114 protein-coding genes, 1 pseudogene and 1 riboswitch (2 of these 116 cut by a window edge) are annotated in these 112,820 nt (G+C 57.3%); of the genes and pseudogenes, 55 read left to right on the forward strand and 60 right to left on the reverse strand.

From position 1 onward, the window contains the following. From preA to fabA, 8 genes are all read right to left on the reverse strand, one after another. Positions 1 to 102, reverse strand: the 5' portion of a protein-coding gene (gene preA / locus IEX10_RS07455; RefSeq protein WP_188672810.1) for an NAD-dependent dihydropyrimidine dehydrogenase subunit PreA. 1,203 nt of this gene lie to the left of the window's left edge; only the first 102 of its 1,305 coding nucleotides appear in the window; the start codon lies at positions 100 to 102; its stop codon lies beyond the left edge, outside the window. 2 nt (positions 103 to 104) lie between these two features. Then, positions 105 to 1,445, reverse strand: a complete 1,341-nt coding sequence (locus tag IEX10_RS07460; RefSeq protein WP_188672813.1) for an NAD(P)-dependent oxidoreductase — start codon at positions 1,443 to 1,445, stop codon at positions 105 to 107. 167 nt (positions 1,446 to 1,612) lie between these two features. Then, a complete protein-coding gene (locus IEX10_RS07465) occupies positions 1,613 to 2,827 on the reverse strand; it encodes an endonuclease/exonuclease/phosphatase family protein (protein ID WP_188672816.1) in 1,215 nt (404 codons plus the stop codon). Next, positions 2,827 to 3,807 (reverse strand): threonine ammonia-lyase, encoded by a 981-nt coding sequence (locus tag IEX10_RS07470; protein ID WP_188672819.1) that lies wholly within the window; start codon positions 3,805 to 3,807, stop codon positions 2,827 to 2,829. Before IEX10_RS07470 ends, IEX10_RS07465 begins: the two co-directional genes overlap by 1 nt. 66 nt (positions 3,808 to 3,873) lie before the next feature. Further along, positions 3,874 to 4,563 (reverse strand): haloacid dehalogenase type II, encoded by a 690-nt coding sequence (locus IEX10_RS07475; protein WP_188672822.1) that lies wholly within the window; start codon positions 4,561 to 4,563, stop codon positions 3,874 to 3,876. A gap of 139 nt (positions 4,564 to 4,702) precedes the next feature. Continuing rightward, complete coding sequence (locus tag IEX10_RS07480; RefSeq protein WP_188672825.1) at positions 4,703 to 5,491, reverse strand: enoyl-ACP reductase FabI; 789 nt, start codon at positions 5,489 to 5,491, stop codon at positions 4,703 to 4,705. Positions 5,492 to 5,510: 19 nt separating this feature from the next. Further along, entirely contained in the window at positions 5,511 to 6,740 is a 1,230-nt protein-coding gene (fabB, locus tag IEX10_RS07485) for a beta-ketoacyl-ACP synthase I (RefSeq protein ID WP_188672828.1), read from the reverse strand. Between the two features lie 39 nt (positions 6,741 to 6,779). Beyond that, positions 6,780 to 7,286 (reverse strand): bifunctional 3-hydroxydecanoyl-ACP dehydratase/trans-2-decenoyl-ACP isomerase, encoded by a 507-nt coding sequence (gene fabA / locus IEX10_RS07490; RefSeq protein ID WP_188672831.1) that lies wholly within the window; start codon positions 7,284 to 7,286, stop codon positions 6,780 to 6,782. A 201-nt stretch (positions 7,287 to 7,487) separates the two neighbouring features. Between fabA and irr the strand changes: the two genes are divergently transcribed. After that, complete coding sequence (gene irr / locus IEX10_RS07495) at positions 7,488 to 7,922, forward strand: Fur family transcriptional regulator Irr (RefSeq protein WP_188672833.1); 435 nt, start codon at positions 7,488 to 7,490, stop codon at positions 7,920 to 7,922. Positions 7,923 to 7,944: 22 nt separating this feature from the next. Here irr and IEX10_RS07500 read toward each other — a convergent pair whose 3' ends face one another. Beyond that, a complete protein-coding gene (locus tag IEX10_RS07500; protein WP_188672835.1) occupies positions 7,945 to 8,805 on the reverse strand; it encodes a glycosyltransferase family protein in 861 nt (286 codons plus the stop codon). Positions 8,806 to 9,030: 225 nt separating this feature from the next. On the opposite strand from IEX10_RS07500, the gene IEX10_RS07505 reads away from it, so the two are divergent. From IEX10_RS07505 to cmk, 12 genes are all read left to right on the forward strand, one after another. Further along, complete coding sequence (locus tag IEX10_RS07505) at positions 9,031 to 9,438, forward strand: Ros/MucR family transcriptional regulator (RefSeq protein ID WP_308420689.1); 408 nt, start codon at positions 9,031 to 9,033, stop codon at positions 9,436 to 9,438. 98 nt (positions 9,439 to 9,536) lie between these two features. Then, positions 9,537 to 10,856 (forward strand): tRNA (N6-isopentenyl adenosine(37)-C2)-methylthiotransferase MiaB, encoded by a 1,320-nt coding sequence (miaB, locus tag IEX10_RS07510; RefSeq protein WP_188672837.1) that lies wholly within the window; start codon positions 9,537 to 9,539, stop codon positions 10,854 to 10,856. A 203-nt stretch (positions 10,857 to 11,059) separates the two neighbouring features. Further along, positions 11,060 to 11,623, forward strand: coding sequence for an OmpA family protein (locus tag IEX10_RS07515; protein WP_373287442.1), 564 nt, complete (start codon positions 11,060 to 11,062; stop codon positions 11,621 to 11,623). 14 nt (positions 11,624 to 11,637) lie between these two features. Continuing rightward, the gene (locus IEX10_RS07520; RefSeq protein ID WP_188672839.1) at positions 11,638 to 11,928 is read left to right on the forward strand and encodes a hypothetical protein; all 291 of its coding nucleotides are present in this window, start codon (positions 11,638 to 11,640) and stop codon (positions 11,926 to 11,928) included. A 267-nt stretch (positions 11,929 to 12,195) separates the two neighbouring features. Further along, entirely contained in the window at positions 12,196 to 13,185 is a 990-nt protein-coding gene (locus tag IEX10_RS07525; protein ID WP_188674603.1) for a PhoH family protein, read from the forward strand. Positions 13,186 to 13,188: 3 nt separating this feature from the next. Continuing rightward, on the forward strand, positions 13,189 to 13,695 hold the full coding sequence (gene ybeY / locus IEX10_RS07530; RefSeq protein ID WP_188672851.1) for an rRNA maturation RNase YbeY: 507 nt from the start codon (positions 13,189 to 13,191) through the stop codon (positions 13,693 to 13,695). Positions 13,696 to 13,735: 40 nt separating this feature from the next. Further along, on the forward strand, positions 13,736 to 14,602 hold the full coding sequence (locus tag IEX10_RS07535; RefSeq protein WP_188672853.1) for a hemolysin family protein: 867 nt from the start codon (positions 13,736 to 13,738) through the stop codon (positions 14,600 to 14,602). Next, on the forward strand, positions 14,595 to 16,100 hold the full coding sequence (gene lnt, locus IEX10_RS07540) for an apolipoprotein N-acyltransferase (RefSeq protein ID WP_229678466.1): 1,506 nt from the start codon (positions 14,595 to 14,597) through the stop codon (positions 16,098 to 16,100). Before IEX10_RS07535 ends, lnt begins: the two co-directional genes overlap by 8 nt. A gap of 33 nt (positions 16,101 to 16,133) precedes the next feature. Further along, positions 16,134 to 16,183, forward strand: a riboswitch (SAM-SAH riboswitch). 4 nt (positions 16,184 to 16,187) lie between these two features. Next, complete coding sequence (gene metK / locus IEX10_RS07545) at positions 16,188 to 17,354, forward strand: methionine adenosyltransferase (RefSeq protein ID WP_188672856.1); 1,167 nt, start codon at positions 16,188 to 16,190, stop codon at positions 17,352 to 17,354. Between the two features lie 86 nt (positions 17,355 to 17,440). Then, entirely contained in the window at positions 17,441 to 18,154 is a 714-nt protein-coding gene (gene trmB, locus IEX10_RS07550; protein WP_188672858.1) for a tRNA (guanosine(46)-N7)-methyltransferase TrmB, read from the forward strand. A gap of 111 nt (positions 18,155 to 18,265) precedes the next feature. Then, positions 18,266 to 19,606, forward strand: coding sequence for a 3-phosphoshikimate 1-carboxyvinyltransferase (gene aroA, locus IEX10_RS07555; protein WP_188672861.1), 1,341 nt, complete (start codon positions 18,266 to 18,268; stop codon positions 19,604 to 19,606). 70 nt (positions 19,607 to 19,676) lie between these two features. Then, positions 19,677 to 20,303, forward strand: a complete 627-nt coding sequence (cmk, locus tag IEX10_RS07560) for a (d)CMP kinase (protein ID WP_188672864.1) — start codon at positions 19,677 to 19,679, stop codon at positions 20,301 to 20,303. Positions 20,304 to 20,324: 21 nt separating this feature from the next. On the opposite strand, the gene IEX10_RS07565 is transcribed toward cmk, so the two are convergent. Both IEX10_RS07565 and IEX10_RS07570 read right to left on the reverse strand, forming a co-directional pair. Continuing rightward, entirely contained in the window at positions 20,325 to 20,849 is a 525-nt protein-coding gene (locus tag IEX10_RS07565; RefSeq protein WP_188672867.1) for a hypothetical protein, read from the reverse strand. Then, a complete protein-coding gene (locus IEX10_RS07570; protein WP_188672870.1) occupies positions 20,846 to 21,940 on the reverse strand; it encodes an OmpA family protein in 1,095 nt (364 codons plus the stop codon). The genes IEX10_RS07565 and IEX10_RS07570 overlap by 4 nt, the downstream gene beginning before the upstream one ends. 378 nt (positions 21,941 to 22,318) lie before the next feature. On the opposite strand from IEX10_RS07570, the pseudogene rpsA reads away from it, so the two are divergent. The 7 genes and pseudogenes from rpsA to IEX10_RS07605 form a co-directional block, all read left to right on the forward strand. Beyond that, positions 22,319 to 24,025: pseudogene (gene rpsA / locus IEX10_RS07575) on the forward strand (30S ribosomal protein S1); the annotation flags it as partial. A gap of 27 nt (positions 24,026 to 24,052) precedes the next feature. Continuing rightward, the gene (gene sppA / locus IEX10_RS07580; protein WP_188672877.1) at positions 24,053 to 24,970 is read left to right on the forward strand and encodes a signal peptide peptidase SppA; all 918 of its coding nucleotides are present in this window, start codon (positions 24,053 to 24,055) and stop codon (positions 24,968 to 24,970) included. A 65-nt stretch (positions 24,971 to 25,035) separates the two neighbouring features. After that, complete coding sequence (gene ihfB, locus IEX10_RS07585; RefSeq protein ID WP_188672880.1) at positions 25,036 to 25,317, forward strand: integration host factor subunit beta; 282 nt, start codon at positions 25,036 to 25,038, stop codon at positions 25,315 to 25,317. Positions 25,318 to 25,427: 110 nt separating this feature from the next. Then, positions 25,428 to 25,772, forward strand: coding sequence for a LapA family protein (locus tag IEX10_RS07590; RefSeq protein ID WP_188672883.1), 345 nt, complete (start codon positions 25,428 to 25,430; stop codon positions 25,770 to 25,772). Positions 25,773 to 25,777: 5 nt separating this feature from the next. Then, complete coding sequence (locus IEX10_RS07595; protein ID WP_188672886.1) at positions 25,778 to 26,410, forward strand: phosphoribosylanthranilate isomerase; 633 nt, start codon at positions 25,778 to 25,780, stop codon at positions 26,408 to 26,410. 73 nt (positions 26,411 to 26,483) lie between these two features. After that, positions 26,484 to 27,719 carry a tryptophan synthase subunit beta gene (trpB, locus tag IEX10_RS07600; protein ID WP_188674609.1) on the forward strand — a complete coding sequence of 412 codons (1,236 nt, stop codon included), beginning with the start codon at positions 26,484 to 26,486 and terminating at the stop codon, positions 27,717 to 27,719. Between the two features lie 114 nt (positions 27,720 to 27,833). Further along, entirely contained in the window at positions 27,834 to 28,439 is a 606-nt protein-coding gene (locus IEX10_RS07605) for a DUF937 domain-containing protein (protein ID WP_229678467.1), read from the forward strand. A 7-nt stretch (positions 28,440 to 28,446) separates the two neighbouring features. Here IEX10_RS07605 and IEX10_RS07610 read toward each other — a convergent pair whose 3' ends face one another. The 3 genes from IEX10_RS07610 to IEX10_RS07620 form a co-directional block, all read right to left on the reverse strand. After that, positions 28,447 to 28,842, reverse strand: coding sequence for a VOC family protein (locus IEX10_RS07610; protein ID WP_188672888.1), 396 nt, complete (start codon positions 28,840 to 28,842; stop codon positions 28,447 to 28,449). A 139-nt stretch (positions 28,843 to 28,981) separates the two neighbouring features. Continuing rightward, positions 28,982 to 30,265, reverse strand: coding sequence for a calcium-binding protein (locus IEX10_RS07615; RefSeq protein ID WP_188672891.1), 1,284 nt, complete (start codon positions 30,263 to 30,265; stop codon positions 28,982 to 28,984). Positions 30,266 to 30,477: 212 nt separating this feature from the next. After that, positions 30,478 to 32,979, reverse strand: a complete 2,502-nt coding sequence (locus tag IEX10_RS07620; RefSeq protein ID WP_188672894.1) for a GcvT family protein — start codon at positions 32,977 to 32,979, stop codon at positions 30,478 to 30,480. A 108-nt stretch (positions 32,980 to 33,087) separates the two neighbouring features. Between IEX10_RS07620 and IEX10_RS07625 the strand changes: the two genes are divergently transcribed. Continuing rightward, positions 33,088 to 34,149 carry a DUF2332 domain-containing protein gene (locus IEX10_RS07625; protein ID WP_188672897.1) on the forward strand — a complete coding sequence of 354 codons (1,062 nt, stop codon included), beginning with the start codon at positions 33,088 to 33,090 and terminating at the stop codon, positions 34,147 to 34,149. 3 nt (positions 34,150 to 34,152) lie between these two features. On the opposite strand, the gene IEX10_RS07630 is transcribed toward IEX10_RS07625, so the two are convergent. Beyond that, on the reverse strand, positions 34,153 to 34,539 hold the full coding sequence (locus IEX10_RS07630) for a hypothetical protein (protein WP_188672899.1): 387 nt from the start codon (positions 34,537 to 34,539) through the stop codon (positions 34,153 to 34,155). Between the two features lie 229 nt (positions 34,540 to 34,768). Between IEX10_RS07630 and IEX10_RS07635 the strand changes: the two genes are divergently transcribed. Beyond that, the gene (locus tag IEX10_RS07635; protein ID WP_188672902.1) at positions 34,769 to 36,802 is read left to right on the forward strand and encodes a M3 family metallopeptidase; all 2,034 of its coding nucleotides are present in this window, start codon (positions 34,769 to 34,771) and stop codon (positions 36,800 to 36,802) included. Positions 36,803 to 36,843: 41 nt separating this feature from the next. Next, on the forward strand, positions 36,844 to 37,815 hold the full coding sequence (locus IEX10_RS07640) for an NADPH:quinone reductase (protein ID WP_188672905.1): 972 nt from the start codon (positions 36,844 to 36,846) through the stop codon (positions 37,813 to 37,815). A 4-nt stretch (positions 37,816 to 37,819) separates the two neighbouring features. Here the strand turns inward: IEX10_RS07640 and IEX10_RS07645 are convergent, their stop codons facing one another. Then, positions 37,820 to 38,338, reverse strand: a complete 519-nt coding sequence (locus tag IEX10_RS07645; RefSeq protein WP_373287443.1) for an SH3 domain-containing protein — start codon at positions 38,336 to 38,338, stop codon at positions 37,820 to 37,822. A 112-nt stretch (positions 38,339 to 38,450) separates the two neighbouring features. On the opposite strand from IEX10_RS07645, the gene IEX10_RS07650 reads away from it, so the two are divergent. Beyond that, on the forward strand, positions 38,451 to 39,437 hold the full coding sequence (locus IEX10_RS07650) for a 2-hydroxyacid dehydrogenase (RefSeq protein WP_188672911.1): 987 nt from the start codon (positions 38,451 to 38,453) through the stop codon (positions 39,435 to 39,437). A 39-nt stretch (positions 39,438 to 39,476) separates the two neighbouring features. After that, the gene (locus IEX10_RS07655; protein WP_188672914.1) at positions 39,477 to 39,881 is read left to right on the forward strand and encodes a (R)-mandelonitrile lyase; all 405 of its coding nucleotides are present in this window, start codon (positions 39,477 to 39,479) and stop codon (positions 39,879 to 39,881) included. Positions 39,882 to 39,900: 19 nt separating this feature from the next. Here the strand turns inward: IEX10_RS07655 and IEX10_RS07660 are convergent, their stop codons facing one another. The 5 genes from IEX10_RS07660 to IEX10_RS07680 form a co-directional block, all read right to left on the reverse strand. After that, positions 39,901 to 40,446 carry an MOSC domain-containing protein gene (locus IEX10_RS07660; RefSeq protein WP_188672917.1) on the reverse strand — a complete coding sequence of 182 codons (546 nt, stop codon included), beginning with the start codon at positions 40,444 to 40,446 and terminating at the stop codon, positions 39,901 to 39,903. A 1-nt stretch (position 40,447) separates the two neighbouring features. Then, complete coding sequence (locus IEX10_RS07665; RefSeq protein ID WP_188672920.1) at positions 40,448 to 41,485, reverse strand: HesA/MoeB/ThiF family protein; 1,038 nt, start codon at positions 41,483 to 41,485, stop codon at positions 40,448 to 40,450. After that, entirely contained in the window at positions 41,485 to 41,946 is a 462-nt protein-coding gene (dut, locus tag IEX10_RS07670; RefSeq protein WP_188672922.1) for a dUTP diphosphatase, read from the reverse strand. Before dut ends, IEX10_RS07665 begins: the two co-directional genes overlap by 1 nt. Further along, the gene (gene coaBC, locus IEX10_RS07675; protein WP_188672925.1) at positions 41,939 to 43,138 is read right to left on the reverse strand and encodes a bifunctional phosphopantothenoylcysteine decarboxylase/phosphopantothenate--cysteine ligase CoaBC; all 1,200 of its coding nucleotides are present in this window, start codon (positions 43,136 to 43,138) and stop codon (positions 41,939 to 41,941) included. The genes dut and coaBC overlap by 8 nt, the downstream gene beginning before the upstream one ends. Positions 43,139 to 43,269: 131 nt before the next feature. Next, positions 43,270 to 44,157, reverse strand: coding sequence for an RNA polymerase factor sigma-32 (locus IEX10_RS07680; RefSeq protein ID WP_188672928.1), 888 nt, complete (start codon positions 44,155 to 44,157; stop codon positions 43,270 to 43,272). Between IEX10_RS07680 and cobU the strand changes: the two genes are divergently transcribed. The 4 genes from cobU to IEX10_RS07700 all read left to right on the forward strand — a co-directional run bounded on the left by cobU (position 44,131) and on the right by IEX10_RS07700 (position 47,931). Next, positions 44,131 to 44,796 carry a bifunctional adenosylcobinamide kinase/adenosylcobinamide-phosphate guanylyltransferase gene (cobU, locus tag IEX10_RS07685; protein WP_229678468.1) on the forward strand — a complete coding sequence of 222 codons (666 nt, stop codon included), beginning with the start codon at positions 44,131 to 44,133 and terminating at the stop codon, positions 44,794 to 44,796. The two genes, IEX10_RS07680 and cobU, sit on opposite strands and share 27 nt — an antisense overlap. Then, on the forward strand, positions 44,793 to 45,371 hold the full coding sequence (locus tag IEX10_RS07690) for a histidine phosphatase family protein (RefSeq protein ID WP_188672931.1): 579 nt from the start codon (positions 44,793 to 44,795) through the stop codon (positions 45,369 to 45,371). Before cobU ends, IEX10_RS07690 begins: the two co-directional genes overlap by 4 nt. Before the next feature lie 128 nt (positions 45,372 to 45,499). After that, entirely contained in the window at positions 45,500 to 46,369 is an 870-nt protein-coding gene (locus IEX10_RS07695) for a glutathione S-transferase (RefSeq protein WP_188672934.1), read from the forward strand. A 50-nt stretch (positions 46,370 to 46,419) separates the two neighbouring features. Then, the gene (locus tag IEX10_RS07700; protein ID WP_188672937.1) at positions 46,420 to 47,931 is read left to right on the forward strand and encodes a YifB family Mg chelatase-like AAA ATPase; all 1,512 of its coding nucleotides are present in this window, start codon (positions 46,420 to 46,422) and stop codon (positions 47,929 to 47,931) included. Here the strand turns inward: IEX10_RS07700 and IEX10_RS07705 are convergent. From IEX10_RS07705 to rsmI, 4 genes are all read right to left on the reverse strand, one after another. Beyond that, entirely contained in the window at positions 47,900 to 48,814 is a 915-nt protein-coding gene (locus IEX10_RS07705; RefSeq protein ID WP_188672940.1) for an alpha/beta hydrolase, read from the reverse strand. The two genes, IEX10_RS07700 and IEX10_RS07705, sit on opposite strands and share 32 nt — an antisense overlap. Further along, entirely contained in the window at positions 48,811 to 49,749 is a 939-nt protein-coding gene (gene gshB / locus IEX10_RS07710; RefSeq protein WP_188674618.1) for a glutathione synthase, read from the reverse strand. Before gshB ends, IEX10_RS07705 begins: the two co-directional genes overlap by 4 nt. Positions 49,750 to 49,906: 157 nt before the next feature. Beyond that, positions 49,907 to 50,275 (reverse strand): YraN family protein, encoded by a 369-nt coding sequence (locus IEX10_RS07715; protein ID WP_188672943.1) that lies wholly within the window; start codon positions 50,273 to 50,275, stop codon positions 49,907 to 49,909. Positions 50,276 to 50,327: 52 nt separating this feature from the next. Then, positions 50,328 to 51,185, reverse strand: a complete 858-nt coding sequence (rsmI, locus tag IEX10_RS07720) for a 16S rRNA (cytidine(1402)-2'-O)-methyltransferase (RefSeq protein WP_188672946.1) — start codon at positions 51,183 to 51,185, stop codon at positions 50,328 to 50,330. A 112-nt stretch (positions 51,186 to 51,297) separates the two neighbouring features. Here rsmI and IEX10_RS07725 point away from each other — a divergent pair, with 112 nt between their 5' ends. Genes IEX10_RS07725 through murJ form a run of 3 tightly spaced genes read left to right on the forward strand, consistent with a single transcriptional unit; the run spans position 51,298 to position 56,820 of the window. After that, positions 51,298 to 52,470, forward strand: coding sequence for an ABC transporter substrate-binding protein (locus tag IEX10_RS07725; RefSeq protein ID WP_229678469.1), 1,173 nt, complete (start codon positions 51,298 to 51,300; stop codon positions 52,468 to 52,470). Further along, positions 52,454 to 55,267 (forward strand): [protein-PII] uridylyltransferase, encoded by a 2,814-nt coding sequence (locus IEX10_RS07730; RefSeq protein ID WP_373287444.1) that lies wholly within the window; start codon positions 52,454 to 52,456, stop codon positions 55,265 to 55,267. Before IEX10_RS07725 ends, IEX10_RS07730 begins: the two co-directional genes overlap by 17 nt. Further along, on the forward strand, positions 55,264 to 56,820 hold the full coding sequence (murJ, locus tag IEX10_RS07735; protein WP_188672952.1) for a murein biosynthesis integral membrane protein MurJ: 1,557 nt from the start codon (positions 55,264 to 55,266) through the stop codon (positions 56,818 to 56,820). The genes IEX10_RS07730 and murJ overlap by 4 nt, the downstream gene beginning before the upstream one ends. Before the next feature lie 29 nt (positions 56,821 to 56,849). Here the strand turns inward: murJ and IEX10_RS07740 are convergent, their stop codons facing one another. Then, positions 56,850 to 57,560: a rhomboid family intramembrane serine protease gene (locus IEX10_RS07740; protein WP_188672955.1), complete on the reverse strand. Its 711-nt coding sequence runs from the start codon at positions 57,558 to 57,560 to the stop codon at positions 56,850 to 56,852. A 76-nt stretch (positions 57,561 to 57,636) separates the two neighbouring features. Between IEX10_RS07740 and trpS the strand changes: the two genes are divergently transcribed. From trpS to IEX10_RS07755, 3 genes are all read left to right on the forward strand, one after another. Then, positions 57,637 to 58,659 carry a tryptophan--tRNA ligase gene (gene trpS, locus IEX10_RS07745; protein WP_188672957.1) on the forward strand — a complete coding sequence of 341 codons (1,023 nt, stop codon included), beginning with the start codon at positions 57,637 to 57,639 and terminating at the stop codon, positions 58,657 to 58,659. A 71-nt stretch (positions 58,660 to 58,730) separates the two neighbouring features. Continuing rightward, entirely contained in the window at positions 58,731 to 60,014 is a 1,284-nt protein-coding gene (locus IEX10_RS07750) for a DUF2157 domain-containing protein (protein ID WP_188672960.1), read from the forward strand. After that, on the forward strand, positions 60,011 to 60,565 hold the full coding sequence (locus IEX10_RS07755) for a GDYXXLXY domain-containing protein (protein WP_188672963.1): 555 nt from the start codon (positions 60,011 to 60,013) through the stop codon (positions 60,563 to 60,565). Before IEX10_RS07750 ends, IEX10_RS07755 begins: the two co-directional genes overlap by 4 nt. Positions 60,566 to 60,593: 28 nt before the next feature. Here IEX10_RS07755 and IEX10_RS07760 read toward each other — a convergent pair whose 3' ends face one another. Next, on the reverse strand, positions 60,594 to 60,947 hold the full coding sequence (locus IEX10_RS07760; RefSeq protein WP_188672966.1) for a hypothetical protein: 354 nt from the start codon (positions 60,945 to 60,947) through the stop codon (positions 60,594 to 60,596). A gap of 210 nt (positions 60,948 to 61,157) precedes the next feature. Here IEX10_RS07760 and IEX10_RS07765 point away from each other — a divergent pair, with 210 nt between their 5' ends. Continuing rightward, positions 61,158 to 63,017, forward strand: coding sequence for a DEAD/DEAH box helicase (locus IEX10_RS07765; RefSeq protein ID WP_188672968.1), 1,860 nt, complete (start codon positions 61,158 to 61,160; stop codon positions 63,015 to 63,017). Positions 63,018 to 63,101: 84 nt separating this feature from the next. Here IEX10_RS07765 and cobM read toward each other — a convergent pair whose 3' ends face one another. The 8 genes from cobM to IEX10_RS07805 all read right to left on the reverse strand — a co-directional run bounded on the left by cobM (position 63,102) and on the right by IEX10_RS07805 (position 70,842). After that, the gene (cobM, locus tag IEX10_RS07770) at positions 63,102 to 63,893 is read right to left on the reverse strand and encodes a precorrin-4 C(11)-methyltransferase (protein WP_188672971.1); all 792 of its coding nucleotides are present in this window, start codon (positions 63,891 to 63,893) and stop codon (positions 63,102 to 63,104) included. Between the two features lie 22 nt (positions 63,894 to 63,915). Then, positions 63,916 to 65,718, reverse strand: coding sequence for a precorrin-3B C(17)-methyltransferase (gene cobJ / locus IEX10_RS07775; RefSeq protein ID WP_188672972.1), 1,803 nt, complete (start codon positions 65,716 to 65,718; stop codon positions 63,916 to 63,918). 44 nt (positions 65,719 to 65,762) lie between these two features. Next, positions 65,763 to 66,464 (reverse strand): precorrin-2 C(20)-methyltransferase, encoded by a 702-nt coding sequence (gene cobI, locus IEX10_RS07780; protein WP_188674624.1) that lies wholly within the window; start codon positions 66,462 to 66,464, stop codon positions 65,763 to 65,765. Continuing rightward, positions 66,461 to 67,672: a precorrin-6y C5,15-methyltransferase (decarboxylating) subunit CbiE gene (gene cbiE / locus IEX10_RS07785; protein ID WP_188672975.1), complete on the reverse strand. Its 1,212-nt coding sequence runs from the start codon at positions 67,670 to 67,672 to the stop codon at positions 66,461 to 66,463. Before cbiE ends, cobI begins: the two co-directional genes overlap by 4 nt. Next, a complete protein-coding gene (locus tag IEX10_RS07790; RefSeq protein ID WP_188672977.1) occupies positions 67,669 to 68,334 on the reverse strand; it encodes a precorrin-8X methylmutase in 666 nt (221 codons plus the stop codon). The genes cbiE and IEX10_RS07790 overlap by 4 nt, the downstream gene beginning before the upstream one ends. Next, entirely contained in the window at positions 68,331 to 69,560 is a 1,230-nt protein-coding gene (locus tag IEX10_RS07795) for a sirohydrochlorin chelatase (RefSeq protein WP_188672980.1), read from the reverse strand. Before IEX10_RS07795 ends, IEX10_RS07790 begins: the two co-directional genes overlap by 4 nt. Positions 69,561 to 69,565: 5 nt before the next feature. Continuing rightward, entirely contained in the window at positions 69,566 to 69,787 is a 222-nt protein-coding gene (locus IEX10_RS07800) for a DUF6732 family protein (RefSeq protein ID WP_188672983.1), read from the reverse strand. Positions 69,788 to 70,071: 284 nt separating this feature from the next. Then, the gene (locus IEX10_RS07805) at positions 70,072 to 70,842 is read right to left on the reverse strand and encodes an MBL fold metallo-hydrolase (protein ID WP_188672986.1); all 771 of its coding nucleotides are present in this window, start codon (positions 70,840 to 70,842) and stop codon (positions 70,072 to 70,074) included. 168 nt (positions 70,843 to 71,010) lie between these two features. Between IEX10_RS07805 and IEX10_RS07810 the strand changes: the two genes are divergently transcribed. Together IEX10_RS07810 and IEX10_RS07815 are read left to right on the forward strand one after the other, a co-directional pair. Further along, positions 71,011 to 71,988 (forward strand): glutathione S-transferase family protein, encoded by a 978-nt coding sequence (locus IEX10_RS07810; protein ID WP_188672989.1) that lies wholly within the window; start codon positions 71,011 to 71,013, stop codon positions 71,986 to 71,988. A gap of 50 nt (positions 71,989 to 72,038) precedes the next feature. Next, positions 72,039 to 72,875: a trypsin-like serine peptidase gene (locus IEX10_RS07815; RefSeq protein WP_188672992.1), complete on the forward strand. Its 837-nt coding sequence runs from the start codon at positions 72,039 to 72,041 to the stop codon at positions 72,873 to 72,875. Between the two features lie 28 nt (positions 72,876 to 72,903). Here IEX10_RS07815 and IEX10_RS07820 read toward each other — a convergent pair whose 3' ends face one another. Next, positions 72,904 to 73,272, reverse strand: coding sequence for a response regulator (locus tag IEX10_RS07820; protein WP_188672995.1), 369 nt, complete (start codon positions 73,270 to 73,272; stop codon positions 72,904 to 72,906). A gap of 138 nt (positions 73,273 to 73,410) precedes the next feature. On the opposite strand from IEX10_RS07820, the gene IEX10_RS07825 reads away from it, so the two are divergent. The 4 genes from IEX10_RS07825 (at position 73,411) to gap (ending at position 76,811) form a co-directional block, all read left to right on the forward strand. Continuing rightward, entirely contained in the window at positions 73,411 to 73,785 is a 375-nt protein-coding gene (locus IEX10_RS07825; protein WP_188672998.1) for a DUF1636 family protein, read from the forward strand. Then, entirely contained in the window at positions 73,782 to 74,741 is a 960-nt protein-coding gene (locus IEX10_RS07830; RefSeq protein WP_188673001.1) for a threonine-phosphate decarboxylase, read from the forward strand. Before IEX10_RS07825 ends, IEX10_RS07830 begins: the two co-directional genes overlap by 4 nt. Before the next feature lie 3 nt (positions 74,742 to 74,744). Next, complete coding sequence (cbiB, locus tag IEX10_RS07835) at positions 74,745 to 75,692, forward strand: adenosylcobinamide-phosphate synthase CbiB (RefSeq protein ID WP_188673003.1); 948 nt, start codon at positions 74,745 to 74,747, stop codon at positions 75,690 to 75,692. A gap of 120 nt (positions 75,693 to 75,812) precedes the next feature. Further along, complete coding sequence (gene gap, locus IEX10_RS07840) at positions 75,813 to 76,811, forward strand: type I glyceraldehyde-3-phosphate dehydrogenase (protein WP_188673006.1); 999 nt, start codon at positions 75,813 to 75,815, stop codon at positions 76,809 to 76,811. Between the two features lie 124 nt (positions 76,812 to 76,935). Here gap and IEX10_RS07845 read toward each other — a convergent pair whose 3' ends face one another. The 3 genes from IEX10_RS07845 to IEX10_RS07855 are packed head-to-tail and all read right to left on the reverse strand — an operon-like array spanning position 76,936 to position 79,285. Further along, a complete protein-coding gene (locus IEX10_RS07845; protein WP_188674627.1) occupies positions 76,936 to 77,709 on the reverse strand; it encodes a lysophospholipid acyltransferase family protein in 774 nt (257 codons plus the stop codon). Next, entirely contained in the window at positions 77,706 to 78,608 is a 903-nt protein-coding gene (locus IEX10_RS07850; protein WP_188674630.1) for a cell division protein FtsX, read from the reverse strand. Before IEX10_RS07850 ends, IEX10_RS07845 begins: the two co-directional genes overlap by 4 nt. Next, the gene (locus tag IEX10_RS07855) at positions 78,608 to 79,285 is read right to left on the reverse strand and encodes a cell division ATP-binding protein FtsE (RefSeq protein WP_188673009.1); all 678 of its coding nucleotides are present in this window, start codon (positions 79,283 to 79,285) and stop codon (positions 78,608 to 78,610) included. The genes IEX10_RS07850 and IEX10_RS07855 overlap by 1 nt, the downstream gene beginning before the upstream one ends. A gap of 177 nt (positions 79,286 to 79,462) precedes the next feature. Between IEX10_RS07855 and IEX10_RS07860 the strand changes: the two genes are divergently transcribed. Next, positions 79,463 to 81,349: a zinc-ribbon domain-containing protein gene (locus tag IEX10_RS07860; RefSeq protein ID WP_188673012.1), complete on the forward strand. Its 1,887-nt coding sequence runs from the start codon at positions 79,463 to 79,465 to the stop codon at positions 81,347 to 81,349. Between the two features lie 60 nt (positions 81,350 to 81,409). On the opposite strand, the gene IEX10_RS07865 is transcribed toward IEX10_RS07860, so the two are convergent. The 4 genes from IEX10_RS07865 to argH form a co-directional block, all read right to left on the reverse strand. Further along, a complete protein-coding gene (locus IEX10_RS07865; RefSeq protein WP_188673016.1) occupies positions 81,410 to 84,037 on the reverse strand; it encodes a TIGR02302 family protein in 2,628 nt (875 codons plus the stop codon). Between the two features lie 41 nt (positions 84,038 to 84,078). Beyond that, positions 84,079 to 85,350, reverse strand: coding sequence for a diaminopimelate decarboxylase (gene lysA / locus IEX10_RS07870; protein WP_188673019.1), 1,272 nt, complete (start codon positions 85,348 to 85,350; stop codon positions 84,079 to 84,081). A gap of 83 nt (positions 85,351 to 85,433) precedes the next feature. Beyond that, positions 85,434 to 85,754 carry a DUF2834 domain-containing protein gene (locus tag IEX10_RS07875; protein ID WP_188673022.1) on the reverse strand — a complete coding sequence of 107 codons (321 nt, stop codon included), beginning with the start codon at positions 85,752 to 85,754 and terminating at the stop codon, positions 85,434 to 85,436. Between the two features lie 116 nt (positions 85,755 to 85,870). Continuing rightward, positions 85,871 to 87,280, reverse strand: a complete 1,410-nt coding sequence (gene argH / locus IEX10_RS07880; protein ID WP_188673025.1) for an argininosuccinate lyase — start codon at positions 87,278 to 87,280, stop codon at positions 85,871 to 85,873. Between the two features lie 42 nt (positions 87,281 to 87,322). Here argH and IEX10_RS07885 point away from each other — a divergent pair, with 42 nt between their 5' ends. Continuing rightward, positions 87,323 to 87,904 carry a TlpA family protein disulfide reductase gene (locus IEX10_RS07885; RefSeq protein ID WP_188673028.1) on the forward strand — a complete coding sequence of 194 codons (582 nt, stop codon included), beginning with the start codon at positions 87,323 to 87,325 and terminating at the stop codon, positions 87,902 to 87,904. Positions 87,905 to 87,979: 75 nt separating this feature from the next. Here the strand turns inward: IEX10_RS07885 and IEX10_RS07890 are convergent, their stop codons facing one another. The 3 genes from IEX10_RS07890 to IEX10_RS07900 all read right to left on the reverse strand — a co-directional run bounded on the left by IEX10_RS07890 (position 87,980) and on the right by IEX10_RS07900 (position 90,358). Then, positions 87,980 to 88,444 (reverse strand): response regulator, encoded by a 465-nt coding sequence (locus tag IEX10_RS07890; RefSeq protein ID WP_229678470.1) that lies wholly within the window; start codon positions 88,442 to 88,444, stop codon positions 87,980 to 87,982. A gap of 73 nt (positions 88,445 to 88,517) precedes the next feature. Next, a complete protein-coding gene (locus IEX10_RS07895; protein ID WP_188673030.1) occupies positions 88,518 to 89,648 on the reverse strand; it encodes a PAS domain-containing sensor histidine kinase in 1,131 nt (376 codons plus the stop codon). 134 nt (positions 89,649 to 89,782) lie between these two features. Then, positions 89,783 to 90,358 (reverse strand): DNA-3-methyladenine glycosylase I, encoded by a 576-nt coding sequence (locus IEX10_RS07900; RefSeq protein WP_188673032.1) that lies wholly within the window; start codon positions 90,356 to 90,358, stop codon positions 89,783 to 89,785. A 229-nt stretch (positions 90,359 to 90,587) separates the two neighbouring features. Here IEX10_RS07900 and IEX10_RS07905 point away from each other — a divergent pair, with 229 nt between their 5' ends. From IEX10_RS07905 to IEX10_RS07915, 3 genes are all read left to right on the forward strand, one after another. Next, complete coding sequence (locus IEX10_RS07905; RefSeq protein ID WP_188674636.1) at positions 90,588 to 91,334, forward strand: EAL domain-containing protein; 747 nt, start codon at positions 90,588 to 90,590, stop codon at positions 91,332 to 91,334. A 242-nt stretch (positions 91,335 to 91,576) separates the two neighbouring features. After that, on the forward strand, positions 91,577 to 92,752 hold the full coding sequence (locus tag IEX10_RS07910; RefSeq protein ID WP_188673035.1) for an acetyl-CoA C-acetyltransferase: 1,176 nt from the start codon (positions 91,577 to 91,579) through the stop codon (positions 92,750 to 92,752). Positions 92,753 to 92,807: 55 nt separating this feature from the next. Next, positions 92,808 to 93,530, forward strand: coding sequence for a beta-ketoacyl-ACP reductase (locus IEX10_RS07915; protein WP_188673039.1), 723 nt, complete (start codon positions 92,808 to 92,810; stop codon positions 93,528 to 93,530). A gap of 66 nt (positions 93,531 to 93,596) precedes the next feature. Here the strand turns inward: IEX10_RS07915 and IEX10_RS07920 are convergent, their stop codons facing one another. The 3 genes from IEX10_RS07920 to IEX10_RS07930 all read right to left on the reverse strand — a co-directional run bounded on the left by IEX10_RS07920 (position 93,597) and on the right by IEX10_RS07930 (position 95,000). After that, positions 93,597 to 93,761, reverse strand: coding sequence for a YdcH family protein (locus IEX10_RS07920; RefSeq protein ID WP_188673043.1), 165 nt, complete (start codon positions 93,759 to 93,761; stop codon positions 93,597 to 93,599). A gap of 259 nt (positions 93,762 to 94,020) precedes the next feature. Then, entirely contained in the window at positions 94,021 to 94,782 is a 762-nt protein-coding gene (locus tag IEX10_RS07925; protein ID WP_188673045.1) for a tRNA1(Val) (adenine(37)-N6)-methyltransferase, read from the reverse strand. Beyond that, a complete protein-coding gene (locus IEX10_RS07930; protein ID WP_188673048.1) occupies positions 94,779 to 95,000 on the reverse strand; it encodes a putative signal transducing protein in 222 nt (73 codons plus the stop codon). The genes IEX10_RS07925 and IEX10_RS07930 overlap by 4 nt, the downstream gene beginning before the upstream one ends. A gap of 117 nt (positions 95,001 to 95,117) precedes the next feature. Here IEX10_RS07930 and IEX10_RS07935 point away from each other — a divergent pair, with 117 nt between their 5' ends. After that, positions 95,118 to 96,056: a polyprenyl synthetase family protein gene (locus IEX10_RS07935; protein ID WP_188674642.1), complete on the forward strand. Its 939-nt coding sequence runs from the start codon at positions 95,118 to 95,120 to the stop codon at positions 96,054 to 96,056. Here IEX10_RS07935 and IEX10_RS07940 read toward each other — a convergent pair. From IEX10_RS07940 to IEX10_RS07950, 3 genes are all read right to left on the reverse strand, one after another. Next, a complete protein-coding gene (locus IEX10_RS07940) occupies positions 96,032 to 96,856 on the reverse strand; it encodes a 4-(cytidine 5'-diphospho)-2-C-methyl-D-erythritol kinase (protein WP_188674639.1) in 825 nt (274 codons plus the stop codon). The two genes, IEX10_RS07935 and IEX10_RS07940, sit on opposite strands and share 25 nt — an antisense overlap. Further along, positions 96,849 to 98,570 carry a tetratricopeptide repeat protein gene (locus IEX10_RS07945; protein WP_229678471.1) on the reverse strand — a complete coding sequence of 574 codons (1,722 nt, stop codon included), beginning with the start codon at positions 98,568 to 98,570 and terminating at the stop codon, positions 96,849 to 96,851. Before IEX10_RS07945 ends, IEX10_RS07940 begins: the two co-directional genes overlap by 8 nt. A gap of 154 nt (positions 98,571 to 98,724) precedes the next feature. Then, positions 98,725 to 100,380: an electron transfer flavoprotein-ubiquinone oxidoreductase gene (locus tag IEX10_RS07950; RefSeq protein ID WP_188673050.1), complete on the reverse strand. Its 1,656-nt coding sequence runs from the start codon at positions 100,378 to 100,380 to the stop codon at positions 98,725 to 98,727. Between the two features lie 241 nt (positions 100,381 to 100,621). Between IEX10_RS07950 and greA the strand changes: the two genes are divergently transcribed. Together greA and IEX10_RS07960 are read left to right on the forward strand one after the other, a co-directional pair. Further along, positions 100,622 to 101,092 (forward strand): transcription elongation factor GreA, encoded by a 471-nt coding sequence (gene greA, locus IEX10_RS07955; protein ID WP_188673053.1) that lies wholly within the window; start codon positions 100,622 to 100,624, stop codon positions 101,090 to 101,092. An 18-nt stretch (positions 101,093 to 101,110) separates the two neighbouring features. Next, on the forward strand, positions 101,111 to 102,127 hold the full coding sequence (locus IEX10_RS07960) for a hypothetical protein (protein WP_188673056.1): 1,017 nt from the start codon (positions 101,111 to 101,113) through the stop codon (positions 102,125 to 102,127). A gap of 14 nt (positions 102,128 to 102,141) precedes the next feature. Here the strand turns inward: IEX10_RS07960 and IEX10_RS07965 are convergent, their stop codons facing one another. Genes IEX10_RS07965 through IEX10_RS07980 form a run of 4 tightly spaced genes read right to left on the reverse strand, consistent with a single transcriptional unit; the run spans position 102,142 to position 105,365 of the window. Continuing rightward, complete coding sequence (locus IEX10_RS07965; protein ID WP_188673059.1) at positions 102,142 to 103,401, reverse strand: molybdopterin-binding protein; 1,260 nt, start codon at positions 103,399 to 103,401, stop codon at positions 102,142 to 102,144. Then, positions 103,401 to 103,892, reverse strand: a complete 492-nt coding sequence (gene mobB, locus IEX10_RS07970) for a molybdopterin-guanine dinucleotide biosynthesis protein B (protein ID WP_188673062.1) — start codon at positions 103,890 to 103,892, stop codon at positions 103,401 to 103,403. The genes IEX10_RS07965 and mobB overlap by 1 nt, the downstream gene beginning before the upstream one ends. Then, a complete protein-coding gene (gene mobA, locus IEX10_RS07975; RefSeq protein WP_188673064.1) occupies positions 103,889 to 104,500 on the reverse strand; it encodes a molybdenum cofactor guanylyltransferase MobA in 612 nt (203 codons plus the stop codon). The genes mobB and mobA overlap by 4 nt, the downstream gene beginning before the upstream one ends. After that, positions 104,493 to 105,365 (reverse strand): formate dehydrogenase accessory sulfurtransferase FdhD, encoded by an 873-nt coding sequence (locus tag IEX10_RS07980; RefSeq protein WP_188673067.1) that lies wholly within the window; start codon positions 105,363 to 105,365, stop codon positions 104,493 to 104,495. The genes mobA and IEX10_RS07980 overlap by 8 nt, the downstream gene beginning before the upstream one ends. Positions 105,366 to 105,416: 51 nt before the next feature. Between IEX10_RS07980 and IEX10_RS07985 the strand changes: the two genes are divergently transcribed. Both IEX10_RS07985 and IEX10_RS07990 read left to right on the forward strand, forming a co-directional pair. After that, on the forward strand, positions 105,417 to 106,133 hold the full coding sequence (locus IEX10_RS07985) for an AzlC family ABC transporter permease (protein WP_188673070.1): 717 nt from the start codon (positions 105,417 to 105,419) through the stop codon (positions 106,131 to 106,133). Beyond that, on the forward strand, positions 106,130 to 106,459 hold the full coding sequence (locus tag IEX10_RS07990) for an AzlD domain-containing protein (protein WP_188673077.1): 330 nt from the start codon (positions 106,130 to 106,132) through the stop codon (positions 106,457 to 106,459). Before IEX10_RS07985 ends, IEX10_RS07990 begins: the two co-directional genes overlap by 4 nt. Here IEX10_RS07990 and IEX10_RS07995 read toward each other — a convergent pair. Beyond that, complete coding sequence (locus tag IEX10_RS07995; RefSeq protein ID WP_188673081.1) at positions 106,456 to 106,914, reverse strand: Lrp/AsnC family transcriptional regulator; 459 nt, start codon at positions 106,912 to 106,914, stop codon at positions 106,456 to 106,458. The genes IEX10_RS07990 and IEX10_RS07995 overlap by 4 nt on opposite strands. A gap of 145 nt (positions 106,915 to 107,059) precedes the next feature. Here IEX10_RS07995 and ald point away from each other — a divergent pair, with 145 nt between their 5' ends. Next, complete coding sequence (ald, locus tag IEX10_RS08000; RefSeq protein ID WP_188673083.1) at positions 107,060 to 108,178, forward strand: alanine dehydrogenase; 1,119 nt, start codon at positions 107,060 to 107,062, stop codon at positions 108,176 to 108,178. 65 nt (positions 108,179 to 108,243) lie between these two features. Here the strand turns inward: ald and mscL are convergent, their stop codons facing one another. Next, positions 108,244 to 108,678 carry a large conductance mechanosensitive channel protein MscL gene (gene mscL, locus IEX10_RS08005; protein WP_188673086.1) on the reverse strand — a complete coding sequence of 145 codons (435 nt, stop codon included), beginning with the start codon at positions 108,676 to 108,678 and terminating at the stop codon, positions 108,244 to 108,246. Positions 108,679 to 108,812: 134 nt separating this feature from the next. After that, positions 108,813 to 111,221, reverse strand: a complete 2,409-nt coding sequence (gene pheT, locus IEX10_RS08010; RefSeq protein ID WP_188673089.1) for a phenylalanine--tRNA ligase subunit beta — start codon at positions 111,219 to 111,221, stop codon at positions 108,813 to 108,815. A 168-nt stretch (positions 111,222 to 111,389) separates the two neighbouring features. Here pheT and IEX10_RS08015 point away from each other — a divergent pair, with 168 nt between their 5' ends. Continuing rightward, positions 111,390 to 111,728 carry an ArsR/SmtB family transcription factor gene (locus IEX10_RS08015; RefSeq protein ID WP_229678472.1) on the forward strand — a complete coding sequence of 113 codons (339 nt, stop codon included), beginning with the start codon at positions 111,390 to 111,392 and terminating at the stop codon, positions 111,726 to 111,728. After that, entirely contained in the window at positions 111,725 to 112,147 is a 423-nt protein-coding gene (locus IEX10_RS08020) for an SRPBCC family protein (protein ID WP_188673092.1), read from the forward strand. Before IEX10_RS08015 ends, IEX10_RS08020 begins: the two co-directional genes overlap by 4 nt. 63 nt (positions 112,148 to 112,210) lie before the next feature. On the opposite strand, the gene pheS is transcribed toward IEX10_RS08020, so the two are convergent. Beyond that, positions 112,211 to 112,820, reverse strand: the 3' portion of a protein-coding gene (gene pheS, locus IEX10_RS08025; protein WP_188674650.1) for a phenylalanine--tRNA ligase subunit alpha. Its footprint extends 464 nt past the window's final position; the window shows 610 of its 1,074 coding nt (coding positions 465-1,074); the start codon falls outside the window, past its right edge; it ends in the stop codon at positions 112,211 to 112,213.

Raw genomic sequence — 112,820 nt, forward strand, 5'->3', positions numbered from 1 at the left:
GGCGCGGCGGACGTTGTATTCCTTATCCGTAGGCGGGGCCGAGGCCAGCCAGAACGGGTTCGGGGATTTAATGCCTACAAATTCGCTTCTCAGATCAGCCATTGTTACGCTCCCTCTCCCATAAGTGTTGCGTGAATATCCATCGCCGCATCGCGGCCTTCGGCGACGGCTGTCACCGTCAGATCGTCACCGCCGCTGGCACAGTCGCCACCGGCCCAGATGCCCAATACTGATGTGCGTCCCGTCTCGTTCACCGCGATCTTGCCGCGCTCCACTGTCAGCCCTGCGTCCGTTGTCAGGGTTTGGCCAATGGCCTTGAACACCTGATCCGCAGGTATTTCGAAAGTCTCACCCGTAGGCGTCAATTCACCGCCAGTGCTGGTGGTGCGGGCAAATTCAACGCCTGTCACCTTGCCGTTGCCCAAAACGCGGACAGGCTGTGCGTTGAATTCAATCCGCACGCCGTGGCTGGTGGCCAGCACCTGTTCAAATTCCGAAGCGCCCATAGCGGATTTATCGCGGCGGTAGGCAACGGTCACATCCTGCGCGCCCAGCATTTTGGACTGCACAGCAGCGTCAATGGCCGTCATTCCGCCACCGATCACCACCACGCGGCGGCCAACGGGCAAAGTCGTCAGATCATCGGCCTGACGCAGTTCTGCGATGAAATCCACTGCATCGCGCACGCCTTCCTTGTCTTCGCCTTCAGCCCGCAGCGCATTCACGCCCCCAAGACCCACCCCGAGAAACACCGCATCATGGCGGCCTTGCAAATACTCTAGCGTCAGTCCTTCACCCAGACGCTGGTCATACTTCATATCAATGCCGCCGATCTGCAACAGCCAGTCCACTTCGGCCTGTGCAAAACCGTCTACCGACTTATAAGCTGCAATGCCGAATTCGTTCAGACCGCCGCCTTTCGGGCGTGCATCATACACTTCAACCTCATGGCCCAGCATCGCCAGACGGTGTGCGGCAGACAGGCCAGCAGGCCCCGCGCCGACAACCGCCACGGATTTTCCGGTCGCGGTAGCGCGGGTAAACGGGTGTTTACCCTGCGCCATCACCTTATCAGTGGCGTAGCGTTGCAACTGGCCGATCAGGACCGGCTTGCCTTCGGCCACTTCGCGCACACAGACCTCTTCGCAAAGGGTCTCTGTCGGACACACCCGCGCGCACATTCCTCCCAAAATGTTTTGCTCGAAGATGGTCTCGGCTGCGGATTCCGCAGTGCCTGTAGCGATCTGGCGGATGAACAACGGGATATCAATCGACGTTGGACAGGCCGTCTGACACGGCGCATCATAGCAGAAATAGCAGCGATCCGCCGCGACAAGTGCTTCGTGATCATCAAGTGGCGGATGCAAATCGCTGAAATTGTCCGCCACGGCGTCCGCGCTAATGCGGCCCGCAACAATTCCATCCGTGTGTGGAGAGTTTCCCATGCCTAGTCCCTGTTAAAACCTCGGTAGACTCAAACCCTTGCACAGGTCTTTTTATTTATCAATTGGTAAAATTTTTAATATGTGCTAAAAAAATGGGCAGAGACCACGCCCCTGCCCGTGCTATCGCGCAACAAATATAGCGTTTTATTTCAGCCCCTTAGCGGGCCTCAAACCCGTTCTTTCAGACGCATATGAGCCATGATCTGGCCATGATCAGAGGCAAGCTTGTTGTACGGCGCCTCGGCGTGGCTGCCGTCTGTCAGGTGGTCATTGTAGACAGAGAAATACTCCATCCCGCCGATTGCATCGGGGTTTTCGGGATTGAAATGGCGCGACATCAAGATTTGATCGATGCTTTCAAACACGCCGCCAAAGGCCGAAGTATAAACCATATCCCGCAGGGATTTGCGCACGAACAGCTTTTCCGCACTGGTCAGCCGCACGGATTCAATCGCTTCGGTGATCTGGATATTTTCTTCATCGGTGTAACGGTCGTTGCGCCGTTCCGCATCATGGCGGCGCATCCACGCATAGTTTTTGAACGGCCGCTCTCCGGTGATCACCGCAGATGACACCGCGTGATCTCCGTCGTTCATATCGCCAAGCACAAAAACCGGATTATCCGCCTTCAACTCTGCCACGATCATTTTGCGCAGAACGGCGGCTTCGGCGGTACGGCGCAGCATAGAACGCAACTCACCCACGGCACGCCCCACCGGATCATAGTCCAGCAGATTGGCTTCAGGCGCAAAGGCTGCGCCTTCGGGGCGCACAAACTCGCCAAGTTTGGATTTCAGATGGCAGTTGAATACGGTGATAACCTGCCCGTTTACCGGTATGCGCGCCTTGATCACAGGGCGGGACAGCTTGGTCAGCGTGTATTGCCCCGCCTCCCCACCACCGATGTGGGGGAAGTCGATGGTCAGGGGAACCGGCAGTTCCTGCACGATCTGCGGTTCACCGTCAAAACCGAAACGGGACAGCATAGCCAGACCGGGGCGGCGATCGCCCGCTTCACCGTCAAAGACGTTCGGCGCAAAGAAGATGCTGTTGCTGTCATAGCCTTCGTACTTCAGCTTCTTGAAAATCGCCTTGCGGTGATAGCGTTTGTCGCGGCTTGGGATCACATCCGCGTTGGCCGCAGCGCCCCGCTCGTTTGTTTCCCGCACCACCGCAGACAGGGAAGTGCGGTCAAAGATTTCCTGAAACCCGACGATATCCGCGTTCATGGTCAGCAGCTGATCTGCCAACCAATCCTCTTTCCATGCGTATTCTTCCGGCGTGTAGCTTTCAAAACGGTAGTATTCCTGACCCGGCCCAATCAGGTTTTTTACATTGAAACTGGCAATGGTAAAATCGTTCGCAGGGTCAGGATAGCGCATTAGATGTCTCCGAATTTTGCGAGGGCCATTTCAAACACCTCTTTGTCCACGTTGCCACCAGTGGCGACAGCAATCACCGCGTCGCCGTCGATCTGATCTCCGTGGAACAGCGCCGCCGCAAGACCCGCAGCGCCACCCGGCTCTAGCACGATCCGCAACCGGTGAAAGGCCAGCGCCATCGCGTGCAGGCATTCGTCTTCGGTTACAACCATGCCGGGGCCGGCCAGACGGTTCAGGATCGGAAACGTCAGCAGACCCGGTGTCGGCGTGATGATCGCGTCGCACAAAGAACCGGAAAGGCGCTTGTTCACCACAGGGCGACCGGCCCGCAGGGAATGGGCGTAATCGTCGAAATCCTGTGGTTCGCAGGTGCGCACCCGCAGGAGTTGGGCATATTCCTTCAACGCAAGAGCAATACCGGACGCCAGACCGCCGCCGCCTGTAGGCACCAGAACCTCGGCATCGCGTACCTTCAGGTCTTTGGCCTGAAACACGATTTCAATGCCCGTGCTGCCCTGCCCTGCGATCACTTCGGGATCGTCAAAGGGTTTTATTAGTGTCAGTGACCCATCCGCATTTGCCTTTTCTGCGGCTTCTTCGCGGCTTTCGGTTTCGCGATCATAAAGCACGACCTTAGCGCCCAGCGCCTTGGTATTGTCGATTTTGATCTTGGGGGCATCAGACGGCATCACAATCACAGCCTTGATCTTATGCTGCGACGCCGCCAGCGCCACACCCTGTGCGTGGTTGCCCGAGGAATAGGCGATCACACCGTTTCTGCGCACCTCTTTGGGCAGGGCAGAAATGGCCGACCATGCGCCGCGATACTTGAACGATCCGGTGTGTTGCAGGCATTCCGCCTTCACCAGCACCCGCCGTCCCGCGATGTCATCCAGAAACGGAGAGGTCAGCATCGGCGTGCGCCGCGCGTGGCCCTTTAGGCGTTTTTCGGCGGCTTTTAGCATTTGAATCGTAGACATCGGGGTTCCGTTCTTGAATGGGAGGATTTTCGCCTTTCTACGGGGGATAAGCCCGCTTTGAAACGGCTAGTTTTGCGCGGCGATTTCGGGGATGGTGGTCAGGTCGGACAGAACCTGTTGCGGGGTCCACGGCATCCGGTCCACAGGCTCTCCCGCGCGGTTCACCCATGTGGTGTAAAACCCGTAACCCGTGGCACAGGCCGCGTCCCAGCCGTTAGAAGACACAAACAACACCTGATCCGGTGTGGTATCAAACCGTTGCCCGACCAGATCATAGACCGACTTGTGGGGTTTAAATATCCCTACAGATTCCACGGACAACACATCATCAAGCACGTCACCGATCCCTGCCGATTGCACAGCCCCGTCCAGCATTTTAGGGGAGCCGTTGGACAAGATTGCCGTATTCAGCCCAGCTTCTTTCAATCGGGAAAGCATGGCAGGCACCTCGGGATAGGCTTCGAGTTCCCAGTAAAGCTGCAAAAGACGTTCGCGCAGTTCGGCGTCCCCGTCGAGTTTGTTATTTTCCAACGCCCAGTCTAGCCCGTTTTGCGTCACATCCCAGAAATCCCCGTGGGCATCGGCAACGGCGCGCAACCACGTATATTGCAACTGCTTGAGCCGCCAGTCACCCGCCAGCTTTTGCCAGCACGCCGCCAGCGCATCGCGCCCCGGTTCGCCAGCGGCTGTTCGGGCTGCGGCGGCCACGTCAAACAGGGTTCCATAGGCGTCGAAAACGGCGGTGGTTATAGGCATTCAGGATCTCCTCTTTCGCGACAGACTGACACGTCCCTTGTCAGAGTTAAAGCGTTTCGAGGCCGTGAACAGGTCTATCATAGAAGGGCGCAGGCGACGCCCGCCCTTCAGTTTTTTTTGCAGTTGGTCGGGACTAAACTTACAGGTTCTCTGGCTGGGCCATACCGATCACATGATAACCGCCGTCAACATGGATGATCTCACCCGATGTGAAGGCACCTGCATCAGAGGCAAGGTACACAGCAGTGCCGCCCACCGCTTCCAAAGTCGCGTTAGAGCGCAGTGGCGCGTTGGCCTCGGTCGCGCGGTAGGTTTTGCGTGCGCCCCCAATGGCAGCACCGGCCAGCGTGCGCATCGGACCGGGTGAGATCGCGTTGACGCGGATGCCATCCGGCCCCAGATCATTTGCGAGATACCGCACAGCACTTTCCAGCGCGGCCTTGGCGACGCCCATCACATTGTAGTTTGGCATCACACTCGTCGAACCTTGAAATGTCAGCGTCAGGATCGTGCCGCCAGCCGTCATCAATGGTGCGGCCCGTTTGGACAGATCAATCAGCGAAAAGCAGGAAATATCCATCGAGTTGGCGAAATTCGCCCGTGTGGTATTGATAAACCGACCTGTCAGTTCGTCCTTGTCGGAAAAAGCAACGGCATGAACCAGAAAATCAAACGTGCCCCATTTTTCCTTTAGCGTTGCGAACAACGCATCCAGTGACGCCTCGTCCGTTACATCCGCCTGCACTACCAGATCAGAGCCAACAGATTCAGCCAGCGGGATCACCCGCCGGCCCAGATTTTCCGCTTGATAGGTGAAGGCCAGCTCCGCCCCTGCGTCGGCTGCGGCTTTGGCGATGCCCCATGCGATGGATTTGTCGTTGGCAACCCCGATGACGAGACCGCGCTTTCCTTGAAGTGGACCGCTCATGCGCTGGCTCCTAACACTATCAGTTTTTATATTTGCTCAGCAAAATAGAGCCGTTGGTGCCGCCAAACCCGAAGGAGTTGGTCATCACCGTATCAAGCCCCGCGTTTTCCACCAGTTCGGTGGCAATTTCACCGGGATTGATAGCCGGATCAAGGTTCACCACGTTGATCGAAGGGGTGATGAAATCGTGCTCCAGCATCAACAGACAGAAGATGGCTTCCATCGCGCCGGTGGCGCCCTGCGCGTGACCTGTCATGGATTTTGTGGAGCTGATCGGTGGTGTGCTGCCTTCACCAAAGACGCGGCGCACGGCCTCGACTTCGCCCACATCGCCAACGGGTGTGGATGTACCGTGAGCGTTGATATAGCTGACCTCGCGGCCCTCTGGCAGGGTGCTGACAGCCAGCCGCATTGCCCGCTCTCCGCCCTCGCCGGATGGGGCAACCATGTCGTGCCCGTCGGATGTGGCGCCAAAGCCTGTGACCTCGGCGTAGATTTTTGCACCGCGCGCGATGGCGTGATCCATGTCTTCCAGCACGACCATACCGCCGCCGCCGCCAATCACGAACCCGTCGCGATCCGCATCAAAGGCACGAGAGGCCAGCTCCGGTGTGTCGTTGTACTTTGAGGACATCGCCCCCATCGCGTCGAAAAGACAGGACAGGGTCCAGTCCAGCTCTTCACCGCCACCCGCGAACATGATGTCCTGTTTGCCCATCATGATCTGCTCGGACGCGGAACCGATACAATGCAGCGATGTGGAACAGGCCGAGGTGATCGAGTAGTTGATCCCCTTGATCTTGAACGCCGTTGCAAGGTTTGCAGAAACAGTTGAGCCCATACATTTTGGCACCGCAAAAGGCCCGATCCGTTTGGGCGCGCCTTTTTCCAGAACGGTCTGGTGCGCGGTAAACATGGCAGAAGTAGACGGCCCGCCCGACCCCGCAATCAGACCGGTGCGAATGTTAGAGATCGCGTCTTCGTCCAGCCCCGCATCGGCAATCGCCTGCTGCATGGCAATATGCGCATAGGCAGAGCCTGGCCCCATAAAGCGCAGTGCGCGTTTGTCGATATGTTCGGACACGTCGATATCGACTTTGCCGTGAACCTGACTGCGAAAGCCCCGTTCGGTGTATTCAGGGGCAGCAACGATGCCGGATTTCCCCGCTTTGAGAGAGGCCGTAACCTCTTCTGCGTTATTCCCGATAGAGGAAACGATACCCAGCCCTGTGACTACTACGCGACGCATGGTGCTCTCCTGTTTCTTGATGTCTTTGGTGTCGGCAAATCAGGCGTCTGACAGGCCGACCTTCATATCTGTAACTGTGTAGATCGGATCGCCATCGGCAAAGACCTTACCGTTTGCCACGCCCACCTTGATCTTGCGATCAATGACTCGTGTGAAATCTACGTGGTATGTCAGCATCTTGCGGTCCGGTTTGACCATGCCTGTCAGCTTGACCTCACCGACGCCAAGCGCCATGCCGCGCCCCAGCATACCGCGCCAGCCCAGATTAAAGCCGGTCAGCTGCCACAGACCATCAAGGCCAAGGCACCCCGGCATGATTGGGTTGCCCGGAAAATGGCAGTCAAAGAACCACAGGTCCGGTTTGATGTCGAATTCGGCAACCACATGGCCCTTGCCATGCTCCCCGCCGTCGGCAGAGATTTCGGTGATCCGGTCCATCATCAACATCGGAGGCAGCGGTAGCTGCGCATTGCCCGGGCCAAACATTTCCCCGCGGGCGCATGCCAGCAAGTCTTCGTATCCAAAGCTGGTGGGTCGATCTGTCATAGAGGGCCTGTCTCCGATAGTTTTTTTCGTTGTTGTAACAGTGGTATTACCATTGTGCGCTTAAGGCTGGCAATAGGCCACCGTCCCCGCCATATAAGGCAATTACCCAGCCATAAAAGGCCCGTTTGCCTTTTGCGTTTGAATTGGCGGCGTTTTCAGGGCATATTCCCCTAAAATCTATGGATTTATCCAGAGGCAGTTATGCAAGACACTACACCAACCGATACAAGCGAAAGCTTGGGCAGGACATGGCTTATGAGTGCGGACGTGCGTCCGACCAAGCAACGACTGGCCCTCGCAGAACTACTGGTAGGCGACGGTCGCAACCGTCACGTCACCGCCGAGAGCCTTTACGGTTCGGCCTCCGAACATGGTGCGCAGGTTTCTCTGGCCACAGTCTATAATACGCTGCGCACGTTTTGCGATGCAGGTCTGATGAACGAGATCACCGTAGACGGGCATCGCTCCTATTTTGATACCCGTGTGGATGAACATCCCCATTACTATTGGGAAGAAAACAGCAGCATCACTGACGCCCCCAAAAGCGCTGTGGCCTTTGCCAAAGAACCCGAAGCACCGGAAGGTATGTCCATTGCGCGGGTCGATGTGGTGATCCGCCTGACAAAAAACAGCTAAGCGGTTCCCGTAGCGTTAGGCGCTAGAACCACTGTCCGGGTTCCATCAACCCCAAATCCATAAGCTGCTGGGAATTCCAGTGGAATTTCTGTGACTTGGACCAGGCAAAGCTGTTTACTTCAAAGGTCGATCCGGGATTGGACTTCAGGTATTTTGCCGTGCGGAACGAACAAATCGCAATCGTGACCGAATGATGCCACGGGCATTGATAGGTGTTGTACTCCTCATCGTTGAACATCTGCTCCGCATCCATCTGCAAACCCGCCTTAGCGCAGAAAAGCGCCACACGGTCGATGCGGCGCTTGGCCCAAGGGAGATGCTCCTCAAACCGCCACTTCAGACCGCCGTAAATCGACAACTGCCGTTCCATCACGCGCCCGTCTTTCCATCGGTTCAGCGCGTAATAGCCGGACGCATCCAGATGGGCATCCTCCAGCGAATAGCCGTAAGGGTTGTTGTCCAGATCAGCTGCATAGAGATCAACCACATAGGTAAAGGCCGATTTGCGACGCTCTTCTGTGATAAAGGTGATCAGCTCACTGACGGAGCGGGTTTCACAAAAGGGGAAATGCAGGTATTCGCCGTTATAGCAGTAATAAAGCCAGCGCCCCTCCAAAGCGGCGATTGCCTTATTGACCGCTGACACCAACGTATCCTGCGTGGCCGGATCATTCACCACATGGTGGCATAATTCGACGCAATCCGCAGGCAGAACCGTGTCTTCCTGCGCCAAAAGGATAATATTCTCAAACCCGATCCGCGCATGGTGACGCAGGGTGGCGCCCAAGCCGATTTCATCCTCTGCAAAAATCAGTGCAACCGGCCCTTTGGGGAGGGTATCCGCCTGCCTCTTGAGGAATATATCCAGCGAATCTGCCTTCATGGAAACCCTGCCTGCTGCCTGACCCTTGCCGTTGTTCGTAAAACCGGCATTTGCGTTGCAAAATGGCGCAAACTGCGGGCATTCGCAAGCCTGCTTAACCCCCACCCCCATCCGCACGTACACCTTCAACCTTGAAATGTTTTCCACCCCGCCTAGCTTCATATCGAAAGTGTCCCACGCTGGCCGAAAATACGGTCGGCCTGTCCTAGGCTGGAAGGTTTTAACATGAAGCAAACTGTGGAACGTATGGATTCGGATATGATGCATCATACCACGCGGATCGTCTCTGCCTATTTGCAGGGCAATCAGGTCGATCTGGACCAGATTGTTACGGTGATGGATGTGGTTCATGAAAAAGTGACCCAGATCTATCAAAACAGTCAGGGCCACGCGAATGACACGATGCCTGCTGTTCCAGTGGAGGACAGCGTAACACCGGATCACATCATCTGTCTGGAGGATGGCAAGGCGTTCAAAATGCTGAAAAAACACCTAAAGTCCAAGTACGACTTGTCGCCCGAGGAATATCGCGCGAAGTGGGGGCTGCCGACTGATTATCCCATGGTGGCGCCCAACTATGCCGCCAAACGGCAGGAACTGGCCAGAGCCAGCGGGCTGGGCCGCAACCGCTGAGCAACGCTGCTGTGCCCGCTAGCCGTTGCCGATTGTCCAATTTGCGTGTAGAGCCTGCGATCTGACGGGGATTTGCCCCTAATCAATCGGTGCGTGTTATGTCTGAACCCAAGAAGCTCTTTGTCAAAACCTACGGCTGCCAGATGAATGTCTATGACAGCGAACGGATGGTCTCCGCCCTCGGTGGGCAAGGCTATGTAGAGACAGACACGCCTGAAGGGGCGGACATGATCCTGCTCAACACCTGCCACATCCGCGAAAAAGCGGCTGAGAAGATTTACTCTGAACTTGGGCGTTACAAACCGTTCAAAGCGGCCAATCCCGACCTGAAAATCGGCGTGGCCGGTTGTGTGGCTCAGGCCGAGGGCGAAGAAATCATCCGCCGCCAGCCAATGGTGGATCTGGTTGTGGGGCCGCAAGCCTATCACCGGTTGCCCGAAATGGAATCCAAGATCGGTCAGGTCAAGGCGCAGGTCGACACGGAATTTCCGGCTGAAGACAAATTCGATCACCTGCCGCGTGGCCCCAAAGCTCGCCGCGCGCCCTCCGCTTTCCTGACCGTTCAGGAAGGCTGCGATAAATTCTGCGCCTTCTGTGTGGTGCCTTATACACGGGGGGCCGAGGTGTCCCGTTCGGTGGAACAAATCCTTGCCGAAGCCCATGATCTGGTGGAACGCGGCGTGGTAGAGATCAACCTGCTGGGCCAGAATGTGAACGCCTACCACGGCACGCACGACGGGCGCGAATGGGGGCTGGCGCAACTGATCCGCGAACTGGCCAAGATAGACGAACTGAAACGCATCCGCTTTACCACCAGCCATCCCAATGACATGGATGACGACCTGATCGCGGCCCACGGGGATTGCGACAAGCTGATGCCATACCTGCACCTGCCGGTTCAGGCGGGCAGCGACAAGGTCCTTAAGGCGATGAACCGCAAGCACACAGCTGCAGAATATCTAGCCCTGATTGAACGCATCCGCGCTGCACGGCCTGATATTGCCCTGTCTGGAGATTTTATCGTCGGCTTCCCCGGCGAGACCGAAGAGGACTTCCAAGCCACGCTCGATCTGTGCCGCGAAGTACGCTACGGGCAGGCTTATTCATTCAAATACTCCCCCCGCCCCGGCACACCCGCTGCGGACCGTACCCATGTGGATGAGGCGGAAAAGAACGACCGTCTGGCACGCCTTCAGGCGCTGCTGAGCCAACATCAGGCGGAGTTCCAGAACTCTATGGTTGGGAAAACCCTGCCGGTTCTGCTTGAAAAACCGGGCCGCAATCCGGGCCAGATGATCGGAAAATCCGAGTTTTTGCACGCGGTCCACATGGATGCGTCCCCCGATCAAGTTGGGAAAATCGTGCAGGCCAAGGTCTTGTGGTCCGAACGCAACTCCCTTGCGGCGGAACTGATTTAGCGCTGTAGAACAGCCGATTAAACACGTATCGTGATCAAAGTGGACCATTGGGCAGGTTTTGTTTCCAAAACTAAACCTAGTGGTTCTCATTTTTATCTTCACAATTTGTGGAAATTTGTTACTTTTAACGACAATGGGGAGAGTTGCGTCTTTTTGAACGCGACCGGAACTTTTGTATTCGTTGGAAGTGAAGGGAAATTGCAGTGTTTAACCGATCTGTAAAAGGTGTTGTTGCAGCAGTCGGGTGTCTTGTGTTTGCGGGTTCGGCCTTTGCCGATGACGTTGTGGTTCGCAAATCCACCCAAGCCACCGGCGAAAGATATGTTCCAGGTGTTTGGGTTGATCCGGACGGCTGCGAGCATTGGGTGATGGATGACGGTGTTGAGGGCTATATGACTCCGCATGTCACGCGGGACGGCATTCCGGTCTGTCGCCGTGGCAATCCCTGTGCTGTGATGAACACGGACCAGCTGTTTGCCGTGGACCGCTACGCCATCAGCACCGCTGGCCGCAATCGTCTGGCTGGGTTCTTCAAACAGGCCAATGCCACATCCTTCATCATCGACGGACACACCGACAGCGATGCAAGCGATGCCTATAACATGCGTCTGTCCGAAAACCGCGCCCGTGCTGTGGCCAAAGTGGCAGCACAGGTCGGGAAACGGGCGCAGATCCGCTGGTATGGTGAACGTGTGCCGGTCGCCTCTAACAGAAGCGCCGCGGGTAAAAAGAAAAACCGCCGCGTTGAAATCACCTGCGTGCGCTGAGGAAGGTTAGAACCATGACAATCAAGACGAGCATTCTGATTCTCGGTGCCGCCGTCGCACTTGCGGGCTGTGTCGATAACAAACGGAACAAAACCGTAGACCGTGGCTTTGATTCCCACCCTGTCAGCGAATTGAACGCTGGCATCTGGGTTGACCCGCGTGGCTGCGATCACTGGATTATCGACGATGGTGTAGAGGGTTATCTCTCGGCGCGGTTGGACAAATACGGCAAGCCGGTTTGCTCTGGCATCGCGCAACCAAATCTGGCTGTAGGCGACTTCAAAAAAGGGTCTGACCCGATTTAAGGGCGACAAACAAAATTTCTACGAAAGGCCAGCCATTGCGCTGGCCTTTTTCATTGGAAGCGCGGGATCAGAGCCGGTTCTTAAGGACGCCGTCCAATACGCGTATGGCAGGCAACCCTGAGACACGCCCCTTTTCCGGTGTGTTTTTCCGCCTATATAAAGAATTGACCCTTGCGGTGAACGGCGGGTTTTTGCACCATAGCCTTATAGGTTCACGCTTTGACTTAGGAGACTTCTTTGGCGACAACCGCCCCGATCGCGCCGGACATGACAACCGGCGACTCTGACAGCAATCTAACTTTCCCTGACAACCGCCTGCTGATTGATCTCTGCGGCGAATTTGACAAGAACCTTACCCAAATCGAATCCGCGCTTGGCGTGCAGATCATCCGTCGTGGCAACGAACTGGATGTGCACGGCGAAGCGGACGCTGTGGCGCGCGCGCGCGAAGCCTTGCAATCCTTGTACCAGCGATTGGAACAGGGCCGCGATGTAGAGGCCGGCGAAATAGACGCGGCCCTGCGTATGGGGCGGGCCGAACAAAACGCGGGCAAGCGGTCGGGCGACCAGAAAGAAATGTTCCCCGGTGGCGGCTATGAAATTCGCACCCGCAAAAAGACGGTTGAACCCCGCACAGTCACGCAGCGCGCCTATGTGCAAAGCCTGTTCAAGAACGAGCTCGTCTTTGGTCTGGGTCCGGCAGGCACCGGCAAGACCTATCTCGCGGTGGCGGCTGGTGTGTCGATGTTTATCGAAGGCCATGTGGATCGTATCCTGCTCAGCCGTCCCGCGGTGGAAGCGGGCGAGCGTTTGGGCTTCTTGCCCGGTGACATGAAGGACAAGGTCGATCCTTATATGCAGCCGCTTTATGATGCGCTGAACGATTTCCTGCCGGGCAAACAAGTGGCCAAACTGATTGAGGAAAAGCGGATCGAAATTGCACCGCTGGCGTTTATGCGCGGACGGACCCTGTCTAATTCCTTTATCGTGCTGGACGAAGCGCAGAATGCAACGACCATGCAGATGAAGATGTTCCTGACCCGCATGGGTGAAGGCAGCCACATGGCGATCACCGGCGACACCACGCAGGTCGACCTGCCGCGCGGTGTCCCGAGCGGTCTGGTAGAGGCAGAGAAGGTGCTGAAAGGCGTCAAAGGTGTCGGCATGACCAAGTTCAAGGCCGAAGATGTGGTTCGTCACCCGATGGTGGCGCGGATCATCCAAGCCTATGACAAACACGCCAAGACCGGCGGCTGATCCATGCCCGCAAGTATTGATGTCCTGATAGAGGACGACCGCTGGAACGACGTGCCGCTCACCCGTTTGTGCAACCGCGCGATTGGTGCGGTTTTTGCGGCACGCGGCTTGTCGGGCAAGGGATACGAGGTTTCGGTGCTTGCCTGTGACGATGCGCGGATCGCCGAACTGAACGCGGAATTTCGCGGCAAACCGGCCCCGACAAACGTGCTGTCATGGCCCGCGTTTGAACTTGCGCCACTGGTTGAAGGCGACGAACCGGCCCCGCCGCCTGACATTCTGACCAACCCGATGGACAGCGAATTGGGCGATATTGCTGTGTCCTATGACACCTGCATGAAAGAAGCCGAGGCCGGAAAGCTTGAATTTGAGGACCACCTGACCCATCTCTTGGCACATTCATGCCTGCATTTACTTGGTTTTGATCACGAAACCGATGCAGATGCAGCACGCATGGAAGGTTTGGAGACGAAGATACTTGCATCTTTGGGTATTGCAGACCCATATTAACCCCGCGCCGCATATTGGGCGCGTTTTTCGGATAGGAGCCATGGGCGACACAATCGACGGATCTTCTGGGGCAGCGCCTGGCGCGCAGTCCGAAGATCAGGACCAGACGGGCGGATTTTTCAAACGCCTTTTCTCGGGGAGCAAATCCCCCGATCTTATTGAAACACCGGAAACCATGGAACCATCCAACCTTCCGACGGGTGACTTGCGTAATCTGCAATTCATGCGGCTGGAAGATGTTGCCGTGCCCCGTGCGGATATAACCGCCGTTTCCCAGGACATTGAACGGGCCGAACTGGTCGAGGTGTTCAAGGAAAGCGGTTATTCGCGCTTGCCGGTCTATAAGGATCAGCTCGACAATCCGGTTGGCTTTATCCACCTGAAGGATTTTGCGCTGAAGTACGGGTTCAACGGCACGGGCGCGGATTTCGCGATCAAACCGTTGCTGCGCCAGCTACTCTTTGCCCCGCCGTCTATGGCGATTGGCGTTCTGTTGCAAAAGATGCAGGCAGACCGGATCCACATGGCTCTCGTCATTGACGAATATGGCGGCGTCGACGGTTTGCTGACTATCGAGGACTTGGTTGAAACCGTGCTCGGTGAAATCGTGGACGAGCATGACACCGAAGAAGATGACATGTGGTCCGAAGAACGGCCGGGAGTTTATCTTGCACAGTCTCGTGCGTCCTTGTCCGAATTCGAGCAAATGTTGAACATGGGGTCTTTGGCTGAAGACGACGGCGAAGAAATCGACACGCTTGGCGGGTTGGTGTTCATGCTGACCGGTCGTGTGCCAGCCAAGGGCGAGATCATCCCCCACCCGAGCGGTATAGAGTTCGAGATCGTTGACGCCGATCCCCGCCGGATCAAACGCCTACGTGTGACTCGCGATCCTGCGCGTGCCTAAAACGCTGGGTAAGTGGCAGCTGCGGGCGCTGATCCTGTGTGCAGGCTTTTTGCTGGCACTGGGGCAGGCCCCGTTCTCGTTTCCCATCGGCGTTGTGGTTGGCCTACCTATTCTGGCTGGCCTTCTTTTGCGCACCGCAAACTGGCGCACAGGCTTTCGGCTGGGCTGGCTGGCGGGAACGGCCTATTTTGCGGGGTCAATGTTCTGGATCGTAGAGCCCTTCTTTGTCGAACCCGAAGTCTATGGCTGGATGTCCCCTTTCGCCCTGTTGTTCTTGTCGGTGGGCCTCGCGCTGTTCTGGGGGCTCGGCTTTGGTGTCGCGGCGCGGTGCAGCGGTAAGGCCCGACTGGTGGCGCTGGTGGCCAGTCTGACATTGGCGGAATTTATCCGCGCCCATGTGTTTACCGGCTTTCCTTGGGGGTTGATGGCCTACGTCTGGTCCGACACGCCGGTGTTTCAACTGCTCGCCTATATCGGTCCGCATGGATTGGGAATGGTGACACTCGCCATCGGGGTGCTGCCGCTGGTGTGGTCCAACCGCTGGCTGCGCGGCGCGACATTGGTGGCAGGACTGCTCGTGGCTTGGGGGATAGGGGCGGCACGATTGCCAGACAGCCCTGTGCCCCTGCGCGATGTGACCCTACGGCTGGTGCAACCCAATGCGCAGCAGCGGTTGAAGTGGCACCCCGATCACGTTGCCCGCTTCTTCCAGCGCAGCCTGTCCCTTTCAGCGGGATATAACGCGCCGGTGGATGTCGTGATCTGGCCTGAAACCGCTCTCCCATTCGCATACGGAGAGCACCCCCGCGGCATGGAAATGGTACGCGCTGCGGTTCAGGACACCCAGTTCATTGGTGGCATTCAACGTCCTGACGGACTGAAACTCTACAACACGCTGATCCATCTGGACCGCAACGGTGATGTGGCAGCCACCTATGACAAACACCACCTTGTCCCTTTTGGCGAATATGTCCCGCTGGCCGAACTTGCCGCAAGATTCGGCATCTACGGGATGGCCGCGAATGACGGCACTGGCTTTGCCGCCGGAGAAGGCCCGCGCGTTATCGACCTCCCCGGCCTACCGCCCTATTTGCCGATGATCTGCTATGAAGCGATCTTTCCCGGACTCGCGCAGGTGGAAGGAGAACGCCCCGAATGGTTACTCCACATCACCAACGACGCATGGTTTGGCAGTTTTTCAGGCCCCTATCAGCATCTGGTCCAGTCCCGCGCCCGCGCTGTGGAACAAGGCCTGCCACTGGCGCGCGCCGCCAATACCGGCGTGTCAGCGATGGTTGATCCTTACGGTCAGGTTCTTCAGGCGCTGGCACTGAACACCGATGGTTTTGCCGATGTGCGCCTGCCCGAGCCCCTTGCGCCGACCCTATACAGCCGGTTCGGCGAACGCATGTGGATCGCACTGGCACTGTTATTGCTGGCCGGAGCCGCGCTGATACGTCCGCGCGCACAAGGGCGTGAGACTTCTAATAGGCATTGACCTACTCCCCGCCCCCCCATAGACCTTTCGCAACGAGTGTCACAACGGCTTCCTGACGTGGCATTTTCTTTTAAACTGGAGCACTACATGTCCCGAAAAAACTATCTTTTCACCTCGGAGTCCGTTTCCGAGGGCCATCCTGATAAAATTTGCGATCGCATTTCAGATGCAATTCTTGACGCCCTGCTAAGCGAAGAAGAAATGGCCCGCAGCGCGTGTGAAACCTTTGCCACCACGAATCGTGTCGTAATCGGCGGGGAAATCGGGCTCTCTTCAAAGGAGAAGCTTGCCGGCGTGCTTGAAGGCGTCGATGGCATCGTGCGCGATTGCGTCAAAGCAATCGGCTACGAACAGGACGGCTTTCACTGGGAAACCGTAGAAATTGACAACCTGCTGCACGAACAATCCGCCCATATCGCGCAGGGTGTAGACAAGGATGGCGCTGGCGATCAGGGGATCATGTTCGGCTATGCCTGTTCGGAAACCCCCGAATTGATGCCCGCCCCGATCCACTACAGCCACGCGGTTTTGCGCGATCTCGCCGAGGCCCGCCACTCCGGTGCAACGCCGCAGCTTGGACCGGATGCGAAATCGCAGCTTTCGGTGAAATATGTTGATGGCAAACCTGTCGGTGTGACGTCCATCGTGCTCTCGACCCAGCATCTTGATGAATCCATGTCCTCGGCGGATGTGCGCGATGTGGTCGAACCCTACATTCGTAAAACCCTGCCTGACGGGTGGATTTCACCTGATACCGAATGGCATGTGAACCCCACTGGCAAATTCGTCATCGGCGGGCCGGACGGCGATGCGGGCCTGACAGGGCGCAAAATCATCGTGGACACCTACGGCGGTGCAGCCCCCCATGGTGGCGGTGCGTTTTCGGGCAAAGACCCGACCAAGGTGGATCGCTCCGCGGCTTATGCGGCCCGCTATCTGGCAAAGAACGTGGTTGCTTCCGGTATGGCGAAACGCTGCACGATACAGCTGTCCTATGCCATCGGCGTCGCCAAACCGCTGTCGATCTATTGCGACACCCATGGCACCGGCGAAGTTCCGGAAGCCGAAATCGAAAAGGCCGTGGCACAGGCAATGGATCTGACACCGCGCGGCATTATCGAGCATCTGCAACTGCGCCGCCCGATCTACCAGCGCACCGCAGCTTACGGCCATTTCGGCCGCGAAGCGACCGCGGACGGCGGCTTTAGCTGGGAACGCACCGATCTGATCGACGCCCTGAAAAGCGCTGTCTAAATCAGAAGCGTGCTGCCTTCGGGCGCCAAACGCAAATAACAGGCTCCGGATTGCGTCCGGAGCCTTTTTGTTTTACCTCCCACCCCATGAGAGAAAAACACGTATCCGGCGCCCCGTGGCGCAATTTCTATGGCCGCATCAAGGGCAAGGGCTTGCACCAGTCCCACGAACGCTATCTTGCGGAAGATCTGGAGGGGCTGGCCCCCAAAGGCGTGAGCTGGGAAGAAAATCCCGACCGCACGCCGCTGGACCTGAAAGAATTGTTTGGCGACCGGCCTGTCTGGCTGGAGGTCGGCTTTGGCGGAGGTGAACATGTGGTGCATCAGGCGGCGAACAATCCTGATGTGGGGATCATTGGCTGTGAACCCTATATCAACGGCGTTGCCACGCTGCTGGGCAAAATCCGCAAAGCGGGCGTGACCAATCTGGCGGTGCATCCGGGCGATGCGCGAGACATGATGGACGTGCTGCCCGAAGGCTCGGTTGAACGCGCCTTTCTGTTGTACCCCGATCCGTGGCCAAAGAAACGCCACCACCGCCGCCGCTTTGTGACACCGGAACATCTCGACCCGTTGGCGAAGTGCCTTAAATCCGGCGCGATCTTCCGCGTTGCCACCGACATTCCTGACTATGTGCGCCAGACGATGGAGCAGATGATGAACCGGGATGATTTCGAGTGGCTGGCCGAAGGCCCCGAAGACTGGCGCAAGCCGTGGTCGGACTGGATTTCCACCCGCTACGAACAAAAAGCTCTGCGCGAAGGCCGTACCCCGCATTATATGACCTTCCGAAAGCTTTAGCGAAGGCCACCCCCGCAACATGCGCATTTTGCGCTTTGCGGGTTTGGTATTCTAGACCTTGCATTCACCGTGCGATATAGGCTGGTGAAAGAACTCTCAAAGGTGAAACGCATGTCCGGCCACGGCGACCCAATTCCGATGACATCCCGCAAATCCGGTCCGCTGCGCGGCACGGCTGTTATTCCGGGCGACAAATCCGTGTCCCACCGGTCGTTTATCCTCGGGGCGCTGTCTGTGGGGGAGACAAAAATCACCGGTTTGCTGGAAGGTCAGGACGTGCTCGACACTGGCAAGGCGATGGCGGCTTTTGGGGCGGAAATAACACGCACGGGCGATCAGGCATGGTCTGTGCATGGTGTTGGTGTGGGCGGGTTTGCCGAACCTGACGATGTCATCGACTGCGGCAATGCCGGCACAGGGGTGCGTCTGATTATGGGCGCAATGGCCACCACTCCGATCAACGCCACCTTTACTGGTGATGCCAGCCTGCGGTCCCGTCCCATGGGGCGGATCACCGAACCGCTGTCGCTGTTCGGGGCGCAGGCTGTCGGGCGGCAAAACGGCTTTCTACCGCTGACGATGGTAGGCGCGAAAAATCCGGTTCCGGTGCGCTATACCAGCCCCCATGCTTCGGCGCAGATCAAATCAGCGGTTCTGCTGGCTGGTCTCAACACACCTGGTGAAACGGTGCTGATTGAAAAAGAAGCCACTCGCGACCATTCCGAACGGATGCTGCGCGGCTTTGGCGCACAGATTGAGACGGTGAAAACGGATGAAGGGTACGAAATCACCCTCCAAGGCCAGCCTGAACTAAAGGCCCAGACAATAGCGGTGCCCCGCGATCCGAGCTCTGCTGCCTTTCCAGTCTGTGCGGCACTGATCGTCGAAGGCTCTGAAGTCCTGTTGCCCAACATCGGATTGAACCCGACACGCGCAGGATTGCTCGACACGCTGGTGGAAATGGGCGCGGATATCGCCTTTGAAAACCGCCGCGAAGAAGGTGGAGAGCCTGTGGCCGATCTGCGGGTCAAAGCCTCCAGCCTGACAGGTATCGAAGTCCCCCCTGCCCGCGCGCCCAGCATGATTGACGAATACCCGGTCCTGTCCGTCGTTGCCGCCTTTGCCAAAGGCAAGACTGTGATGCGCGGCATTGCCGAGTTGCGGGTCAAGGAATGTGACCGCATCGACGCGATGGCCCGAGGTCTGGAAGCGATGGGTGTCACCGTCGAGGAAGGCCCCGACTATATGATCGTCCACGGCATGGAAGGTGAGGTTCCGGGCGGCGGCACCGCAAAGACGTTTCTGGATCACCGGATCGCCATGTCGTTCCTGTGCTTAGGACTGGCCAGCGCCAAACCCGCCCATGTGGATGATGGCGGCGCGATTGCCACCAGTTTTCCGATTTTTGAAGACTTGATGAACGGTCTCGGGGCGGCGATTTCGCGCGACTGAACCGCTGAAACCCCATCGCGGCTTGCTAAACGGGGGCTGCGTGATCTACTCAGGTAGAAAAGGATGCGACATGAGCTTTATCGTGGCAATCGACGGCCCCGCTGCTGCGGGTAAAGGAACGGTCTCCAAGGCTGTGGCGGCCCATTTCGGCTTTGCGCATCTGGACACAGGGTTGTTGTACCGCGTTGTCGGGCGCGCCGCGCTGGCCAGCATCGGACCTTCCCTTGACCCTGAACGGGTGATCGAGCTGTCAACCGAAGTAAAGCCCGAAGATCTGGAGCGTACTGATCTGCGCACCGCTGCCGTGGCCCAAGCCGCAAGCAAAGTGGCAGCGATCCCTGAAGTGCGGGCAAATCTTGTGACGTTCCAGCGCGAGTTCGCAAACCGCAGTGGCGGCGCGGTTTTGGACGGGCGGGACATCGGCACAGTGATTTGCCCGGATGCCGATGTTAAACTGTTCGTCACTGCCAGCACCGAACGCCGTGCCGAACGTCGCTTCAAGGAACTGGAGGAACGGGGCGAAGATACCAGCTATGAAGGCGTTCTGGCCGATGTGATTGCGCGGGACAAGCGCGACAGCGAACGAGAATCAGCCCCCCTGATTGCCCCCGAAGATGCCCATCTGCTGGACACCTCTGACATGAGCATCGCGCAAGCCGTGGCTGAAGCCATCGCCATTATCGACGCCAAGCGCTGAACCAGCGGCCTAACACGCCCGTTACTGGCAGTCGTTCTGCGCCCAAGCCTTAAGGTGCAGCTTTAATGCCCCGCCATAAGGATGCTGCTTCTTCAAAGCCTGCTGCGCGGTCTCTGGTAGATAGCGTTTGGCCTGATCGCAAAGATCAGCCCGCTGCCACTGGTGGCAGGTGGAGCAGGTCTTTCCTTTCCACAATTGTTCCGGCAAACCCTCAATTGGCGGGAACAGGGGCGAGCCTTCGATAAGCTGCTCCAACGTCAGCCCCTCTACGTCTGCGCCGCCCGACGCCAGCGGTGTGGAATACACCACAGGCGCCGCGGGTTCCGCAACGTCTTGCGGTTCGCTCGGTTCCGGCTCGGCCCCTTCGGTTTGCTCGACTTCCGGCTGTTGTGCGGGGGTATCACCACCCACGATCTCTAGCGCGGCAAGTTTCTGCCCAGCCTTATCAGGTGCGGATTTCAGGGCCGGTTCGACCGATAGGGCCGCAAAAACAGCACCGGATGACAAACACAGTCCCAGCGCCAAAACAAAACGGGTTATTCTCATTCAGTCGTACCTTTGATCACACGAAATTCGATCCGGCGGTTTTTCCAACGGCCTTTGGATGTGGAGTTATCCGCTTTAGGCTGGCTCTCGCCATAGCCCGCACTTGTCAGATTGGACTCGGGCACACCTTTGCCCACCAGATTGCGCAGGACCGATGCTGCGCGCCGTTCCGACAAACGCATGTTTGTCGCGTCCGAACCAACGCTATCGGTATGACCGCCGACTTCCACCACCATGTCGGGGCAGCGTTTTACGATGTCTGCAATACTGATCAGGAACGGTTCGCTCTTACCGTCAAGCCGTGCTGAACCGGATTTAAAATAGGTGTTGTTAGAGCGGGACAGGATTTCAAACCGCCCAATACAGGCCTCGGCCGAAAAATTTCCCGCCGGCTCCAATGCAACCTGCGCAGGTGCTGCGGGTTCAGCCTCGCTCTGTGGCACGGCGGCGGGCGCGGTGCTGCCCTGAGGCTCGTTTCTGGCAAAGATGAAATCGAAAGTCACTGTGGCTGATGGAATGATCTCTACATTCGCCGCCTCTTCCAGTTTTTCCACGCCCCCCATCAGATTGAAATCCGCAGCGGCCACGGAAATCGGCGTCTTGGTCGCCACCGACACCAGATCATCGCTGATCAGCGTGACCACCACATCCGCTGTCGCCGATTGCTGCACCCCGTGCAGATCAAGCGTATAGGGCAGCGCCACAGTTTTACGCCGGACCGTTGCCAGATCGGCCAGTTCCGCAGGATCAAGCTGCGCCGTGATCACTGCTTCGGGGAATTGGAAGCTTTCAAAGAAAAGGAACCGCATCCGCACATTGCGCAGGTCGATTTTGGTATCCACACTTTCCAGCATGACTGTCACGGTCGCGGCACCATCCTGTGCGACACTGCCCGAAAACGTCGCGAAACTGCTGCTTTCCACTTTGGTCTGGTTCTTCACCGATTGGAAATTCAACGAGGACTGTTCGTTTCTCAAAGTCCAACCGCTGGCGAAAGGGTCGTTCTGCCCCTGCGCCGGAAGAACCGCGCCGCATAAAACGGCGGCTGCTATGACTGATCGTATTGTATTGCGGAATAAAGAGATGCCCATGGCGAAACCCTTACGAATTTGACTAAATTTGATACGAATTGAGTATTACTTACATAAATCCTACGTCAGATTGCGTTTTAACACAACGATTTGAATGATTCAGACCGGTCATTGCGGATCAGTCCGCACCCTGCCTCATCCCCCCGACCACCCCCGCAAACCCTGTTCTATAAGGGCGTTAGGCCGCTTTCCCCTTGTAGAGCGCGTGAATCTGATCTATAGCGCGGGCAATCACGACAAGTGGTGGCGGGTACAACGCCGACGGGAAGAGCAGGGCTGGACAAACTCCGGCCCTTTGTGTGTTTGAGCAATTTCCGTTTCGCTGAACGTGAGAAACGAAACCCAAAGACCCGTGGGACCAACCGCGCGGCCAGTAAAAACGACGAAAAAGGAAACGTATATATGAGCGCTAACGCGACAATGGAAGACTTTGAAGCCCTCTTGGCTGAGAGCTTTGAAATTGACACACCGGATGAAGGTTCGGTTGTCAAAGGGACTGTTCTGGCAATTGAAGCCGGTCAGGCCATCATCGACATCGGCTACAAAATGGAAGGCCGTGTTGATCTTAAAGAATTTGCAGCTCCGGGCCAGGCGCCTGAAATCGAAGTTGGCGACAGCGTAGAGGTTTACCTCGAGCGCGTTGAAAACGCCCGCGGCGAAGCTGTTATCTCTCGTGACAAAGCCCGTCGCGAAGAAGCATGGGACCGTCTGGAAAAAGCCTACGAAGCAGAAGAGCGTGTTGAAGGCGCAATCTTCGGTCGCGTCAAAGGCGGTTTCACAGTGGATCTGGGCGGCGCTGTTGCGTTCCTGCCAGGCTCCCAAGTGGACGTACGCCCCGTACGCGATGCCGGCCCTCTGATGGGTATGGCGCAGCCGTTCCAAATCCTGAAAATGGACCGTCGTCGTGGCAACATCGTTGTGTCCCGTCGTGCCATTCTCGAAGAGTCCCGTGCTGAACAGCGTGCGGAAATCGTTGGCAACCTGTCTGAAGGCGAAACCGTTGACGGTGTCGTTAAGAACATCACCGAATACGGTGCGTTCGTTGATCTGGGCGGCGTAGACGGTCTGCTGCACGTCACAGACATGGCTTGGCGTCGTGTGAACCACCCGTCCGAGATCCTGACAATCGGCGAAACCATCAAGGTTCAGGTTATCAAGATCAACAAAGAGACACACCGTATCTCTTTGGGCATGAAGCAACTGCAAGACGATCCTTGGGGCGACGTGGAAGCACGCTACCCGCTGGAATCCGTACACAAGGGCCGCGTTACAAACATCACCGATTACGGTGCATTTGTAGAGCTGGAAGCCGGTGTCGAAGGTCTGGTTCACGTGTCCGAAATGTCTTGGACCAAGAAGAACGTACACCCAGGCAAAATCGTATCCACTTCGCAAGAAGTTGACGTGATGGTTCTGGAAATCGACAGCGTGAAACGTCGTGTCTCCCTTGGCCTGAAACAAACTCAGGGCAACCCGTGGGAGAACTTCGAAACTGCATTCCCAATCGGCACAGAAGTTGAAGGTGAAGTTAAGAACATCACTGAATTCGGTCTGTTTGTCGGTCTAGAAGGCGACATCGACGGCATGGTTCACCTGTCCGATCTGGATTGGGACCGTTCCGGCGAAGAAGCCATGGCTGACTACTCCAAAGGCGATATCGTCAAGGCTGTTGTCACTGACATCGACGCCGAAAAAGAGCGTATCTCCCTGTCGATCAAAGCCCTGGACGGCGATCCGTTCGCAGATGCAACAGCCGGCGTTAAGCGCGGTGCTGTAGTAACTGTAAACGTGACCTCCATCGAGGACGGTGGCATTGAAGTCGAATATGATGGCATGAAATCCTTCATCCGTCGTTCCGACCTGTCCCGCGATCGTGCGGAACAGCGCCCAGAGCGTTTCAGCGTTGGCGACAAGATCGATGCACGCGTCACCAACATCGACAAATCTTCCCGTCGCCTTGGTCTGTCGATCAAAGCACGTGAGATCGCAGAAGAGAAAGAAGCAGTACAACAGTACGGTTCTTCGGACTCCGGCGCGTCTCTCGGGGATATCCTCGGTGCGGCTCTGAAGGGCCAGGACGACTGATAAGAGAGTTTCGCGTTGGGAACTGAAATGACTGGTTTTGAACGTGATTTCTATGAGGAGCGGCGCCGTAAGTGGCGCCGCTCTGCATTCTGGCGCGGTGTCCTTGCCACGCTTGGCCTGCTGGTGGCCCTGATCGTTTTGGCAACCTGGCTGTCTGGAACCCCCCGTTTTTCCGATCATATTGCCCATGTGGATTTGAGCGGCGTGATCTATGACGATCCGCTGATGGATGAAACCCTTCGCATGGTCGAAGAATCCGACAGCGTGAAGGCCCTGATCATCAGCATCAGCAGTCCGGGCGGCACCACTGTCGGCTCCGAAGCGCTGTATGAACGCCTCCGCAAAATCGCCCAAACCAAACCGGTGGTTTCTGTGCTTGGCGAAGTGGCAGCCTCTGGAGGCTATATCGCGGCACTTGGCACAGACCATATCATTGCACGCGGAAATACTGTCACCGGTTCAATCGGCGTCATCATGGAATACCCAGATGTGACTGATCTGATGTCCACCCTTGGCATAAATATGCAGACCATCCGCTCTAGCGAGCTGAAAGCGGATCTGACCCCCTATCGCAAAGCCAGCCCCGAAGGGCTTGCGGCGGAACAACAGTTGATCGATGAAAGCTATCAGTGGTTTCGCGGACTGGTTGAAGAACGCCGCGAATTGACTGGTGCAGCGCTGGATCGGGTAGCAGACGGGCGGGTTTTCACCGGCCGTGTCGCCCTCGAACTGGGCTTGATCGACGCCATCGGTGGCTTTGACGAGGCAACAAAATACCTCGATTCGCTCGATTCGCTTATAGCGGACCTTCCGGTTGATCCCTACACGCCAGACTATCAGGACAGTGGATTTTTCGCTCCGGTCGGGAAATTTCTCGCCAAAAACGGCATGTTAGGGCGATTTTCGGCCCAATCAGGCCCACGGCTCTATTCCATCGCAAAGTAATTTCTGTAAAGTCGTACCCAAGCAGAGCCAGAAAAAGGCCGCACTTTTTGGGAGGACTGAAGTCTATGATACGTTCCGAATTAGTAGATAAAATTGCAGAAGCGAATCCGCACCTGTACCAGCGGGATGTGGAGCGCATAGTATCTACAGTGTTCAACGAAATCATTGAGGCGCTCGCCAATGGCGACCGTGTGGAGCTCCGGGGGTTCGGCGCTTTCTCTGTCAAGAAACGGGACGCACGGATCGGGCGCAATCCCCGCACGGGAGAATCCGTGCAGGTGGAAGAAAAGCACGTTCCCTTCTTCAAAACAGGCAAGCTGCTGCGCGACCGTCTGAACGACAGCTGATGCCTTTGGTCGCGGTGTGCGGCAAGTCTTCACAGGCTAAAAAGCATTAAAGTCAGGTTGCATTTATTCCTGTTGGGATTAGGTGTGTCCTATTGCAGGAGTTTTGCCAAATGATGCGTTACATCCGTTACCTTTTCCTAGCCGTAATCGGCATTTGTCTGATTGTCGTCGCGCTGGCCAACCGCGCGCCTGTCACGTTGCGGGTGATGCCCGATGAACTGGCATCGGTCTTTCAACTGTCCGGCAGTGTGACACTGCCGCTGTTTCTGGTCATCTTTCTGGGCATTGTTGTTGGCCTGCTGATCGGCTTTGTCTGGGAATGGATGCGGGAATTCAAATACCGCAATGACCTGTCCAAAAAGGGCAAGGAATTGCACCGGTTGGAACGGGAGAACAAGGTTCTCAAGGCGAAATCCGGTGAAGGCACCGACGATGTGCTTGCCCTGATTGAGTAATTTCCATGCCAGTTAAAATTTGCGGGATTACCACACAAGGCTCGCTAGAGGCCGTTGTTGCGGCTAAAGCGGCCTATGTCGGGTTTGTGTTCTTCCCGAAATCTCCCCGAAATGTGGATATCGCAACTGCCCGTGAACTGGCGCTGTCTGTGCCGGACGGGTTGTGCAAAGTCGCCCTGACGGTTAACGCCAGCGACGCCGAACTTGATGCGATCCTCGCAGAGGTTCCGATCGACATGCTGCAACTTCACGGCAAAGAAACGCCCGAGCGCGTGGCAGAAGTAAAGGCCCGCTACGGGCTGCCGGTGATGAAGGCAGTGGGGGTGGCGGATGCCGAAGATTTGCCCGCCCTGAACGCATACGCCCGTGTTGCCGATCAATTGCTGGTGGATGCAAAGCCCCCCAAGAACGCCGATCTGCCCGGTGGAAATGGTCTGTCCTTTGACTGGTCCCTGATCGCGGGCCGCCGCTGGGCCGTGCCGTGGATGCTCGCCGGTGGGCTGACCCCCGAAAATGTCGCGCTCGCCATGCAGATGACAGGCGCGCGGCAGGTGGATGTGTCCAGCGGTGTCGAAAGCGCGCCGGGCGTCAAAGACCCCGCAAAAATCACTGCCTTTTGTGCTGCTGCCGCAGGGTGAACCAAGGTTCCAAAGGGAACGGGTTTACCTGAAGCGGGAGTCGGGCTAGATCACGTGCGACCCAAGGAGAACCCTGATGAACGATTTGCTCAATTCCTTTATGTCCGGCCCTGACGAAAATGGCCGGTTCGGTGATTTTGGCGGACGGTTTGTGTCTGAAACCCTGATGCCGCTGATCCTTGATCTGGAAGCCGAATACGAAAAAGCAAAGGTTGATCCGGATTTCTGGGCAGAGATGGATCTCCTGTGGAAACACTATGTCGGCCGTCCCAGCCCGCTCTATTTCGCCAGCCGCATCACCGAAGAACTGGGCGGCGCGAAAGTCTATTTCAAACGGGACGAGCTGAACCACACTGGTGCCCATAAGATCAACAACGTGCTGGGTCAAATCCTGCTGGCGCGGCGCATGGGCAAAACGCGGATCATTGCGGAAACAGGTGCGGGGCAACACGGTGTGGCCACTGCCACCGTCTGCGCCAAGTTCGGTCTGAAATGTGTGGTTTATATGGGCGCCCATGATGTAGAGCGTCAGGCCCCCAACGTATTCCGCATGAAGCTGCTCGGCGCCGAAGTGGTGCCTGTGACCTCCGGTCGTGGCACGCTGAAGGATGCGATGAACGATGCTCTGCGCGACTGGGTGACCTATGTGGATGAAACCTTCTACTGCATCGGCACCGTGGCTGGCCCGCACCCTTATCCTGCAATGGTGCGTGACTTCCAAAGCATCATCGGCAAGGAAGTGCGCGAACAACTGGCAGAGCATGAAGGCGAAGGCGCGTTGCCTGACAGCGTGATTGCGGCCATCGGCGGCGGTTCCAATGCGATGGGCCTGTTCTTTCCGTTTCTGGACGATAAATCCGTGCGCATCATCGGTGTCGAGGCCGGTGGTAAAGGCGTGAATGACGATATGGAGCACTGCGCTTCGCTGCTGGGCGGCAAACCCGGCGTGCTGCACGGCAACCGCACCTATCTGTTGCAGGACGAGGCAGGCCAGATCCTTGAAGGCTACTCTATTTCTGCCGGTCTCGACTATCCGGGGATCGGGCCAGAGCACAGCTGGCTGCATGACACGGGCCGCGCCGAATACGTCAGCGTGACCGATGCCGAAGCGCTGGAGGCGTTCCAGTTCTCTTGTCGTACTGAAGGTATCATTCCAGCACTCGAACCCTCTCATGCGCTGGCCCATGTGCGCAAGCTGGCCCCCACCCTTCCCAAAGACCACATTATGGTCATGAACATGTGCGGTCGCGGCGACAAAGACATTTTCACCGTCGCCCGTCATCTTGGCTGGGATATGGACAGCGAATAAATCCGGCACCTGCGGGGCGCGTCCCCGCAGGTCCATCCCATCGCGGCCTTGACCGCACTGATTTTACCCCCACATATTTATCACAACCGTTATTTTACGACCGGAGAGATCACGATGTCCCTGATGAAACTTTTGCAAAACGCCCACAACGGACAAGGCCTCTCGCAACTTGCTAATCAATTTGGAATGAACGAAGGGCAGGCCCAACAACTGTCCGAACTGCTTGCCCCGACCATCGGTCAGGCCGCCAAAGAAAAAGCAGAAAGCGGCGGGATGCAGGAATTGCTGTCCTCGCTTCACGGTGAACAACAACGCAGCTACTTTGAGGACGCTTCGCAGGCGGCCGCCCCCACAGGTCAGGCCCAAGGCATGGCCTTTCTGGAAACACTGATGGGCGGGCATCAAGCCCCCAAAGAGATCGCGTCAGAAGCTGCAAATCGCACCGGGATTGATCTGTCTACCGTGATGCAATTCCTGCCCGCGCTCGCCGCGATGCTACAGGGCGGGCTGCAGAAAGAGATGCCTGACAACACGATAGAGAACCTGATGGGCCGGTTTTCCGGCGCTGACAGCAGCGGCGGCATCATGGGGATGGTCGGCGGCTTTCTGGGCGGTGGCGCAGACAGCAATGCGCCCGATCTCGGCCAGTTGTCCCAGCTTCTGGATGCGGACGGGGATGGTTCCCCGATGAATGACATCCTTGGCAAATTCATGCGTTAAGACGCGGTTATTCGGCAAACTCGATCAGATCCCAAAGCGTCCCGTACAGGTCTTTGAACACGGCCACAGTGCCGTAGTCCATCACTTTGGGATCCCGAGTGAACTCCACCCCGCGTGAGATGTATAGCTTGTAATCCCGCCAGAAATCATCGGTTTGCAGGAATAGAAACACACGTCCCCCTGCCTGATTGCCCACAAACGATTGCTGGGTCTCACTCGAAGCACGCGCCAGCAGCAGCGAGGCTGACCCCTCCCCCTTGGGCCGCACCACGACCCAGCGTTTGTCCTGTTCAGGCTGGAACGTATCCGAGACCAGTTCGAACCCCAGTACATCCACGTAAAAGGCTATGGCTTCGTCATAATCGCGCACGACCAGTGCTGTATGGGCCAAACGTTGCGACACGGTGCTCCTCCTTCGGACAGGGTTAGAACACCAGTTTCACACCGCCCTTGCAGGAAAAACAAGTCAGGAATATCTTGAACGCCGCCAATAAAAAGCCCGGCGCGGGGCCGGGCTTTCGGGTTTTCAGAAGGGTCGGGTATCAGGCGACGTCAAGCGAAACAATGCTGTCTGCCATCAGATCCTCTACGCCCATCACGTCGATGCGCATATCGCCTTTGCCGTCGCCGTCCACATCAACGATCAGAATGGAATTGCCGTCTCCGTCGTTTCTGGCCTGAACTTCGGCGCCGGTGCCCGAGAATTTGGCATCCCCGATAAACTCGGCCCCCAAGCCAGAGAAGTCGAGGAAATCGATACCCTGTTCGAAGTCCATAACAACATCGCCGAACTTGCCTTTGCCACTGTCCTTGGCGTCGTTGAAGATAAACTGGTCGGCTTCGGTGCCGCCGTAAAGCACGTCCTTACCGGAACCGCCAACGATAAAGTCATTGCCCGCGCCGCCCTCGATCGTGTCTTTACCGGCATTCCCGCCAAGGATGTCGTTGCCATCGCCACCGTCGATCTGGTCCTTACCGGCACCGCCACGAATGATGTCGTTGTCGGCACCGCCGTTCAGCTTGTCATGGCCTTTGTCACCGTCGATTTCGTCATCGCCAGCGCCGCCGTCAACCACATCACGGCCCTTGCCAGCAGTGATCCTGTCGTTGCCGTCTCCGCCGTCAATCCGGTCCTTGCCGCCACCGCCATCGATCATGTCGTCACCGTCGCCGCCGGAGATCGTGTCCTTGCCGCCATCGCCGTTTAACGTGTCGTCTCCGGAACCGCCGGAAATGTCGTCGTGGCCGGTTCCGCCGGAAATGTCGTCATCATCCGCGCCGCCTTTCAACGTGTCATGCCCCGTCCCGCCTTCGATCGTGTCGTTGCCGGCGCCCCCATCCAAAGTATCGCTGCCGCTGCGCCCTATCAGGTGGTCGTCGCCGTCCCCTGATGCCACCACATCATCGTGGGAGGATCCCGCGAAATTGACGCCGCCGTCCAGTTCCAGTTCTACCGGCAGGACGAATGCGTCTTCAGAACCGCCAGCGCTTATGTTCAGCACATCGCTTGAAAGCAGGGCGTTGATGCCGGTGTAGTCATCGCTGTCAATTGCGATAAGTGCTGGCAGAAGGGCCGACATTGCCCAACCCAGATCGGAAAATCTGGCAACAACCTTGCCGTCTTGTTTGTAGGTGACACTTGTCACGGTTCCAGTTGAATCTGGTACACCTGCGCTCGCCTCGGCAAATCCGCTGCCCTCGATCACGGTTTCAGAACTGGCAGTGTCATAAACAACCGTAGTGCTTGTGATCGTGGAGAACATTCCCGCTTCCGCGAAGGGTGCGCTGAAAAAACCGGAGTCACCTCCGTTATATCGTAAGTTCATAAAAAATTCCTTGTTCGAGTGATTTTGACAGTACCCCAATGGCACCGACATCCCGATAGTAACTGAAGAATAGCACAAAATTTGGGCAGAACGTGAATAAGTTTGAACAGGGCCAATCTTTAAACCAGAGGTAGAATAGGATGCTAAAATGAAAGAACGCCGCCCCAATTAAAGGCGGCGTTCGATGGCGTATTAATACTGGTAATCCGGTGTTACCCGTTCATGCGGATATTGGCGTTGGTTGGATCATAGGGGCTGTCTTCAACCACCTCGGCCTCCCACAATTCACCGAGCATCCGCACCTGCAGCTTTTGCCCCACAACAGCCAGTTCTGGGGAGACATAGCCCAGACCGATCTGTTTTTCGAAATGCACGGAATACCCGCCAGAAGTTAAGCGCCCGATCTTTTTGCCGTCCAGAAGCAGTGCCTCGCGGCCCCACGGGTCGGCATCATCAGGTCCGTCAATCAACAGGGTCACGCATTTGGAACGAATGCCTTTGGCCTCCATCGCTTCCTTGCCGTTGAAATCCTTGGACAGGTCAATAAAGCGGGGCAAATCGGCTTCGGCTGGGGTGGCATCACGGCCCAGTTCGTTGCCGAATGCGCGGTAGGATTTCTCCTGCCGCAGCCAGTTTTGCGCCCGTGCGCCGACCAGCTTCAGACCGTATTCCTCGCCCGCTTTCAGGATCAGATCCCACAGGTAGTTCTGCATCTCGATCGGGTGGTGCAATTCCCAGCCCAGCTCTCCGGTATAGGCCACACGGATCGCATTCACCGGACACATGCCCAGTTCGATCTGTTGTGCGGACAACCAAGGGAACCGCTTGTTTGACAGGGCGGTTTCTGGATCGGCGTCCTTGATGATTTTTTTCAGAACATCGCGGGATTTCGGCCCTGCAATGGCAAAGACACCCCATTGATTGGTGACAGTCTGGATTTCGATATAGCCAAATTCGTTAGCTTTATCTTCAGCCGCTTTGCGTAGGAAATCGGCGTCGTAATCTGTCCAAGCACCAGCGGAGACCAGATAATAGGAATCCTCGCCATTGCGCACGATGGTGTATTCGGTGCGAGTGGTGCCTGCATCCGTCAGCGCATAGGTCAGGTTGATGCGGCCGATTTTGGGCAGTTTGTTACAGGTGAACCAGTCCAGAAACGCGGTCGCGCCCGGTCCTTTGACCACATGTTTGGTAAAGGCTGTGGCATCCACAAGGCCAACCCCTTCGCGGATGGATTTGGCCTCCTCGACCGCATATTGCCACCATGTGCCACGGCGGAAAGACCGCCCGTCATGGTCAAAAGTCTCTGGCGCATCCAGTGGTCCGTAGTAGTTCGGACGCTCCCAGCCGTTCACGAATCCGAACTGCGCGCCCAGCGCCTTTTGGCGATCATAGGCCGGTGCCGTGCGCAGCGGACGTGCGGCGGGACGTTCCTCGTCAGGGTGGTGCAGGATGTATACGTGGTCGTAGCATTCCTCATTTTTGCGGGCTGCAAACTCGGTTGTCATCCAGCTGCCATAGCGTTTGGGATCGAGCGATGCCATGTCGATCTCGGCCTCGCCCTCGACCATCATCTGCGCCATGTAATAGCCGGTGCCACCGGCGGCAGTGATCCCGAAGGAGAAGCCTTCGGCCAACCACATATTGCGCAGTCCCGGTGCCGGACCCACCAGCGGATTGCCGTCGGGTGTATAGCAGATCGGGCCGTTGAAATCGTCTTTCAGGCCAGAGTTTTCACAAGACGGAATCCGGTGGATCATCGCCATGTACTGGTCTTCGATCCGCTCCAGATCCAGTTGGAACAGGTCGGCGCGGAAACTGTCCGGCACGCCGTATTCAAACCGCGCCGGAGCGTTCTTTTCGTAGACGCCCAAAATCCAGCCGCCCCGTTCTTCACGCACATAGGACTGCGCATCCGCATCGCGGATGACGGGATGTTCGGCGTGTCCTGCCGCGCGGTAGGCTTGTAGTTCAGGGTCCGCATCGGTGACGATAAACTGGTGCTCGACAGGGATCGCAGGGATTTTAATCCCGAGCAGTTTTGCCGTGCGCTGTGCGTGGTTGCCGGTTGCCGTCACCACATGTTCGGCGTGAATTTCAAAGGTTTCCTCAGAAGGCACCAGATTACCGCCCACTTCGACCATGACAGTACCGCGCACGATCCATTCGGATCCGGTCCATTCATAGCTGTCCACCTGCCGCTTGCGGATGATCTCGACACCCCGTTGCCGTGCGCCTTTTGCCATGGCCATCGTGACATCGGCGGGATTGATGTAACCATCTGTCGGGTGGTAAATCGCGCCGTGCAGATCCTCGGTGCGGATCAGGGGCCAGCGTTCCTTAATCTGCGCGGGGGTCAGCTGTTCGAACGGCACGCCAACGGATTCTGCCGTGGTCCCGTAAAGCAAATATTCATCCATCCGCTCTTTGGTTTGGGCCATGCGCAGATTGCCAACCACAGAAAAACCGGCGTTCAATCCGGTTTCTTCTTCCAGCGTTTTGTAAAATTTCACCGAGTAATCATGGATATGCGTGGTCGCATAGGACATGTTGAACAGCGGCAACAGCCCCGCTGCGTGCCATGTGGACCCTGACGTCAGTTCGTCCCGCTCCAGCAGAACAACATCCTTCCAGCCTGCTTTGGCAAGGTGGTACGCAATCGAGGCCCCGACAGCGCCGCCGCCGACAACACAGGCTTTTACGTGAGTTTTCATAGCACGACTCTCTTTTAGGCGATAAGTTGCAATCAGATAGCCAAAAATTGCGGGCCTGATCCACTGTCAATCGACAGGGGTTGTGGCGAAAACGACATGGAGGAAGGAATGCCTTTGGATCGCAGCGCTTTTGAACGTCAGGCCGCTTGGTGCCGTCAGTTAGGCTCGGAATTCACCTCGGCCCTGCTGCTGGCGCTCGTGGACACGCTGGATAACACCACCGCAACGGGGCGCAGGGTCATTGATTGGCCGGGGGCAGCAGGTCCAATGCGGGATGTGGTCCCCTTGCGGTTAAGTGGTGCATGCCATGCGATGGTTCTGTCAGGGCAAAGCCCGGAGCTGGCCGCAGTTTATCCCCCTAACGAGATGCCAAAAAGCCACGAACTGGCGCAGGCAGTGGCGGGCACCTTGCAACGCTGTGATGCCCAGATTCTGGACTTTCTGGAATTTGCGCCGCAAACCAACGAGGTGGCCCGTGCCAGCCTGTTGATGGCAGGGCTTTCGGTAATCGGGCAGCAAAGCGGGCTGCCCCTGGTGCTTTACGAAATCGGCTCCTCGGGCGGGTTGAACCTTAATCTTGACCGGTTTTCCCACCAATTGGGCCGCGTTCATTTGGGGGATGCAGGCTCTGAAGTGCGCCTTGCGCCGGACTGGGAAGGGGCAGCGCCAACGCAGATGCCAGAGATTACCGCGCGACAGGGCTGTGATGTGAACCCGATCCGCGTGACCGACCCAAAGCAGGCGCTCCGGTTGCTGGCCTATATCTGGCCGGATCAACCCGAACGCCTTGCCCGTACGCGTGCAGCAATTGCACTGGCGCGGGATTTCCCTCCGACATTACATGCCGCTGATGCGGGGGATTGGGTGAAGCAGATGTGCCAAAGCCCTGCACCGCGCGGCCAAACCCGCGTCTTCATGCACTCCATCACTTGGCAATATCTGCCCGAAGCGACCCAACAAAAAATCACCCGCGCAATGGAGAAGGCGGGTCCCAATGGGACACCTGACACCCCTCTTGCTTGGCTGTCGTTCGAGCTGAGCGATCAGGGAAAGGCCCAGCTAACCCTGCGGTTATGGCCCGAACATGCAGAATTGCAGGTGCTCGCCGATGCCAACCCCCATGTTCAACAAGTTCGCTGGCATGGGGTGAACGCTGATCCGGTCGAGTAACGATTACTCAGATGTGCTGCATCTTTTTGCGCCGCCACCCGAAGTGCAAGGTGCTGCGAACGTCCCGACCTTTTTAAAGCGGCTTTCGCCCGGTTCATAACTGCGCGATTTCACCATTTCCGCTCCACCGCTAAGCAATGCCCCCAGCAGTTTTCCGGGTCCGGCAGGCGTTTCTTGCACATCCAAAGCTGGATCTTTTGACATGGCACCCAGATCGGCACGCGCTGAAGCGCCGGTTTTACGTTCCACATCAAACGGGGGGTATTCGGAATGCGCCATGCTCTCCATCATTGGCACCTGCGAATACACCGATGCCCCCGCAAGCATGTAGCCGCCCACACCAATGGCACAGCAAAGCCCAGCCAATCCTATTGTAATTCGTTTCTTCATCTTCCCGCTTACCAAACCGATTCCACGCCCCCGAAACTAGGCGGGGAAAGGGGCCAAACTGTGTCAAAGCTGATGGGCTGTGAACAGTTTTTGCACCCGATGTGCCAGAAATAACCGCCAGCACCGCGCGCCTGCCCCTACGCCCCCGCACCCTTGTGATCCGCAAGCTCTGGAAACCTGTGATCAAGGCGCATAAGGTCGGCTTCAAATGTTTTCAGGAGCCTCTGACATGTCCACGCAAAACCCGTTTCTTTCCGATTGGTCCGGCCCTTTCGCCCTGCCCCCCTTTGCCCAGATCAGCGACGCCGATTTTGCGCCCGCCTTTGAAGAGGCGTTCAAACAGTCGCGCGCTGCGATCAACGAAATCGCTGATAATCCCGAACCCGCCAGTTATGCCAATACCATCGACGCGCTTGAACAGGCGGACGGGTTGATGGACAAGGTTGCTGGCGTTTTCTTTAATCTGACGGGGGCGGACAGCAACCCCGAGCGCGAGGCACTGCAAAGGGACCTTTCACCGCGTTTTGCGTCTTTCAGTTCGGAAACAGTGATGAACGAAGCTCTGTTTGCGCGGGTCGACGGGCTTTATCATAACCGAGAGGCCCTTAACCTTGGCGCGGAACAGTTGCGCGTGTTGGAACTGTACCACCGCATGTTCGTGCGTGCCGGTGCGCAGCTTGAAGGTGCTGCCAAAGCGCGCCTGCCCGAAGTGACCAAACGACTGGCGGAACTGGGCACGGCCTTTTCCCAAAACCTTCTCGCGGACGAGCGAGAATGGTTCATGGAACTGGGCGAGAATGATCTCGACGGTTTGCCGGACTTTTTGAAGGCCGCCGCAAAATCTGCGGCGCAGGAACGGGGGCTCGAGGGCTATGTCATCACCCTTTCCCGCTCTCTGATCGCGCCGTTTCTACAATTCTCGGCGCGGCGCAACTTGCGAGAGAAAGCCTATATCGCATGGGGCAAACGGGGTGAGAATGGCGGCAAGACCGACAACATCGACATCGTGCGCGAGACTTTGGCGTTGCGTCAGGAGCGGGCGAATTTGCTGGGCTATGACACATTTGCCGATTTCAAACTGGAACCGGAGATGGCTAAAACCCCTGAAGCCGTGCGCGAATTGTTGATGGCGGTCTGGGAGCCCGCGAAGGCTGCGGCAAATGCGGATGCAGCGCGGCTGACGGAACTAATGCACGACGACGGTGTGAACGGCGATCTGGAACCTTGGGACTGGCGTTACTACGCAGAAAAATTGCGCGCGGCTGAATATGATCTGGATGAGGCGGAACTGAAGCCGTATTTCCAGCTCGATCAGATGATAGAGGCGGCTTTTGACACGGCCAATCGGTTGTTCGGACTGACGTTCCACGCGCTTGATGTGCCGCTCTACCACAAAGATGCCCGCGCATGGGAAGTGCGCAAGGGCGATCGGCATATGGCGGTGTTTATCGGGGATTACTTTGCCCGATCTTCCAAACGCTCCGGCGCGTGGTGTTCGCGCTTTCGGGCCCAGTCCAATCTGGATGCGGACATCCGGCCCATTACCGTGAACGTCTGCAACTTTGCCAAGGCCCCCGAGGGCGAGCCGAATCTGCTGACCTTTGACGATGCCCGCACCCTGTTCCACGAATTCGGACACGCGCTGCACTCAATGCTGTCGGATGTTCACTATCCGATGATCTCAGGCACTTCTGTGGCGCGCGATTTCGTCGAACTGCCAAGCCAGCTTTACGAACACTGGCTGTCGGTGCCGGACGTTCTGGAAAAATACGCCCGCCACGCAGAAACCGGCGCGCCGATCCCAAAAGCGCTGTTGGACAAACTGTTGGCCGCCGAAAACTTCGACATGGGGTTCTCCACGGTGGAATACACCGCGTCGGCATTGGTGGATCTGGCGTTCCATTCCGACACGCCCCCTGTTGATCCGCTGGCGCGTCAGGCAGAAATCCTGAAGGGCTTGGGTATGCCTGCCGCGATTCGTATGCGCCATGCCACGCCGCATTTTGCGCATGTTTTCTCCGGTGACGGCTATTCCTCCGGTTATTACAGTTACATGTGGTCCGAGGTCATGGACGCAGACGCCTTTGCCGCGTTTGAAGAAACAGGCGACCCGTTCAACCCCGAGCTGGCGGCGAAACTGCACGATCACATCTATTCTGCCGGTGGCAAAGCCGAAGGCGCGGACCTTTACACAGCGTTCCGCGGCAGCCTGCCCAAAGTTGACGCGCTTCTGAAAGGGCGTGGCCTGCCCCCCGCACCATAGGCGTTGGTGCCAGACTACAGATCAAAGATTAAGGAAATCCTATGAAAGCTGCTTTTTATACTGAACAAGGCGCAGCCAGAGCCGTTCTGCAACTGGGCGATCAGCCAACCCCGACCCCCGCCGCCGGAGAGGTTCTGGTGCGTCTGGAAACCTCGGGGGCCAATCCTTCCGATGTGAAATCCCGCGCTGGTGCGCGCGCGATGGCCTATCCGCTGATCATCCCCCATTCCGATGGTGCGGGTGTGGTAGAGGCGGTTGGCAACGGTGTTGATTCCGCACGGATCGGCCAGCGGGTCTGGATTTGGAACGGCCAGTGGCAGCGCCCCCTTGGCACCTGCGCCGAGTACATCGCGCTGCCTTCTGAACAAGCGGTCGATCTGCCCGACAGCACACCGTTTGACGCAGCCGCCTGTCTTGGCATTCCTGCACTGACAGCCTACCGCGCGGTATACGCGGACGGCGCCGTGGAGGGCCAGAAAATCCTTGTGTCCGGTGGTGCCGGAACTGTGGCCCGCTACGCGATCCAGATGGCCAAAATCGGCGGGGCCGAGGTTATCACAACCGTTTCCAGCGAAGAAAAGGCGGACTATGTCCGCACTGCCGGAGCGGATCATGTGGTGAACTACCGTGATGCAGATGCGGCGGCGCAAATACTCGACCTGACGGGGGGCGTTCACCGTGCGGTGGAACTGGAGTTCGGGGTAAACGCGCCGCTGCTCACCGAGGTCATGCGCCAGAGCGGGACAATCGCCGCCTATGGTTCTGCCGGTGATCCTGCGCCGCAACTGCCCTTCATGCCGATGATGTTCAAAGACCTGACCTTGCGCATGATCCTCGTTTATATTCTGTCACCGGAGGCACGCCGCCAGTCAATTGATGGGCTGACCGCAATGCTGGAAGCGGATCAACTGACCCATTCCGTCGCGGCCAGCTACCCGCTGGATCAGGTGGTGACAGCCCATGAACGGGTTGAAGCGGCGGACAAAATGGGATCGGTGGTGGTAACGCTATAGCGGATCAGTCGCGGATTTCGTCGGGGAAAACGCCCCAGAGATCGGACTTCTTGGCCCAGCCCTTGGCCCCTTGGGCGCTGATTTCACAGAATTCAGCCTCACAGGTGCCAAGGCGGGCCAAGGCGCCACGCTCTGCCAGAGCACGGGTTGCAGCGGCGTCATTGGGCGTGAGGTATAAGCGTGCGTTGTCTTCCTGCACAATCACATAGCGAGACCCCGACAGCAGCGAATAGTGCATCCAGCCGCCCTGCCCTTCGGCATCCTGAACCCGCCGCCAGTGGCCGTACTCGGCAACGATTTGCAGGGGCAGGTTTTCGTGTTTGAACACCCAGTCCACACGGTGGGTCAGCGACGGACCACGCCGCACATTACCTTCATCCGACTTCATCGACACAAAGCGCGGCAGCGGCAGGTTTGTCACCGGACCACGCTTTCCCGCGGCAAAGGCCGTTCCGCCCCCGAATCCCGCCAGAATGAGACATCCCAGAACCAGTAAAGTGAAAGCTGCCCGCGCCATCGTCATCCGCCGTTGTCGTCTAATGAAATCTTTTGCCTCTGTGGGGGTCTTTGATCTTGCCCCATTGGGTAATTCCTTGGCAGAATGGGAAAAACAAATCCAGAGTTGGTTACATCAAATGCCCTCAAGTAAGTTAAGTGTTGTCGTTACGCGACGGTTGCCTGCCACTGTCGAAAAGCGTCTTTCCGAACTGTTCGACGTTAAGTTGAACGAAACCGATACCCCTCTCAGCCGTGAACAGCTGACCGCTGCGCTGCGGACCGCCGATGTGCTGGTGCCAACCCTAAGCGACACAATTGATGCGGGGATGCTGGCACAGGCCGGTGACAATCTGCGGCTGATTGCGAATTACGGTTCCGGTGTGGATCATATCGACGTGGCAACGGCCCGCCAGCGCGGCATCCTTGTGTCCAACACGCCGGGTGTCCTGGCCGATGACACGGCTGACATGACGATGGCGCTGATGCTGGCCGTGATGCGCCGGTTCCGCGAAGGTTCCAGCCACTTGCAGTCAGGGGACTGGCAGGGCTGGTCTCCTTCCGCCTTTCTGGGCGCACGTCTGGGGGGCAAACGGCTTGGCATTCTGGGCATGGGTCAGGTCGGATCGGCCGTGGCCCGCCGCGCCAATGCCTTTGGGATGCAGGTATTCTATCATAATCGCAAACGGGTCCACAAAGACGCAGAGTCCGCGCTGAACGCCACCTATTGCGAAAGCCTTGACCAGATGCTCGCGCGGGTGGATGTGGTTTCGATCAACTGCCCCCACACGCCCAGCACCTTCCACCTGCTGAACGCGCGGCGCATGAAACTGATGAAGCCGAGCGCGATTGTCATCAACACCTCCCGCGGGGAAGTGGTGGATGAAAACGCCCTCACCCGTATGCTCCGCGCCGGAGAGCTGGCCGGTGCCGGACTGGACGTGTTCGAGCACGGCAATGAAATTAATCCCCGTCTGCGTGATCTGAACAACGTCATGCTGCTGCCCCACATGGCTTCGGCCACGGAAGAAGCCCGCGTTGAGATGGGTGAGAAAGTTATCATCAATATCAAAACCTTCGCAGACGGACACCGGCCACCGGATCAGGTTGTGCCAAGCATGCTGTAGGGCGCGTTTCGCGAGACACCAATCCCGAAAGGACAGGGTATGGACATCACCCGCAATGCCAGCAGGCCGACCCGCAAGGCCAGTTCCGACTGGTTTACCGGCGATGTCTGGCAGGACCCGATCATCGAGGCGCCGGAACCCGCACGCCTGCGGGCGTTGAAGGTCTATTTTGCACCGGGGGCGCGTACAGCGTGGCACACCCATCCGCTTGGCCAGACGATTTACATCACTTCTGGCACTGGCCTCGTTGGGTTGCGGGGGCAGACGCCCCAATCCGTTCGCGCCGGAGACACCGTGTTCTTTGCCCCGAACGAAGAACACTGGCACGGCGCTGCACCCGACACCGCGATGGAACATATCGCCATGCAAGAAGCACAGGACGGACGGGTTGCAGACTGGCTGGAGCAGGTCAGCGACGCGGATTATACCCGCACGCCGGACTGACCAGCCAACCCGCCAGTGATCAGAGCTTGCGCAGAATATCGCCTTTGCGCACCACACCGTCCTGAACAATGCTGCACAAGGCACCACGCAAACGGTGTTTCACGTTCTCTGGCTTGTTAATCCAGTCAAAGCTTTCGCGGCCGTGGCGGACTTTCCATTTGGCGCAGGCGGTGTTGAACACATCGGACACCTCCAGAATGGCCGTGCCAGCTTGCAGACGGGTGCCTGCGGGTAGGTTTTCCTCCCCCAGATCCATATCTGCTATCATCGTATCACCAGGATAGACGACCTCATCGCGGTCGCGCCAGCACAGGTCCAGCACACGCTTTTGCAAGATGGACACCTGAATGCGCGGATCGGGGGAGCCGTCCTCCAGCTTCATCCAAGGGTGCTTCATCCAGCGTTCATTTTCGATCCCTGTCGCCACGCGCAGCTCCAGCGCATCGCGGTAATCCCGTTGACCAAAGTCGGGACGGTGGCACAGGACCTCAATCGCGGCTTCTTTAGGGGCCTCCAGCACATGGGGCAAGGCCGCATCGCATTCGGCAAGGGTTACATGGGCCATCTTAAATTCCTCCACAGACAGCGCAACCATCGCGCCGTTCAATTTGTATCTTCCGGCTTTCGCCATAAAGTGCATCGAAAATCAACATAGAGCCGCGCAAAACCTGCCCTGCTCCGGTGATTTCCTTGATCGCCTCGGCCGCCATCATCGACCCGATAATTCCAGGCAAGGCCCCGACCACACCCGCCTCGGCACAGCTTGGGGCCAGTCCATCGGCAGGTTCCTCGGGGAATAGACAGGCATAACAGGGATCGCCGTGGGCGGGATCAAAAACCGTCACTTGTCCTTCCCACTGCCCGATCGCACCGGAAACCAAGGGCACGCCAGCCGCCACGCAAGCCTTATTCACAAGCGCGCGGGTGGCAAAAGAGTCCGTCCCGTCCAGCACAAGATCATAGGCGCCGACCAGCTCCGCGCTGTTTTCTTCAGTGATCCGGCGGTTATAAGGCTGAACCTCCACAAACGGGTTCAACCCTTTTAGCCGTTTCTGCGCAGCAAAAACCTTGGGCGTGTCCAGTTCATCCTCCGAAAACAGTACCTGCCTTTGCAAGTTGGACAACGACACGATGTCATCGTCAATCACCCCGATGGTGCCCACGCCTGCTGCCGCCAGATATTGCAAGACCGGCGCGCCCAGCCCCCCTGCGCCCACCACGAGCACACGCGCTTTGCGTAATTTCTGCTGACCCGGACCGCCGATTTCACGCAGAACAATATGGCGGGCGTAGCGATCCAGCTCTGTCTCACTCAGCTTGTCGGTTTTCTGTACAGGTTCCACGCGATCCTCCGCCCGTTGTTTCAACGCCTTGATGCCAAAGCTGTAAGCCCCGACAACAGCAAGAACCGCCAGTAAAATCAACCAGTTCGCAAGCGATCCGCCGGTTGCCACCCGCAATGCGGATGTGGGCGGTAAGGTCAGCTGCACCAACACAACAAACGCCAGACTGATGGCAACTACGGCCCCCTGCGCCCAGCGCGAAGCCCCCAGCAAGCGCAGCGCAAAGGCGGCCCCTGCAATCAGGATCAGCGTCAGTCCCATCAGCCCTGCCCTGTGGAGCCGAAACCACCCGACCCGCGCTCTGTCTCGCCGAGTGTTCCGGTCAGGTCCCAGCCCACCTGCATCACTGGCGCAAAGACGATCTGTGCAATCCTGTCGCCGTGGTTAATGGTAAAAGCAGTGTCGCCGAGGTTGATCAGGATCACCCCCAGCGGTCCGCGATAATCGCTGTCGATTGTTCCAGGCGCATTGGCCACGGTCAGCCCGTGTTTCAAGGCAAGGCCCGAACGCGGGCGCACCTGCGCTTCAAACCCGCGCGGGATTTCCAGCGCCAGTCCTGTGGGCACCAAAGCGCGGGTCTGCGGCGCGATTTCCACCGAACCCCGGTCCGCCAGATTGGCCCGCAAATCCATGCCCGCCGCCCCGTCTGTTTCATAGGCAGGCAGAGGTATCGCCGTGTCCGCGCCCTCCAGATAGATAATTTTCACTGCAAGATCAGCCACCGATCACCTCTGATATTTTTGCCGCCAAACGATCCGCCACTGCCTGTTTTCCCATGCGGGGCCAGCTTTCGGAGCCGTCATTGTGGATCAACGTCACGGCATTCTCGGAGCCCCCCATGATACCGGTTTCCGGTGACACATCATTGGCCACGATCCAATCACACCCCTTGCGCTGCCGTTTTGCTGTTGCATGGTTAATCACATCGTCGGTTTCTGCCGCAAATCCCACGACAAGCGCGGGGCGGCCTTCCACCTTCTGACTGACCGTTGCAAGGATATCAGGGTTCTCTGCAAATTCTAACACCGGCAAAGCCCCGCTGCCGTCCTTTTTGATCTTGCTGTCCGAAGCGCTCGCCACACGCCAGTCCGCCACTGCTGCTGCAAATACGGCTGCGTCTGCGGGCAATCCCTGTTCCACAGCCGCCAACATCTGCGCAGCAGTTTCAACCCGCACCACGTCCACGCCCTCGGGCATTGGATGATCCGCTGGTCCCGACACGAATGTCACCCGCGCGCCAAGCCCTGCAAGCGCCTGCGCAATTGCCGTACCCTGCGCCCCGCTAGACCGGTTCGCGATATAGCGCACCGGATCAATCGGTTCATGGGTCGGCCCGCTTGTTACCAGAATATGCTTCCCTCGCAACGGCCCGTCCAGCAACGCATCTTCGACCGCGGCAACGATCTGTGGCACCTCTGCCATCCTGCCCGGCCCGTATTCCCCGCAGGCCATATTGCCGCTGTCCGGTCCGACCACTAGAACGCCGTCCTGTTTCAAAGTCTCAAGATTGCGCTGTGTGGCCGCGTGATCCCACATGCGCACATTCATCGCCGGTGCGATCAGGACACGTTTGTCCGTGGCCATCAAAAGCGTGCTCGCCAGATCGCCGGCGACGCCGTGGGCCATTTTTGCCATCAAATCTGCCGTAGCCGGCGCAACCACCACCAGATCGGCGGAACGGGACAGTTGGATGTGGCCCATCTCTGCCTCATCCGTCAGATCGAACAGTTCACGATAAACCTTCGCGCCTGCAAGCGCCGACACCGACAGAGGCGTGACAAATTCTTCCGCCGCCTTGGTCATCACAGGCACAACACGCGCGCCCCGTTCCTGCAAACGCCGGATCAGATCGAGGCTTTTATACGCCGCAATCCCGCCGCCAATCACCAGTAAAACCCTGCGCCCGTTCAACATCGTTCACTCCCGTTTGCTCTGGCACCAGACTTAGCCAGCTTCACGGGCAAAGCAAAGGGCGGTTCCGGCAAAAGCTGGAACCGCTCTCTTTTTGGTCTAAATATCCACCTTCCACGCGGAGGCTTTAGCGATCACATCAATTCGGCCATCAATTCGGCGGAATTACCTGTATTTTTCTCAAGCAACTTTTTCAGTTTGCCGAGCGCCGCTGATTCCACCTGACGAATACGCTCCTTGGACAGGCCCAGTTCATCGCCAATGGACCCCAACGTGCGTGGATCTTCCACCAGCAAACGCTGTGCCAGAATATAGCGTTCCCGCTCGTTCAGCCCTTCCATCGCTGTGGTTAACCAATTGCGCAGCTGGCCCAGGTCGTGATTACGCTCTACCATCTCGGCGGCCTGCGGACCTTCGTCCGCCAAAGTATCCTGCCATTCGCGACCCTCGTCCTCGGCAGATTGCTGAGCGTTCAAAGAGAAGTCCGAACCGGAAAGGCGCCCCCGCATCATTTCCACATCGCGCAGCGGCACACCAATTTCCTGCGCGATCATTTCTGACAGCTGGTGCCCGTCCAGTTCCTCACCGGCGGCACTGGCTTCCCGTTCCAATGTGGCCTGCACCCGTTTAAGGTTAAAGAAAAGCGCCTTTTGACTGCTAGTCGAACCCGTCCGCACCATGGACCAATTACGCATCACGTAATCCTGAATGGCCGCTTTGATCCACCACTGCGCGTAGGTCGAAAACCGCACGCCCCGGTCTGGATCGAACTTGTCAGCTGCCTTCATAAGACCCACACCCGCTTCCTGAATGAGGTCCTGAGTATTGGCACCATACCTGCGGAATTTGGATGCCATCGAAATCGCCAACCGCATGTAAGCGTTGATTAGGCGATGAAGGGCTTTTTCGTCCCGCTCGTCACGCCAGGCACGGGCGAGTGCGATTTCGGTATCAGCGTCCAGCAGTTCGGCTTTCATTGCCTGACGGCGGAAGTCGTGGTTGGTAACATCATCAAGAGGCATGATCGGGTCTCCTCGTCCATTCTGCGCTTGAGCTTGTTGAAGCTTGCTCTCATTATACTACGTCTGAACCCCCCAAAGCGTTCACAAGGGAGTGCGATTATTTTTACTTTTCCTAAATTTTCCTTGATTTTGGGCGGCGTTGCCTCAGGCAAATCAAGGCTCGCAGAGAGCTTGGTACGACAGGCCAACCGGCCCCGCACCTATATCGCTACAGCACAGGCATTCGATGGTGAAATGGCGGATAAAATCAAGCAACATCAATTAGATCGCGGCCCAGACTGGTCAACTATCGAAACCCCGATTGCGGTACCGGAAGCGTTAAAATCCATCCCTGAAAACCAGATCGTTTTAATAGACTGCATGACATTATGGTTGTCGAATTTAATTTTATCAGAAAATTGTCCGAAAGACCCGTCAGAACCCCTTTTAACGGCTGTACGCTCCAGTAATTTCCCGATTGTTACAGTCTCCAACGAGGTAGGGCACAGCGTTATTCCCGACACGCAGCTGGGTCGGCGCTTTCAAAAAGACCAAGGACGGTTGAATGCGAAACTGGCCGCGGAGGCTGATTTGGTCGTGATGGTTACAGCTGGTATTCCACAGGTGCTAAAGGGCCGGCTTCCGGCAAATATGGCATGAGCCGCTTCTGGTTTATCCGCCATGGTCCAACCCATCGCGACGGGCTTATTGGGTGGACCGACGCACCAGCCGACTTGTCCGATCTGCCAGCGCTTGACCGTCTAAATTCGCACCTCCCACAGGACGCGCTGGTCATCTCTTCTGACCTGATACGCTGCGTCGCCACCGCTGATGCGCTTTCGTCTGGACGCCAAAGGTTGCCAAGCGACCCCGACCTGCGGGAGCTTCACTTTGGCGATTGGGAGGACCGCACTTTCAAGCAAGTAGCGGAAACCCACGCTGAACTGTCCCGCGCCTATTGGTCGGACCCGGGCCCCCACGCCCCCCCAAACGGCGAAAGCTGGGACGCAGCCGCAACCCGCGTCAGCCGCGGGGTAGACCGGTTGCGCGACACTCATCCGGACACCGACATCATAGTGGTTGCCCATTTCGGGGCGATCCTGACGCAGGTACAACGCGCAGCCGGGATGAGCGCGAAAGCCGCGCTATCTTTCAAAATAGATAACCTTTCGGTCACACGGCTGGAGCACATGGGCACCGCGTGGCGTGTCCTTGGCGTGAATCACACCGTATGACAACGATATGAGCCGTCAACATACGCCCGCGATATGCGCCTGTGATACGTGCTGACAATCACGCATTGTGACGATGGCGATCACAAAACACGATTTGCATTCTTTTCAGTTTAGCCGATCCTGCGTTAATGAAATATGAACTCGCTATAGCCGATAAAACCTATTCCAGCTGGTCCCTGCGGGGCTGGCTTCTGTTCGAAACATTCGGAATACCCGTAAGCTGCCAATCCGCGCGCATGTATCAGCCCGAATTCCACCAGATGCTAGAGGACTTCAAACCTGCCCGACTGGTGCCTGCTATGAAATTTGACGACGTAGTCGTTTACGACACGCTTGCGATGGCGGAAACACTGGCAGAGCAGAACCCCGAGAAAAAGATGTGGCCTGTTGACCCAGCAGCCCGCGCTTCCGCGCGCTCGGTAACAGCGGAAATGCATGCCTCATTCACCGCATTGCGCGGCGCATGCACCATGAACCTGCGGCGTCACTACCCCGACTTTTCCGCGACCGAAGATGTGCTGACAGACGTGGCACGAATGGTGGAGCTGTGGGAGCACTGCCGCGAAAACTTTGGCCACAGCGGGCCTTGGCTGTTCGGAGAATATTCGATCGCCGATGTGTTCTTTGCGCCTGCTGCCAGCCGCTTCGCGACTTACAACCTGCCCCGAAGCGACACTGCCAATGCCTACATTGCCGCCCATCTTGGCGACCCTGCATTTCGGCGCTGGCGGGCGATGGGAATTGCCCAAGACTATATCCAGCCGGGGTATGATCTAGATTTTCCGGAGGGGCCCTGGCCCGGCCCGGCACCTCTGCCAGCGCGTCCGGTAACCTCGGGACCATCCGAAAATAGCAATTGCCCTTATTCCGGCAAGCCAGTTGAGGATTATCTGGAATTGGACGGGCGCATTTTTGGTTTTTGCAATCCGTTCTGTCGCGACAAGACCGCTGCTGACCCGCAGGCTTGGGATGGTTTTATGAAAATTTACCAAAAATAAACTTTCGACCCTGTAGTTTTAACCATTCTTAATGGAACGACAGGGACCAGATGATTGCGCGCGCCTACACAGTAGCCTTCCACGGCGTCGAAGCCCGCTTGGTAGAGGTGCAATGCTCTCTCTCCGCCGGTCTGCCTGCATTTCAGATTGTCGGCTTGCCCGACAAAGCGGTTTCGGAGGCCCGTGAAAGGGTGCGTGCGGCGCTGAACGGTCTGGCGCTGGCATTGCCGGCGAAGCGCATCACGATTAACCTTTCTCCGGCGGATCTTCCGAAGGTCGGTTCGCACTTTGACCTTCCAATTGCCCTTGCTGTCATGGCGGCAATGGATGTGATCCCGCGTGAAGAGACCGCACAGCAAGTCGCGCTGGGCGAACTTTCCCTTGATGGCAAGCTCATTCCGGTCATCGGGGCGCTACCCTCTGCGCTGGCGGCGGCGCAAGCGGGGTGCAATCTTGTGTGTCCGGCGGAATGCGGACCGGAGGCAGCTTGGGTTGGCGCGGTTCAGGTTATTGCACCCGAAACATTGCTCGAATGTATGAACCATTTCCGCGGCCGCGCAATTCTGCCTCCAGCCCAGCCCGGGGAAGTTGTCACCCCGCCCCAGACCAAAGACCTGAGAGACGTCAAAGGGCAGGAACGGGCGAAACGGGCGCTGGAAATCGCCGCGGCAGGCCGACACCACCTGTTTCTGGTGGGCGCGCCCGGTTCGGGAAAGTCCATGATGGCCGCGCGAATGCCAGGCCTGTTACCCCCGCTAGAACCGGAAGAAGCGCTGGAGACCTCCATGATCCATTCGCTTGCCGGATTACTGTCGTCGGGGGGCATCTCCAAAGCCCGCCCGTTTCGCGACCCACATCACACGGCCTCTATGGCGGCGATTGTAGGTGGCGGGCGTGGGGCGAAACCCGGGGAGATTTCGCTGGCGCACAATGGGGTTCTGTTTCTCGACGAACTGCCCGAGTTTTCACGGCAAGTTCTTGAAACCCTGCGCCAACCGTTAGAAACGGGCACGGTGATGGTTGCACGCGCCAACAATCACGTGACCTATCCGTGCCGGTTCATGCTTGTTTCCGCAGCCAACCCCTGCCGCTGCGGGTATCTGGCGGATGCATCGCGGGCCTGCGCGAGGGTGCCCCTGTGCGGAGAAGATTATCTGGGAAAGATTTCCGGACCGTTAATGGATCGCTTTGATTTGCGGGTAGATGTACCGCCGGTCACGATGAGCGATCTTTCTTTGCCCCAAAGCTCTGAAACGTCCATGACCATCGCAGAGCGGGTGGCAGATGCGCGGACGCGCCAGAAGCAGCGCTTTATTCGCCATCCGGACTTGCGCCAGAATGCGGATGCCGAAGGAAAGGTTTTGGAGGAAATTGCCACACTTGACCATGAAGGACAGGCCATTCTGGAAAAGGCCGCGGAGCGTTTCAATCTTTCAGCGCGAGGGTATCACCGGGTTTTGCGCGTTGCCCGAACCATTGCAGATCTGGATCGATCGGAAAGTGTACGTCTGCCCCACGTCGCGGAGGCGATTAGTTACCGCTTGATGTCAGCCGTGCCTTAAGAAAAGCGCTTACATCATCGAGGGCTGCGCGGGCCTCTGGAAAGTGACCGCGCATGATGTGGAACACGTGGAATGCATTTGGCCAGCTGCGCACCAAAACATCATGACCTTTTGAGACAAGTTTGCGCTGCATTTCCAACGTGTCATCCCGCAGAATTTCGCCATTGCAGTGGTGAAACAGTATCGGTGGGCACCGATCAAACTTCGCATGGATCGGAGACGCACAGTCCTGCCCGCAGTCCTGATGACCCAGATACATTTTACCAAGCTCGTCAAAGCGGTCAGCGCTGAGAAGCACTTCGCTTTGCGCATTTTCCTTCAAGCTGTCGTACCCGCCCTCAAGGTTAACCACAGGGCTGAGAACAAAAGCACAGAGCGGCATTTCTTCGTTTTTGCATGAAAGATAGGCCAAAAGTGACAGGGCGAGGTTTCCGCCTGCGCTGTCACCGCCAAGCAGTATTTGGTCTGCCCTCAGCCCCCGCGCCAGCAAGCCCTTGTAGACTTCCAACACGTCATCAAATCCGGCTGGAAACGGATTCTCCGGCGCAAGACGATAACGGGGTATGACGGCTTCCATCCCGACGGAGCCTGCGATATCTGCGACCATATGTTTATGGGTGTCCGGACTCCCCACAATAAAGCCGCCCCCGTGGAGGTAGAGCAACACCTCCGGTCGGGATACAGGTCCAGCAGACGCCCAGAGAACCGGAACCTTGCCGATCACACCGTTCCGGTAATCCGCACGGGCGGGGTGGACGTGCATACGGCGGGCGTGTTTTTCGAACGCCTGCCGCGCCTGTGCCGGATCATTAACACGTTGCACCCAAGGCTTTATCACCAATCTCGTAAAGATACTGTAAAGACGCAGGCGCAGAGATGTCATTTTCCGGTTTTCTCCTCAATCGCTTCCCAGATCATTTCCGCAACATTGATACCATCGAAGCGTTCAAGTTCCTGAATGCCGGTGGGCGAAGTCAGGTTAATTTCGGTCAGATTACCACCGATTACGTCGATGCCTACGAATATTTGTCCTTTTTCCCGCAACAACGGGCCAATGGCTGCGCAGATTTCCTTGTCACGCTCACTCAGGCCGACCTTCTCGGGGCGCCCGCCCACGTGCATATTGGAGCGCGTCTCCCCCTTGGCAGGTACGCGATTGATGGCGCCGACAGGTTCCCCGTCAACGAGAATAACACGTTTGTCGCCTGCTGCCACATCAGGGAGGAACTTCTGTGCGATAAGAGGCTCACGGTTGATCGTGGTAAACAATTCGTGGAGCGAGTTCAGATTGCGATCACCGGGTTCCAGCCTGAACACACCAGCGCCGCCATTGCCGTAGAGCGGTTTGAGAATGATATCCCCGTGCCGCTTCTTGAAGGCTTTCAACGTCTCCAAATCGCGCGCAATTGTAGTAGGCGGCGTGAGATCGGGAAATTGCAGAACCAGCAGCTTTTCGGGATAATTCCGCACCCAGCGGGGGTCATTCACCACTAAAGTGTCGGGATGCAGCATATCCAGAATGTGGGTGGTGGTGATGTACCCCATATCGAATGGTGGATCCTGACGCAGCCAAACCACGTCCCAGTCAGCAAGGTCGACCGTCTCTTCGGGTTGCAGTGTCACGTGATTGCCAACCTCGCGTCGCAGTTCCATCCGGTGCCCCCGCGCCGTCACGCGGCCTTCGTCGAAGGCCAGTTTATCGGGCGTATAAAAGAACAACTCATGCCCGCGGGCTTGTGCTTCTTCAGCGATGCGGAAACTGCTGTCTGCATTAATATCGACGTCCCCGATAGGGTCCATTTGGAAGGCGACCTTCAAACTCATAATGATGTTCTTTCCAGAGAGCAGCACTGCTGCACAAATTGCGTTCATAAATACATGACGCAGTGCGGCACAGGTTTCAATAACCCGCACCCATCTATTGGAAAGAAGAAACAAGCGTCCTAAAGGACATCACGCGCCTCTGGCTTAAAATTTAGGCAGCCAGCAAAGCGCCAGGCAATATTTTAATCCGTCCTGCGCTGTCCACTAAAGCAGCGTCAAACCGGCAATCCACGTCAAGATGCCCCGTTTTTTCTGCAAGGTATTGCAGGGCGCAATTGTGAATGCGCTTCTGCTGGCGCGGGGTGATTTGTTGAACAGCTGTTTCGAAGGTTTTACTGGCTTTCACTTCGATGAAATACAGTTTTCCCTTGTGGCGCGCGACCAAATCGATTTCGCCTTCTTTGGATTTCCAGCGGCGGTCCACAATTTCAAAACCGTTACGTTCATAGGCCTGCGCCACCTGACCTTCAGCCGCCTGACCTTTCAGAAAGGATATTTTACCGGTGGTTGCGCGATCCATTTTATCCCCGTTGCTCGTTTAACATCTGTTCTACGGGGAAAATATTAAGAGACTATGAATCCTCTTTGAGTTCCAAGGCTCTTTGATAGATTTCCTTGCGCGCCATCCCAAAAGCTTCGGCCACTTCGCTAGCAGCATCCTTGACCCGCAGACGCGATAGCGCCGCTCTTAACGCTTCATCGACATCTTCCTGCACCACTTCTTTTTCCAAGGGCGGCCCCAATACGATCACGACCTCCCCTTTGACAGAATCGCGACCCGAAATTTCCTCTGCCAACTCTGCCAGAGTACCACGGCAGGTTTCCTCAAACTTCTTGGTTAATTCGCGACAAAAGGCCGCCGGACGCTCAGCGCCGAAAATTTCACACATGTCGCGCAGACTTGCGGCGGCTCTTTTGGGCGATTCGTAAAAGACTAGCGTCGCGCCGATCTGTGAAAACTCTGCAAAGAACTTTTTGCGCGCCGAAGTCTTATTCGGGGCGAAACCGGCAAAGAAGAACCGGTCGGTCGGCTGTCCAGCCACACACAGCGCGGCCAGCAACGCAGACGCGCCAGGGGCGGCAAAGACCGGCAGATCCTTGGAAATCACCGCACGGGCCAGATCGAACCCCGGATCGGCCACCATCGGTGTACCTGCATCCGAAACATAGGCCACAGACGCGCCCTCTTGCAGCGCTCTGAGCAATTGAGGCCGCATCTGCGCGCCGTTATGATCATGATAGGCCAGCAGCCGCCGGTCCCCGAGCATCACCCCGTGGATATCCAAGAGCCGGCGGGTATTGCGTGTGTCTTCCGCCGCAAGCATGTCTGCATTGCCCAGAATATCGAGCGCGCGCAGCGTAATATCGCGCGCGGCGCCGATCGGTGTCGCCACTAGATGAAGTCCTGCCGCAATTTTCCCAGCATGCATCTGCCTAATTCCACTTCTTTGTTGAACAGGCGTTGCTTTCCCACCGCCCAGCACTTAGTTTTTCCCGTATATTACGCTGCTTAGACCAGTTATGTCACGAAGGGGGACTGTTGTGTTTCATAAGATCAGGAAATTCGGCCTTAAGACTGCCGGCCTTGTCACAGCCGCTGCTGTGCTTTGGGGGTGTACCGAGGTCGGAGGCGGTTCGCAAGGACCCCGCGTAAACACCAGCAAACCTGTCGTCGTCGGGGTTCTTGTGCCTTCGGGTTCAGGGAACCAGCAACAAGAAGCGCTGGCGGGCAGCCTTGTCGCCGCCGCTAAACTGGCGGTTGCTGAAATGGGCGACGTGCAGATCGATCTGCGGGTCTATCCGACAGCTGGCAATGCAAATCAGGCGGCAGCCGCGGCCCAGCGTGCGGCCAGTGAAGGCGCAAAAATTCTTGTCGGTCCGCTGTTCGCACAGGCGGCAAACGCAGCTGGTACAGCCGTGGCCTCTCAAGGCATCAACGTGCTGAGCTTTTCGAACAACCCAGACATTGCCGGCGGCAACGTCTTCATTCTTGGCGACACATTCGCCAACACCGCTGATCGCGTTGTTGGCTATGCCGCGCGCAAAGGCCAGCGCAGCGTTGCTGCACTGGTGCGTGCCGATGCCGCCGGTGACGTAGCCGCTGCTGCTGTCCAGTCCGCTGCAAGAAACAACGGCGCTGAATTTGTCGGTGTTGCGAAATACGAACTTACCAGCGACAGCGCGATTGCTGCCGTTTCCGCGACCAAATCCCTTATCGAACGGACGGGTGCAACGGCGCTTGTGCTGGATGCCGATGCTGCTGGCGCCTTGCCGGTTTTCGCGCAGATGCTTCCTGAGAAAGGTGTTACCTCTGCCAGCACGCAATTCATCGGCCTGACCCGCTGGGATCAAACCGCACCGGCTGTGCGCAGCAGCGCGGGGTTGCAAGGCTCCCTCTTTGCGTTGAACGACACCAGCGCCACCAGTTCGTTCAACCAGCGCTATGCAGCGGCCAATGGCACCAACCCGCACCTTCTTGCCGGCAAAGCTTATGATGCCATGCGTGCTGTCGGCACATTGCTGCAATCGGGGTCTTCTGATGCGCTAACCCGCAAGAAACTGACCCGCAATGCGGGCTTCCAAGGGGCCAACGGCATATTCCGCCTGCGTCCGGAGGGAACCAACCAGCGCGCGCTGGCGGTTGCTACATTCCAAGAAGGTAACGTAGTCGTCCTGGATCCAGCCCCAAGGAGCTTTGGTGGAGCAGGTTTCTGATATCAATACCAGTCAAACCAATACAGGTGGTCCCGGTGCGCTGATCTGCGAACCGGGACTGCTTTTTGACGGTCCCGCCATCCGCGCAGAAATCGAAGAGGCGCTGTCCTCCTGCGCTGATAACTACGCGAAACGCTCTGCGATCAGCACCGTTCTTGACAGGGTTAACATCCAAGCCCGAGACCACATCAAAGCCGCTTATCTAAAGACCCCCTTCAAAACCAGCCGCACGATCCGGTCATACACCTACATCACTGACCAACTGATCAACACCGCTGTTGAAATGGTGCAAACCTACCTGCACCCGCTGCCCAACCCCACCCGATCTGAACGGATTTCCATTGTTGCCGTCGGGGGCTATGGCCGCGGGGAGATGGCCCCGTTTTCTGACGTAGATCTGCTGTTCCTGACCCCCTACAAGCTGACCCCGTGGGGAGAGAGTGTGGTGGAAAGTACACTTTACATCCTCTGGGATCTAAAGATGAAGATCGGCCATGCGACCCGCACCGTGGAGGAATGTATCCGCCTTGCGGGCACTGATCTGACGATCCGCACAGCCCTGCTGGAATCTCGTTTTCTTTACGGCGATGCAGAGCTGGCGGAAACACTGGACACCCAGCTTTGGAAGCAGTTGTTCAAGTCCACCGGACCAGAGTTCGTCGCCCTTAAACTGGAAGAACGGGAAGCCCGCCACAAAAAGCAGGGCGCCACGCGCTTTCTGCTGGAGCCGAATGTCAAAGAGGGCAAAGGCGGGTTGCGGGACCTTCAGACCCTTTACTGGATCACCAAATACCTTAGCGGGGCGAAACTGCCCTCCGAGATGATTTATGCAGGCTATTTCACCACCACCGAATACGCCAGTTTCGATCAGGCCGAAAATTTCTTGTGGACCGTGCGCTGCCATTTGCATCTTGTTGTGGGGCGTGCTGCTGAACTGATGACTTTTGACAGTCAGGTCGCCATTGCCACGGCACTCGGCTATGAGGACACAGAAGGTCTGCGCGGTGTGGAAGCCTTCATGCAGGAATATTTCACCCACGCCACCCACGTGGGCGATCTTACCCGCATCTTCCTGACGGCACTAGAAGCCCAACACGTAAAGCAGCAACCCTCATTCGGGGCGCGCCTGCTTAGGGCGATGCCTTGGCGCAGCGATTCCGTCGAAGCGCCAGAGGGCTATAAAATCGTCCACGGCAGGCTGTCGATTGAAGATGAAGACGCCTATCTGGCCGATCCGATCAACTTCTTGCGGATATTCGAACACGGTCTCGATACAGACATTCTGATCCACCCGGACGCTATGCGGTTGATCGTTGCCAACCTTGAACTGATTACCAACAAATTGCGCACCAACCCCGAAGCGCAAAAGCTGTTCCTGTCGCTGTTGCTGGATTATGGCAATCCGGAGCGGGCGTTGCGGCGGATGAACGAACTTGGTGTGCTCGGCGCGTTCATCCCCGAATTCCAGCGCATTGTCTGCCTGATGCAGTTTAATATGTACCACCACTACACGGTGGACGAGCATACGATCCAATGTATTTCCAACCTTGCACGGATCGAAAAAGGGGAGCTGAAAGAAAGCCTTCCGGTTGCGTCCGGCATTCTGGAAGGCGGCGTGGATCGCAAGGTGTTATATGTGGCGCTGTTGCTGCATGACATAGGCAAAGGCCTGCCTGAGGATCACTCTATCGCGGGGGCCCGTCTGGCGCGCACGATTTGTCCCCAGCTTGGCCTGTCGGAAGGGGAAACTGATACGGTTGTCTGGCTGGTTCGCCATCATCTGCTGCTGTCGGATGTAGCCCAAAAGCGGGATTTGTCTGATCCGAAAACTGTGCGCGATTTTGCCAAAGAAGTGAAAACCACAGCTCGGCTAAATCTGCTGACAGTTCTCACAGTCTGCGACATCCGCGGCGTTGGTCCTGGCACATGGAACAACTGGAAAGCCCAGTTGATCCGCGATCTGCACCGCTATACCAAACTCGCGCTTCATGAAGGCTTTGACAAGGTCCTTGAATTGCAATCCTCAAGCGAGGCGCAGGACGCCCTACGCGCGGCTCTCCCCAAGATGAGCCGTAAGGCGCTGGATGCCGAGGTAGAGCGCCACTACCCCGCCTATTGGCAGGGGCTGGACACAGAAACCCACAAGATTTTCGCCAAACTGATGCAAAAGGCAACCACCACCGAGATTTTGAGCGACATCAAAGCGGATAAAGACCACGACGCCACCCGTGCTTGCTTTGTTTTGCAAGATCATCCGGGCATTTTCTCGCGGCTTGCAGGGGCGTTGGCGCTGGTCGGCGCGAATGTAGTGGACGCGCGAACCTATACCTCCTCTGACGGCTATGCCACGGCGGTCTTCTGGATTCAGGACGCCAAGGGCAAACCCTATGAGAAATCCCGCCTGACACGCCTGCGCTCTATGATTAACAAAACCCTGAAGGGTGAAGTAATCGCCAAGGACGCGCTGAAACCGCACGACAAAATCAAAAAGCGGGAACGGGATTTCGTGGTCCCGACAGTGATCTCTTTCGACAACAAAGGTTCGGACCTTTATACCATCATCGAAGTGGACACCCGTGACAGACCCGGACTGCTTTATGATCTGACCCGCACCTTGTCTGAAAACAATATCTACATTGCCAGCGCCGTGATCGCCACTTATGGGGAACAGGCGGTTGATGTATTTTATGTGAAAGACATGTTCGGATTGAAATTACACAGTGCAGCGAAGCGCACAAAAATCGAAGACGCCCTTTGTGAAGCCATCAAGAAAAGCGCGGTGGGGGCGCTCGCGTGACACTTGCGACCAAGCCGCGGAGCATCCGCTTGCTGGCCGGTTTCTTCACCGTCAGCAGCTGGACCCTTGCCAGCCGCGTCATGGGGTTTATCCGTGACATCCTGATCGCCGCCTTCTTTGGCGCCGGCCCCGTGGCCGAGGCGTTCCAAGTGGCTTTTGCCCTGCCCAACATGTTCCGCCGCTTCTTCGCGGAAGGCGCGTTCAACATGGCCTTCGTGCCGATGTTCTCCAAAAAGCTGGAAAGTGGCGAAGACGCGCGCCAGTTTGCCCAGAACGCAATGGCAGGCCTTGCCAGTGTTCTGATCGGCCTCACCCTGATCGCGCAACTGTTCATGCCGTGGTTTGTACTGGCTATGGCCAGCGGCTTTGCGGGCGACGAGCGCTTTGATCTGGCAACCGATTTCGCGCGAATCTGCTTTCCGTATATCCTGTTTATCTCACTCGCAGCACTGCTGTCGGGCGTCCTGAATTCGATGGGCCGCTTTGCAGCCGCTGCGGCCGCGCCGGTGGTACTGAACATCATTCTGATCAGTGCAATGGCTGCCACATGGGCGCTTGGCGGAAATGTGGCCCTTGCACTGGCATGGGGTGTGCCTGTGGCCGGTGTGGCGCAACTGGCGTTGGTGTGGATCGCCGCTTCCCGTGCTGGCATCCGCCTTCTGCCACAACTGCCACGCTTCACCCCTGAAATCCGCAGGCTCGCCATGATCGCAGCGCCCGCCGCGCTCGCCGGTGGGGTTGTGCAGGTCAATCTGCTGGTAGGCCGTCAGGTCGCCAGCTACTTTGACGGCGCGATCCAGTGGCTGGCTGTGGCCGACCGTTTGTACCAGCTTCCGCTTGGGGTGGTCGGCATCGCCATCGGTGTGGTTCTGCTGCCCGATCTGTCCCGCAAGCTGCAATCAAACGACGAAGACGGTGGCCGCCACGCCTTCAACCGCGCCACCGAATTCGCGCTCGCTCTGACACTGCCCGCGGCTGTCGGCTTGCTGGTGGTGCCCGAAGCCGTTGTATCCGTCTTGTTTGAACGGGGCGCCTTCACCGCCGAAGACGCGGCCAAAACGGCTGCGGCCCTGTCGATCTATGCAATCGGTCTGCCCGCATTCGTGTTGCAAAAGGTATTCCAGCCGCTCTATTTCGCGCGGGAAAACACCAAGACCCCGTTCTATTTCGCGCTGGTTTCTATGGTGCTGAACGCGGTGCTTGCCATCGGCCTGTCCACCCAGTTCGGCTATCTCGCGGCTGCAATCGGCACAACGCTCTCGTCTGTAGCGCTGGCAGTGCTGCTTTACTTTGGCACCCGCCGCATGGGACTTGCCGCAGCGTTTGACGACCGTCTGCTAAGCGCCCTGCCCCGTATGCTGGTGGCTTGCGTGATTATGGGCCTGTTCACCTACGGGCTGGAATGGCTGCTGTCGGACTGGCTGGTCACAGATGGTCTGCGCTACCCCGCGCTCGCCCTGCTGGTTGTGGGTGGTACCGGCGTCTACTTTGCGGCCTGCCTGATGCTTGGCGCTTTCACCAAACAAGGGCTGCGCAACGTGGTGCGCCGGTAAACTAAAAACCGGCGCAGGCTCTTTTTGGGTTAAATATCCATATTCCGACCGCGTCGCATCCGGTCCCGCCAATAGGTCAGCCCCGCCCCTGCCACGGGCCGCAGCAGCGCGCAAATCCCGAAACCGACGAAGAAACCGGCCACACGTTCAAACCAGTCGTGCCCGCCGAACAAGATTGAAAACACCGCAAGCAAGACGCCAAGTGCCGCGATCAGCCGAAAGGCGCGCAGCCCGTTCTGCCCGACAGCCCGCTGTTCGGTGAACAAAATCCAGCTCAGCGCACCGATTAACCCGTAAGACGCCGCCCCCGCCCCAAGCATGGCCATCGTCGGCCCCATCACAATCGCCTGCGCCAGCGCCGCCAGAATACCGCTGCCAAAGAAAATCGCCAGCAACACCAGCCAGTGAACCCGCTCCCCGACGAATTTCCCAAGGGCGAGGATAAAAACCACGCTGAACAAAGCGGCGACGAAATTCGCATGCACAAACATGTAGCTGACAAACCGCACCAGCAGCTCGGGCGGATACTGCCCTGTGTCCCACATCAGATAGACCGCCGCATTGGAAAAGCCGAACTGGTCCGCGATCATAATGCGCCACGCCGGTCCGGTGGCCCCGCCGATAATACCTGCCTCGCCCAGTTGGAAGATCGCCTCCACAGCAGCGATGAGGACAACCAGCAGAATAACCACAGGCGGCAGGGGGTTGATCGGGGCGCTATTCCCCTCGGCGTCATACATGTAAAGGCTCCATCGCTTGACGATACCCGCCCATATAGCGATAACCCCTCCATCAACACCAGACGGAGTTTTCGCAATGGGCGAGACAATACACACACCGCGCGTCTTTTCCGGCATCCAGCCATCGGGAAATCTGACGCTTGGCAATTATCTTGGCGCGCTGAAACGCTTTGTCGAGATGCAAGAGTCCGACATCGAAACCCTCTATTGCGTGGTCGACATGCACGCGATCACCGTCTGGCAAGACCCCGCAGACCTGCGCCACAACACCCGCGAGGTGACAGCCGCCTACATCGCCTGTGGTCTCGATCCGGCGAAATCCATTCTGTTCAACCAGTCGCAGGTTCCTGCACACGCACAACTGGCGTGGATCTTCAACTGTACTGCGCGGATCGGCTGGATGAACCGCATGACCCAGTTCAAGGACAAGGCAGGCAAAAACGCCGAGAAATCCTCTCTCGGGCTGCTGGCCTATCCTGCGCTGATGGCAGCGGACATCCTGATTTATCAGGCCACCCATGTGCCTGTGGGCGAGGACCAGAAACAGCATCTGGAACTGGCCCGTGATATTGCGGCAAAGTTCAACCATGACTTTGACACGGATTTCTTCCCCTCCCCCGATCCCCTGATCGACGGCGAGGCCACGCGCGTCATGTCCTTGCGCGACGGCACCAAGAAGATGTCCAAATCCGACCCGTCGGATCAAAGCCGTATCACCCTGCGCGATGATGCTGACACGATTGCCAAAAAGATCCGCAAGGCCAAGACCGATCCGGAGCCCCTGCCAGAGACGCTGAAAGAACTGGAAGGCCGCCCCGAAGCGCGCAATCTGGTAAATATCTACGCCGCCCTGTCGGGTCGTACCGCTGAAAGTGTGATTGCCGAATTTTCCGGTCAGCAATTCGGCCAGTTCAAACCGGCCTTGGCCGAACTCGCCGTGGATCATCTGGCACCAATCACGCAGGAAATGAACCGGCTGATGGCCGATCCTGCTGAAATTGACAGGGTTCTTGGCAACGGGGCAGACCGCGCCGCCGCTATTGCCGAGCCGATCCTCGACAAGACGTATGACATCGTGGGCATGGTTCGCTCCCGCTGATCCGCACCACTTTTGGTTGACGCGCAGACCCTGCGCCATAAGATGCCCCCGAAACGAGGGGCATCTTTTTTATGGCCATTTGGAACAAAAAATCCGTTCTGACAGAAGCGATCGAAGACTGGCAGGCTCGTGGCTTGCTGGACGCGACAACAGCGGCGCAGCTTGACGCGGATGTGCAGAGCCGTGCGGGTGGCACGTCGTTCCGGCAGGTTCTGGTGCTACTCGCTGTAATCTGCCTCGGCTTTGCGGTGATGAGCTTTGTTGCCGCCAATTGGGACGGGATGGGCCGCCTGACACGGGTGGGCCTGATCTTTGGCGCTATGTGGGCTTTCTGGGGCGGTTCGCTGATCCTGTCCCTGCGCGGCTATCACAAGACAGCGCAGACCTGCACTCTTGGCGCCTGCGCGATGTTCGGCGCAGGGATCATGTTGATCAGCCAGATTTATCACATTCAAGGCAGCCCCAAGGCCGCGACTTGGCTGTGGGCGATGGGCACGTTGCTGGCTGCAGCACTTACCCTGTCTGTTCCGGCCCTTGTGCTGTCGCTCGCACTGTTGATGACATGGGTAATGGTGCCCCCGAATATTTTTTCCAGCAACCCGCCGCTCCATTTCGACTTTCCATTGTACCTGCTGGCCGCTGGCGCACTCGCCTATGCGGTGCGCAGCCGGTTTGCCGCCCATCTGATCGTCTTCTCTGCGTGCATCTGGTTCATGCTCAGCGCGTTGACCCTCGTTGATCAGGGATCACTGGTGATGCTGAACATCGGGCTTAGCCTCGCCTTCGTGATGCTCTCCACAACGCTCTGGTCTGATCGCACCCGCCGACTGCTGCGCGGGTTCGAGCGGGCGGTGATCCTTTACGCTATCGCATTTTTATCCGTGACCATATTCGCGTGGCATGTGATCGCCCTTCATGAAGGGGCGCTGATCCTCTATGGACCGACGAGCCTTGCCTACCTGCTGCCTGCACTTACCAGCCTCGTGATCTGTTGGACCGTTGGCATCAGTGCTGTGCGCGCGGCCCATCCGAACGCCTATGATCTGATCGTCACCCCGCTGTTTGCTACGGTGACTTTTGCTCTGATGCTGACCAAACCCGACCACGCCCTGCTCGCGCAGTTGCTAATGGTTGGGGGGGCTGTCTGGGTGATCCGCATGGGCTGGCGCATTGAATACCGTCAGCTGGCAATGCTCGGTTTCTTTCTTTTCGCCGCCGCGCTGCTGACCACCTATTTTGAAACCGTCGGCACCTTGATCGGGACCAGTGTGTTTTACCTCGGGGTGGGCGTGCTTTTACTGGCCAGCGTGTTCATCATCCCGCGCCTGTCCCGCAAAAAAGGAGACCCGTCATGAGCCGCCGTTTCCTGATCATAGGCACCCTTCTCGCAGCCCTGCTGCAAACCGGCGTTTTGGCGAAAATCATCACCGACCGCGCCACCACCCTGCAATCGGGACAAGAGGTGCTGCTGGAAACCGGCTTTATCGACCCACGAGACCTGTTCCGCGGCCATTACGCTGTTCTGAACCTCCAGATCAGCCGAATTGATCGAAACAGCGTATCCGTTAATGGTAGTTTCACGTGGAACGATCCGGTCTACGTCGCGCTCGATACCTCCGGCCCCTTCGCCCAACCTGTCAGCCTGCACGATACCTACCCAACCGATTTTGACGGTCCCGTGATTAAAGGCAACGCCCTGTTCACATCCGGTAGCGATAGCCAGACGCTGCGAATCGATTTCCCGTTCGACCGCTTCTTTGCCCCGCAGGAACGGGCACTGGAACTGGAAAACCTGCGCCGAGAACAAAAACTGGGCGTCATCCTTGCTTTAGCCAAAGACGGCACTGGCATGATCAAAGGGCTGACAATCGAAGGCGAAAAGTTTTACGAGGCGCCGCTTTACTAAGCCGCGGCTTCACGGGTTTGGCGCAACCTCAGGCCTCGGGCGCGCTGAGATAAGCAACCGGCGCGTTATCCGCCTGTTCAAAGTCCAGAACGCGGCCCTCTGTTACGCGGGACAGGCGTTTGTATTCATAGACCATCTCCGCCCCTTCCTGCGCAGAACACACAATCAGGCATTCGTGTAACAAGCGGGCGCCGTTGCAAAATTCCACGGTTCCGCGCAAGGGGGGTGCATCCACTGACAGGGCAAAGCCGCCGTCCCAGTTGCGCAGCACAGGATAAACATCTTCCCCGACCACAACCCGCAAACGCGCGCTCCGCTCCAGTTCCTGTGTACGGGCGCGGCGCAACCCTTCCAGAACTTCGGGTGACATGTGAACGTCCATTAAGAATCCCCTCTTTGACGTATCCAGTGTGGCGTATTAATATGTATTTTCAATGAATTTAATGAGACGAAATCGTGAAGCTGTGCGGATTTGCAACCCAGCCTTGCGGAAATCGACCTTTACACACTGGCCCCAACCGCGTAGCTGCGGCACGAACCTCCCTGCCGCGCGTGACCGCTCTTCGGGGCCAATCCCGAAAAGAACTGACCTATGAAACAAGCTCTCACTGACGCGCTATCCGAGCGCGGTTACGAAACACTTACCCCCGTCCAAACCGCTGTGACCGATCCCGAACTGGGTAATTCGGACCTTTTGGTCTCGGCACAAACCGGATCTGGCAAGACGGTGGGCTTTGGGCTCGCACTTGGCCCGACCCTGCTGGAAGACGATGAATCCTTCGGGCCTGCTGGTAAACCGCTCGCCTTGGTGATCGCCCCGACACGGGAACTTGCCATGCAGGTGATGCGCGAACTGACGTGGCTTTACGGTAAGGCCAACGCTGTCGTGACCTCTTGTGTGGGTGGCATGGACATGCGCGACGAACGCCGAGCGCTTGGCCGCGGCGCTCATGTGGTAGTGGCCACACCGGGGCGTCTGCGCGATCACATCATGCGCGGTTCTATTGACCTGTCCGGCCTGCGCGCTGTGGTGCTGGACGAAGCGGATGAAATGCTGGATCTGGGCTTTCGCGAAGATCTGGAATTTATCCTCGAAGCGTCCCCTAAATCCCGCCGCACGCTTTTGTTCTCTGCAACCGTTTCCGGCAGCATCGCGAAACTGGCGAAGACCTATCAGAACGATGCGGTGCGCGTTTCCACCATCGGTGAACGCCAGCAACACTCCGACATCGAATACCACTTGATGAGCGTGGCCAACCGCGACGATGAAAAAGCCATCATCAACGTGCTGCGCTACTATGAGTCGCCCGGTGCGCTGGTGTTCTGTAACACCCGTGCCACTGTGAACCGGCTGACCACCCGCCTGTCCAACCGCGGCTTTTCCGTGGTGTCCCTGTCAGGCGAGCTGTCCCAAAACGAACGAACCCACGCGCTGCAAGCCATGCGTGACGGACGGGCCCGCGTTTGTGTGGCGACCGATGTTGCAGCACGCGGGATCGACCTGCCAAACCTTGATCTGGTGATCCATGCGGACCTGCCATCCAACAGTGAAACCTTGCTGCACCGCTCGGGCAGGACGGGCCGTGCGGGGCGTAAGGGTGTTTCGATCCTGATCGCCAACCCTAAAGCCCTGCGCAAAGCCGCACGTCTGCTGAGCACGGCGAAACTGACAGCTGAACAAGGCCCCGCCCCTTCAGCCGAAGCCGTAAGCGCGCAGGACGAAGCCCGTATGCTGGCCGATGAGGCTTGGCACACACCGGTTGCGGAGAAAGAATCTGAAGGTGTCGCCAAACTGCTGGAGCTGCACAGCCCCGAGCAAATCGCAGCGGCCTATCTGCGGCTTTACCGCTCCCGTCAGACTGCGCCGGAAGAATTGGGCGAGCCGCAACCGTTTGACCCGCGCGATGCCAAAGCTGCCTTCGGGCCTTCGGTCTGGTTTTCTGTGGCGGGTGGCCAGAATGCAGGCGTCGAAGTGCGCCGCTTCCTGCCCAAACTGTGTAAAGTTGGCGGCATCACCAAAGACGACATCGGCGCAATCCGCGTGCAACACGGCGAAACGCTGGTGGAAATCCGCAAGGGCAGCGTCGATGGCTTCCTGAAATCTGTCGGACCAAAGATGGAGTTCGACCGGGAGTCTCCGATCACCCAGATCGATGCCCCGAGCGCTGCGCAACGTGGTCCAAAGCCGAAATTCAAACCAAAAGCGTCTACAGCGCCGGTGGACTGGAACGACGACCCGGCCCCGCGCCGTAAAAAGCCCAAAGCGCCGACCACCAAAGACAAAGGCAAGCCGAAGTTCAAAAAGCGCGCCCGCCCCGAGGACAGCCGTCCCGAAGGCGTGGTGACGCCGCTGAAAAAGAAGGGCGGCAAGAACCTTGCACCCGCAGTCGGAAAGGCCAACAGCAAGAAGAACAAGGCGCGGCGCGCGGCCTCGAAGAACCCGTCGAACTAACGTTTTATTAAAATCTGCCAGACAAAAAAACAGCCGGTGTCCCCAAAGACACCGGCTGTTAACGTTTTCGCGCGAATACTGCGGTCAGGTGTTGTTTGGTTCCACCAGATCAACGCCGGTAACAGGACGCAAAACATGGGGTTTTGATGGATCATAAAGCGCTGAATCAACGAACTCATGGCTCTCTGCCAGTGCGGGGCCCACCATAATCAGCGCGGTGCGGGTAATCTTGGCCTTGCGCACTTTCATGCGAATGTCGGACAGGGTGCCGCGAATAATCTCTTGATCGGGCCAGCCCACACGGTAGCCAACAACCACAGGGCAATCCGCGCCGTAATGTGGGACCAACTGCCGTTCAATCTCGCGCATGTTGCGCACGGCCAAATGGATCGCCAACGTGGCACCGGTACGACCGAAGTTGTCCAGCGTCTCGCCCTCCGGCATAGAGGTAGACTGCATGGACATACGGGTCAGCACGATGGATTGCGCGATTTCCGGTATGGTCAGTTCCTGCCCGATGGTCGCAGCCATCGCCGCATAAGCCGGAACGCCGGGGATGATTTCAAACGGAATGTCATCCGCCCGTAGCCGGCGGATCTGCTCGGCAATGGCACCATACAGCGACGGATCACCCGAATGGACCCGTGCCACATCCTCGCCCCGCTCATGTGCGGCTTTGATCTCGGCGTGGGTATCGTCCAGCGTCATGGCGGCTGTGTCCATGACCTTCGCCTCTTCGGGCGCGCAGGCCACCACAGCCTCTGGCACCAGCGAACCTGCATAAAGGCAGACTGGACAGGCTTCGATCCGCGCCTTGGCTTTGACCGTGATCAGATCCGGATCTCCCGGACCAGCACCAATGAAATAAACTGTCATATCGCTTTCCTCTCTGCGCCGCTCAGGACGCCAGATCTCCATCAATCTTGCGGGCATAACCGCGCGGTGTGTACATGCGCGGCCCCTCGCCCAGTTGTGCCAGCTTGGAATGGCTGGACCCGACCAGAACAACCGTCAGCATGTCCACTTCATCCACTTCCAATTCGGACAGCTTGCGATAGCGAACGTGTTCTTCGGGCCGCCCGAGGCTTGATGCCAGCATCACAGGCGTATCCGCTGGGCGGTGTTGCAACAGAATGTCCCGCGCCTCGGCCAGCAGGGTACGGCGACGCATGGAAACAGGGTTGTAAAAGGCGATAACAAAATCCCCTTCCGCCGCCGCCTTCAACCGCTTCACAATATCTTCGCGCGGGGTCAGCAGATCGGACAGGGAAATAGCGCAGAAATCATGCCCCAAGGGCGCACCAGCGCGGGCCGCAGCCCCTTGCAACGCACTAACACCAGGGGTGGAAACCACTTCGACACGGTGCGCCGCATCGGACACGCCCATTTCATCAGGACCGCGATCCAGCAGTTCAAACACCAGCGCGCCCATCGCGTAAATACCGGCGTCACCGGAACAAATCAGCGCAACATTCTTACCTTTGCCCGCCTGTTCCAGCGCATATCGGCAGCGGTCTTCCTCACCGCCCAGTGGAAAGTCAGAGCGTTCCTTGCCGTGCGCCAAAGCGCCAAGTAGATCGATATAGAGCCCATAACCCACCAGTTCTTCGGCTTCTGCTACCAGCGCGCTGGCCTCTGGCGTGCGCCAGCTGTGTTGGCCCGGACCAATACCAATGATCGACAGTTTGCCACGCGAACGCCCCGCAAACGCGGTGATCGGCGTCTCTGCACGCACCAGCGCACAAGTGGCATTCGCGGTTTTTTGCTTTTCAACCGTCAGCACTGCCGCGTCCCCGCCCAATGCCAGCGCCGCGCCTTCGGACACGCCGTGACAACCGACCTCGTCAAAAACCACCGTCGACGGGCTGGCCAAACGGGGCGTCTGCGTTTCGAGTTCTGCCGACGTGAACACGCGGAATGGCACGCCCAAACGGGCGGCTGTTTCGATCATCGCAGGTTCGTCGCCCTTCAGATCAAGCGAACCGACGCAGGCAACCGCCCCCGCTGCAATGTTGTTGTCCGCCAGCGTTTTTTGCACCAGTTCCCACATCTCGTCCACATCGCAGCCCCGCGCACAGCCAAGTCCCAGCGCAAAGCGTTGCGGATGATAGACCAGCCGCGTGCCGTCCCCTTCAGCAGGCGCTTCAGTAGTGGTCAGCGTGACAGCGCCGCCATCCATAGCTTCGATACCCCAGATATTTTCGCCTTCTACACAAACACCCTCACCCGATAGCATCAGGGCCATCGCAGCCTTCGCATCTTGCGGGTTGGACAGGCGCCAGCCAACGGGCGGTTCATCCAAAGCGACCCCCATCGCCACATCACCGGCAGTTGTTACAGCAGCATGGGCCGACAGACCCTCTGCAATCTGCCGCGCCAGCCGGTTCGCACCCCGATGCCCACCGAGCAGCGGGATCACGGTGGATCCGTCATCCGGCACTGCCAACAGGGGCGGTTCCGTTTTCTTGTCGTTCACCACTGGCGCAACGGCCCGCACCAGAATACCGGCAGCGCAGACACCGACAACAGGCGTCCCGCTGGCAAAAAGCACCCGCACATGATCCAGCGCATTGGCGAAATAGGCATCCGCCTGATCCACGCGCCCTTCGCGCCCGTGTACCGCAGCACCCAGAATTTCCGCCACACGGCGGGCCGTGGCCTCACCAGAGCGGGACAAACAAACAACTACAGGATTAACCATCCATCAAACCTTATTACTGGGCAGACCACAGCCTGCCGTCATTGTCACAACCAAGGATCCTCGCCCTTGGTCACTAATATCATCGAGAAATAGGGCGCCGTTTCCGGAGCCTCTGCCAGTGGCATCGCCTTTTGTTCCGGCAAAGTTGCCCGCTCCACATAACCCGCGTGTTCCATCAGTCCGAGCCGGTTCAGCACGCGCCGGATCTTGGGCAAATGCCGCCCGACTTTCATCACCGCAACAGCCTGTGCAGCGGCGATCCGTTGCTCCATCGCGGTTTCTTCCATTGGGCCCGGAATGATCGTCAGCACCTCATTGCGCGCTGACAGCGGAGACCGCAATGCGGCGGCGCAGGCTGTTACGCTGGTGACACCGGGCACGACTTCGACGTCAAATTCGTCCGACAGGCGGGAAAACAGATACATGAAAGAGCCGTAGAAAAACGGATCGCCCTCACACAGTACCACCACATTTTTGCCAGCACGCAGGCAGGCCGCCAGATCAGCCGCACCAGCGTCATAGGCCGCTTGTGCCGGTTCCCGTTTCACGGACATTGGAATGGAAATGGCTATTTCCTCTGCCCCCTCAGGGATTACACCAGCAGCAATCGCGCGGGCGAAGCTGGCCCCGCCTTCAAGGCTCGGATAGGCCACAACATCCGCCGCCCCGATCAACCGCGCAGCTTTCAGGGTCATCAGTTCGGGATCCCCCGGACCGAGCCCGACACCGTAGAGTTTACCGTTCATCGCTTGATCAGGCTCCACTGCGTCACCGGCATCAAGGGGCGCCAGCCGGTCAGTCCGGTTTCCGGTCCGCCAATAGGTTCGGCGCGGTTCACGTTCAGTTTGACCAGTTGACCGCCGTATTCCTTGTGTAGCGCCAGCAGCAAGGTTTCGCTTTCCAAGGTCACTGCATTACACACCAACCGGCCGAGCGGACGCAGCGCGTTCCAGCAGGTTTCGAATGTTTCATGGGACAGCCCCCCGCCGATGAAAATCGCATCAGGCGCTTTCAAACCGTCAAGCGCTGCGGGAACCGAGCCGTCGATCAACTCCAACCGCGGAGCGCCCAGCGCAGCGGCGTTTTGGGCGGCAAACAAGCGACGATCAGCGCGGGGTTCTATCCCGACAGCGTGGCTGAACCGTGCCGCCCGCATCCATTCCACAGCGACAGACCCGCAACCGCAGCCCACGTCCCACAGCAAAGCCCCGCGCATCGGCATCAGTTTGGCCAGCGTCACGGCGCGCACTTCCTGTTTGGTCATGGTGCCATCGTGTTGGAACAGGTCATCCGCCAGCCCCGGTACACGGGGGATCAGCGCGGCATCGTCCGCAGCAACGCAATCCACCGCCAGCGTATTGAAAGCAGGGACCACATGATCCCAGCTTTCTGCCAGCCCGTCGAACCGTTGTTCGTCTTTGCCACCCATCGCAGCCAGTACGGTTAATTGCGATTTTCCGTATCCCCGCTGTGTCAGAAAAGTCGCAATTTGCGCTGGCGTTTCCGCACCGGTCGTCAGGATCAGCAGCCGTTGGTCCGGCTGGATGAAAGCGATCATTTGTTCTACAGGACGCCCGTGCACCGTCAGTGTTTCCACGTCAGGCATAGACCAGCCCATCCGCGCCGCCGCCAGTTGAAAGGCGCTAAGCTGCGGGTGATAGGTAATCTCGGTCGGTGGGATAGACCGCCCGATCCGTGCACCAACCGAATACCACAGCGGATCGCCCGTCGCGAGAACAACAACCCGCTTGCCTTTATAGCTCTGCAACGTGTCAATCAGCGCATCAAAGGGCGAAGGCCATGCAACACGCGCCGCGGTGATGTTGTCGGACAGGGAATGGTGCCGATCACCGCCGATAATCACTTCCGCAGCTTCCACGACAGCGCGGGCCGTGGGGACAAGCCCGTCGAGACCATCCTCGCCAATGCCGACAATATGCAACCAAGGTGTCATCGTTTTTCCTCTACCAAGCCAGCTGCGAGCGCATTTACTGCGGAAGACGCAATCGCCGAACCTCCCTTGCGGCCGCGTAGGGCCACGAAGTCGCAGCCTCTCGGGCGGGCGGCCAGTTCGGCCTTGCTCTCGGCGGCCCCGACAAATCCCACCGGAAACCCGAGGATACAGGCGGGTTTGGGCCAGCCTTGATCCAGCAATTCCAGCAAGTGAAATAGCGCGGTCGGGGCGTTACCAATGGCCACAACCGCGCCTTCAATGTGATCCTGCCACAGCTCTACGGCGGCGGCGGAACGGGTGTTTTCGATGCGCTGTGCCAAATCAGGTACAGTCGGGTCGTTCAGTGTGACAATCACGTCATTTTCCGCCGGCAGATAGCGCCGGATAATCCCCGCGCCGACCATTTCGCAATCACACAACACTGGCGCGCCAGCCCGCAAGGCATCCCGCCCCGCAGCGAAAGCGTCAGGTGAAAAGGCCAGACGGTCCGCAATTTCCACCATGCCGCAGGAATGGATCAGGCGGATCACCATCGCTTGCATCTCTTCGGGGAAACGGTCCAGACTGGCCTCGGCCCGCACCGTGGCGAAGGACTGGGCATAGATCGCGGACGGGGTCCGCTCATAGGGCAGCGGGCGCGGCGGTTTCGCTCCGTTTCTCATTTCCGGCGTGCGCTTTCAGGGCCAAGCGGATGTTTCGCATGGGGGTAAACCGGATGCGCGTGATCATGGTGATGGTCGTGGCCATGATCGTGATGATGGTGATGCCCGTGATCATGGTCATGATGATGGTGGTGGTCCAGATCCAGACGACACTCGCCCGTGCACCAATCCCCGCATAAACCGCAGTCTGACACATTGGACCCCGGCGCCTGGGCGCCTTGCCCTTCTACGTGATGGTGATGGCTTTCCTGAACAGCACCGACTTCAGCCTCGAACCCGATGATCTGCGCACGATATTTGCACAAAACACATGTGGGCGGCGGCACTTCGGACAGGGCGGGATGATCCTCCCCCATTGCGGCGCGGCGCTCTTCGGCAGGGATGACACGGGTGTCGCCCCCGTCCATCGCCAACACCTGCGTCCGGTACTGGCAAATCCCGCAGTTCGGGATCGGCGTGCTACCAAGCTGTTCCCTCACACGGTCTGCAAAGGTCTCTAGCACCAGCGGATGATCGTTCAGATACCCCGCTTTAACGAACTGAATATCGGGATATTTCGCAGCGCATTTGTCTGTAAAGCCGTAAATCCGGTCGATCAGAATACCTGTGAACAGGAAATACGGAAAGACGATGACCCGCTTGTATCCAAGGCGGCTAACATGATCGAGACAGGGTTCAACCAGCGGGAAGGTCACGCCGGAATACCCAACTTCGCACCAGCCAAACCCCATACCTTCCCACAGCATCCGCGCGATTTTGGACACGTTGGAGTTTGCATCTGGATCAGAAGCACCGCGCCCGATCACCACCAACGCGGTCTCTTCGAGCGGCAGTTCACCGTGTTCCGCATTGGCCGCATCAACAGCTTCCTGCACCCGTGCGCCAGCGGCGGCGATCATTTTTGGATCAACCCCAAGCTCGCGCCCGTAAGACACTTCAATCCCGTTTTTCACCGCATAAGTATTGAGAACAGTCGGGATGTCATTCTTAGAGTGCATCGCCGCAAACAACATACCCGGCACCGCAAGGATGCGGTCACAGCCCGCATCGCGCAGTTTATCCAACCCAACGCGGATCACCGGATTTGCAAACTCAAGATAGCCGTATTCCACCTGCCAGTCCGGCAGCAATGGGGGCAGTTTTTCCGCCAGCACCGAAAATTCGTCAACCGCAGACTGGCTGCGCGAGCCGTGGCCGCAGATCATTACACCAATTTTTTGTGTCATAGGATTCAAGCCTCTTGCGGGGCTTCGTCAGACTCCGCCTTTTCCGCTTCGGCAACCTTGTTTTTCTTACGGCCCTTAAGGATATTCCAGCCCGCAATCGCAACCGCCGCCCCGATCGCGCCTGCAGCGACCCAATGATCATGAGACGCCACTTCGCCCACATGCCCGACATGGGCATTCGCCCCTGTTGCGGCCAGAATTGCTGTCAAAAATACCGAAAATCGCATTGCGGTCCCTTCCTTTTGTCCAACGGAAAGGCCGCCACAGGATGTAGCGTTCTAACGATCTCGTTCATTGCCCCCTATTTGGGTCGACCTTGAACGATACACCTCTCCGGCCCCTGTGGGGCATCGTTGAGCAAGGTATACGCAGCCCAATCCCGCCACGCAACGGGATTCGCGGCAGAACAAGGGCCGGAAACGCCACTGCGCCGGGGCGGGATGCGGCGTTTATAATTGAAAACCCCGCAGCGCGGTCGGGCACAGCGGGGTTTATCAGCTCTAACACCAGATCAGCTGTACCAGCCGCCCATCTTCACCTGCACCGCTTCATTCAGCAGCTTTGCGAAGGCTTCTGGATCTTGCATGCCTCCGTCCCGACCGCGGTAATGATAGGGGTAGACATATTTCGGTTTGAACTCTGACACAGCCGAGGCCGCCGCCTCTACGTCCATTGTAAACGGCAGGTTCATACAGACAAATGCCACGTCGATATCTTTCAACGCGCGCATTTCGGGGATGTCTTCTGTGTCGCCCGAGACATACACCCGCAACCCGTCAATCCCGAGCACATAGCCGTTGTCGCGCCCCGCAGGGTGGAATTTCAGCTTGTCTTCGGTGGTGTTATAGGCGGGGATTGCCTCTATCGACATGCCATTAAATTCACCCGAATCGCCGTTAATCATTTGGCTCGCTCTGGCTTTCAGGTCCTCTGGCAGCTGCTTGTAAACTTCGGCGTTCGTGATCAGTTTGGTGCCCTCCGCCACCAACCCGTTCAGCGTGTCCACATTGAAATGATCGCCGTGATGATGGGTTAGTATGATCAGATCGGGCTTGGGGAAATCAGCATATTGAGCCGCCTCGCCCACGGGATCGACGTGGATCGTGCCGATTGGCGTCAGCAGCACCATCGAAGCATGGGCAATTGCATTCACAGAAACCGTTCCGGAATCCGTTGCAAATTCATTGCCGGCATGGGCTGCGGCCCCGACCACATAGGGCAAAAAGACAACGCCCGTTGCGGCGACGCCGGTTTTTAGAAAACTTCTGCGGGAATGGGTCATTGGATTTACTTAACCTCCTGTGTGGTAATCCCTAATAGATAGCGCGATTAAGCAGTTGATCAAAAACTCTTCAGTTCTGCTATGTGGAACAGTGAAATCCGCAGTCATGGAAAGACATCTTCGCTGAAAAAGGTTAACCCTACACTCAGGTAGAAGGAGCATTCTGTTATGGGTCAACTGATCAACGGTGACTGGAAAACCGAAAAACTGGTGAACTTGGGTAAGGACGGCAAATTTGTGCGCAAAGACTCCGGCTTTCGCAACTGGATCACCCCTGACGGCAGCGCCGGCCCAAGCGGTGACAGCGGCTTTGCAGCGGAAAGCGGCCGGTATCACCTATACGTTTCGCTCGCCTGTCCTTGGGCCCACCGCACATTAATTTTCCGCGCGCTTAAGGGGTTAGAGGATCATATCACGGTAGATGTGGTTCATCCTGACATGCTCGAGAACGGGTGGACCTTTCAAACAGATGGCGGCCCCGCACAGGGCGACAGCCTGTTTAACAGCAAATTTCTCTATCAGATTTACCAAAAAGCCGATCCGGACGCGACCACCCGCGTGACCGTTCCGGTGCTATGGGATAAACAGAAAAACTGTATCGTTTCCAACGAAAGCGCCGAGATCATTCGCATGCTCAACTCTGCCTTTGACGGGATCACCGGCAACACGCAGGACTTCTGGCCAACCGACTTGCGGGAGGGCATTGAGGAGGTAAACGCGCGAATTTACACCACGCTGAACAACGGGGTCTATAAGGCCGGTTTTGCCTCCAGCCAGAGCGCCTATGACAGTGCGATCACCCCCCTGTTCGAAACGATCGACTGGCTGGAAGACCACCTCTCGACGCATCGTTATCTTATGGGGGATCGCCTGACTGAAGCAGATTGGCGCCTGTTTACCACACTGGTCCGATTTGACGCGGTCTATCACACCCACTTTAAATGCAATCGCAACCGGATCACAGATATGCCGAATCTATGGGCCTATGCACGGGAGCTGTTCCAGTGGCCCAGCGTGGAGCAAACAGTGCATTTCGGACACATCGTGCGCCATTACCACTACAGTCAGGACAATGTGAATCCGCACCGGATCATTCCGATAAACCCCTCTCCCGACTGGCACAAAGCGCACAAACGAGGAACATAATTTCGCCCCAGAGTGATGTCAGCCTGATCCGGCACAACCGGAGACAGTTCATGACGTATCTAGGACGCCTTGCCGTAGCATGTTTGATTTACCTCACTCCCTCCAGCCTCGGAGCGAGCGGCCTGACGCCACTGACAGACCGAACCGACATACTCGGCTGGGAGGCTGTGGGCAGGATCGACATCGGCGGGCGCGGCTATTGCACTGGCGTGCTGGTGGCGAGCGATCTGGTATTAACCGCGGCCCATTGCGTTTATGACAAGGGGACCAACCGCCTGCATAAGGCGGAAACCTTTTCTTTTGCCGCGGGCTATCAGGACGGCACCTCTATTGAAACCCGCGCCGTGCAACATGTGGTTGCGCATGCCAACTACAGGGCAGCACTTGGGCCGATCACCTCCAACATTCGCCATGATGTGGCCTTGTTGAAACTGGCTACACCGATTTCCACCTTCACAGCCGCACCGTTCGCAATCCATTCCGGAATTGCGCCGGGCAATTCGGTCAGCGTGGTGTCTTACGGCAAGGGGCGCGATGATGTGATGTCATGGCAAAAACAGTGCGATGTACTGGCACGCGGCGCAGGCCTGATCGCCTTTAACTGCGATGTGACCTTCGGATCATCCGGCGCGCCGGTCTTTGTAAAAGAGGGCAACCGCGCGCGTATCGTGTCCCTTGTATCCTCGGGGCGCAATGCGGATGGGGACATCGTGGCCTTTGGCATGGATTTGCCCGCCAATATTGCCCATCTGAAACGGGCATTACGGGTGCTGCCCCGCCACTCGGATACCCGCACCGGTTCCACACCGCTGACACAGATCAGGCGCATCACCGTTGGGTCCGATCGTAAAAGCACCAGTGCAAAATTTGTAAAAAGCGGGAATTGACGATGATCGCTGAAACACGCACGACGTGTTAGTTGCCACCGCTTCGCCCGTAGTGATCCACCAGCGCGGCCAGATCATCGGGCAGAACAGGCGTGTGCAAATAGCCTCGCGCATTTGGAATAAGATCAAAAATCATCCCGTCAGAAAAAAAGCTTTTGGCGGTCACAACTATGATTGCCACATGGGGGTTCCGGTACGTCGCCAGATCACTGATAGCCAGCACACTGGTATCTTCCATGCCCACATCCAGCACCAGCACGTCAAACGTCTCAAAACGCAGAGCGTCAATCGCGCATTTTTCGTTGGGACACAGGCGCGTACGACCGCCCTGCCGCTCCAGATGGCGACACCACAGGCGACCAAGTTCCGCCACGGCTTCCACAACGAGAATATTCATAACACACCCAAATTTACAGAATCTTAAAGGTCTGCTCAATTTGTTAATAAAGTTTTAATTTTTTTCGCCCTAGCCGTTAGGAATTGTATTTTCGCGGTTTTGATGGTGAAACGAGCGGAAACCTGCTGAAAGACTGCTATGACCACGACCATTACAATATGCGAAACCTGCAAACGGGAAGGCTGGAACGCTGAAAGCCAGTCCCAAACCGACGGCGAACTGCTGGCCGAAGCGGTAGAAGCCGCCGCGCAAGGGGCCAGCGATGTGAAAACCCGCCGCCACGCCTGCCTGATGGGCTGCAACCACGGTTGCAATATTGCCATTCAAGCGGAAGGCAAACTGACCTATGTGATGGGCCGCTTTGAGCCGGGTAGCGAAGCTGCCGAAGGCATCGTGGAATACGCCCAAAAACACGCCGCCAGCGAAAAGGGTCAGGTGCCGTTTCGTGAATGGCCAAAAGCGGTCAAAGGCCACTTCGTATCGCGCATCCCCACCCTGCCAGAGCCTGAATGACATCGCCGGATCAAAAGCGGGACCATGGTGGCGGGCTTGATGCCGCCATTGCCCGGTTTGGCGGCGCGCGGGCGGATTGGGTGGATCTGTCCACGGGAATCAATCCCGTCCCCTATCCGTTGCCCGAAATTCCCGCCCGCTTCTGGCAGGCCTTGCCGGACAGTCAGGACCAGTCTGACCTGCTGGGCGCGGCGCGGCAGTTCTGGGGCGTGCCGGAAGGCGCGGGCATTGCTGCGGCTTCGGGCGTTTCTGCCCTGATCGCTGCCCTGCCCCGACTGGCCCCTGCGACCCGCGCTGGCATCATCCGCCAGACCTATAACGAACATGCCGCCAGCTTTAACGCTTTTGGCTGGACTGTCGGCGAGTCCCCCGCAGACGCCAATGTTTACGTCCACCCGAACAACCCCGACGGGCGGCTTTGGGATCGGGATACAGTGCTCCAACAGCACAAATCCCTGACCATCATCGACGAGAGCTTTTGTGACATCAGCCCCTCCGCAAGCCATATGGAACTGGCGGATCGGCCGGGGTTTGTCGTCCTCAAAGGGCTGGGCAAGTTCTGGGGGCTGGCTGGCGTGCGGCTTGGCTTTGCAATTGCGCGGCCTGAAACCATCGCCAGACTGGAACAAATGCTAGGACCTTGGGCGATTTCCGGTCCGGCGCAACACATCGGTTTGCACGCCCTGTCGAACCATACGTGGGCCGATCAAACCAGAGCGCGGCTGGAACAGGACACCGCGCGGCTGGACGCCATGACAGCGAACGCAGGTTTCACGAATCCGCGCGGCACAAGCCTGTTCCGGCTCTACGATGTGGCCAGTGCAGAGGCAGCATTCGAACAACTGGCGAAGGGTCGTGTCCTGTCGCGTATTTTCCCCTATTCCAAGACACTTATCCGCCTTGGCCTGCCCGGTCCGCAGGCGGCTTGGTCCCAACTGCAACAGGTACTGGAGTAACCTATGAGTATTTTCCTGATGGTTCTGTTGGCGCTGGTGCTGGATTTCCTTCTGGGGGAACCAGAGAAAGTCTGGGATCGCTACCCCCATCCGGCCACTCTAATGGGGCGGCTGGTGAATTCCCTCGACGAGCTTCTGAACCACGGTGCTGCGCGGCGGATCAAGGGATTTATCGCTGTCGGGGTATTGGTACTGGTGGCCGGAGCGATCGGGCTGGTCTTTGAGGTGCTCAACAATATTGATTACCTCGGGCTGGTGGTAAACCTGCTTGAAGTCGTGATCGCTGCTGTTCTGATCGCCCATAAAAGCCTGATCGACCATGTGCGCGATGTGGCAGCGGCCCTGCAAAAGGGACTGCCGCAAGGGCGAAATGCTGTGTCGATGATCGTAGGGCGCGACACCGGTGCGATGCGGGAAACCGAGGTCTCTCGCGCCGCTATTGAAAGCGCTGCCGAGAATTTTTCCGACGGTGTGGTTGCACCGGTGTTCTGGTTTCTGATCCTTGGTCTGCCCGGCATTCTGATCTATAAAATCATCAATACCGCCGACAGTATGATCGGCTACAGAAGCGAAGAATATGCCGAGTTCGGCTTTGCTGCCGCCAAGCTGGACGACATCCTGAACTGGCTGCCGGCGCGTATCACGGCTGTGCTGATCTGCATCGCACATTTCGACCGCACCGCTCTTGATGTGGTGTTTGAAGACGCAGATATGCACCGTTCCCCAAACGCCGGTTGGCCCGAAGCGGCGATGGCCGGAGTGCTTGATGTGTCACTGGCCGGCCCGCGCAGTTATGACGGCGAAATGACCAATGATCTGTTTGTTAATGAACACGGCAAACGGAACCTGAACAGCACAGATATTCTTGACGCTGTGCGCGCGCTGAACCGCAGTTGGTTCGCCATGACAGGCGCTTTCGCCCTTCTCGCCCTGATTTTCTGGTTGATGTAATCGTCTACCGCTCCAAATGAGGTTGAACCTTGCATCCATTTACGTTATCGCTAACGCAAACACAAACGCAAATGCGAAAACGTCCGGATCGGGCGTATTTTTTGGGATCGGAGAAGCACTATGACTGTTAAAGTAGGAATTAACGGCTTTGGCCGGATCGGCCGCAACATCCTGCGCGCCATCGTAGAGAGCGGCCGCACAGATATCGAAGTGGTCGCCATTAATGACCTGACACCGGTGGATAATTCCGCCTACCTGTTCAAATACGACAGTGTGCACAAGGTTTTCCCCGGTGAGGTCAGCCACACAGAAAACTCACTTGATGTGGGCTATGGCCCGATCCCTGTGACCGCCCTGCGCGATCCGGCGGAACTGGACTGGGGCCATGTGGATATTGCGCTGGAATGCACCGGCCTGTTCAAAGACAAAGAAAAAGCAGACAAATACCTTCAGGCAGGTGCCAAGCGTGTTCTGGTGTCTGCGCCGGGCAAAAATGCTGATAAGACCATTGTTTACGGGGTGAACGATGACACGCTGACAGGGGAAGACATCATCGTTTCCAACGGGTCTTGCACCACCAACTGTCTTGCGCCACTGGCGAAAGTTCTGCACGACACCTTCGGGATTGAAGACGGTCTGGTAACAACTGTTCACGCCTATACAGGCAGCCAGCCGACACTGGATCGTGGCAGCAGCAACTGGGAACGGGGCCGCGCCGCTGCGCTTTCGATGGTGCCAACCTCCACAGGTGCGGCCAAGGCGCTGGGTCTGGTTCTGCCCGAACTTGAAGGTAAGCTGGACGGCGTTGCGATCCGCGTGCCAACGCCAAACGTGTCCTGTGTGGACTTCAAGTTCAACACTACAAAGGAAATGACCATCGAGGCGATCAATGCTGCGCTGCAAGATGCTGCGGACGGACCGATGAAGGGCGTTCTTGGCATGGAAACCCTGCCGCTTGTGTCGATTGACCTGAACCACGACCCGCGGTCTTCGGTGGTGGCAACGTCAGAAACCCAAGTTCAGGGCCGAATGGGCCGCGTGCTCAGCTGGTATGACAACGAGTGGGGCTTTTCCAACCGTATGGCCGACACCGCCGTTGCGATGGGCAAATTCCTGTAAAGACTTTCGCGCGACCAAATCAATGCTTCAAGACACCACTGTCTAGAAGCTTCATTTATGAAGCGTCCTATATGAAGCGTCTTGTAAGACGCTTCATATTTGCAGGGTGATAAGTAACGCTCTGTTAATCCTTTGCGGCAGCCTGACGCCCGGTGTCTTCGACCAGAAAACCAGCCTCAGCCATCAAACGGTTTGATGCAGGCTCGATCACCTGCTCCAGAACCTTTGTGATCTCGCCAGTATCCATACCGTCCACATCTTCAGCCTTCAGGGGCGGCAGAAACTCCACCACTGCCAATCCCGGCTTGCGATAGATCCCGTGGCGCGGCCAGAAAACACCCACATTTGTCGCCGCTGGCACCACAGGTTGCCCCGTCTGCTGATGCAATACCGCCGCACCGACTTTATAAGGCAGATGCGCCCCTGCTGCCACGCGCGTCCCTTGGGGGAAGATGATCAACTGACCAGGCAATTGCGCACCGGATTTCACATCCGCCACCATCTTCTTGACCGCCGCACCACGCTTGCCACGTTCCACCGGCACACAGCCGATCTTTAACGCGAACCAGCCCAAAATAGGCGCCCATTTCAGAACCGCCTTCATGATAAACTTGGGCCGGGGCACCGCTGATACGATCAGAATAATGTCAAAAAAGCTCTGGTGTTTAGACGCGATCAAAACTTCGTCGGTCGGCACCTCACCCCGCACTTCGGACTTCAGCCCGACCATCCAGCCAGCCGTCCAGCGCACCCAGTGACAATAGCTGCGCACCGCCCAATAGGAATTCTCCCGTTTGATCACCGTCATCGGAATGAAGAACAGCGCCATGACAAACATCGCCAGATACATTTGCCCGATAAACAAAAGCGAGCGGAGCCATTGGATTGCATACATCAGCTTAACCTCGACAAAGCACGGAAGGCCGCCAGACGGGTCGCCCAAAAGGCCACCACTGCAGCGATTACCGGCACAACAATCGGCAGGAACCAATGCCAGCCGACAAAGCCCAGACCGGTTAGGAAGGCGCCTTCTTCCGCCGGAGCTGGCATAAATGCAACACCGAGCATAGCCAGAGCCGTGCCGATTGCCGCCCCGATCAGCGCCCGCAGGGTGAACCGCCGGACGAACGCGCGGGCAATGTACACGTCCCGCGCGCCAATCAACCGCAGCACCCCGATCACCTGACCGTTTGCAGCCAGCGCGGACTGCGCCGCCAGCGTAATCATCGCCCCCATGGACCCCGCAATCAGCAAGATCGACACCAGCCCGAGCAACCGAAGCCGTGTCGCCGCCGTCACCAAAGGTTTGCGCCATCGGGTGTGATCATCCAGTACCGCCCCCGGCGCCTCGGCACTCAGCCGCAGTTTCAGACCGGCCATATCCGGCCCTTTGCCCTCTTCCAGAACCTCGATCAACCGCGGCACCGGCAACGTGTCGAGCGGTAGGTCAGGGCCAAACCAAGGCTCGAGCAGTTTGCGCTGCTCTGCGTCCGACATCACCCGTGCGCTTGCAATACCGGGGGTGGTTCGCAACACCTCAAGCACCGCTTCGGACTGGGCTGCCAGCTGGCCTTCGGGGGCGGCAATGCGAATGGTCGATGTGCGTGCCAGCTCAGCATCCCACCGGTCTGCCAGCCGCCCCGTCGCCAGTGACAGGGCCAGTGCAAACACCGTAAGAAACGCCATTGCCCCGGCGGTAAAAGATGTCAGCCGCGAGGTGAAACCACTTGGTGGCACCACGCGATCCGCATTGGTATCACCGCTGAAAACCTCAAACATACTGCGCAAACGCTCCATCACAAATCCGCTCCGGCCAGTTGCAACTTGGCATTGTTGATCCGCAAAACCCGCGCTGAAACCTCCGATTTCGTATTTCGAATCAGGTTAAGATCATGGGTCGCGATCAGGATTGTTTTGCCCATCCGGTTTAATTCAACCAACAGCGCGATCAACCGCTGCGCCATTTCCCAATCCACGTTTCCTGTCGGCTCATCAGCAATAATCAGGTCCGGTGACATGATAATCGCGCGGGCCAGTGCTGCCCTTTGACGTTCCCCGCCGGACAGTTCGGCAGGCAAGGCATCACCCCGTTCGCTTAGCCCGACCCAGCCCAGAAGATCATCGACATTGCCCTGATCCACCTCAGTCTCCCGTCCCGAAACGGCCAGCGGCAACGTCAGGTTGTCCCGCACACTGATGTGATCGAGGAACTGGCAATTCTGATGCACCACACCAATGCGCCGCCGCACCCGCGCCACATCATCCCGCGTCATCGCCCGCACGTCTTGCTCGAAAATTCGCACCATTCCGGTGGTCGGCATCAATGCCTGATAGCACAAATTCAACAAGGTCGTTTTACCCGATCCTGAAGGCCCGGTCAGGAAATGAAACGATCCGGGGGACAATCGCAGGGTCATATCGCTGAGAATATCACGCCCACCATAGTTAAAACCCGCGTTTTTCAGCTCTATCACTCTGTGCCTCGTTTACTGTTCGACAGTCCGTTTTGTCGGTTTTCGCTCATCCCGCCCATACATGCAATGTTTACAAATTTGAACAGATACTTGGAATGAAAGGGTTCCACCGCTAAAACTAGTAAAAACGCTGATTCGCGGGCTGGCGGTTGGCAGAAAAAAATAAGCGAGGGTGCCATGCGTATAGTATGCCCAAGATGCGTCGCGCAGTACGAGGTAGATGAAGCAGCGATCCCGGAGTCCGGGCGCGAGGTTCAGTGCGCTAATTGTGACAATATCTGGTTTCAGGACTATATCGAAATGCTGCCTGATCGCGCTGTCGATAGCGCAGAGGATTTTGAGGACAAAGGCGTCTTTGACAATCTGGATGACCTCCCCGAGCTCAACTTTAGATCAAAACGCGCACAGACCGCTGCACCGTCTGCACAGCCGGACACAGTTACGGCGGACGACAGTGACGAGGGCGAAGCGATCGCCCGGACCGAAGACAGCACCGCACCCGCTGCCCCGCATTATTCTGCCAGCGAAGACGATTATGACGATGGCGATTATGACGACGACGATGCGCCTTCGCCGAACCTGCGTGCAGCGCCTGTCGCCGAAGATGTCCTAAACGTCCTGCGATCAGAAGCTGCGTTTTCTTCAGCTTCGGCGGCACGGGACAAACTGGACGCGGCCACTGCAGATGCAATTGATGGTGACGGCGAAGAGCGTAAAATCGCCGTAGACCGCGCGCTTGCGCAAGCGGATGACGAACAGGAAACTCCCCTTGAAAGCGGTTCGGATCCCAAAGATCAGGAAACACCGGATTTTGATGAAGAAACGCCTTTGGAAGACGCTGCAGCAGATGATTTGGCTGCAGATCATGACCCTGAAGATGCCCATGACGGGTCCGGTTTAGCGACCGATGATGCGCAAGCTGAGGTTGCCGAGGACGCCTTGGCAAAAGACGACACCGCCGAAGCTGATGATCTTGGTTTTGAAGGCTTGACCGAATTTCTAGACGCCCATGCTGGCGAAGAGCAGGAAAGCGATACCGACAAGGACGCTTTACAACCCGACCCGTCCGCACCGGAGCCACAAGACGCCGCCGATGCAACCGCAGAGGATGCAGCGGCCGACCCGGATTTCGATCCGCTCGCCGATTTGGAGGCTATACGCAGCCAGCTTGAAACCATCGGCGCACATCGCTCCGCCGAGGCGGAACAAGACCCCGACACTATGGCGGAAGACGATGCGGAGCAGTACACCCCGATCCTGCCGTCTGACGACCCGCTGCCCGAGGATACTGACGAAGAGTTACGAAATCCTTACGCCAGCGACGATTCTTTGGATACAGAGCATGACCTTACCGAGGATCTGTCCCTTGCTGACATAGATGAAGACGATGCACCTTCGGACATGCTTGCCGCGCTTCGCGTGGACGCCGAAGAAGATGGCATAGGGGACGGCGAATCCGACTTCGACGACTTGGAAGAAGATCGCGCCCGCCATGCCTATCGCGCAGATTCTACCGGACCGCTCTCTAAGGAGCACGCCGAAGAAAAAGATGGCGCACCCGAGGATGACGACGGCATTCCCAAAGGGGGCGTTGCCGCCGCTGCAATCATGGGGCTTTCACGCCCGAAAGCCAGAACCGGACGTGGCCGTGCGCGAGTCAAACAGGGCTTTGGGCTGGATGGAGAAACAGACAAAGCCGCCCTGTCCCCTCTGGAAGAGGGCGAACTGGAACTGGCCGACGAAACAGCTTCGGGTCAGGCGGGCCGCAAGTCCCTTTTGCCCGACGTAGATGAACTTGACGCGTCGCTGCGCAGCGATGCCGGACAGCCCCGCCGCAGAGACCGCGAGATGCGCGAGGCCCACGAAGAAGAGCTTGCCCGCAAGTCCGGCGGTTTCAGACGCGCCTTTGTCTGGACGGTGTTTATATTTGCAATCCTCATAGCACTATACCTGCTTCACCCGCTGATCGTAGCTGGCATGCCAGCAGCGGCAGTGGTGCTTGATCCTTACGCATCAGCCATCGACAGCCTGCGTTTGATGATTGAGCGGATGATCGGCGGTTAACGCGCCGATCACCTTCACATTACATTCCGAGTGTAAATATCCGGTTAACAGCACACGGGGCTAGAAGCGGTCTAACAGCCGCTTCAGATAATCCAGTTCCAGTGTGGGGCGATTACGTTCACCGGAACGCTTGCGGATTTCATCCATGACCTCGCGCGATCTGCGGTACTGTTCCTCGCTTGGCACCAGCTTTTCGTTGCTGCCAACCCGACCGGACTCTGACAGAGGACGGCCCAAAGGATCGCGCGCGTTCTGATCCCCCTGTCCAGGCTGGCTGCCTTGCTGACCGGCCTGACCGGATTGCGCCTGCCGTTGGGTATCTCCAAGCTGTCGCATCCCTTCGCGCAGCGCTTCCAGCGCATTGGCCTGATTGTCGAGCGCACCTGCAGAATTACCGTCCTCTAGGTTACCTTCCGCCTCGCCCATCTGGCGTTCGGCTTCTTCAAGGCTCCGTTCGAATTCTTCGCCGCCATTCACCCCGTTGCGGTTCATTTCGCGGCGTTGTTGTTCCAGCATATCCCGCAGCGCCTGCTGACGCTCCGCTAGCTGACCCGGTCCGGCACCCTGCCCCTGATCGCGTCCGCGCGGGCCCTGCCCTTGCTGCTGCCCGTTCGGTTCACCTTGCCCGTTCTGTTGGCCATCCTGCTGGCCTTGCTGATCTCCGTCTTGCAAAGGCGGGTCCTGGGATTCCCGCAATTCGCGGCGATTGCGGTCATATTCTTCCTGCAACTCGCGATAGGTGTCATCTGCGAGGTCCTGCTGTTCGCGCAGCGTATCCCCAAGCCCTTCCATCGCCTGCTGGTTCTGTCCGCCTTCGCCACCGCCCTGACCCTCGGTCACGCGCATGTTTTCCATCATCTGTTGAAGCTGTTCCATCAGCTCCTGCGCCTCGGCCATCCGGCCCTGCTCCATCAACTCCTGAATGCGGTCCAGCAATTGCTGCAACTGATCCTGCGTCATTTCACGGGTCTGCCCGTTTTCCGCCTGCTGGTTTTCCTGACCGTCCTTGCGTTGTTCTTCGGCCAGTTGGCGCATGTAATCGTTTGTGGCCTGTCGCAGTTCGTCCATCAACTGCTGAATTTCATCCTGTGTCGCCCCGTTCTTCATCGCCTCGGACAGCCGTTCCTGCGCCCGTTTCAATCGCTCCCGCGCGTCGGCCAGATCGCCATCTTCGATTAGTAAAGCGGCTTTCCACAGCAGCGCCGCAACTTCGTCCCGCACGGTATCGCTGAGCCTGTCGTCACCGGCATATTCCATCCGCCGCATGGCAGTCCGGATCATCAGATAAGCCTTTTCGCCCCGCCGCTTAAACGCAACTTCGGGGCGGTGCGTAATAGCCTTCAGAACCTGAACAATCCGATCCCTATTATCCCTGTTCCACAACAGATCACGGCGTTGTTCGGCCACTGCAGCAGCCATTGTGTCAAAGAAACGCTTGCCCGGCATAGGCCCGATTTCCGGTAAGACCGATCCAGTTTGACCCAACGCATCTTCAACGGTCAGAACGATTTGCACCGGAAGCCCAGCCCAAGGGTGTTCGGCCAGATCCTCAACCAGCGTTTCCTCAAATGACGCTGTTTTGCGGGTAAAAGGTAGGGGCAGTTCCAGCGTCAGCGTCTCGCGCGGTTCGGGGTCAAGCACCAGCCCATAGCGCCGGTCCACCGCATCAAGCGCCAGTTCAATGGTAACAGTGCCGCCTTCTACGCCGTAGTCATCGCGCGCTTCAAAAGGCAGCTTCAACGCCCCCTGCACGGTGCGGCTGATCTCGTCGGTCAGAACGACTTGCGGATCTTCATCCGCGATCATGGCAATATCCCAGCCCGCATCGGGCCCTTGCGGCGGCACAAGCGACAACCGGCCCGATTTGCTGATATCAAGCGTGGTTTCCGCGAAACCGGTTTCGCCAGACATTAGCGCGGTATCACCGCCTGCGCTGACAGTTTCGCTTAGCGCAGCCCCTTCGGTATCGCCGTAGACCCGCAAAGTAATCCGCGTACCTTCGGGCAGAGAGAGTGTCTCTCCATTCGCAATATCGTTCAGATAAACAGCAGGTTTTCCGGTATAGGCAGGAGGTTCCGCCCAGCCTTCCCAGCTGGGACCGGTGGCGATAAGAGCCCCTTCATCCGTCAGGCTTTGTACCAGAGACTGCACCGGATCGGTGCGCCCAAACAGGGCAGCCGCCGCGAAAACAAACACCGCAATCAGGCGCAACGCCCAAGGGTCGCGGCGGGACAACCGGACGTGGGGTTGGGCGGCTTCGGCCCCGCGCGCCTGATCCGCCATACGCTGCAAATGCCGCGCCCACAGATAACGCGCCGCAGGGTCGCTTGCCCCCACAGCCATAGAATCATCCAGAGATTGCAAGGGGCGCCCTGGCATCTTTGCATCAATCCGCGCCTTTGCATCTGCCATCGTAGGCCAGTGAAACCCACGCGCCCCGCGCAACAAAAACCACAGACACAAGACCACAGCGACCACCAGTCCGCCAATCAAAACCGGCTTGTCCAGTGTCAGCAGCAGCCCAAGTCGACCCAATGCCACCAGCAAAAGTGTCAGCGTTATCAAGGGCCAAAAGCATGTCATCCCCCGCTCCACCAAAAGCGCGGCACGGGTCAAACGCAGCCGCCACGTCAAGGCGCGCATGGCCTTGCGTGTCAGCTTTTCAACGTCGATCTCATAATCTGCCATCCTGACCCTTCAGCCGCCGTTCGCGGTAGAGGTGAGCAGGATCAGTCCTGCATCCACTCTGGTAGCTTATCCCGATTTAACATTTCGTCAAACGTCGGACGGGGGCGGATGACAGCGAATTGATCGCCTTTCACCAGAACTTCGGGGATCATCGGGCGGGAATTATACTCTGACGACATGACCGCGCCATATGCACCGGCGGAGCGGAAAGCGATCATATCGCCGTCATCCAGATGGGGCATCGGACGTTGCTTGGTGAAAGTGTCCCCTGATTCGCAGATTGGTCCAACGATATCGACCGGAGATTGCGCGGCACCCGGCGCAGGTTCCATCACCGGCACAATATCGTGGTGGGCTTCATACATTGCGGGACGGATCAGATCGTTCATAGCCGCATCCACGATCAAGAAATCGCGCCCTTCGCCGTTCTTGCGAAAAATAACCGACGAAACCATCAGACCCGCGTTGCCCGCGATCAAACGGCCCGGTTCAATTTCAATCTCGCACCCCAGATGCCCAACAGTCTCGCGCACAACATCGCCGTAATCCATCGGCAACGGTGGCGCGGCATTGGAACGCTCGTAAGGGATGCCAAGACCGCCGCCAAGATCAAGGCGAGAAATCTCGTGCCCGTCCGCGCGCAGCTGTTCTGTCAGCTCGGCAACTTTGCGGAACGCATCGCGATATGGGGACAGATCCACCAGCTGGCTGCCGATGTGCACGTCGATCCCGATGACCTTCACACCAGGCAAACTGGCGGCGAGTTTATAAACTTCGCGGGCGCGGGCAATCGGGATGCCGAATTTATTGTCCGACATGCCGGTCGCGATTTTGGGATGGGTTTTCGCGTCCACGTCCGGATTGACCCGCACTGTGATCGGCACTTCGACACCCATTTCGGAAGCGACTTTGGACAGCAGGTACAGCTCCGGCTCGCTTTCGACGTTGAATTGGCGGATGCCTCCGGCCAACACAGTTTCCATTTCCGCGCGCGTTTTACCAACACCGGAGAAAACAATCCGCTCGCCCGGAACACCGGCTGCTTTGGCGCGAAGATACTCTCCGACGGACACCACATCCATGCCAGCGCCCATATCGCCCAGCAGTTTCAACACCGCCAGATTGGAGTTCGCCTTCATCGCATAGCACACCAGATGGGGCATTCCGGCGAGCGCCTCATCAAATACCGTGTAATGCCGTGCCAGTGTCGCGCTGGAATAGACATAAAAAGGCGTGCCCACAGTGGCCGCGATCTCTGTCAGCGGCACGTCTTCCGCGTGCAAAACCCCATTGCGATACAAAAAATGGTCCATGGTGCAGTCCTTAATTCAAGCCCGCCCCGCTTAAACCGAAACGGCAGGCCAAACCACCCTTGTTTTAAGGGTGGCGGATCAGGTCAAGTCACGGGGCGCGCCCGTAAAAACAGATAGAGCGGCAGGCCACAGCTGACGCCGATGCCGAATGTGGCGGGCAGGCAAATCGCAAGCACCCAGTAATCCTTGCGTTGGTAAACCTCGGCCAGCATCCAAACCACCAGAACAGCAGCCGAGACTGTCAGATCCCAGACCAATCCCGAAGACGCGGCATTCGCATGCCAAGCATCCACCATCGCCATGATATCAAAACCGTTTTCCCCGAACCATTGCAGGAAATACCGCATCGGTAGAATGGTTCCAGCGACGGCCAGAAGCAGATAGACTATACGCAGTCCCGACATCGCTACACCCTTTCTCTTCGATCACTCGACCGTTTCACCCACCGGCACCGGATCATCCTTAATGCCGCAGGCAGAGGTGCCAAGAGCGATGGTCAGGCAGAGCAACAAAATCCGCATCATTTGATCCTTTCGCGCCAAGTCGCGATCTGCTCGCGCACTTGCGCAGGGGCCGTCCCGCCATAGCTGACTCGGCTTGCCACCGAATTCTGCACGCCGAGCACGCCAAACACATCCTGCGTAATTTCACCATGGACCGATTGCATGTCTTCCAGCGACAGGTCCGGTAAATCACAGCCGCGGTCTTCGGCCATTTTTACCAGCGCGCCGGTCACATGGTGGGCATCACGGAACGGCATCCCGAGTGCGCGAACCAGCCAGTCCGCAAGGTCCGTTGCAGTGGAGAACCCACTGGCCGCAGCGACCTCAAGGCTTTCGGCGTTGGGGCGCATATCCGCAACCATGCCGGTCATCGCTGCCAGCGCCAGCATCAGGCTGTCCGCCGCATCAAACACCTGTTCTTTATCTTCCTGCATGTCCTTTGAATAGGCTAGCGGCAGCCCCTTCATCACAGTCAGCAAACCGATCAGACTGCCATTAATCCGACCCACCTTAGCGCGGATCAGCTCTGCCGCATCGGGGTTCTTCTTTTGCGGCATAATGCTGGAACCGGTGGAAAACCGGTCCGACAGCACCACAAAACGGAATTGCGCAGAGGACCAGATCACCAGTTCTTCGGCAAACCGGCTAAGATGTGTGGCACAAATCGAAGCAGCGGACAGGAATTCCAGCGCAAAATCACGATCACTAACCGCGTCCAGGCTGTTCGCGCTTGGCCGGTCAAAGCCGAGCGCCTGTGCCGTGGCATGCCGGTCAATCGGGAAAGACGTCCCCGCCAGTGCAGCCGCGCCGAGCGGCGATTCGTTCATCCGCGCCCGCGCATCTGCCATGCGGCTTTTATCCCGCGCGAACATTTCAACATAGGCCATCATGTGGTGGCCCCAAGTGACCGGCTGCGCCACCTGCAAATGGGTAAATCCGGGCATTACCATACCCGCGCCAGCCTCCGCCTGATCCAGCAACGCCGAGATCAACGCATCCAGACCGGAAATCGCAGCATCAAACTGGTCCCGCACCCAGAGTTTAAAATCAGTCGCAACCTGATCGTTCCGGCTGCGGCCCGTGTGCAGACGACCCGCCGGCTCTCCGATGATTTCCTTCAGACGGGATTCCACATTCATATGAATATCTTCCAGAGCGGCAGAATATTCGAAGGTTCCCCCTTCAATTTCTGACAAGACCGTGAGCAGGCCTTCCCTGATCGCTTCCGCATCCTTATTAGTAATGATGCCCTGTTGGGCGAGCATTGCCGCATGGGCGCGGGATCCATCAATATCCTGCCGCGCCATCCGTTTGTCAAAACCGATGGAAGCATTTATCGCTTCCATAATGGCATCTGGACCACTGGCAAAACGCCCGCCCCACATGGCATTGGAAGTTTTCGTGGAGGATGATTTGTTGTCTGACATGATGAATGCGCCCGAAGTTAACACGATAGGAAGAGGCCTGACATGACCCTGAAAAAAGCTTTCGCTGCCGCAGTGCTATACGCCGCCGGGGCAACAATCGCAAATCCTGTCTTGGCCGACAGCCCTGATATCGCCGCACTGACCGAAATGCGGGACGGCGACATGAAGAAACTGGCGTTTTCGGCGGCTCCGGTAGAGCGTATCGATACTCCCTTTCAAGATGCGGAAGGTAAGTCCGTTACCTTCGCAGATTTCGAAGGCAAATACCTTCTGGTTAATTTTTGGGCCACATGGTGCGCACCCTGCCGTCACGAAATGCCAACCCTGGATGCACTGCAGGACACCTATGGCGGGGATGACTTTCAAGTTGTCACCATCGCCACCGGTCACAATCCGCTGCCTGCCATTCACAGCTTCTTTGACGAAGCTGGCGTGACGAACATCGACATCTACCGCGATCCCAAACAAAAACTAGCGCGCGAGATGACGGTATTCGGTCTACCAATGACAATGATTCTGAACCCAGAGGGGGAAGAAATCGCACGCCTGCGCGGTGATGCCGACTGGTTCAGCGAAGATGCCCAGAAAATAGTAAAGGCGCTGATCGCTTCAAAGGCGCAATAAGTTAGGGTGCAAAAGCGCGCGGAGTGTTAGCCTTGGGTGGACCTAACGACCTTCCTTAACGTTGCTTACTGCTTGTCATCCTTCTGTGTGGGTGCCTTTAGTTGCATTTCGGGCAAGGTATTCGGCTATTTGTAAAAGATGATTCTGCACCAGCGGCTTGTTAAGATACTCCTTCACTACCGAAAACTGAGAGGCTCTCGCTTCATCGCCAGGATCAAGCGAAGTTGTCAACATAACGACCAGCATCCGCGTAAAGCTGTCACCCAACTCATCTGTCGCGGCCGCAAGGAATTCGAACCCGTCCATTCGGGGCATATTTATATCAAGTAATATAGCATCAACTGATGCCCGATCCACTCGACGCAAGTGAATCAGTGCTTCCTCGGCTGAAAGGAACTGCAATACCTGCCCGACCAGCCCAGATCGCTTGATAATCCTGCGATAAATCATTTGATCTACCTTATTATCATCGACGACCATTAAGTTCCTAATCGCAGGATTCTCGTCATTTGGTATGAACTTATACACCTCGTATGTCATAATCCTCTCCTTAAATATGCGTTCGTTTCACCGTTGCGCCAATGCGGTGATTTAATCCTGTCTTAACGTGATCCTATGTCTGTGATTGCGGCAGCTCGACAGTAAAGCAGGACCCGACACCTGGATCCGACGTAAGTGTAATACTCCCGCCATGGTTCATCACAATCCGACGACACAGAGCGAGGCCCAGACCTGTGCCAGCAATTTGCTCTGGCCGGTGCAAACGGGTGAAAATAGTAAATATCCTTTCAAAATCTTCCGGGCCGACCCCGACCCCTTGATCCGTAATACTGATCAATACCCGATTATCGCCGGTGGTTTGGCCAGCTATACTGATCCGGTTTTCACAATCCAAACGAGAGAACTTGATCGCGTTGGTCAGCAAATTGGAAAGCAGCAGCCGCATCTGTTCCTCATGCGCGATAACCTGGGGCAGCGGTTGCAAATCTATCACTACGTTTGCGGCGCTAAGCTCTGCGTCAAGTTCATGCAAAAGCCCCTGCGCAAGTTCATTCAGCGAGACCGGTACGAACTCCATTACTTCGCCAATTATACTTGTATACCGGAGCAACTCATCAATCAGGACTTGCATCCGCCCGATCGATTCGCCGGCCAACGACAGTAGATGGTGCCCGTCATCTGACAGTCGCGCGCCCTCGCCTTCATGCAACTCATCGAGCAACATTCCTACTGTGTTAACCGGCGATTTCAAATCGTGGCTGACCGCATAAGCAAAGTCCCGCAGTTCGCTGTTTGCCGCGTCCAGTTCCCGACCGGTTTCGTGCCGCCTTCGCACCGCAGTAATTTCGTTGTGAACACCGAACATGCGAATAGCTTCGCCTTTGTCATTCCGGATCGCCCGTCCCCGACACCGCACCCAAATTGTGGAACCATCCGTATGCCTGTACCGCACCAGTTGATCGTATGGATGGGCCGGATCTGCGCAGTGGAGTTCAAAATTGACCAACGCTATTTTCAGGTCATCCGGATTGATAATATCTTGCCACTCTGCCGGATTGTGGGACTTGGTTGCCGGATCGATTCCGAATAAGCGCCAGAATTCTGGGCTCATCCATTCCTGATCTGGTTGCTCCAGATCCCAGTACCACACACCATCCAGCGAGGCCTGTTGCACGAAGCTCCACATTTCCGGATCCGTGCTCATCTGGTGGTCAAGTTCGGTCTTTAAATAATGATCCGCCATTCTTTCCTGCAAACTATCGGACCCACGGTAGTATTGGGTCGCTTGTCCTTAGGATGACGTCTCACACCTTAAAAAAAGGTTTCCAAAATACCGAAAACTCGCTGTGGGCTAAAATTTTAACTATTCCTTTCCGTTCAGCGCGCCAGCTTTTTCACCGCTTCATGGCGATGGCAGCCTACAAGGTGATCATTGATAAGGCCCGTTGCCTCCATCCAAGCGTAAACGATGGTAGGTCCGCAAAATTTGAAACCAAGCTTCTTCAAGTCATTGGAAATTCGAAGAGACAGCTCTGAAGATGGCGGCACCTCTGCCATCGTTTGGAACTTGTTCACCAAGGGGCGACCTTCCACATAATCCCATATCATAGGGGCAAAACCTGGTCCGTCTTCAAGGTCCAACCAAGCCTGAGCACCAGCAATCGCCGCTTCGATCTTACCCCGATGCCTAACAATTCCCGCGTCGCCAAGAAGGCGCTGTACGTCCGCCTCTTCAAAACGGGCGACCCTTTCCGGATCAAAACCGGCAAACGCATTCCGGAAAGCATCCCGTTTTTTGAGAATCGTTAACCAGCTAAGCCCCGCCTGAAACCCATCGAGCACCAGTTTTTCCCACAACGCACGGCTGTCATATTCGGGAACACCCCATTCTTCGTCGTGATAATTTATGTAAATTGGTAAAGACCCACACCAGTCACATCGAGTTTCAGTCATAATTTCCTTTCACTCCCAGACGTTTGCTAATTCGCTGAAAAGTTAACATGGATTAGAACAAAATGGGAACCTTAACTTCATCTTAGAATTTTGGCTGCAAAAGTACTCAGAAGATTTACTGAAACCGGAGGATTGCCGCGTGACATATATTAACGGGCCGGATTTGAACGAACCCCATCGGCATGGGGGGGCAGGTGACGCCCGGAGCGAACTTGGCGCGACGATCGAAATGGTGCGTACAGCTATTAAAAGCAGGAACATCATGCTGGCGTACCAGCCGATTGTGCACAGTAAAAACCCTACGCGCCCCGCCTATTATGAAGGCTTGATCCGCGTGCTCGATGCGAACCGGAGGATCATTCCTGCCCGCAACTTTATAAGTGCGATTGAATCGATGGAAACTGGGCGTATCCTTGATTGTCTGTCCCTCGAACTCGGGCTTGTAGCGTTGGCTGAGGAACCAACCCTGCGTCTGGCAATCAATATGTCAGCCCGTTCCATCGGTTATCCGCGCTGGATGGAAACACTGTATCGCGGTCTTGCGATGGATAAAACCATTGCGGAACGCTTAATTCTTGAAGTGACCGAAAGCTCGGCCATGTTGATGCCCGATATTGTAAATGTCTTCATGGGAGATTTGCACAGACGCGGTATTTCCTTCGCCCTGGATGATTTCGGCGCCGGTTATACCGCCTTTCGTTTCTTTCGCGATTTCCAATTTGATATAGTTAAAATCGACGGTCAGTTCATTCGTGACATTCACAAAGACGTCGACAACCAGGTTTTAACTGCGGCTTTGATTGCTATCGCCCACCAGTTTGACATGTTTACTGTCGCTGAATGTGTAGAAAAGAAAGAGGAGCTCGCTTATTTACAGGAAGCTGGCATCGACTGTTTGCAAGGGTATTTACTGGGTCGGCCAGAGACTGTGCCGGTTTGGAAAGAAGACGAAACAACTCTGGAGGGCTATCTCTAAGTCAGCGAACAACCTTAGAAATTTGAACAACACATCCCCAACGAATGTGGGTGTGCCGTTGCGTTTTGTAAAATTCACCCGCAAGCGCCCGAAGCGTCTGGGACAATGCGACATGATTCCTCTTGCGTGAACGACCCTCGGTTTCTACCAATTGATTAACACAACAGGACCAAAAGCCTGTATCAACACGAATGAAACCGGCTCCGCGACCTGTTGCCGAGCGTTTTATAAGAGGAAACACAATGACCAACGTAGTAATTGCATCTGCCGCCCGTACGGCTGTCGGCTCTTTTCTGGGCAGTTTTGCGAACACACCTGCCCATGATTTAGGCGCGACAGTGATTAAGGCCGTACTAGAACGGGCCGGCGTCGATGCTGCCGACGTATCCGAAACCATTCTCGGGCAGGTTTTAACTGCTGGTCAGGGTCAAAATCCGGCCCGTCAGGCCCATATCAATGCCGGTTTGCCGCAGGAATCTGCAGCATGGGGCATCAATCAGGTATGTGGTTCCGGCCTGCGCGCAGTTGCTCTTGCGGCGCAGCATATCCAGCTTGGTGATGCGGGCATTGTAATTGCTGGCGGTCAAGAAAGCATGTCTCTCTCCCCTCATGTAGCGAACCTGCGTGCCGGTCAAAAAATGGGCGATATGAAATTTGTTGATTCCATGATCAAAGACGGACTGTGGGATGCGTTCAACGGCTATCACATGGGGAACACCGCCGAGAATGTTGCGAATCAATGGCAGATTAGTCGCGATATGCAGGATGAGTTCGCCGTGGCTTCCCAAAACAAGGCCGAAGCCGCCCAGAAAGCTGGTAAGTTTGAGGACGAAATAACCCCGTTTGTTGTAAAAACCCGCAAAGGGGAAACCACTGTCGATGCCGATGAATACATCCGCCATGGTGCAACGATGGATGCGATGCAAAAACTGCGTCCTGCTTTTGATCGTGAAGGATCCGTCACGGCAGCCAATGCCTCCGGTTTGAATGACGGCGCGGCGGCGACACTGTTGATGTCAGCCGACGAAGCGGAACGCCGCGGGATCGAGCCTCTCGCGCGCATTGTGTCCTATGCAACGGCCGGTCTTGACCCTGCCATCATGGGCGTCGGTCCTGTCTACGCGTCCCGCAAGGCGCTCGACAAAGCAGGTTGGAGCGTTTCCGATCTCGATCTGGTTGAAGCGAACGAGGCTTTCGCAGCGCAGGCCTGTGCTGTGAACAAGGACATGGGCTGGGATCCAGCCATCGTTAACGTAAACGGCGGCGCAATAGCTATCGGGCACCCGATCGGCGCTTCGGGCTGCCGCGTATTGAATACACTGCTGTTCGAAATGAAACGACGCGATGCAAAACGGGGTTTGGCGACCCTGTGCATCGGCGGCGGTATGGGCGTTGCCATGTGCGTGGAGCGTTCATAAACCAACGGCCCCGCGCAATCGCGGGGCCTTAATACAAGTCAGGGAGAGACAAATAATGGCACGAGTTGCATTGGTCACTGGGGGGTCGCGCGGCATTGGCGCGGCCATTGCAAAACACCTAAAAGCGGAAGGTTATTCCGTGGCGGCAAGCTTTGCAGGCAATGAAGAGGCTGCGGCCGCCTTCACAGAAGAAACCGGCATTCCAACTTATAAATGGTCTGTTGCAGACTATGACGAATGCGTCGAAGGCGTTGCCAAAGTCGAAGCGGATCTGGGACCAATCGACATTCTGGTGAACAACGCTGGCATCACGCGGGACGCGCCTTTCCACAAGATGACCCGCGAACAATGGTCCGAAGTGATGGACACAAACCTGTCCGGCGTCTTCAACATGACCCACCCGCTGTGGAACGGCATGCGCGAACGCAAGTTTGGGCGCATTATCAACATCTCTTCGATCAACGGGCAGAAAGGCCAGTTTGCCCAAGCCAACTATTCCGCAGCCAAGGCAGGTGACATCGGTTTCACAAAGGCACTAGCACAGGAAGGCGCGCGTGCCGGCATCACCGTGAACGTGATTTGTCCGGGCTACGTGGCGACCGATATGGTTATGGCCGTTCCCGAAAAAGTTCGTGACAGCATCATATCCACCATTCCGGTTGGACGATTGGGAGAACCCGAAGACATTGCCCGTTGTGTGGCATTCCTTGCGTCTGACGATGCGGGATTTGTGACCGGATCGACCCTGACAGCCAATGGCGGCCAGTATATGACTTGACGCCCCTTTAGTATGGGCGAACAAAAAGGGCCGCTTGATGAAGCGGCCCTTTTCTTTTGTACCTGATCAGTTTGACAGGCGTGTGATTTCTTCTTTTAGACGGAGCTTTTCTTTTTTGAGGCTCGCGATCTCCAGATCGTCTGTTCCGGGTCGCCGCTGAAACGTTTCGACTCTTTGGGAGAGCTCTTCGTGTTTTCGTTTGAGTTCGGAAATATGGGAACTCATGCTCATGGTACACCTCCGTTTTGGTTTAGCACCCCCATAGCAGCACAAGTTTTCCTGTCTGTCATCAAATTGTTTCGTCGAATTCGAATATAGCAAATGCCCGCTAACGGTCGCAGCGCGATCACCATCTATAGTTGAGTATAAAATTCCAATGTTTCGGCTGACATAGCCAGCGCAGAACGGGGTCAGAGGTGCAAAAGTATACATATCATCTGATCCGGCAGATTATTGCTATCCGGTATAAACCGCCCTCCGGCTCTGCGAATCAACTCTGCGCAAACCCTTTTCCGTGGCGCAGAATGCCTTCTGCTTCGGGACTATAGTCCGGTTTTCCCTGCACGTGTTCGGCTCCTGAATGGACGACAAAAGGGGATAGCAACCGCAATGGGCCCCGCGCAGATTTGGTCGCGCGCACCAGAACCCTTTTCGCAGGCTTGTCCTTGCGGGCAGATATAGGGAGGATTTCGACATTGCCCGCCCGCCCCGCAAGCGCTGATAGGATCTCTCCGAGCTGTTCGCTCAGGTGGATCATGGTGAACACACCGCCTGCCCGCAAGCGGCGCAGCCCTGCGTCGATCCACACCGCTGTATTGTTTTCATTGACGAAAGCCAGAGATTTTCCGCCGTCCTTTGGTTTGCTAACACTGCCTTCGGGAAAAAACGGCGGGTTGGCCAGCACGTGATCAAAGCTTTTTTCCTTCAGGCTGGCAGGCATTTTTATCAGATCCCCCTGCACAACCTCTAGGGGAATCTCGTTATTTTCAGCATTTTGAAGCGCCAGCGCAGCGTAATCCGCTTGCAGTTCCAGTCCGGTCTGCGAAAGCCCTGCGATCCGCGCCCCGAGACACAAGCTCGCAACACCAACGCCGCAGCCGAGTTCAAGCACCTTGTCCCCGCGTTTTGCAGGGACCCAAGCGGCCAGAAACACCGGATCAGTCGCCGCACGGTATCCGGTTTGCGGCTGGCGGATTTGCAGACGCCCTCCCAGAAATCCATCCAAACTGACCGAAGACCCGGATCCGGTCATGACCTGTCCGGCATTTCAATATCATTGTCCTTCAGGATGGCGCGTGCGCGAAAATAGTGTTCATCCGCGACCATAACACGCCTTGGCATCACACCAATGGAGCCTTCTAATATGCTCATATGGACGTCGAGATCAAAGCACTCTATATCCTCGGCACGCAACAATGCGTGGGTAAAGGCCACAATGGTCGGGTCGTTCGTGCGCAACAATTCTTTCATGGCAATGGCATACGGCCTTTCGCTATGGGATGTCGAGCCAAAGGGAATGAATAAACGGTGAACAACGCAAGCCCCCTTAAACCACATGAACAACTTGCGGCTGTGTTGGCCGATGATATGGCGCTGGTGAATGACCAGATCCGCACCCGCATGGCCTCTAAACATGCGCCGCGCATCCCCGAAGTGACCGCCCATCTGGTTGAGGCTGGCGGCAAGCGGTTGCGCCCGATGCTCACACTCGCGGCGGCGCGGTTGTGCGGTTATGACGGCCCCTATCACGTGCATCTGGCTGCCACGGTGGAGTTCATCCACACCGCAACCCTGCTGCATGACGATGTGGTCGACGAAAGCGCCAAACGGCGCGGGCGTCCGACAGCGAACCTGCTTTGGGACAACAAATCCTCGGTTCTTGTGGGGGATTACTTGTTTTCCCGCTCGTTCCAGTTGATGGTCGAAACCGGCAACCTACGGGTTCTGGACATTCTGGCCAACGCTTCCGCCACCATTGCCGAGGGCGAGGTTCTGCAACTGACCGCCGCGAGCAATCTGGCCACCGATGAAGCGATTTATCTGCAAGTGGTGCGGGGCAAAACTGCTGCGCTGTTTTCTGCCGCGACCCAAGTGGGCGGCGTGATTGCACAGGCAGATGAGACCGTTACGCAGGCGCTTTACGATTATGGCGATGCGCTTGGGATCAGTTTTCAGATCGTCGATGACCTGCTGGATTACGGCGGGGCTGCGGCCAGTCTGGGCAAGAACACAGGAGATGATTTCCGCGAACGAAAACTGACCCTTCCTGTGATTAAAGCGATCGCCAAGGCCGACACGACGGAGCGAGATTTCTGGAAGCGCACCATTGAAAAGGGCGACCAGCAGGACGGCGATCTGGAACAGGCGATGGCCCTTCTGGAAAAGCACAACGCGATGGAAGAGACCCGTCAGGATGCGTTGGAATGGGCAGGGAAAGCTCGCACCGCGCTAGAGGCTTTGCCCGAAAGCGATCTGCGCAATCTGCTGATGGATTTGTCAGACTACGTGGTCAGCCGCGTGGTCTGAATCCACCAGTCAGGGTGACGGGCGGACAGGCGCAAAGCGGCCTCTTGCGCGGCATTGTCGGTTTGATAGAGCCCAAAGCAGGTGGCGCCCGAACCGGACATCCGAGACAGCATCGGGGCGGTTTGCTTCAGCGCCTGCAAAACGTTTGCGATCACCGGTGAATGGGCAATGGCAGGCGCTTGCAGATCGTTGCGCTGCTTGGCCAGCCAGTCGATCCAACCCGTCTGCGGACCGTCAATCACAGCTGGGTTATCTTTATTGTTCAGCGCCTTAAAGATTTTCGGAGTCGCGACCGATACATTTGGATTAACCAGAACCATAGGGTGGTCCTGATCCAACTCCAGCGGCTCTATTACCTCTCCGATGCCGCGCATCCGTAAGGGTTGTCCGGCCACGCAGATCGGCACATCTGCGCCCAGCGCCAGTTGTTTTTCCGGATCCGGCAGCGGCAATTCCCAGAGTTCGGACAGGCCGACCAATGCAGCCGCCGCATCCGCAGACCCGCCGCCGATCCCTGATGCAACCGGCAGGTTTTTCTCCAGATGAATCGCAGCACCCTGCCCGTTTTTACGATCGAAACAACGTGCGGCTTGGAGGATCAGATTATCGCCTGTGCCGCTTAGCCCGTCACCGAACGGCCCGTTGATAGACAGGGTAACGGACTCTGACGGCGCAAATGTCAGCACATCGCCGTATTCGGCAAACGCCACCACACTGTCGAGCAGATGATACCCGTCGCTGCGCTGTCCGATCACATGCAGGCAAAGATTGATCTTCGCCCGCGCAACCCGCTTAATTATCATTGCCTGCGGCGGTCTTCTCGGCTGTGCCTTCTTCTTCCAGCACCGTATCAAGTCCGACTTCCAGCTTACGCCGGATGCGCGATGCGTCTTTTTCTTCCGGCTTTAGGGACAGGGCGCGGCTCCACTGGAATTCAGCTTCCCGCTTGCGGTTCACCTTCCAGTACACATCGCCAAGATGGTCATTGATGATCGGATCATTAGACACCAGTTCAACCGCCCGCTCCATCGGTGCAACGGCTTCTTCGTATTTGCCAATCCGGTAAAGCACCCAGCCCAGACTGTCAGTGATGTAACCGTCCTCAGGGCGAGCCTTTACTGCCTGCTCGATCATGTCCTGCGCTTCTTCCAGTTTCAGGTTCGCCTCTACCAGCGAATAGCCAAGATAGTTCAGCACCAGCGGCTGGTTCGGGCTCAGCTCCAGCGCGCGGCGGAAGTCGGCTTCGGCCTGTTCCCACTGGCCTTCCCGTTCATAGGAAATGCCCCGCGCGTAGAACAGAAACCAGTGGTTCGGTGCGGGGTCGGGGATCATTTCTACAGCGGTATCATAGGCTGTTGCAGCCTCGGCGTATTCTTCCTGCCCGCGCAGGACGTCGCCGAGGGATATATGAACCCGTGGCACGTCGCCATAGGTGCGAGTCATGTTGCGCAACACTTCGATTGCAGCGTCATGTTTGCCCGCTTCAACCAGCGCATCAGCCCGTCCCAATTCCGCATTCAAGAACATCGGATCATCCTGCGTGACACGCGCATAGGTCTTGGAGGCCAGTTCAAACTGATCCTGATCTTGGAGGATTTCCGCCGTCAGCAGGATCGCTTCGGTGTAACCCGGGCGCAGATATTCTGCCAGACGGGCGTAAACCAGCGCGTAGCGTTCATCTTGTTCCCGCTCCAGCACACTGGCGAGTGTCAGAAACACCTCTGCCGCGCCTTGGGAGGCTTCGGTGATAAAATCATAAGGCACCACACCCTGTTCCGCGATCCGGTCTCGAAGGTCCGACACCCCCTGATCCGAAGTGCCGCGCAGCGCACCGTCCAGCAGGGCAAGCGCTTCGTCCTTGCGGTCGAGTTGGGTCATGATCTGTGCATGGGCGATCAGACTGCCACGATTCAAGCGCAGGTTACCGTCTTCATCACCGGTCAGTATCTTGTCAGCAGTGGCAAAGTCCCCTACCGCAGCGAGAGCCAGTGCCTTGTGATATTGTCCGAACAGCCGCATGGCAGGTGGATTGGCCATACCGTCAAAGCGTTTGGTTGCCACAGTCATTTGCCCGTCGCCAAGTGCGACCCAGCCGGAAAGCAGACCGGTCAGAAGCGGGCTGAAAATATCGGCGCTGTCGTCCAGTATGGCCTCGGCTTCGGAAAAATCCCCTTCACGGATGGATTGCGCCATGACAACCAGATCAGCGAGTTGGCTGGCAAACTGGCCAGACTGGATCTTGCGCGCAATCGCGATGGAGCGTTGCACATCGCCTTTCGCCACAAAAGACAGCAGCGCGTTTTGCAAAAGGTAGGGGTTTCCCGGATCACGGGCCAAAGCTTCGGAATAGAACCGCGCGGCCTGTTCGTAGTTATTGTCCCGATTGGCCTGATTTCCAGCCAGATACGCACCCGCCAATCCTTGGGCCTGTGGTGTTTGGGGCATTACCAAAGACGCCCCGAGCGCCGCTACAAACCCGAATGCTATTGCGAATTTTCTGCTTTTGCCTGCCACGTGTGATCCAACCTCTGCCTGTTTTCCAAAACCTAGCCGCAGAGCCACGGCTTGACAATGAAACTCCGGCGAATTGTCATCACATCTTCGCTCATTTCGATGCAGCAGGGCCCGCAAACGAAAAACCCCGGCGCTTTGGCCGGGGTTTTCATTGTTACATATTCGGGTAATTCGGCCCTTCGCCCCCTTGAGGCGTGACCCATTTGATATTCTGGCTCGGGTCCTTGATATCGCAGGTCTTACAATGCACGCAGTTTTGCGCATTGATCTGGAAGCGCGGGTTGGAACCGTCATCATCGCGCAGAACCTCGTACACTCCGGCGGGGCAATACCGTTGCGCCGGTTCCGCATAAAGCGGCAGGTTCACGTCAATCGGAATGCTCGGGTCCAGCAGCTTAAGGTGACACGGCTGTTCCTCGGCGTGGTTGGTGGCCGAGAAGCTGAGGTTGGTCAGCCGGTCAAAGCTGATCTTCCCGTCCGGTTTGGGATAGTCGATCGGCTTGTGCTTGTCGGCTTTCTCGGTCGCTTCGGCATCGGATTTACCGTGCTTCCATGTCCCGAACGGGTTGATGTTCATCAGGCTTGCGGCCCACATATCAATACCGCCCAGCGCCAATGAAGCGATCAGACCGTATTTGGACCACATCGGCTTAACATTGCGCACTTTCTTAAGGTCTGTCGCAATCGGACCAGTGCGCACGTCATTTTCGTACTCTGTCAGCTCGTCGCTTTCACGACCCGCCTTGATCGCCGCAACCGCAGCTTCAGCCGCCGCTTTGCCAGACAGCATCGCGTTGTGGTTGCCTTTGATGCGCGGCACATTCACCATTCCTGCGGAACACCCTAGCAGCGCACCACCCGGGAACACCAACTTGGGCAGGGACTGCCAGCCGCCTTCGGTGATCGCACGCGCGCCATAAGCCACACGCTTGCCGCCCTCCAGCAACGCCTTGATTTCAGGGTGTTGCTTGAAGCGCTGGAATTCCATGTAAGGGAACAAATGCGGGTTTTTGTAGTTCAGGTGAACCACGAAACCGATAAAGATTTGATTGTTTTCCGCATGGTACAGGAACGAACCACCCCCGGCATTGCCCCCCAGCGGCCAGCCCATTGTATGGGTTACAGTACCTTCGGAATGTTTGGCGGGATCAATCTCCCAGATTTCCTTCATGCCAAGACCGTATTTCTGCGGCTCGGAATCTTTGGCCAGATCGTATTTCGCGATCAGCTCTTTGGACAGGGAACCACGCACCCCTTCAGAGAACAGCACGTATTTGCCGTGCAACTCCATGCCCGGCTCATAGCTTGGGCCTTGGGTGCCATCGGGGTTCAAGCCGAACTCCCCTGCGACCACGCCTTTAACTTCGCCGTTGTCACCGTAGACCACTTCGGAACACGCCATGCCGGGGAAAACCTCAACGCCCAGTTCTTCGGCTTGTTCGGCCATCCAGCGACAGACGTTGCCCATAGACACGATATAGTTGCCGTGGTTGTTCAGCAGCGGCGGCATCGGGAAGTTCGGAATCCGCACGCTTCCCGCTTCGCCCAGAACAAGGAAGTTGTCTTTCTTAACCGGCACATTCAGCGGTGCGCCCTTCTCTTTCCAGTCTGGGATTAGCGCATCCAGCCCGCAAGGGTCCAGAACCGCGCCCGACAGGATATGTGCGCCAACCTCAGAGCCTTTTTCCAACACAACCACGTCCAGATCAGGATCCAGTTGCTTGACCCGGATCGCAGCGGACAGGCCAGCAGGCCCGGCCCCGACGATCACAACATCATATGGCATCGACTCGCGTTCAATCTCGGACATAGTTTGGTCTCCCGTTTTCGCGCCCTTGGGCAAAAAATATCTGCGCCCTTCTAAAGACATTGCAGCGCATGAGCAATATTGAAAGCTTTACCACACGTTCAAAGCAACAAAACATCGCAGCGGATTGACCGTGACCGGCCTTTGCCGCGAAAACAGGCGTATCAACCGGTGAATGGCCCCTTGCAGTGTAAGGCTTCCAATTCTAAGGTCTGTTTTCGGAAAAGTTGAGTGGACAGGCCAAATGGAAAAAATCCCGATGACACCCCGCGGTTACAATGCCGCCCAAGTGGAACTGAAACAGCTGAAGTCTGTGGATCGTCCTGCCGTCATCAGGGCAATCGCCGAGGCGCGCGAGCATGGTGATCTGTCAGAGAACGCGGAATACCACGCGGCCCGTGAACAGCAGAGCCACATCGAGGGCCGGATCAAGGAACTTGAAGGCTTGATCGGTCTGGCGGATGTGATTGATGTCTCGAAACTCTCTGGCACCATCAAATTTGGCGCGACAGTAGAACTGTTCGACGAAGACACCGAACAGGAGAAAACCTACCAGATCGTGGGCGAGAGCGAAGCCGACATCGACAAAAATCTGCTCAACATCAAGTCCCCCATTGCGCGGGCCTTGATCGGTAAAGAGGAAGGTGACAGTGTTGAGGTGCGCACCCCGGGTGGTACCAAAAACTACGAAGTGGTGAGCGTGAAGTTCATTTAGGTCACGAAGGCCAGCGCCATGTCCAACACCAATACCTCGACTGCCCCTGCTTCGCCTGAAAACAGCGGCGCAGAAACACGGATTGCGCTTGCCTTGACCATGTTCTGGTTGCTGGCCTGCGCCTTGTACGTGTTTGGTGTGCCAGGTGCGCTGGCGCAAATCACGACCAATATTCTTACGCTGATGATCGCCTTCATTGCGATGTTCTTTCCGGTGATTGTGATCTGGACCGTAGCTTATGTATCCAATGCCCTGCGCGGAATGCGTGCGGAAACCAACGTGCTGCGTTCGTCTATGGATCAGATCAGAACCGTGCTGGCCGATCGCCCCGCCGAGGACGAAAGCCGCGGCATCAAAATGCAGGAGCAATTGAACGAGATTGCGGCCCTGACCCAGCAAACCGACAAACGGTTGAACGATCTTACGACAACTTCCCTGATCAGCCCGTCCGAACCGGCCGGTCCCCGCACCGACGCCGCCGCGCTGGCAGAAAAGCAGAATGAAGAGGACGACTTCAGCCAGACCTCCCTGCCGTTGCAAACGCCCTCCGGCCCTGAACGCATGCCGATTACCGTATCGGAATTTATCAAAGCGCTGAATTTTCCCGACAATGCAGAAGACAAGGAAGGTTTTCGCGTGCTGCGCCGTGCGTTTGAAGAACGCGAGCTTGGCAAACTGCTGCAAGCTTCACAGGATGTGCTGACCCTGTTGTCCCAAGACGGCATCTATATGGATGATTTGACGCCGGACAAACCGCTTCCCGCCGTCTGGCGCCGGTTTGCCAGCGGCCAGCGTGGTCTGACTGTCTCGGCTCTTGGGGGCATCCGCGACCGTTCGGCCCTGACCCTTGCGAAAACGCGGCTTAAAAACGATCCTGTGTTCCGTGATGCGGCCCATCACTTCCTGCGCAAGTTCGACCAGATCCTGATTGAATTCGAACACACCGCCGAAGATCATGAACTGCTGGAAATGTCCCAAACCCGCACCGCCCGCGCCTTTATGCTGCTGGGGCGTGTTGCCGGGTCTTTCGACTAAGCTTTAGACGGTTTTTACAGTCCGAATGCGCCGTAGGGGTAAAAGGTTACGAGATCCCCTTGCCCAACGTCCTGCGCCCCATCGCCCAGTTCGACCAGCCCCTCGGCCCAGCTTAGACCGGAAATCCGCCCCGAACCTTCAGAGTGGTACACCTCGGCCCGACCATCGCGAATCCGCGCCCGCAAGTATTCGCGCCGTCCTGCTTTCTTGGACTTACCAAACGCCGCCGGAACAGAAAAACCCTGCGGCGCAAGCCATCCGGCCCCCGCCAGAACCCCGAGCGCGGGACGGGCAAAAATCAGGGTACAGACCAGCGCCGCCACCGGATTTCCGGGCAGGCCGAACACCGGCACCCCGTCCCAAAGCGCCAGCGCTAGCGGACGTCCGGGCTTCATCGCAATACGCCAGTTTTGCAACCCGCCCTTTGCCTTAAGAACCGCCGAAACGTGATCCTCATCCCCTGCCGATGCTCCGCCGCTGGTGATAATCGCATCCGCCTGTGCAGCGCCGTTCCGAAAGGCATCCTCCACCATCGCAGGATCGTCTTGAACATGGCCAAGATCGACCGCGTCATACCCCCAACGCTGCAACACATGCAGCAACATCGGGCGGTTCGCGTCATAAATCTGCGCATCTTTGGCAGGGCCGGCGGCGATGTCGAGCACCTCATCCCCAGTGGACAGAACCGCAACCCGCAGGCGGCGGCAGACCGGAACCTCGGCCACACCGACCGAAGCCAGAAGGGCGAGATCCTGCGGCTGCAATCGCCTACCCCGCGCAAGCACCACGGCTCCTTTGGCAACGTCCTCGCCAGCCTTGCGCGTGTTTGCACCCTGCCGCAACCCGCTGCGAAAAGCGATGCGATCCGCTTCAACGCTGCAATCTTCCTCCAGCACTACGGTATCCACAGCCTCTGGAAGCCGTGCCCCTGTCAGGATGCGCACCGCGTGTCCGTCAGGTAGCTTCCCTTCAAGCGGACCTCCCGCCGCAGCACGCCCCTGCGCCAGCGGCAATGTGCAAATCTCGCCGTTGGGCAGCCCGGCATGGGCCAAGCCGTAGCCATCCACGGCTGAATTTGCATAGGGTGGGCTGGACCGGTTCGCGCTGACATCCTGTGCCAGAATACGCCCGCCTGCTGCTGCCAGCGCCACTGTTTCCACCGGCGTCACGGCGTGAAGCCGGTCGCGCAATTGTACCAGTGCCGTGTCCACCGGCGTCCAGTCCACACCGGGTGGCATGGCAAAACAATCGTCTTTCAGCGGCGGCGGCTGCATCACAAATCCACCTTTCCAAGAATGAAATCTGCAATCTCGTCGGTGTCATCCAGATCAAGCAGCGGACAGGCCACATCCGGTTTAGCATCACTTGCCACCGCCACGATTGTCGGGTCATTCGGCGCCAGCAGCGCCTTTCCGGTCTCGCTCCGGTGGCATTCCAGCTTAACGTGATCTTCGGTCTTGAAACCCTCAACCAGCACCAGATCAACTGGCGAAAGTTTGGTCAGCAATTCACGCAGGGGTGGTTCTGGCGCATCCCGCAATTCGTGCATCAAGGCCCAGCGGGTGCCGGAACACAGCAGAACCTCCTGCGCACCGGATTCGCGGTGGCGGTAACTGTCCCGCCCCTCTTGATCCACATCGAAATTATGGTGCGCGTGTTTCACCGTAGACACCACCAGCCCCCGCGCAGTGAAATTGGCGACGAGCCGCTCCACAAGGCTGGTTTTGCCAGTATTCTTCCAGCCCGTGATCCCGAACACTTTCACAGGTCAAACTCCGCAATCATCGCTTCTGCCTGTTGCAGATCTTCCGGCGTGTTGACGTTGAAAAACGGATCATAGGGCGTCGCGGCGAACTCCACCTGCGCACAGCCCCGCGGTGTGGTCCATTGCACCACCTTGCGCAGACCATCATTCAAAGCGGCGCGCAGGTCTTCCCGCGCAGCCACAGGCCACAGCCCGAAGGTTGGATGCCGCGCGATCCCCCGTTCCGGATCAGGTGTGACCGCCATTGCCAGATCACTGCCAGAGCCTTGCAGTCGCGCAACCAGATCGCGCGGAAAAAACGGCGTGTCCGCCGCCACAGTCACGATATGGCTGACACCCTGTCCGGCCGCCCAGTCCATCCCCGCCAGCACACCGGCGAGCGGTCCGGCATAGCCTGCAACCGTGTCCGGCTGCACCGGCAGGCCCAATCCGTCAAAGCGTTCGGGATCGCCGTTCGCATTCAATACCACCGTGCTCAGCTGGCGTTGCAGCCGCACCCGCACGCGGCCCATCAGCGACACGCCGTTCAGTGCGATCAACCCCTTGTCGCCGCCGCCCATACGGGTCGCCAGACCACCTGCCAATATCACCCCGACCGGCTCATTCATTACCAGACCTCCGCTTGCCTTTCTCTTCCGCCACATGGTCGGGATCGGCATCCCAGATCATCCGGTCTGCCCCGCTGAGACACATAAAACGTTTGCCGCGCATCCGCCCGATTAGCGTCAAGCCAACCTGCTGCGCAATTTCCACACCCCAAGCGGTAAAACCCGATCGCGACACCAGAACCGGAATCCCCATCAAAGCACATTTGATCACCATTTCCGAGGTCAACCGCCCTGTAGTATACATGATCTTGTCGCCGCCTTCGACCTTTTCGGACAGCATCCAACCGGCGATCTTATCCACCGCATTATGACGCCCCACATCCTCCATATAGACCAGCGGGCGATCTTCGCGGCAGAGCACCGATCCGTGAATCGCCCCTGCCGCAAGATAAAGGCTCGGGGTTTGGTTGATTTGCCGCGCCAGCGCATAAAGCCAGCTTGTCCGCAGCTCTGCCTTTGGCAGCACCACCTGATCGAGCCCTTCCATCATATCGCCGAAGACAGTTCCCACCGCGCAGCCGCTGGTGCGGGTCTTTTTCTTCAGCTTTTCTTCATAGATGGTGCTGCCATCGGTGCGCACAACCACGGTCTCCAGCTCTTCGTCGTAATCCACGCCAAGCACAGACTCTCCGACCGCAAGCATCCCCTGATTGCGCAGAAACCCCAGCGCGAGATAGGCCGGATAGTCCCCGATGGTCATCGCCGTAACGATTTCCTGACCGTTCAGGAAAATCGTCAACGGGCGCTCTTCTACCACTGGTATCTCCTGCACCGCGCCCGTATGGTCGCGGCCAGAGACCACACGGGTCAATCCATCACCTGTATTGTTGGGTGGGATCACATAATTTGAACTGTTTTCAATCATCTAGCATTTGCCACTTGGAAGAAACTCACATACTCGTTGCACAGTAACATCATGACTTCAGAACAAACCACATCCAAATCCGCCTTCTGGGAAGGCTATCGCGACTGCGCCCCGTTTATTTTGGTTGCAGCACCCTTCGGACTTATGTTCGGCGTGGCCGCGACCGAACTCGGCCTGTCGCTGATCCAGACCATGACAATGACCGTTCTGGTGATTGCAGGGGCTGCGCAGTTCACGGCGCTGATCCTGTTGGAAGAACACGCGCCGACCCTGATTATTCTGGCAACCGCACTGGCGGTGAACCTGCGTATGGCGATGTATTCCGCCGCCCTTGTGCCCTATCTGGGCAAGGCGAGGGGCCGCACAAAGCTGTTGCTGGCTTATTTCAACGTGGACCAGACCTTTGGGGTGGCCAGTGTTCGCCTGCCCGTTGAACTGCAATGGACTGTTGCACAACGCTCCGCCTATTTCATTGGCGGTGGACTTGCGATTACACCCTTCTGGATCCTCTCCACCTATCTGGGCGCGGCCTTCGGGGCAGCAATTCCGCCGGAATTCTCGCTCGATTTTGCTATGCCGATCTGTTTCATCGCCATCATCGCCCCCGCGCTGCGCACCCTGCCCCATGTTCTGGCGGCTGTGACATCGGTGGTCGCAGCACTGGCGCTTAGCTGGATACCGTTTTCCCTTGGCCTGTTGATCGCGGCGGCCATCGCGATGGTGGTGGGGGCGCAGGCCGAGCTCTGGCTGGAGCGGCGTAAATCATGACTCTGGATCAAACCCAAATTTGGATCGTGATCGCGGGCATGGCCTTTGGCACCTTCTTTATCCGCTGGTCGTTTCTCGGCCTGCTCGGGGACCGCGAACTTCCCCAGTGGGCGCTGCGCCACCTGCGCTATACCGCCGTTGCTATCCTGCCCGGACTGATTGCGCCGCTGATCCTATGGCCCTCTGGCACGGGCGGAGAACCCGATCCCGCGCGTCTTCTGGCAGCACTGGTGGCTTTTGGCATGGGCATGTGGCGCAAATCCGCGCTTTGGGCGATCTTCAGCGGGCTGATCACCCTTTACGCGGTGCAATATCTGCTGGGCTAAAGCGGCAGCGCTGTCGTCTTGAACACCGTGCGCAGGGCAAAGCTGGACTGCAACTGCGCTACACCGGGCAAACGCGCCAGATGCTGACGGTGAATACGGGCGTAATCATCCGTGTCCGCCGCCACCACTTTCAGCAGATAATCCGCTGTGCCTGCCATCAGATGACACTCCAGCACATCGGGCACCAGCGCCACTTCCCGCTCAAACGCGGCAAGCGTTTCGTCCGCTTGCCCCTGTAGCGAAATCTCGACAAAGACGGTCGTCCGCCGCCCCACTGCACGGGGGTCGAGCATAGCCACATAGTTCTTGATCACCCCTTCAGATTCCAGCCGCTGCACCCGTCTGTGACAGGCAGAGGCAGAGAGGTTTATCTTGTCGGCCAGTTCGGAATTGGACATCCGCCCGCTCTTTTGCAGGGCGGTCAGGATTCGACGGTCTATTTCGTCAAGTTTCACGTGCTTCGAAGCTTTCTTCGCTATTAGGGACTTTAGCGATAGATTATTCGAAAAAATCCACTTTGAACACAACAGATTGAATCGCATGTGTTTCACAAAATGCATAACAATTGGGCAAACAAGCACTGTGCAGAGGAGGATCACCATGCTTATCGGTTGCCCGAAAGAGATCAAAAATCAGGAATACCGCGTCGGGGTTACACCTTCCGCCGCACTAGAGGCCATTTCCCGCGGCCACTCCGTTATCATCGAAACCAACGCCGGTATCGGCGCCGGCTTTCCAGATGAAGCCTACACAAACGTCGGCGCCGAGATCGTCAGCACCGCCGAAGAAATCTTTGCCCGCGCCGAGATGGTCGTAAAGGTTAAAGAACCCCAACCCGCAGAGCGCAAGCAACTGCGCGAAGGTCAAATCCTCTACACCTATCTACACCTCGCCCCCGACCCTGCCCAGACCCAAGATCTTCTGGATAGCGGCGTGACAGCGATTGCCTATGAAACCGTAACCGACAATCGCGGCGGCCTGCCATTGCTGGCCCCGATGTCCGAAGTCGCCGGACGTCTGGCGCCACAAACCGGATCGTGGGCTTTGCAGAAAGCCAATGGCGGCAGTGGCGTTCTGTTGGGCGGCGTGCCCGGTGTGCGCCCTGCGAATGTTGCGATCATCGGCGGTGGTGTTGTTGGCACCGCAGCAGCCCGTGTGGCTGTCGGCATGGGCGCGAATGTGACCGTGCTCGACCGTTCGGTTCCACGCCTGTCCTATCTGGATGATGTATTTATGGGGCGTTTGACCACGCAATATTCCGATCAGGGTGCGATGGCAGAACTGCTGCCCCGCGTCGATATGGTGATCGGCGCGGTTCTTATTCCCGGTGCTGCGGCCCCCAAACTGATCAGCCGCGACCAACTTGGCCTGATGAAACCCGGTTCGGTTTTGGTGGATGTGGCGATTGACCAAGGCGGCTGCTTTGAGACCTCAAAGGCGACCACCCATGATGAACCGATTTATGAGGTCGATGGCATTGTGCATTACTGCGTGGCCAATATGCCGGGCGCAGTGGCGCGGACCTCGACCATCGCGCTTGGGAACGCCACCGTCCCCCACATGCTGGCCCTCGCTGATAAGGGTTGGCGGCAGGCCTGCGAGGACGACGAGAACCTGATGAACGGGTTAAACACCCATGCAGGCAAGCTCACCTACTACGCCGTGGGCAAGGCCCTTGGGATTGATGTAGTGTCCCCGAAAATGGCGATGAAACTGTAATAAGCAAAGCCGACAGAAAACCCGCCTCTCCGGCGGGTTTTCTCGTTTTAAGTGTACCGCTTGCGTTATTTCTGTTGAAGCGAATCGCGGATTTGAAGCAGCACTTCCAGTTCGGACGGACCAGCAGGCGCCGCCTCTTCCGCTGGCATTTCGTCTTTTTTAGCAGCGGCTTCTTTCACTTTGTTGACCGTACGCACCAGCTGGAACACAACAAAAGCAATGATCAGGAAATTGATCACGGCCATCATGAACGATCCGTAAGCAAAAACGGCGGCCCCCGCCTCGCGTGCTTCTGCAAGGCTCTCATAAGTGCCATCGCCGCTTAGGATGATGAACTGGTTTGTGAAGTCCACGCCGCCGGTAAACAGCCCGATAAACGGGTTGATCAGATCATCCACCATAGATTTTACGATGGCGGTAAAGGCCGCGCCAATAATAATCCCGACGGCCATATCCATAACATTGCCGCGGGCGATAAAGTTTCTAAATTCTTTTAACATACTGTCCCCGTTTGTTTTTTCTTTACTGAGCACTTGTTTGTCAGAAAGGTATACTACGAACGGCAAGTATTTCTATCGAGAAAAGGCCCGAACACAAGTTCGAGCCTTTAATATGTCTTGCAGTCTGAAGAAGACTAACCGCGCAGCACGCCGCCGGTGGCCTTGCTGACCTTATCAATGATCTTGGCAGAGACCGCCTCAATATCCTTGTCGGTCAGGGTCGCGTCCTTGGGCTGCAGGCGCACGGTGATCGCGACGGACTTCTTACCCTCGCCCATCTGTGCTTCGGCCTTTGTACCGCTGAACAGGTCAAACACGGAAGCGTCCGAAATCAACGCCTTGTCCGCGCCTTTCGCCGCATTCAGCAGGGTCAAAACCTCTACCTTATCGTCCACAACAAAGGCGAAATCCCGATCAACCGCTTGCAGATCCGAGAAGTTCAGCGCGCTGCGTGTCGTGGTTTTCTTCTTGGGGAACGGCGGCTTGGCGATATGGACGGCAAACGCCACAGCCGGACCTTTGACGCCCATTGCGTTCAGCACTTTGGGGTGGATTTCACCGAAGCCGGCCAGCACATTCTTAGGACCAAGCGACAGTTTCCCCGAACGTCCAGGATGCCACCAGTTGTTCGCACCGCGCAGCACCATCAATTTGTCCGGCGCACCGATAGCCGATAGAACCGCCTCGGCATCCGCCTTGGCATCATAGGTGTCTACAGCACGGCGCGCACCAAATGGATCGCGCGGGCCGGTGTGACCCACCAGCAAACCCGTTGCCAGCACTTCTTGTTCTTCAGGTTCACCCCCATGAAAAACCGGACCCACTTCAAACAGGGCCATATCCGCGATGCCGCGGGCCTGATTGCGCGCCGCCGCCGCCAGCAGACCAGGCAGCAAAGACGGGCGCATGTGGCTAAGGTCCGCACTGATCGGATTGCCCAACATCACCGCATCAGTGCCGCCGCCGAACAGTTCGGCGCTGGCTTTGTCGATGAAGGAATAGGTCACGCATTCATTATAACCGAGCGCGGCCACCGTGCGCCGCGCCAGCGACTCGCGCTTTTGCATCGGCGTCAGGATCGGTTTTTGAACGCCGGTCGCACGGCGCATCGGTTTAGGTTCCAGCTTGGTCAGCGATGCAATCCGCGCCACTTCTTCCACCAGATCCGCAGAGCCAAGCACATCAGGACGCCAAGTCGGCGGCGTCACCTGATCGCCCTCAACCCCAAAGCCGAGCGCTTTTAGCGTTGCAACTTGAGTTTCAGCCGGAATTTCCATCCCGACAAGGCTTTGCACACGGTCGGTGTCCAGTTTGTACTGACGGGACACATCCGGCACGGCACCGGCCACAACCACTTCGGAAGCCTCACCACCACAATGATCAAGGATCATCTTAACCGCATGATCCAGACCGTCCGGTGTAAAGGCAGGATCAACACCCCGTTCAAACCGGTAACGGGCATCCGAATTGATCTTCAACTTGCGTCCGGTAACGGCGATTTCGGTTGGCGTCCAATAGGCGCTTTCTACGAAAACATTGACCGTATCCTCGGTACAACCCGTTTCAGCCCCGCCCATGATACCGGCAATGCTTTCAGGGCCGTTATCATCAGAGATAACCATCATGCCCGCATCCAGACTGTACTCCTTGTCGTCCAGCGCGGTCAGGCTCTCGCCCCCTTTGGCGCGATGCACCCGCAGATTTCCAACCACTTTATCCGCATCGAACACGTGCAACGGGCGGTTCTGGTCCATCGTAAAGAAGTTGGTCACATCCACCAGCATGGAAATCGGGCGCAGGCCAACGGCTTTCAACAAGGATTGCAGCCATTCCGGTGATGGCCCGTTTTTCACACCTTTGATCAGACGGCCATAAAACACCGGACAGCCGTCCAGCGTGTCATCGTCAATCGACACAGAAACAGGGCTGTCAAAGCTGCCTTTTATTTCCGGCGTCGGAACGGGCTTCAGCGTGCCAAGCCCCCGCGCGGCCAGATCCCGCGCAATGCCCCGCACACCCAGCGCATCCGGACGGTTCGGCGTAATGGCAATCTCGATCATCGGGTCGATCTTTTCAGGCTGGTTCGCTGCCAGCCAGTCTACGAACTTCGATCCAACCGCCGGTTCGCCCGTCAGTTCGATAATCCCGTCATGTTCCTCGGACAGTTCCAGCTCCCGCTCTGAGGCCATCATGCCAAAGCTCTCCACTCCGCGAATTTTGCCAACGCCGATTGTCGTATCAATCCCCGGCACATACATACCCGGTTTACACAGAACCACACGGATACCGGCCCGCGCGTTTGGCGCACCGCAAATGATCTGCTGCACACCATCGTCGGTTTCCACCTGACAGACCCGCAGCTTGTCCGCATCAGGGTGCTTTTCAGCCTCTTTCACAAAAGCGACCGTAAAATCCTTCAGCTTGTCCAAAGGGTTCACGACGTCTTCCACTTCCAACCCCAAATCGGTCAGTGCGTAGAGAATGTCATCCAACGGTGCATCTGTGTCCAAGTGATGCTTTAGCCAAGACAAAGTGAATTTCATCGGTTCGTGTCCATTAACTCGTGTACCGCGTTCGAATAGCCCAAAGCCCCCCGAAATAAAAGGCCGAACGTCGTGCGCAACCGCGCAGAGTCGCAAATATGAAACCAAATGGTATTGCAACTTAAGAAACCTTTTGGTATTACGTCCTAAGGAACACAGGACAGGCTCGTGCAAACACATCAAACCATTAACCCTCAATCCACTTTCCGCGCTCTGGCAGATCCCACAAGACGGGACATCCTTTTGCTGCTTCGAGCTAAAGACCTGTCTATCGCAGAGGTCGCTGGAAACTTCGACATGACCCGCGCAGCTGTCAAAAAACACCTTCGGGTTCTAGAGGAAGGGCGGCTTATTTCCGTCACCCCGCAGGGACGCGAACGCATTAACCACCTTGAACCGGCGGCACTGAAGGCCGTGTCTGATTGGGTCTCCTTCTTTGATGAATTTTGGGATGCCCGCCTCACCGCGCTATCAAGCGCTATTGCCAAAGATTGGAATCCCGAATGACGACCGTGGAAAAAACAGTGTTCTTCGCCGCGCCCCCTGAAGTAGTCTGGACCTATCTGACAGACGCAAAAAAACTTGGAACATGGTATCATCCAGCAGCCCGTGACCTTGAAGCGGGAAGCGATTACCAACTCCTGACCACGGCGGATGATGGCAGCAAGACGTCCCTGATCACCGGTCGCGTGTTAGAGATGGACGCGCCGAACCACCTCGTGACCACATTTGTGATCGGCCCTTTTGAGGGGCGCGAAACCACACTAACATGGACTTTAAGCGACGTTAACGGCGGCACTCGTCTGCATCTGAAACACGCAGGAATTGACACAGCCGCGGGCGATGCCGCGTTACCCCTGTTTCAGGCGCTTGATAAAGGTTGGGACGAACACTTTGCCAAATTGCGTGATGTGGCAACCGCCTAGCGAAGCGGTGTATCAAACCAGAAAGGCCGCCTATCCTATGGGACAAGCGGCCTTTTTTATGTCTTAACGGTTCACGCCAGCATGAATGCTTGGTTGGTCCAGACAGGCAAACCCGTAGTGGCGCAGCCAGCGCAGATCGCTGTCAAAGAAGGCGCGCAGATCGGGGATGCCGTATTTCAGCATGGCCAGACGGTCGATCCCCATGCCGAAAGCAAAGCCCTGCCATTCGTCAGGATCTACTCCGGCAGAGCGCAGCACATGGGGGTGTACCATGCCGGAACCAAGCACCTCCATCCAGCCGTCACCTTCCCCGATACGCAGTTGCCCGTCGACCCAAGAACACTGAATGTCCACCTCGGCAGAAGGCTCTGTAAACGGGAAATGGGACGCACGGAACCGCGTCTTAATCCCGTCGAGATCGAAGAACGCGGCGAAAAATTCTTCCAGAACCCATTTCAGGTTCGCCATCGAAATATCCTTATCGATGGCGAGTCCTTCGATCTGGTGGAACATCGGCGTATGGGTCTGGTCGTAATCAGCGCGATACACACGGCCCGGCGCAATGATGCGGCAAGGCACGCCGTGCTTTTCCATGTGGCGGATTTGCACGGGGCTGGTGTGGGTGCGCAACACATGGGGCGGACGATCATCGCTTTCGTCACGGTGCATATAG

The sequence above is a fragment of the Neptunicoccus cionae genome, assembly GCF_014643735.1.
Classification (GTDB): Bacteria; Pseudomonadota; Alphaproteobacteria; order Rhodobacterales; family Rhodobacteraceae; genus Amylibacter; species Amylibacter cionae.

Bases quoted from the DNA above. Each gene is read 5' to 3' on its own strand.
- ybeY (WP_188672851.1), top strand. From the start codon at position 13,189: ATGCCCGCAAGTATTGATGTCCTGATAGAGGACGACCGCTGGAACGAC.
- IEX10_RS07895 (WP_188673030.1), bottom strand. From the start codon at position 89,648: ATGGCGGATCATTATTTAAAGACCGAACTTGACCACCAGATGAGCACG.
- IEX10_RS07805 (WP_188672986.1), bottom strand. From the start codon at position 70,842: ATGACCCATTCCCGCAGAAGTTTTCTAAAAACCGGCGTCGCCGCAACG.
- irr (WP_188672833.1), top strand. From the start codon at position 7,488: ATGCAAGACACTACACCAACCGATACAAGCGAAAGCTTGGGCAGGACA.
- IEX10_RS08020 (WP_188673092.1), top strand. From the start codon at position 111,725: ATGACGACCGTGGAAAAAACAGTGTTCTTCGCCGCGCCCCCTGAAGTA.
- IEX10_RS07890 (WP_229678470.1), bottom strand. From the start codon at position 88,444: ATGACATACGAGGTGTATAAGTTCATACCAAATGACGAGAATCCTGCG.
- IEX10_RS07465 (WP_188672816.1), bottom strand. From the start codon at position 2,827: ATGCGCTATCCTGACCCTGCGAACGATTTTACCATTGCCAGTTTCAAT.
- IEX10_RS07990 (WP_188673077.1), top strand. From the start codon at position 106,130: ATGACTCTGGATCAAACCCAAATTTGGATCGTGATCGCGGGCATGGCC.
- IEX10_RS07520 (WP_188672839.1), top strand. From the start codon at position 11,638: ATGACAATCAAGACGAGCATTCTGATTCTCGGTGCCGCCGTCGCACTT.
- fabA (WP_188672831.1), bottom strand. From the start codon at position 7,286: ATGACAGATCGACCCACCAGCTTTGGATACGAAGACTTGCTGGCATGC.
- IEX10_RS07750 (WP_188672960.1), top strand. From the start codon at position 58,731: ATGGCCATTTGGAACAAAAAATCCGTTCTGACAGAAGCGATCGAAGAC.
- IEX10_RS07535 (WP_188672853.1), top strand. From the start codon at position 13,736: ATGGGCGACACAATCGACGGATCTTCTGGGGCAGCGCCTGGCGCGCAG.
- IEX10_RS07925 (WP_188673045.1), bottom strand. From the start codon at position 94,782: ATGACCGGATCCGGGTCTTCGGTCAGTTTGGATGGATTTCTGGGAGGG.
- IEX10_RS07910 (WP_188673035.1), top strand. From the start codon at position 91,577: ATGACCAACGTAGTAATTGCATCTGCCGCCCGTACGGCTGTCGGCTCT.
- IEX10_RS07810 (WP_188672989.1), top strand. From the start codon at position 71,011: ATGGGTCAACTGATCAACGGTGACTGGAAAACCGAAAAACTGGTGAAC.
- IEX10_RS07850 (WP_188674630.1), bottom strand. From the start codon at position 78,608: ATGGAGCGTTTGCGCAGTATGTTTGAGGTTTTCAGCGGTGATACCAAT.
- miaB (WP_188672837.1), top strand. From the start codon at position 9,537: ATGTCTGAACCCAAGAAGCTCTTTGTCAAAACCTACGGCTGCCAGATG.
- IEX10_RS07885 (WP_188673028.1), top strand. From the start codon at position 87,323: ATGACCCTGAAAAAAGCTTTCGCTGCCGCAGTGCTATACGCCGCCGGG.
- coaBC (WP_188672925.1), bottom strand. From the start codon at position 43,138: ATGTTGAACGGGCGCAGGGTTTTACTGGTGATTGGCGGCGGGATTGCG.
- cobJ (WP_188672972.1), bottom strand. From the start codon at position 65,718: ATGGTTAATCCTGTAGTTGTTTGTTTGTCCCGCTCTGGTGAGGCCACG.
- greA (WP_188673053.1), top strand. From the start codon at position 100,622: ATGGAAAAAATCCCGATGACACCCCGCGGTTACAATGCCGCCCAAGTG.
- IEX10_RS07680 (WP_188672928.1), bottom strand. From the start codon at position 44,157: ATGCCTCTTGATGATGTTACCAACCACGACTTCCGCCGTCAGGCAATG.
- IEX10_RS07815 (WP_188672992.1), top strand. From the start codon at position 72,039: ATGACGTATCTAGGACGCCTTGCCGTAGCATGTTTGATTTACCTCACT.
- cobM (WP_188672971.1), bottom strand. From the start codon at position 63,893: ATGACAGTTTATTTCATTGGTGCTGGTCCGGGAGATCCGGATCTGATC.
- IEX10_RS07980 (WP_188673067.1), bottom strand. From the start codon at position 105,365: ATGATTGAAAACAGTTCAAATTATGTGATCCCACCCAACAATACAGGT.
- IEX10_RS07760 (WP_188672966.1), bottom strand. From the start codon at position 60,947: ATGGACGTTCACATGTCACCCGAAGTTCTGGAAGGGTTGCGCCGCGCC.
- IEX10_RS07565 (WP_188672867.1), bottom strand. From the start codon at position 20,849: ATGAGAATAACCCGTTTTGTTTTGGCGCTGGGACTGTGTTTGTCATCC.
- IEX10_RS07690 (WP_188672931.1), top strand. From the start codon at position 44,793: ATGAGCCGCTTCTGGTTTATCCGCCATGGTCCAACCCATCGCGACGGG.
- IEX10_RS07800 (WP_188672983.1), bottom strand. From the start codon at position 69,787: ATGCGATTTTCGGTATTTTTGACAGCAATTCTGGCCGCAACAGGGGCG.
- IEX10_RS07960 (WP_188673056.1), top strand. From the start codon at position 101,111: ATGTCCAACACCAATACCTCGACTGCCCCTGCTTCGCCTGAAAACAGC.
- IEX10_RS07605 (WP_229678467.1), top strand. From the start codon at position 27,834: ATGTCCCTGATGAAACTTTTGCAAAACGCCCACAACGGACAAGGCCTC.
- metK (WP_188672856.1), top strand. From the start codon at position 16,188: ATGTCCCGAAAAAACTATCTTTTCACCTCGGAGTCCGTTTCCGAGGGC.
- cmk (WP_188672864.1), top strand. From the start codon at position 19,677: ATGAGCTTTATCGTGGCAATCGACGGCCCCGCTGCTGCGGGTAAAGGA.
- IEX10_RS07740 (WP_188672955.1), bottom strand. From the start codon at position 57,560: ATGTATGACGCCGAGGGGAATAGCGCCCCGATCAACCCCCTGCCGCCT.
- IEX10_RS07525 (WP_188674603.1), top strand. From the start codon at position 12,196: ATGACAACCGGCGACTCTGACAGCAATCTAACTTTCCCTGACAACCGC.
- IEX10_RS07500 (WP_188672835.1), bottom strand. From the start codon at position 8,805: ATGAAGGCAGATTCGCTGGATATATTCCTCAAGAGGCAGGCGGATACC.
- IEX10_RS07650 (WP_188672911.1), top strand. From the start codon at position 38,451: ATGCCCTCAAGTAAGTTAAGTGTTGTCGTTACGCGACGGTTGCCTGCC.
- IEX10_RS07715 (WP_188672943.1), bottom strand. From the start codon at position 50,275: ATGGATCGCGCAACCACCGGTAAAATATCCTTTCTGAAAGGTCAGGCG.
- IEX10_RS07795 (WP_188672980.1), bottom strand. From the start codon at position 69,560: ATGACACAAAAAATTGGTGTAATGATCTGCGGCCACGGCTCGCGCAGC.
- IEX10_RS07700 (WP_188672937.1), top strand. From the start codon at position 46,420: ATGATTGCGCGCGCCTACACAGTAGCCTTCCACGGCGTCGAAGCCCGC.
- IEX10_RS07920 (WP_188673043.1), bottom strand. From the start codon at position 93,761: ATGAGCATGAGTTCCCATATTTCCGAACTCAAACGAAAACACGAAGAG.
- lysA (WP_188673019.1), bottom strand. From the start codon at position 85,350: ATGGACCATTTTTTGTATCGCAATGGGGTTTTGCACGCGGAAGACGTG.
- trpS (WP_188672957.1), top strand. From the start codon at position 57,637: ATGGGCGAGACAATACACACACCGCGCGTCTTTTCCGGCATCCAGCCA.
- IEX10_RS07480 (WP_188672825.1), bottom strand. From the start codon at position 5,491: ATGAGCGGTCCACTTCAAGGAAAGCGCGGTCTCGTCATCGGGGTTGCC.
- IEX10_RS07595 (WP_188672886.1), top strand. From the start codon at position 25,778: ATGCCAGTTAAAATTTGCGGGATTACCACACAAGGCTCGCTAGAGGCC.
- ihfB (WP_188672880.1), top strand. From the start codon at position 25,036: ATGATACGTTCCGAATTAGTAGATAAAATTGCAGAAGCGAATCCGCAC.
- IEX10_RS07790 (WP_188672977.1), bottom strand. From the start codon at position 68,334: ATGAGAAACGGAGCGAAACCGCCGCGCCCGCTGCCCTATGAGCGGACC.
- IEX10_RS07905 (WP_188674636.1), top strand. From the start codon at position 90,588: ATGGTGCGTACAGCTATTAAAAGCAGGAACATCATGCTGGCGTACCAG.
- IEX10_RS07930 (WP_188673048.1), bottom strand. From the start codon at position 95,000: ATGAAAGAATTGTTGCGCACGAACGACCCGACCATTGTGGCCTTTACC.
- mobA (WP_188673064.1), bottom strand. From the start codon at position 104,500: ATGAATGAGCCGGTCGGGGTGATATTGGCAGGTGGTCTGGCGACCCGT.
- IEX10_RS07705 (WP_188672940.1), bottom strand. From the start codon at position 48,814: ATGACATCTCTGCGCCTGCGTCTTTACAGTATCTTTACGAGATTGGTG.
- IEX10_RS07635 (WP_188672902.1), top strand. From the start codon at position 34,769: ATGTCCACGCAAAACCCGTTTCTTTCCGATTGGTCCGGCCCTTTCGCC.
- cobI (WP_188674624.1), bottom strand. From the start codon at position 66,464: ATGAACGGTAAACTCTACGGTGTCGGGCTCGGTCCGGGGGATCCCGAA.
- IEX10_RS07655 (WP_188672914.1), top strand. From the start codon at position 39,477: ATGGACATCACCCGCAATGCCAGCAGGCCGACCCGCAAGGCCAGTTCC.
- IEX10_RS07625 (WP_188672897.1), top strand. From the start codon at position 33,088: ATGCCTTTGGATCGCAGCGCTTTTGAACGTCAGGCCGCTTGGTGCCGT.
- IEX10_RS07860 (WP_188673012.1), top strand. From the start codon at position 79,463: ATGCGTATAGTATGCCCAAGATGCGTCGCGCAGTACGAGGTAGATGAA.
- IEX10_RS07825 (WP_188672998.1), top strand. From the start codon at position 73,411: ATGACCACGACCATTACAATATGCGAAACCTGCAAACGGGAAGGCTGG.
- IEX10_RS07570 (WP_188672870.1), bottom strand. From the start codon at position 21,940: ATGGGCATCTCTTTATTCCGCAATACAATACGATCAGTCATAGCAGCC.
- IEX10_RS07900 (WP_188673032.1), bottom strand. From the start codon at position 90,358: ATGACTGAAACTCGATGTGACTGGTGTGGGTCTTTACCAATTTACATA.
- argH (WP_188673025.1), bottom strand. From the start codon at position 87,280: ATGTCAGACAACAAATCATCCTCCACGAAAACTTCCAATGCCATGTGG.
- sppA (WP_188672877.1), top strand. From the start codon at position 24,053: ATGACTGGTTTTGAACGTGATTTCTATGAGGAGCGGCGCCGTAAGTGG.
- rsmI (WP_188672946.1), bottom strand. From the start codon at position 51,185: ATGCATGCTGGGAAAATTGCGGCAGGACTTCATCTAGTGGCGACACCG.
- IEX10_RS07590 (WP_188672883.1), top strand. From the start codon at position 25,428: ATGATGCGTTACATCCGTTACCTTTTCCTAGCCGTAATCGGCATTTGT.
- IEX10_RS07620 (WP_188672894.1), bottom strand. From the start codon at position 32,979: ATGAAAACTCACGTAAAAGCCTGTGTTGTCGGCGGCGGCGCTGTCGGG.
- IEX10_RS07935 (WP_188674642.1), top strand. From the start codon at position 95,118: ATGGCGCTGGTGAATGACCAGATCCGCACCCGCATGGCCTCTAAACAT.
- mscL (WP_188673086.1), bottom strand. From the start codon at position 108,678: ATGTTAAAAGAATTTAGAAACTTTATCGCCCGCGGCAATGTTATGGAT.
- cbiB (WP_188673003.1), top strand. From the start codon at position 74,745: ATGAGTATTTTCCTGATGGTTCTGTTGGCGCTGGTGCTGGATTTCCTT.
- IEX10_RS07915 (WP_188673039.1), top strand. From the start codon at position 92,808: ATGGCACGAGTTGCATTGGTCACTGGGGGGTCGCGCGGCATTGGCGCG.
- IEX10_RS07950 (WP_188673050.1), bottom strand. From the start codon at position 100,380: ATGTCCGAGATTGAACGCGAGTCGATGCCATATGATGTTGTGATCGTC.
- IEX10_RS07820 (WP_188672995.1), bottom strand. From the start codon at position 73,272: ATGAATATTCTCGTTGTGGAAGCCGTGGCGGAACTTGGTCGCCTGTGG.
- IEX10_RS07660 (WP_188672917.1), bottom strand. From the start codon at position 40,446: ATGGCCCATGTAACCCTTGCCGAATGCGATGCGGCCTTGCCCCATGTG.
- IEX10_RS07695 (WP_188672934.1), top strand. From the start codon at position 45,500: ATGAAATATGAACTCGCTATAGCCGATAAAACCTATTCCAGCTGGTCC.
- IEX10_RS07470 (WP_188672819.1), bottom strand. From the start codon at position 3,807: ATGTCTACGATTCAAATGCTAAAAGCCGCCGAAAAACGCCTAAAGGGC.
- IEX10_RS07865 (WP_188673016.1), bottom strand. From the start codon at position 84,037: ATGGCAGATTATGAGATCGACGTTGAAAAGCTGACACGCAAGGCCATG.
- IEX10_RS07645 (WP_373287443.1), bottom strand. From the start codon at position 38,338: ATGACGATGGCGCGGGCAGCTTTCACTTTACTGGTTCTGGGATGTCTC.
- IEX10_RS07765 (WP_188672968.1), top strand. From the start codon at position 61,158: ATGAAACAAGCTCTCACTGACGCGCTATCCGAGCGCGGTTACGAAACA.
- IEX10_RS07505 (WP_308420689.1), top strand. From the start codon at position 9,031: ATGAAGCAAACTGTGGAACGTATGGATTCGGATATGATGCATCATACC.
- IEX10_RS07755 (WP_188672963.1), top strand. From the start codon at position 60,011: ATGAGCCGCCGTTTCCTGATCATAGGCACCCTTCTCGCAGCCCTGCTG.
- IEX10_RS07460 (WP_188672813.1), bottom strand. From the start codon at position 1,445: ATGGGAAACTCTCCACACACGGATGGAATTGTTGCGGGCCGCATTAGC.
- ald (WP_188673083.1), top strand. From the start codon at position 107,060: ATGCTTATCGGTTGCCCGAAAGAGATCAAAAATCAGGAATACCGCGTC.
- IEX10_RS07475 (WP_188672822.1), bottom strand. From the start codon at position 4,563: ATGCCTATAACCACCGCCGTTTTCGACGCCTATGGAACCCTGTTTGAC.
- IEX10_RS07640 (WP_188672905.1), top strand. From the start codon at position 36,844: ATGAAAGCTGCTTTTTATACTGAACAAGGCGCAGCCAGAGCCGTTCTG.
- IEX10_RS07830 (WP_188673001.1), top strand. From the start codon at position 73,782: ATGACATCGCCGGATCAAAAGCGGGACCATGGTGGCGGGCTTGATGCC.
- fabB (WP_188672828.1), bottom strand. From the start codon at position 6,740: ATGCGTCGCGTAGTAGTCACAGGGCTGGGTATCGTTTCCTCTATCGGG.
- gap (WP_188673006.1), top strand. From the start codon at position 75,813: ATGACTGTTAAAGTAGGAATTAACGGCTTTGGCCGGATCGGCCGCAAC.
- IEX10_RS07985 (WP_188673070.1), top strand. From the start codon at position 105,417: ATGACTTCAGAACAAACCACATCCAAATCCGCCTTCTGGGAAGGCTAT.
- IEX10_RS07875 (WP_188673022.1), bottom strand. From the start codon at position 85,754: ATGTCGGGACTGCGTATAGTCTATCTGCTTCTGGCCGTCGCTGGAACC.
- pheT (WP_188673089.1), bottom strand. From the start codon at position 111,221: ATGAAATTCACTTTGTCTTGGCTAAAGCATCACTTGGACACAGATGCA.
- aroA (WP_188672861.1), top strand. From the start codon at position 18,266: ATGTCCGGCCACGGCGACCCAATTCCGATGACATCCCGCAAATCCGGT.
- IEX10_RS07630 (WP_188672899.1), bottom strand. From the start codon at position 34,539: ATGAAGAAACGAATTACAATAGGATTGGCTGGGCTTTGCTGTGCCATT.
- IEX10_RS07965 (WP_188673059.1), bottom strand. From the start codon at position 103,401: ATGCAGCCGCCGCCGCTGAAAGACGATTGTTTTGCCATGCCACCCGGT.
- IEX10_RS07615 (WP_188672891.1), bottom strand. From the start codon at position 30,265: ATGAACTTACGATATAACGGAGGTGACTCCGGTTTTTTCAGCGCACCC.
- IEX10_RS07665 (WP_188672920.1), bottom strand. From the start codon at position 41,485: ATGGGACTGACGCTGATCCTGATTGCAGGGGCCGCCTTTGCGCTGCGC.
- trmB (WP_188672858.1), top strand. From the start codon at position 17,441: ATGAGAGAAAAACACGTATCCGGCGCCCCGTGGCGCAATTTCTATGGC.
- cbiE (WP_188672975.1), bottom strand. From the start codon at position 67,672: ATGACACCTTGGTTGCATATTGTCGGCATTGGCGAGGATGGTCTCGAC.